Genomic DNA, 115,343 nt, shown 5'->3' with positions numbered 1-115,343 from the left:
CCGAGGTCCAGGTTGAGGTCCTCGGGCCGCAGGCCGTAGCGGTCCCGCAGCTCGGCCATCCGCTCCTCCAGGAGCATCAGGGTGAGCCCGATCCGCTCCTCCTGCTCCTCGGTCAGCTCGCCGGTGTCGAAGCGGCGGACGGCCTGCCGTTCCATCAGCTGGCGCAGCAGTTCCACCACGGTGAGCACGAGCTTCACCAGGTCGCGTTCGACGGTGTCGGGTTCCAGGTCGAGCCGGTTGCGCCGGGTCTGCGCGGTCATCGGAGCTCCTCGAAGGGCGACGGTACCTGCTCGTTCACGGAGCTGATCAGCGCGTTCAGGTCGATCCGGACGAGGTCGACGTCCGCGATGCGCAGCGTGATGTCGCCGGTGAGGACGACTCCTCCGGCCAGCAGCCGGTCCAGCAGGTCCACCAGGGCGATCTCACGGCGTTCGACGACGGTCACCGGCCCTCCCCCGCTCCCGCGCCGGCCTCGGCTCCCGCGCCCGACCCGGCTCCGGATTCCGCGCCGGACCCGGCCTCGGATTCCGAGAACGAGTAGGCCGCCCAGGGCCCGGTGAGTTCCACTCGCATTCCGGGGGCCTCGTCCTTCGTACGGTCCACGAGTTCCACGAACTCCTCGGAATGCGCGCGGGGCACCAGGTAGGCCGCGTTGAGCACGTTCTGGCCCGGTGTTCCGGAGAGCGTGGGGTTCTGCGGGCGGTGCATGCGGAACTCCTCGGCCCGCTCGGCGAGGCGCTCGTGCAGGGAGTGGGCGAACCGCTCGGCCCGCTGCCACCGCTCCTCCTGCTCGTGGCTGTGCCGGCGCCGGCTGCGCAGATAGTCCCGCCCGCTGGCGGGCTGCGCCGCGGCGGCCGGCACGGGCTCGGCGAGCTCGGGCTCCAGGTAGACCTTCACACCCCACTCCACACGGCCGTGCAGCCGGTCGAGCAGGCGCCGGAAGTCGTCCTCGCGGGCCTCGATCATGCTGCGTACGGCGCTGTCGTCGCGGAAGACGGTGGCGAGCCGCAGGGGCAGCGGGGTGGTGACCGTGGTGAGCGCGTCGACCACGCCCTGGTGGGCGCGGGCGGTCGCGGCCAGCCAGTCCAGGTCCTCCAGGTGGGCCTTCAGCGCGTCCTCGCAGAAGTCCGCCTCCGGGACCGTACTGACCACCGCGACGAGCCCGTGGTGGTGCAGCAGTGCCGGCGGGGCGCCCAGGACGCCCCTCAGCTCGGCCTGCAGGGGTGTCCCGAAGGGGCGGCAGACGGCGTACACGTACCGCAGTCGGGTCATGGTGCCTCCCTCGGGGTGCCGCCCGACTCGAGTTCCTCCAGCCGGGCGAGCCGTTCGCGCAGCTCTGCGTTCTCCCGGGCCAGCTCGTCCCGGCGGGCCCGGGAGGAGAGCGCCGGGTCGGTCTCCCACCAGTCGATGCCCATCTCCTTGGCCTTGTCGACCGAGGCCACGATGAGGCGGAGCTTGATGGTGAGCAGTTCGATGTCGAGCAGGTTGATCCTGATGTCGCCCGCGATGACGACACCCTTGTCGAGTACCCGCTCAAGGATGTCGGCGAGGTTCGCCCCCGAGCCCTGGCCATAGGGCTCGGGGAACCGCCCCCCTTCGGGGAACCGGCTCGTCATCGACGGCCCCCGCGCCTCGCGGGCTCGGGCTCCGCTTCCTCTTCTTCCTCAGGCTCTTCCTCGGCCTCGTACTCGGGCTCCTCCTCGCCCTCTTCGCCCTCCTCGGCCTCCTCAGCCTCTTCCTCGGGCTCCTCTTCGCCCTCCTCGGCCTCCTCAGCCTCTTCCTCGGGCTCCTCTTCGTCCTCGTACTCGTCCTCGTAGGCGTCTTCCCCGTCGGCCTGGCCGTCCTCCTCGGCCTCCTCGGCCTCTTCCTCGGGCTCCTCGCCTTCCTCGCCGGCCTCGGCCTCGTACGACCCCTCTTCCTCGTCGTACTCGCCCTCGTACGGCTCCTCTTCCTCTTCCCCTTCCTCCTGTCCGGTCTCCTCTTCCTCCGTGCCCTCTTCGCCCTCCGGCTGCTCCTCCTCCGACTGCTCCTCGGCGACGGCGTCCTCGTGGCTACGGACCACCTCGCCGTCGCGGATCTCGCCGCGCCAGCCGTCCTCGGCCTCTCCCTTGAGGGTGATGAACCGGGCGAAGTTCTTCAGGTCCAGCCTGGCCCGGCGGCCCTGGGAGCGCCAGATGTTGCCGGTCTTCTCGAACAGGCCGGTCGGGTAGTACTCGATGACCAGCAGTACCCGGGTGAGGTTCTCCTCCAGCCGGTGGAAGGAGACCACACCCTTGGTGGTGCCCTTGGCGCCCTCCGACGTCCACTGGATGCGGTAGTCGGGTATCTGCTCGGTCGTCTGCGCCTTCCAGCTGCGGCTGGACCAGAAGATCTTCGCCTGCCAGTCGGAGTGGGTGTCGTCGCTGCGGCTCGCGCTCTTGACGCCCTTGGCGAAGGTGGAGAAGTCCTGGAACTGGGTCCACTGGTCGTAGGCAGTGCGCAGCGGCACGCCGACGTCGACGGACTCGATGATGACGGTGGGCTTCTTGCCCGCGCCGCCCTTCTTGCCCTTGCCGCCGCCGAGGTTGCGCACGGTGTCCAGCACGTTGTCCTTGACGCGGGAGGCGCCGAGCTCCAGCGCGGAGCGCAGCGGACCCTTGCCCTCGGCGATCTTGCGACCGCCGTCGAGGGCCAGCTTGGCGAAGCCCGGGCTGTTGCCCTCGGCGATGTCGTTCAGCTTGACGGTGGTCTCACCGAGCTTGCGGCCGAGGCCGGACAGCAGCCGCTGTGCCTGTGCGGACAGGTATTCCTGGGCCTCTTCCTTGAGCCGGTCGGCGGCCTCGCTGTGGGCGAGGTCGGTCAGCGGGTTGGACTTGTCCCCACCCGTGGCCTTGCCGGCCTTGGAGGCCGCGGTTCCAAGGGTGTCGGTCATCGCTCATCGCCGCCCTTCGACTGCCGGCCGGTCGCGCCACCGGCCGGGGCGGTCTTCTTCGCGGCCGTCTTGCGGGCCGCGCTCGTCTTCTTGGCGGGAGCCTTCTTCGCCGGGGCCTTCTTGGCGGGAGCCTTCTTGGCCGCGGTCTTCTTCGCGGGAGCCTTCTTCGCCGGCTCCTCCCGCTCGCCCCGCTCCTGCTCGGGCTCCTGCTCCTCCTGCTCCTCGTCCTGGTCCTGGTCCTGGTCGTCGGCGGAGCCGGTCGGCACGTCGCCGGAGAGCTGGTCGCGTACCTGCGCGGTACGGCCGTGCAGCCGGTCGGCGAGCGTGCTCATCTGCCGCTCGACCATCGCGCCGGTGGCGGCCTTGCCGACACCCCGCAGGTCCTGGCGGAGCTGGTCCCCGATCTCCTTGAACTGGGGGTTGTTCTTCAGCTGCTGGTTCACCAGGTCGGCGACCATCCGCGGGCTGAGGTTCAGCTTCTTCCCCGCCACCAGGGAGCCGACCGCGAGGGCCATTTTGAGCTTCTTGGTACGTCCGAGCAGGTATCCGGCCCCTACGGCGAGGCCCAGTGCGGTTCGGTTCATGTCACGTCCCGTTGCCTGTGGTGTCGCCGGAGCGCATAGCGGTCTCCAGCCGGTCGAGAAGTTCGTCCTCGCGCTGGTCGAATTCCTCCGCGGTGATCTCGCCCGCCTCCAACTGCTCTTCGAGGCGGGCGAGTTCGGCCCGTACGGTGGCGGGGTCGTAGTAGATCCGCTCCGCCTCCCGGAGCACCTGCCTGATGGCCCAGGCGCTGCCGCGCACGGGCGCGAACGGCAGCATCAGCACTTCGCCGATCAGTCCCACGGTGGTCTCCTTTCCGTCCGGGCCCGCAGCTCTACTGCGCGCCGGCGTCCGCTCCGGCCGTGCTGCCGGCGGGCTGCGACGGTCCGGGCTCGACGAAGCTGTACGGCGGCAACGGCCCGTTGAGCCTGAGGTCCAGGTGAGCGTGGCTCTTGCGGATCTGCTCGACGATGGCGAGGAAGTCCTCGGCGGTGCTCCGCGGCACCAGGAACGACACGTTCAGCAGCCAGCCGGTGGACTCGGGGCCCACGCTGACGGCGGAAGCGGCCGGGGTGAGCTGTCCCTGCACCTCCTGCGCGTCCTCGGCTTCCTTGGCCTTCACGGCGGCGGCGACCATCTCGCCGAGGCGGATCTTGTCGTCGTAGCTGCCGCCGCCGGACCTGCGGTTGGCCTCGGCGAGGCCGCGGAGGTCCGCGTTCTCGGCCATCACGCGGTGCAGGACGGCCTCCTCGACGTGGGTGGCCTTGACGTTGTACTCGACCTTGCCGTCCAGCTCGCGCAGCCGCTCCTGGTAGTGCTCGGCCCGCTCGCCCAGAACCGACGTGACGGACTCGTCGTCGTCGGCGATGCTGCCGAACCGCATGGGCAGTACGCAGCCGCCCGCGCCCGCCTCGGCGAGCACGTTCTGGTGCGCGAGCAGGTCCCGGCGCTTGGGGCGCAGGTCCTCGGGCGCGTCACTGACGACGGCGGCGAGGTCACCGGCGGTGAGCACCCGGACGGCGCGCGGTGGCTCGCCCACGCCGGTCATGCCCTCGGGGAGCGCCGGGTGGGACCGGGCGGTGATCCCGTAGACGTAGGTGCTCACTCCTGCTCCTCCTTACGGCGCGCCGGGGCCTTGCGGGCGCGCGGCCGGGACTCGGTCTCCCCTTCCTGGCGCGCCTGGTTGAAGGCGTCGGATATGGTCTGCGCGGCGCCGGACAGCGCGCCCTTGGACTTGCCGCGGGCACCGGACTCGGTGACCTCGCCCACGATCTCGGGCAGGCCCGGGCTCTTGTTCGGGCCGGACTCCAGGTCCAGGCGGTTGCACGCCTCGGCGAAGCGCAGGTACGTGTCGACGCTTGCCACGACGACCCGGACGTCGATCTTCAGGATCTCGATGCCGACCAGGGAGACGCGGACGAAGGCGTCGATCACGAGACCTCGGTCCAGGACCAGCTCGAGCACGTCGTAGAGGCCGCTGCTGCCGCCTCCGCCTCCGGTCTGCTGTGCCGGAACAACAGTCATGCCGGCGATTCCTCCTCCTGCGTAGTGGGTGCACGGTTCGCGCGGACGGTGGGTGACGCGCTGTGGCTCAGCGGCCACCGCGCGCGTCGGCCCTGCCGCGTTCGTAGCGGCGGACACGCCGGTACCCGGTCAGCTGACCGTCCGGGTCCAGCTCGACCTGGTAGCTCGCCATCAGGCTCATCGTGTCCGGGACCCGGGCGAGTTCCAGGACCTCGACCTCGAGGGACCAGCCGTCGTCGGTCTCCTCGAAGGAGGACACGGACTCGGGGGCGAGTCCGGTGAGCTCGGCGAGCTGGCTGCGCGCCTGGCGCAGCACCTCCATGGGGGTCGGTCGGCGGTTCTTCGCCTCGCGGTGGGTACCGTCCTGCGTCTCGTGCGTGTTGTCGGAGTTTTCCGAGTTCTTGGACTTCTGTGAGTCCTGTGCTTTCTGTGAACTCTGTGAACTGGACGTGCTGTTTGTGTTCGACATGGCCACCTCTTCCCTGCGTGTGGCCGTTCCTCCCTTGGCCAAACCTCAGGAGCGCATGTCATCGAGACGGCGTCGGGCGGGGGCCAGGGAGCGGCCGCGGTGGGGCAGGCCGCCCCACGGGTCCGTCCGGGCCTGGTCGACGGCGTCGGCGATGCTCCACCGGCGGGCGTCCAGCGTCGGATCGTCCACCTGGTTCCAGGCTAGGGGCACGGCGACCGGGGCGCCCGGGCGGGCGCGGACGCTGTAGGGGGCGACGGCGGTCTGGGCGTAGCCGTTGCGCTGCACGTCCAGGTAGAGGCGGTCGCCGCGGTCCTGTTTGCGGGCCGCGGTGGTGAGCCGGTCGGGGTGCCGGGAGGCGGCCAGCTCGGCGACGTCGTGGGCGAACCGGCGCACCTCGTCGAAGTCCTGCCGGCCGTCCAGCGGGACGACGAGGTGCAGGCCGCGCGAGCCGGTGGTCATGGGCGCGGCGGGCAGGCCCAGCTCGTCCAGCAGCTCGCGCGTCCAGCGGGCCGCGTCGCGTACGGCGGCGAAGTCGTCGCCGGCCGGGTCGAGGTCGATGACGAGCCGGTCGGGGTGGTCGGGGCCGTGGGCCCGGTCGGTGCGGGAGAGCCAGCGGTGCAGGGTGACGCAGGCCTGGTCGGCGAGGTAGAGGAGGGTGGCGGTGTCGTCGCACACGACGTGGGTGACCGTGCCGCCCTCCTTGGCGACCTCGGCGCGGGTGATCCAGTCCGGGTAGTGCTCGGGGGTGTTCTTCTGCAGGAACCGCTGGCCGTCCAGGCCGTCCGGGCAGCGTTCCAGGGTCAGCGGGCGGCCTCGCAGGTGCGGCAGCAGGTAGGGGGCTATGGACCGGTAGTAGTCGGCGAGGTCGCCCTTGGTGTACTCCCGGACGCCCCGGCGGCCGGGGAAGAGCACCTTCCCCGGCCGCTGGATCCGCACGGTGCGGCGGCCCGCCCGTAGGGTCCGGGCGTCGCCGGACGTCATCGCACGACCGCCTCCTCGACGAGCATCCTGGCCGCCGCCGCGATGCCGGTGGCGTCGATGCCGGCCGCGTGCAGTTGTTCGTCGGGGGCGGCCGAGCCCGGCATGGTGCGGACCGCGAGCCGGACCAGGCGGGGCACCGGCCGGCCGTCGCCGAACGCCTCGGCGACGGCGTCCCCGATGCCGCCCTCGGGGTGGTGGTCCTCCACCGTGAGCAGGCAGCCGGTCTCCTCGGCGGCCCGGTGCAGGGTCTCGGCGTCGACGGGCTTGACCGAGTACAGGTCGATCACCCGTACCCGGATGCCGTCGGCGGCGAGCCGGTCGGCGGCGGCCAGCGCCTCGGGGACGGTCACCCCGGCGGCGACGATGGTCAGCCGGTCGTCGTCGCCGGAGCGCAGCGTCTTGCTGCCGCCGACGGGGAACTCCTCGTCGGGGCCGTAGATCACCGGGGTCTTGCCGCGGGAGGTGCGCAGGTAGCGGATGCCCTCCAGGCCGGCCATGGTGGCGACCAGGCGGGCGGTCTGGTTGGCGTCGCACGGGTAGAGCACGGTGGAGCCGTACACGGACCGGAACATCGCCAGGTCCTCCAGGCCCATCTGGGAGGGGCCGTCCTGCCCGATCGCGACACCGGCGTGCGAGCCGACGATGTTGAGCCCGGACCCGCTGACGGACGCCATGCGGACGAAGTCGTGGGCGCGGGTGAGGAAGGCCGCGAACGTGGAGGCGTACGGCATCCAGCCGCGGGCGGCCATGCCGACGGCGGTGGCGACGAGTTGCTGCTCGGCGATGTAGCACTCGAAGAACCGGTCGGGGTGTTCCTTGGCGAACTCCTCGGTACGGGTGGAGTCGCCGACCTCGCCGTCCAGGGCGACGACGTCGCCGCGGGCGGTGCCGAGCGCGGCGAGGGCCTTGCCGAAGGCGTCGCGGGTCGCGGCCTCGTCACCCTGGTCGTAGCGGGGCAGCCGGACGGCCTCGGTGGTGTGCGAGCGCAGCGCGGCGGCGGCCTGCGGCTCGGAGACGCGGACGTGCAGGTCGCGGGGGCCGCCGAGTTCGGCGATGGCGTCCTCGGCCTCGGGCAGCGGCTTGCCGTGCAGGCCCTCGCGGTCCTCGACGGCGGCGACGCCCCTGCCCTTCAGGGTGCGGGCGATGATCGCGGTGGGCTGCCCGGTGGTGGACAGCGCCTCCCCGTAGGCGCGGTCGATGGCGTCGACGTCGTGGCCGTCGATCTCGACGGTGTGCCAGCCGAAGGCCTGGAAGCGGCGGGCGTAGGCGTCGAGGTCGTGGCCGTGCCGGGTGGGGCCGCGCTGGCCGAGCCGGTTGACGTCGACGATGGCGATCAGGTTGTCCAGGTTCTCGTAGCCGGCGTGTTCGGCTGCCTCCCACACGGAGCCCTCGGCCAGTTCGCTGTCGCCGCACAGCACCCACACCCGGTAGCCGGTGCGGTCCAGTCGCTTTCCGGCGAGGGCGATGCCGACGCCGACGGGCAGGCCCTGGCCGAGGGAGCCGGTGGCGGTCTCCACCCACGGCAGGCGGCGGGGCGTCGGGTGGCCCTCCAGCCGGCTGCCGAGCTTGCGGAAGGTGACCAGCTCGCCGTCCTCGATCGCGCCGGCCGCCTTGTACGCGGAGTACAGCAGCGGTGAGGCGTGGCCCTTGGAGAGGACGAAGCGGTCGTTCGCGGGGTGGTCGGGGCGCTCGAAGTCGTAGCGGAGGTGGTGGGCGAGCAGGACGGCCACCAGGTCGGCGGCGGACATGGAGGACGTGGGGTGTCCGGATCCCGCGGCGGCGGACGCCCGCACGCTGTCCACGCGCAACTGCTGGCCCAGTTCGGCGAGTTCGTCGGTGTTCATGTGTCTCCTCGGTCTCCTTGCGCTGGGGAGCGCCGGGGGCGCTCAGTCGGACGGGTTCGGGCGGTCCGCGGGATCGTCCGGTCCGGCGGGTTCGGGGGCGTCGGCGCGCTTGACGGGGCCGGGAGCCGGATGGTCCGGCCCGCCCCCGGACGGCTCGCTCCCGGCCGGTTCCCTTTCGGTCTGGTGGACGGCGGGCTCGCCGCCGGGCTGGTTCTTCGCGGGCTCCCCGCCGGGCTGGTTCCTGGCGGGCTCCCCGCCGGGCTGGTCCTTGGCGGGTTCGTCGGGCCGGTTGTCCGGGTGTGTCATGGTGTCGTCTCCTGCCTGGGCGGGCGGCGGGTCCGGGCCGCCGGGTACCCGCGCGAGTTCGGGTGAGGCCGTGTCCAGCGGCACCGACCAGGCTCGTACGAGGCCCAACTGGACGCCCTGGCGCGGGAGTACGGCGTCCAGCAGCCAGTCGGCGGCGACCCGGACGCGGTTGCCGGGCAGCGCGGCCAGGTGGTATCCGCGGGTGACCGCGGCCGCCGCCGGGCCGGACAGCGGGATGCCGAACGGGTCGGCGGCGGCCCGGACACCGCCCAGGTCGACGGCGAAGCCCAGGTCCCGGTGGCGGTACGGGCGCCGGCGCCGGCCGAGGCCGAGCGAGCCGGCCACGTTCTCCCCGGCCACCCGGCCCTGCCGCCAGGCGTGTTGCGCCGTCATCGGCGTGAACTCCCCCGGACGGGTGAGGTCGGGCACGGCCGCCGCGTCCCCGCAGGCGAACACGTCGGTGCGGCCCGGCAGTTGCAGGTACGGGTCGACGATCAGCCGGCCGTGCTCCAACGGTTGCCCGGCAGCCTCCACCAGCGGATCGGGCCGTACGCCCACACACCACACCAGGGTCCGCGAGGCGACGAACTCCCCGTCGGTGAGGAGCACCCCGTCGGAGGTGGCCTCCTTCACGGAGGTGCCCATCCGCACGTCCACCCCGCGGGCCCGCAGCACCCGGTCGGCCGTACGGGAGAGCCGCTCGTCCAGCTCCGGCAGCACCCGCGGCGCCACGTCCAGCAGGATCCAGCGCGGCCGCACGCCCGCGGGCAGCGGGTTCCGGCGGGCCAGCCGGTCGGTGAGCATCTGCAACTGGGCGGCCACCTCGGTGCCGGTGTAGCCGGCGCCGACCACCACGAAGGTGCAGCGAGCGGCGCTGGTCCCGAGGTCGTCCCCGGCGGCCGCCAGTTCCACCTGCCGGGTCACGTGGTCGCGCAGGTACAGCGCCTCGGGCAGCCCGCGGAAGCCGTGCGCGTGCTCGGCGACCCCGGGGACCGGCAGCAGCTTGTTGACGCTGCCGACGGCCAGCACCAGCCGGTCGTAGCCGAGGCTGCCGGCACCGCCCTCGGGGCCGCGGTAGTGGACGGTACGGCCGTCCAGGTCGACGCCGTCCGCCTCGCCGAGCACCAGGCGCACCCCGCGCAGCGTGTCCGGCAGGGACACGGCGACCCGGCGGGCCTCCAGGACGCCGGCGGCGACCTGGGGCAGCAGCGGCAGGTACAGGAAGTGGTCGGTGGGGTTCAGCAGGGTGACGTCGGCCCGGTTCCGGGTCAGCCGGGCCAGCGTGCGGGCAGCCCGGTACCCGGCGAAACCGGCGCCGACGATCACGACGCGGGGTCGGCTCACGGTGCGCCTCCGGCGGTCTGGCTCGTCCGAGGTCTTCCGCGTAACCGGGGCAGGGGCACCCAAACTCCGCGCGGGTCACCCGTTACGCCCCCGGGAGCACCCGAACGCCGTCCCCGTGACCGCCGCCGCGGTGGCGTTTCGCCCGGTCGCGCCCGGTTACCCGGGCCGGGAACGGACCACGTCAGCTTCCGCGGAGGTTTGCCCATGCCCGAGTACGGCTATTTCCTGGCGTGCGAGGAGCACGACCCCGCTGCCCTCGTCGAACAGGCCCGGATGGCCGAACAGGCCGGCTTCCAGGCGCTGTGGATCTCCGACCACTACCATCCGTGGAACGACGCACAGGGGCAGAGCCCGTTCGTGTGGTCGGTGATCGGCGCGCTGTCGGAGGCCGTGTCGCTGCCCATCGAGACCGCGGTGACCTGCCCGACCGTGCGGATGCACCCGGCGGTCGTGGCCCAGGCCGCGGCGACCAGCGCGGTGATGACCGGGGGCAGGTTCCGGCTGGGCGTGGGCACCGGTGAGGCGCTGAACGAGCACATCCTCGGCGACCGCTGGCCTCCGACCCAGGTGCGCCTGGAGATGCTGGAAGAGGCGATCCAGGTGATGCGCCGGCTGTTCACCGGCGAGGAGGTCACCCATCACGGCACCCACTACACCGTGGAGAACGCCCGCCTCTACACGGTTCCCGACGAGCCCGTCCCGATCGACATCTCCGGTTTCGGCCCGAAGGCGACCGCGCTGGCCTCCCGGGTGGCCGACGGCTACATCACGATGATGCCGGAGGAGGAGATGGTCACGCGGTTCCGCAAGGGCGGCGGCGGGATGAAGCTGGTCAGCGGCGGCACGAAGGTCTGCTACGGCAGCGACCGCGACGCGTGCGTCCGTACGGTGCACAAGCTCTGGTACAACGAGCTGCTGCCCGGCGAGATGGGCCAGGTGCTGCCCTCGCCCCGGCACTTCGAGCAGTTGCAGGAGCTGGTCACCGAGGACATGGTGCGGGACAACACGGTGTGCGGTGACAACGTGGACGAGCACGTGTCGGCGCTGCGCGAGTTCGCCGACGCCGGGTTCGACCGGGTGTACGTGAACCAGATCGGGCCGGACCAGCGGGGCTTCTTCGACTTCTACCGGACGAAGGTGCTGCCGCAGCTCACCGGCTGAACGCGGGGAAGGGGGCGGGGCAGACGCCCCGCCCCCTTCCCCTGTCACGCCCTGCGACGGTCGGACGTGGCCGTCAGGCCCTGTGGTGCGGGCCGTCGGGGTCGATGGATGCCTCGGGAGGTGTCTGCGGCATCGGCGGGTACGGCATGCCGAGGCCGCTCGGCGGGGCGCCCGGCGCGCTGCCGCCGAGCACGCGGTGCGCGGTGTGGTGACCGTGCTCGGAGGGGCCGGAGTGGGCGGCGCCCCGCAGGACGTACGCCACCACGCCCAGCAGCGCCGCGGTGATCAGTGCCGCGGCCCAGCCGGGCAGTCCGATCGCCAGGGCCAGGCCCACGGCGAGGGCCACCGCGCCGCCCGCGTACAGGGCGGCGGCGCCCGACGCTGCGTAGAGCATGGCGGTACGGCGCCGCTTGCGCGACTGCTCGCGCAGTTCGTCGCGTACCGTCTCGCGCGCCACCTGAGCCAGTTCTTCGACGAGGTGCTTGTCCAGATGTTCCAGGTGATCGATGCGGTCCATACCCTGCGGGTACCCGCCGGATACGGCCGGTAACGCCCGGCGCCACGATCAGCTCGGCCGCGCCGCTCCCCCGCGCATCTCCGCGGTGAGGGCCCAGCGTTCGTGGTCGCGCCAGGCGCCGTCGACGTAGATCATGTCCGGGGAGAAGCCCTCCAGGCGGAAGCCGGCGCCCCGGGCCAGGGCGATGGAGGCGGCGTTGCCGGGCTGGACGTTGATCTCCAGCCGGTGCAGGCCCAGCGGCCCGAACGCGTACCCGATCACCAGCTCCATGGCCTCGCGCATCAGGCCCCGCCCGGCCGCGTGCGCGAAGACGCCGTAGCCGAGGGCACCGGACTGCAGGCCGCCCCGCACGATGTTGTTGATGTTGATGAAACCGGCGATGGCCCCGCCGTCCTTCTCGCACACCAGGAAGCCGGCCCGGTCCGGGTCCTCGATGAGCCGCCCGGCGTACTCGGCGTACGCCTCGTCGCCGGCCGGCGGGAACAGCCACGGCCGGTGCAGGTCCTTGCTCTCGCGGGCCCGCGCGGTGAACTCGGGGCCGTCGTCGAGGGTGAAGGGTCGGAGGGCGACACGGGGGCCCTCGGCGAGGTACCGGGACGGGGGGTGCGGCATGCGACCAGCCTACGGCGCCGGCCGGACGCCGGCGTCGGTGCCGGCGAGGTACCCGAACTCGGTGTGCCGGGCCAGGACATGGGGGCCGGCCACGGGGTCGGGGTCCCAGCCGCGCGGCACGTCCAGGGCCGCCTGCGGCCGGACGGGTTCCGTCACAAGGTCAGCTCCACCTTCGGCACCCGCGGTGCCGGTTCCAGTCCGAACACCTGGGCGTACAGGGACAGTTCGGCCTCCAGGGCGCGGGTCATCGTGTCGGCGCGACGGAATCCGTGGCCCTCGCCCTCGAAGGTGAGGTAGGCGTGCGGCACGCCCCGGCCGGCGATCCGGGCGAGGAAGCGTTCGCACTGGGCGGGCGGGCAGATGACGTCGTCCAGGCCCTGGAGCAGCAGGAAGGGCACGCTCAGCCGGTCGGCGTGCGCGGTCGGGGAGCGTTCGGCGTACCGGGCGGGCACCTCGGCGGGCGGGCCGATCAGCGACTCCAGATAGCGGGACTCGAAGTCGTGGGTCTCGCCGGGGCCCCAGGTGGTGAGGTCGAGGACGGGGTAGATGATGGTGCCGCAGGCGTACACGTCGGTCGTGGTCAGGGAGGCGGCGGTGGTCCAGCCGCCCGCGCTGCCGCCCCGGATGGCCAGCCGGGCGGGGTCGGCGGTGCCCTCCTCGGCGAGGGCGCGGGCGACGGCCGCGCAGTCCTCGACGTCGACCACGCCCCACTGTTCGCGCAGCCGCTCCCGGTAGGCGCGGCCGTATCCGGTGGAGCCGCCGTAGTCGACCTCGGCGACGCCGAGGCCCCGCGAGGTGAAGTAGGCGATCGCCAGGTCCAGCACGAGCGGCGCCCGGCTGGTGGGGCCGCCGTGCGCCCAGATGACGTACGGCGGGAGTTCGCCGTCGGGCGCGGTCCGTGCGGGGTGGTGCGGCGGGTAGACGTGCGCGTGCACCTCGCGGCCGTCCGGACCGGGGAAGGTGCGGATCTGCGGCTCCGGGTAGTGCGCGGGGTCGACGGGGTCCCGGTGCCGGGCGCCGATCACGCGGGCGCGGCCGGTGGCGGTGTCGAGTTCGACCACCTCGTACGCGGTACGCGGGCTCGCGGCGACGGTGACGACACGGTGGCCGTGGGTGGCGAGGGCGGGGGTGTACTCCGTCCACGGTCCGGCGGCGTCGACGAGTTCACCGGATTCGCTGTCCAGTATGCCGAGTACGGTCGACCCTCGACCGTGTACGACCGCCAGGAGACCGTCTTCCAGCGGTGCGAACCAGCGCAGCCCCAGCTGCCACAGCGGCCCGCCGAACTCCTCCTCGCGCGGGCAGAGCGGGATGCCGTCGCGGTAGAGGTTCCACCAGCCGCCACGGTCGCTGGTGTACAGAATCCTGCCGTCCGTCGACCACTCGACCTGCGCGACCGCCTCATCCGGTCCACCGGCGACTGTCCGCACGTCCGTCAGCCGGCCGTCCTCCCCCACCGCGGCCACCAGCAGTTCCGTCCCCTCCCACGGCATCCGCGGGTGGTCCCACCCCAGCCATGCGGCCCGCCGGCCGTCCGGGGAGAGCCGGGCGCCGGTGACGAACCGGTGCCGGGGTTCGGCCAGTGCCCGGACGGCCCCGCGGTCGTCGGCGGCCGAGCCGTCCAGCGGTACGGCGGCCAGGAGGCGCCGTACGTCGCCGGCACCGTCCCCGGTGAACTCCTCCAGCACGCACCACACCTCGCCGCGGGCCGGGTCCACCCGGGGTTCGGCCCAGCGCAGGCCGCCGCCCACCGGGGAGAGCGGGGTGAGCGGGACGGGTTCGCCGCCGGGCTCGTACCGGTACAGCCGCTGGTCGGCGAAGTGCACGAAGACGATCAGCGGGCGGCCGTCCCGCACGAGCCCGGTCCACGGCCGGCCACCGTACTCGATGACCCGGCTGCGGACGTTCCACGGCGCCGGCAGCACGGACTCCTCCCGGCCGTCGGTGCGCCGCCGGACCAGCGCGCGGCGGCCGCCCTCGGCCGGCCGGGGCTCGGTCCACCAGACCTCGTCGCCGACGAAGTCCACCCACTCCGGCCGTCCGTCGTGCGCGGCGGCGAGCGCCGCGTCGATGGGTGACGGCCACGATCCGTACGGCGTTGTCGGCACCGGCTCCCCCATCGTCTAGGCCGTCCGCAGGAAGCGGTCGAGGACCCGGACCCCGAAGTGCAGGGCCGCCACGGGTACCCGTTCGTCCACGCCGTGGAACAGCGCCTGGTAGTCGAGGCCGGCGGGCAGTTTCAGCGGGGCGAAGCCGTAGCCGGTGATGCCGAGCCGGGAGAACTGCTTGGCGTCGGTGCCGCCCGGCATGCAGTACGGCACCACGTGCCCGCCGGGTGCGAACTCCTCGACGGCGGCCCGCATCCGCGCGAACAGCGGGGCGTCCACCGGTGCTTCGAGGGCGACTTCACGGTGGGCGAACTCCCATCGGACGTCCGGGCCGGTCAGTTCGTCCAGGGTGGCCGTGAACTCCTCCTCGGTGCCGGGGAGGTAGCGTCCGTCGACGTAGGCGACGGCCTCGCCCGGGATGACGTTCAGTTTGTAACCGGCGTCCAGCATGGTCGGGCTGGTGCTGTTGCGGAGGGTGGCCTCGACCAGCCGGGCCGCGGGGCCGAGCTTGTCCAGCAGCCGGTCGACCTCCCTGAAGTCGGCTTCGATGCCGTAGAGGGCGGCGAGTTCGGTGAGGGCGGCCCGTACGGTCGGGGTGAGCCGGAGCGGCCACCGGTGTTCGCCGATGCGGGTGACGGCGGCGGCGAGCCGGGTCACCGCGTTCTCCTTGTTCACCCTGGAGCCGTGTCCGGCGCGGCCGCGTGCGGTGAGCTTCAGCCAGCCGGTGCCCCGCTCGCCCGCGGCGACGGGGTAGATCTCCCGGCCGGACCCGTCGTGGAAGGTGAAGGCGCCCGACTCGCCGATGGCCTCGGTGCAGCCCTCGAAGAGTTCGGGGTGCCGGTCGGCGAGGAACCCGGAGCCGTCCTCGGCGCTGGCCTCCTCGTCGGCGGTGAACGCGATGACGAGGTCGCGGCGGGGCCGGACGCCCCGCCGGGCCCAGGACCGGATCACCGCGAGGACCATCGCGTCCATGTTCTTCATGTCGACGGCGCCGCGCCCCCACACGACGCCGTCCCGGACCTCGCCGGAGAAGGGGTGGACCGTCCAGTCGGCGGCCTCGGCGGGGACGACGTCGAGGTGGCCGTGGACCAGCAGCGCGTCGGCGGACGGGTCGGTGCCCTCGATCCGGGCCACCACGTTGGTGCGGCCCGGGGTGCGCTCCAGCAGCAGGGGCTCCAGGCCGGCCCCGGCCATCCGCTCGGCCGCGTACTCGGCGGCGGGCCGCTCCCGGCAGTCGCCGCCGCCCCGGTTGGTGGTGTCGATGCGGATCAGGCCGGAGGTGAACTCGACGACCTCGTCCAGGGACAGCTCGTCGGCGTGCTGGTCAGCCATACTGCTCCTCCACGGCGGCGGAGGCGATCGTGGTGACCGCCTTGAACGTCCTGATCCCCTCGTACATCGTGGCGCTGGTGTACGCCACCTTGCGTTCCGCGATCCGTGCCACGCCGGGGACGACGGTGGCGGCCATCGCGAGGTGTTCGGCGTCGAACTCGACGGCGACCGTGAACGGACCCGCCTGAGCGGGTTCGTGACGGACCGCCAGCCGTGCCGCCTCCTTGGCCGCCGCGCGGATGTCGGCCGCGGTCCTGGCCGGGGTCCGGCACACGGCCGCGTACCGGGACACATGGTCCTTGACGGCGACCTTCGGTGCCTCGGGCGCGTAGCCGAGGGCGTCCTCACAGGCGAGGTCGTCACCGGTGACGAGGACGACGGGGACGCCGTACTCGGCGACGACGTGCGCGTTGAGCAGGCCCTCACTGGCGCGGACGTCGTTCAGCCACACGCCGGTGATCTGGTTCGCGAGGTAGGTGTGGGCGAGGACGCCCTCCATGCCGGCGCCCGCGTGGTAGCCGACGAACGCGATGCCGTCGACGTCCCCGTGCTGGACGCCCTCCACCATGGACAGCGCCTTGTGCCGGCCGGTGAGCATCTCGACCCGCTCGTCGAGCCGCTCCAGGAGCAGGTTGCGCATGGTCCAGTGGGCCTCGTTGACGAGCACCTGGTCGGCGCCGCCGTCGAAGAAGCCCTCGACGGCGGCGTTCACGTCCGAGGTGAACATCGACCGGCACCGCTCCCACTGGGGCGTCCCCGGCAGCACGTCGGCAGGCCAGGTGACGCCGGTGGCACCCTCCATGTCGGCACTGATGAGGATCTTCATGGTCGGTCACGTTACGCGCCGGGCGGCGGGCAGGCTACGACCCGCCCGCGGGAGGCGGTGCCGGGTCCCGGTCAGGCCCGGGCGAGGACGAACCAGCGGGCCGGCAGGTCGATGCGGGTGCCGTCGCTCAGGTGCTCGGTCTGCGGGACGGTCGTCTCGCCGTCGGCCAGGACCTTGAGGCCGGCCCCGGCGAGCAGACGCGGGATCTCGTCGTCGGAGGCGTCGGCGGGCTTGAGTCCGTACTGGAAGACCCGCTGGAGCTTGGGTCCCGGACCGGCCGGTTCGGACGCCGCGCGCCGCAGGACGTCCCGGGAGCCGGAGGTGAGTTCCACGACGAAGGCGCGGCCCTCGGCGCCGATGAGTTCGGCGACGGCGGCGGCGACCGCGGGCCGGGCGTGCGGTTCGCTCTGGTGGATGACGGCCCGCATGTAGACGTGGCTGTCGCCCAGGCGCTGGTGCAGGGCGCGTACGGCGTCGGTGTCGGTGAGGTCCAGTTGTTGGAACTCGACGGCTTCGCCGTCCGCGGCGCGGCGGGCGTGCTCCACGGCCGCGTGGGAGAGGTCGACGCCGACGGCGCGGGCGAACCGGGTGGCCAGGTAGCGGGTCTGGGTGCCGTTGCCGCAGCCGAGGTCCACGATCGTGCGGTCGGGGTCGGCGTGCGGCAGGAGCAGTTCGCTGTGCGGTGCGGCGCTCAGGGCGGGATCGGAGTCCCAGATGGCCTCGCCCCGGGCGTCGGAGGTGTCGCGCCAGTAACTCTCCCAGGCGTTGCGGTACTTGTCCGAGACGTTCATGCGCTCTCCCCACGGTCGGTTCCGTGATCGGGATATCGCGTCGAGCGGGTCCGGGGCAAGGGTCGGGCGGTCACCTTCACGAGATGGGGATGGTCTGTTCGAACCAGACGGTCTTGTGGTGGCCGGTGGCGCTGGCACCCCATTCCCGGGCGAGCCGGCTGACCACGCGCAGGCCGCGGCCGGACTCGTCGTGGGGTCCGGCGTTCAGCATGGCGGGCAGGGCGGGTTCGTCGTCGGTGACCTCGAACAGCAGGGCGTCGGTGCGGACCACGCGCAGTCCGACCCGGTCGGACTCGGCGTGCCGGACGGCGTTGGTGACGACCTCGCTGACCAGCAGTTCGGCGGTCTCCACGGCGTGGGGCAGGCCCCAGTCGAGGAGTTGCCGGCGCACCAGGCGGCGGGCCCGGCCCACCTCGCGCGGGTCGGTGTCGAGCTGCCACGCGGCGACGTGGTCGTCGGGGATGCCGTTGAGGCGGGCCATGAGCAGGGCGACGTCGTCCTTGCGGCCCCCGTGGGTGTTGAGGGCGCGGATGATGGTGTCGCAGGCGTCGTCCATGGAGGCGGCGGGGTGCGCGGCGGACTCGCAGAGCGCCGCGAGGCCCTCGCCGATGTCGGTGCCGCGGACCTCGACCAGGCCGTCGGTGCACAGCACCAGCCGGTCGCCGGGGTTGACCTTGACCGTGGCGGCCTCGAAGGGGACGCCGCCGACGCCCACGGGTGCGCCGGTGGGCAGGTCGAGGAGTTCGCTGCTGCCGTCCTCGGCGCGGACCAGCACGGGCGGGATGTGGCCGGCGTTGGCGAGGCTCAGTTCGCCGCGGATCGGGTCGTAGACGGCGTACAGGCAGGTGGCGAGGTAGGTGTCGCCGAGCCTGCGGGCCAGGTCGTCGAGGTTGCGCAGGAGTTGGGCGGGCGGGGTCTCCATGGTGGCCATGGTCTGTACGGCGGTGCGCAACTGGCCCATCATGGCGGCCGAGTTGAGGCCGTGGCCCATGACGTCGCCGACGACGAGCGCGGTGCGGGAGCCGGACAGTTTGATGGTGTCGAACCAGTCGCCGCCGATCCGGCCGAGCCGGGTGCCGGGCAGGTAGCGGGTGGCGATGTCGCAGCCGGCCATCCGCGGGGTGACCTGCGGCAGCATGCTGTCCTGGAGGGTGTCGGCGACGTTCTCCTGGTAGGTGTACATGCGGGCGTTGTCGAGGACGAGGCCCGCGCGGGCGGCGAGTTCGGCGCCGGTGGTGCGGTCCATGTCGTCGAACTGGGGCCGGTCGGGGCGGCGCATGAGCACCATGAAGCCGAGGACGACGTTGCGCGCCTTGAGCGGGACGATCAGCAGGGACCGGCCGGTGATCAGCGGCCGCAGGTCGCGCTTCTCGAACTCGCCCGAGATGCGTTCGGACAGTTCGTCGGTGACCCTCGGGACGAGGACCGGCTCGCCCGTCTCCATGCACTGGTAGAACGGGGTGTGTTCGGGGAAGGCGAAGGCCTCGCCGACGGGCACGGTGTCGTCCCAGCGGCCGGGTTCGTCGTTGTGCTCGACCCAGACGCGGAACATCACGGTGCTGGCGTCCGGCGGTCCGTCCGGGAAGCCCTCGCCGGCCAGCACGGCGGCCCGCAGGTGGGTGCCGGCGAAGTCGGCGAAGCGGGGTACGGCGGCGCTGGTGACCTCGCGGATCGTCTCGCCGAGGTCCAGGGAGGAGCCGATGGCGGAGCTGACCTCGTTGAGGAACTCCAGGCGCTCGCGGACGGCGGCGTACTCCAGGTCCTGTTCGGCGCCGGCCGGGACCACGGCCGGTGTCCGCTGCTGCGGTACGACGACTTCGGCGCGGGTGCGTCCGGGACGGCGGGGCACGCCCCAGTACGGGGTCACGGGCACCCGCTCGTACTGGCTGAACTCCAGGATGGGGTAGCCGAGTTCGAGGACCTGGGAGACGATGCGGGCGCTGAGTCCCGGGCCCATGTTGGGCAGGATGTCGGGCAGCCGGCGTTCGAGTTCCTCGGACGCGGGCAGCTCGGTGTGACGGGCGAAGCCGGGCGAGATGCGTTCGGCGGTCTCGTCGTCGTAGCCGCGTTCCTCGCGCAGCCGGGTGGCGTCGGCGGCGAGCACGAGCAGCCGGGCGGGATCCGGGCCGACCAGCGGGTAGGCCCACCACAGCACGTCGAGCCGCTCCTCGCCGCCGGACAGCGGATCGGGTGGGGCGACGCGGGCGCGGCCGGCGGTGGGGTACCCGTTGTGCCCGCCGAGGGAGGTCTCCAGGTCGGGTCCGGGCCCGTCGTGGAGCGGGTGGGGATCCGGTGCCGCGCTCTCCTCGGGGAGGGCGCCGGAGACCGGCAGCAGGTCCGCCGCGGGATGTCCGACGGCGTCCTCCCTGCCCACGCCGAACAGGCGCGCCGCGCCACTGCTCCAGTGGGACACTGTTCCGGAGCGGTCCACGACGACCACCGCCAGCGGAATCCGGCCCGCCGTGATGTCGCCGGCGCCGCGCCCGGGAGTCGCGTCCCGCTCGCTGCCACGGTCCATGGCCCAGGCCCTCTCTCCCCACGGCTGTCCGCAAACGATCTGTGCCGCCCGCCACTACGGTACGGGGACGGCCGGTCGCGATGTGTGCCAATCCTGGAATTGGTCTCACCGGTTCGCTCCGGCGCACCGAAAGGCGCCCCGGCTCAGTCCTCGTGGCCGAGCTGGAGATCCCGTTCGGTGCGGCCACCGCCCGCGACCTGCAGCACTGTGGCGACCGGTGGGTAACCTGCGGCGATGACGGTGTACTCGCCGGAGGAGAGGTCGACGAACCGGAACGTTCCGTCGGGTCCGGTGGTGAGGGTGTCCACGACATTGCCGGCGGCGTCGAGCAGGGTGACCCGGGCGTCCTCGACGGGGCGTCCGCCGCCGGCCCGGACGGTGCCCTTCAGTACGGCGCCGCCCGCGAGTTCGACGTCCTGCCGGGTCTCCCGGGAGGCCTGCACGGTGACCGGGAGCGCGGCGGGCCGGAAGGCGGGTGCGCTGCCGGCGAGGGTGTACTCGCCGGCGACCAGTTCGGTGATGACGTAGCCGCCCTCGCGTCCGCTGCGGGTGGTGGCGACGACCTCGCCGTGCACGTTGGTGAGGGTGACGGTGGCGTCCCGGACGGGGGTGCCGTCGGCGGTGCGGACGCTGCCGGCGAGGCGGCCGGCGCCGCCGAGGACGACGTCGAGTTCGACGGGGCGTTCGCCGACGGTGACGGAGACGGCCTGCGGCTGGTGCCCGCCGGCGGCGGCGATCAGCACGTACGCCCCGGAGCCGGGCGTGCCGAGCGCGTACCGCCCGTCCTCGCCGCTGGCGCCCCGCCCGATCTGCTGTCCGGCGACGTCGATGAGGGTGAGGGCCGCGCGGGGCACGACGGTGCCGTCGGGGTGCTGCACCGTGCCGCAGACGGGGATCCCGGCGGCGTGCGGGGACCGGGCCTGGGGGATCGGGGCGGTCATGGTCTGCGGCTCCGTTTCGGCGGTGTTGTGGGACACCAGCGGTTTCTCCTTGAGGAAGAAGGCGATGAGCAGGCCGAGGACGAGCACCGGGACGAGGTAGAGGAAGATCCGGGGCATCGCGTCGGCGTAGGCGCGGATGTAGGCGTCGCGCAGGGCCGGGGGCAGCGCGTGGACGAGCTGCGGGGTGAGGGAGTCGGCGTCGGGCAGGCCGGCGCCCGCGCGCGGGGGCAGTTCCCGGCGCAGCGCGGAGGTGAGCCGGTCGGCGAAGAGGGTGCCGAAGACGGCGGCGCCGACGCTGCCGCCGATCTGCCGGAAGTAGTTGTTGGCGCTGGTGGCGCTGCCGAGGTCGGTGGGGCGCACGGAGTTCTGGACGGCGAGGACGAGGACGGGCATGACCAGGCCGATGCCGGTGCCGAGGACGGCCATCCAGATGCTGTAGTGCAGCCGGGGTGTGTCGGTGTGCAGCCGGGACAGCAGCCACATGCCGGCGGCGGCGACCGCGCTGCCGAGCACGGGGAAGATCTTGTAGCGGCCGGTGTGGCTGATGAGCTGTCCGCCGATGATGGAGGCGCCGACGACGCCGGCCATCATGGGCAGCATCAGCAGCCCGGACTCGGTGGCGCTGGCCCCGTCGACCATCTGCAGGAAGGTCGGCAGGTAGCTGGCCGCGCCGAACAGGGCGACGCCGATCACCAGCCCGACCAGTCCGCTGACGGTGAAGACGGAGTCACGGAACAACCGCAGCGGGATGAGGGGTTCGGCGGCGCGGTGCTCGGCGGCGAGGAAGAGGACGGTGGCGGCGAGGGCGCCCGCGCCGAGGCCGAGGATCTGCCGGGAGTCCCAGGCGTACCGGGTGCCGCCCCAACTGGTGAGCAGGACCAGGCAGGTGGAGGCGGCGGCGAGCAGCAGGGTGCCGAGGACGTCGAGGCGGGCGCGCACGCGGGGCCTGGGGAGGCGGAGGACGGCGGTGACGACGGCGAGGGTGAGCAGGCCGAAGGGGACGTTGACGTAGAAGCACCAGCGCCAGGAGAGGTGGTCGGTGAAGTAGCCGCCGAGCAGGGGTCCGGCGACGGAGGCGAGGCCGAAGACGGCGCCGATCAGGCCCATGTACCGGCCGCGCTGCCGGGGCGGCACGATGTCGGCGATGATCGCCTGTACGCCGATCATGAGTCCGCCGGCGCCGATGCCCTGGACCGCGCGGAAGGCGATGAGCTGGTCCATGGTGCCGGCCCGGCCGGCGAGCGCGGAGCCGAGGACGAAGACGGCGATGGCGAACTGGAAGACGCCCTTGCGGCCGAGCAGGTCGCCGAGTTTGCCGTAGACCGGCAGGCCGACGGTGGAGGTGAGCAGGTAGGCGGTGATCGCCCAGGACATCCGGTCCAAGCCGTGCAGTTCGCCGACGATCTTCGGGAGGGCGGTGGCCACGATCATCTGGTCGAGGGCGGCGAGCAGCAGGGCCAGCATCAGCCCGGTGAAGACCAGCCGGACCCGGCGGGGGCTCGGTTCGGCGGCCTGCGTGGGCGCCCGGGCGGGGAGGCCGGGTGGCGCGGCGACCGTTTCCGTCCGCTCCAGAGTGATCCCGCCCATGTAGCGCTCCCCTCGTCACACCTGCCGCAGATTTGCCGCGCGAAGCGACAACTCCGAGCAAGTGCGACGAGTTACGGCGCCGACCCGGTCGGTATGTGTTTCCACTCGAACCGGTGACGGGGGCCAACGACCCCCGGGTGCCGGGGACTTACTTCTCGACCTCGGCGGCGAGGTTGGCCAGCAGGGCGTCGTAGATCCGGCCGAGGCCCTTGGGGGCGAAGGTCTTCTCGAAGAAGCCGCCGATGCCGCCGGCGCCCTGCCAGGTGGTGGTGACGACGACGCGGGAGCCGCCCTCGCCGGCGGGGGTGACACGCCAGGTGGTGACCATGGAGGAGTTTCGGTCCTTCTCGACCAGCTCTCCCTCGGTGGGCTCGGTGACCTCCAGCAGGCAGTCGCGCACCCGCTTGCTGGTGGCCTGGAGCTTCCAGTGGACGAGGGTGCCCTCACCGTCGCCGCCCTCGCGCACCTCGTACTCGCTGAACTGCTCGGGCAGCAGCCTGCTCCGGGTGCCGCGGTAGTCGGCGAGGGCGTCGAACACCTTCTCCGCGTCCGCCGCGACGACCCGCTCCGTAGTGGCCTCGACCTGCGCCATTGCGTTCCTCCACGACCTGGTTCCTCGGGGTTGGGGCAAGCCAACCACTCCGCCGCCCGGCCGCCCAAATCGGGGTCCGCGTTCCGGGTCCGCACGATCATGGGAACAGATGTTCTATTCTGGGGCCAGGTGCGAGCGAGGAGGCGTCCATGCGCTGGGAGAACCTCACGGACGAGGGCGAACACGGCCGGGCCGCCGACGCGGCGCTGTTCGGCGCGGACGCCGTGACGCGTACGTTCGACATGCCCGAGTTCCGCGGGATCACCTTCCACGAGGTGCGGGCCCGCTCGGTGCTCAACCGGGTGCCGGGCGCCTCGCGCATGCCGTTCGAGTGGACGGTGAACCCGTACCGGGGGTGCTCGCACGCGTGCGTCTACTGTTTCGCCAGGAAGACGCACAGCTATCTGGACCTGGACACGGGCATCGGCTTCGACACCCAGATCGTGGTCAAGGTCAACGCCCCCGAGGTGCTGCGCCGCCAGCTGGCCTCGCCGCGCTGGCAGGGCGACCACGTGGCGATGGGCACGAACGTCGACTGCTACCAGCGCGCCGAGGGCCGCTACCGGCTGATGCCGGGCATCATCTCCGCGCTCACCGACCACGCGAACCCGTTCTCGATCCTCACCAAGGGCACCCTGATCCTGCGCGACCTGGACCTGCTCGTGCGCGCGGCCGAGGTGACGGACATCGGCGTCTCGGTCTCCGTCGGCTTCCTGGACGGCGAGCTGTGGCGCACGGTGGAGCCCGGCACGCCCGCGCCCGAGCGCCGGCTGGACGTGGTGCGCACCTTCACGGAGCACGGGATCGGCTGCGGGGTGCTGATGGCGCCGGTGATCCCGTTCCTGAGCGACCACCCGGCCCAGCTGCGGGCGACGGTACGGGCTATCGCGGCGGCGGGGGCCACCTCCGTCACCCCCCTCACCCTGCATCTGCGCCCGGGCGCCCGGGAGTGGTTCATGGCCTGGCTCGGGCAGCACCACCCGCACCTGGTACGGCGGTACGAGCGGCTGTACGCGGAGGGCGCGTACGCGCCCAGGTGGTACCAGCGCCGGATCACCCGTCAGGTGCACGAGCTGGCCGAGGAGTACGGCATCGGGCCCACGCGCGCGGGCCGGGCCCGCCGGATCCGCCCGGCCGAACCGGCGCCGGGCCCGGCCGCGCCGGAACCGGTCCAGCTCAGCCTGATGTGAGCGGGTCCGGGCGTTAGGGGGCATCCCACGGCCCAATTGGGTCAACTATGGCCCCGACGCGTTCTTCAGGGGTCCGATTCCGGGACGATCCGGCGAGAACCGTGAGCCTCGCGGTTCGCCGAGACCCTCCGTCCCGTAAGGACCCGCATGAGAACACGCGCAGCCCTGCTGTGCGCGGCCGCGGCCGCCGCCGTCCTGGCGGGCTCGGTCACCGCCCCACCCGCGCAGGCCGCCCGGCCGGCCGGACCCGACCGGAAGAGCGCCGGACTCGACTGGAAGAAGTGCGGCACCAGCGACTACCCCCGGCTCCAGTGCGCCTTCGTGAAGGTGCCACTGGACTACGCGAGACCGTCGGGCCGGCAGATCACGCTCGCCCTGTCCCGCGTCCCGCACACCGCCCGGTCCTCCCAGGGCCCGCTGCTGGTCAACCCCGGCGGACCCGGCGGCAGCGGGCTGACCCTCGCGGGGTTCGTCGCCTCGGCGCTGCCGAAGAACGTCGCGGCCCGGTACGACGTCATCGGCTTCGACCCGCGCGGGGTCGGCCGGAGCCGGCCGGCCCTCGACTGCGTGCCCGGCCACTTCGCGCCGGTGCGCCCCGCCTCCGTGCCGGCCGCCCCCACGCTGGAGCGGGCCGGGCTCGACCGCGCCCGGTCCTTCGCCGCGGCCTGCGGCCGCAAGTACGCCGACGTGCTGCCGTACCTGGACACGGTCAGCGCCGCCAGGGACCTGGACGCCGTCCGCCGGGCCCTCGGCGCGCCGGCGATCAGCTACTTCGGCTACTCCTACGGCACCTATCTGGGCGCGGTCTACGCGAAGCTGTTCCCGCGGCGCGTCCACCGCCTGGTGCTGGACTCGATCGTCGACCCGACCGGCGTCTGGTACGGGGACAACCTCGCCCAGGAGTACGCCTTCGACGGCCGGCACCGCGCGCTGATGGCCTGGATCGCCCGGTACGACTCGACGTACGGGCTCGGCCGGGACCCCGCGGGGATCGAGGCCCGCTGGTACGCGATGCGGGCCGCGCTGGCGAGGAAGCCGGCCGGGGGGAAGGTCGGCGCGGCGGAGCTGGAGGACACCTTCATGGCCGGCGCCTACTACGACGGCTACTGGCCCTACCTCGCCGAGGCGTTCGCGGCCTACGTCCACCGCGGGGACGCCGGGCCGCTGGTGACGGTGTACCGGAACATCGCCGCCGTGGACGCCTCCGGCGACAACGGTTACAGCGTCTACACGGCGGTGCAGTGCCGTGACGCCCCCTGGCCGCGCGACTGGGACCGGTGGCGTGCGGACGCCTGGAAGGTGTACGCGAAGGCGCCCCTGATGGCCTGGAACAACACGTGGTACAACGCGCCCTGCGCGTTCTGGCCGACCGGCCCGCGCCGGCCGGTGGACGTCGCCAACAGCGCGCTGCCGCCGGCGCTGCTGTTCCAGGCGACCGAGGACGCGGCGACCCCGTACCCCGGCGGGGTGACGGTCCACCGGCTGCTGGCCCGCTCCAGCCTGGTGGTCGAGCAGGGCGGCGGCAACCACGGCGTCACGCTGAGCGGCAACACCTGCCTGGACGCCTACCTGGCCGCGTACCTGGGCAACGGCACGGTCCCCCGGGGCACCGGCCCGGCCGACGCGGTCTGCGCCAAGTCCCCCGACCCGAAGCCACTGAAGCCCAGGTCGGCTCCACCGGCGTCCACCGGTCCGACCCTGCACGGCCTGCTGGGCCGGCGCCACTAGGATCCCGACGGCCCGGGGCCGAGCCCGCCGCCCCGGGCAACGGCCCGGCCGGGCGGGGGCGTTGTCGGTGCCGTGGTCCACCATGGGGGTCATGAGCGAACCGACCCGCATCCCCGCGCCCGGCGCACGCGAGGGTGGCCGTATGCGTGCCCCGGTGGTCCGGGAGATGGCGCTCGGCGACTGTGAGCGGGTGTCCGAGATCCGGGTTCGCGGGTGGCAGCGTGCCTATCGGGGGCTCGTGCCGCAGGTGTATCTCGACGGGCTGAGCGTCGCCGCGGACGCCGAGCGGCGGCGGGCCGGGTTCGGGCGGCGCGCCGACGTGGTGAACCTGGTCGCCGCGCGGGACGGCGCGGTGCTCGGGTGGGCGGCGTACGGGCCGTACCGGGACGGGGAGTCGCACACCGGGGACGCCGAGCTGTACGCGATCTACGTCGACCCGGCGCACACGGGCGCGGGGATCGGTCGGGCCCTGCTGGCCGCGGCCGCCGAGCGGTGCGCGTCGTATCCGCGCATGCTGCTGTGGGTCCTCAAGGGCAACGCCCCGGCCCGGCGGTTCTACGAGCGCGCCGGGTTCCGGCCCGACGGCGTCGAGGAGCCCTTCGAGGCGGCCGGCGTGTCCGTGCCCGAGGTGCAGTACGTGCGCACGCTCGCCGGCTGACCCGGCGTCAGCTGGGCTGCTCCTGCGGGAGCCGCGCCAGCGCGTGCACCGCCGCCTCGGCGAGCGCGGGGTGCGCGAGGGCCTCGCTCAGGACGCGCCGGGCGCGGGGGTCGCCGAGGGCGCCCAGGCCCTCCACGCAGGCCAGGGCCACGCGCCGGTAGGGGTCGTGGGGGCGCAGCCGCCGCTCCAGGGTGGTGATCAGCGCGGGCACGGACTGGGGGGCGCGCAGCGCGACCAGGAGCCGCACCGGGTGCAGGGCGTAGGCGACGCGGAGTTCGTTGGTGGCGAGGGCGGCGGCGGCGCGGGCCGTGCGCGGGTCCCCGAGCCGGGCGAGGGCGTGCGCGGCGGAGGCGCAGCGCGGCGGGTCGCGGTGGTTGAGCAGCAGCACCAGGGACTCGAAGGCGCGCCGGTCGCCCGCGGTGCCGAGGCGGAACGCGGCCAGTTCGCGGGCCCACAGCGGCTGGCCGGGGGCGGTGAGCACCTCCGCGAGGGTGTCGTGGTCCCCGGTGGCCAGCAGGCTCTCGAACGCCGCCGAGCCGCCGGACTCCTGCCGTAAGCGTTCCGTGAGCGATCGCAACTCTTCGTCCACGAGGTCCAGCGTAGGCGGGGCGGGGCCGGCGAGGGAGGTACATCACAAAGTCGGTTTCCGCCCGGGGGCTGGCGCGCTCGTTACCCGCCGGTTAAGCTCATTCGAGCGAGTAACCCTCTCGCATCTCCGCTGGCGACGGTTTGGTGACGCGGCCGTCGCGAGCGCGTTCTGTCGGTTCGGTACGCCGTGTGTACCGCTGTACGACCCGGCTTCGGGACAGAGCCGGTCGGACGTTCCGCCATTCCCGGGCGTGTGCACGCCCGCGGCACCGGCGGCCCCGGGCGTGTGCGCTCGCAGCCCGGCAACACCCGCACTCCTCCTCGCACCGCGGTGCGCCCCCGGGCGCACCCGGCGCGTTCCTCGTCGTCACCCTCATTCCTGGAGTCCCGCGATGGCCACTCCCCTGTCCCCCCAGTCCGGCTCTTCCCTGTCCCCGCTCAGGACGATCGCCGTGGTCGGCCTCGGCACCATGGGCACCGGTATCACCGAGGTCCTCGCGCGGGCCGGCCGCGAGGTGATCGGCATCGACATCAGCGAGGCCCAGGCCGCGAAGGCGGTCACCGCCCTGGAGGCCGCCACCGCCCGTGCCGTGGAGCGCGGCCGGCTCACCGAGGAGGAGCGCGCCGGGACCCTGGCCCGGGTGCGCACCACCACCGACCTCGCCGCGGCGGCCGACGCCGACCTCGTCATCGAGGTGGCCCCGGAGTCGTACGAGATCAAGCAGCAGATCTTCCGCGAACTGGACGGTGTCGTCCGGCCGGAGACGATCCTGGCGACCGGCACCAACGCGCTGTCCGTGACCCGGCTGGCCGCCGGTTCGGCCCGCCCCGAGCGCGTGCTCGGCCTGCACTTCTTCAACCCCGCGCCGGCCATGCGGCTGGTCGAGGTGGTCTCCTCGGTGCTGACCGCGCCGCAGGCCGTCGCCACCGTCACCGACCTCGCGATCGAGCTGGGCAAGGAGCCGGTCGCGGTCGGCGACCGCCCCGGTTTCGTCGCCGACGGGCTGCTGTTCGGCTACCTCAACCAGGCGGCCGCGATGTACGAGGCCCGGTACGCCTCCCGTGAGGACATCGACGCGGCCATGCGGCTCGGCTGCGGCCTGCCGATGGGCCCCCTGGCCCTGCTGGACCTGATCGGCGTCGACACCGCGCGCACGGTCCTGGAGGCCATGTACGCCGAGTCCCGGGACCGGCTGCACGCGCCGGCCCCGATCCTCAAGCAGCTGAGCGAGGCGGGCCTGACCGGCCGCAAGTCCGGGCGCGGCTTCTACACGTACGAGGCACCGGGCAGCGGCACCGTGGTGCCGGACCCGCTGACCCCGGCGGCGGACGGCTCGACCGGCGCGGGCCGGGAGGTCCGCTCGGTGGGGGTCGCCGGCTCCGGCACCATGGCCTCCGGGATCGCCGAGGTGTTCGCCAAGGCGGGCTACCAGGTCGTGCTCGCCGCCCGCAGCGAGGAGAAGGCCCAGGCGGCCAGGGCCCGGATCGGCAAGTCCCTGGCGCGGTCCGTGGACAAGGGCCGGCTGACCGCCGAGGCCGCCGCCGAGGTCCTGGAGCGGATCGTCCCGGCGGGTTCCTACGAGGCCTTCGCCGAGGTGGACCTCGCCGTGGAGGCGGTCGCGGAGGACCTGGAGGTCAAGCGGCAGCTGTTCGCCACGCTGGACAAGGTGTGCAGGCCGGGCGCGGTCCTGGCCACCACCACCTCGTCGCTGCCCGTCGTCGCCTGCGCCCGCGCCACCTCGCGCCCGCAGGACGTGATCGGCATGCACTTCTTCAACCCGGCCCCGGCGATGAAGCTGGTCGAGGTGGTCCGCACGGTGCTGACCGCCGACGACGTGCACGCCACGGTGCGCGAGGTCTGCGGCCGGATCGGGAAGCACGCGGTGGACTGCGGCGACCGGGCCGGTTTCATCGTCAACGCGCTGCTGTTCCCGTACCTCAACAACGCGATCAAGATGGTGGAGGAGCACTACGCGACCCTGGACGACATCGACGCGGCGATGAAGCTCGGCGGCGGCTACCCGATGGGCCCGTTCGAGCTGCTGGACGTGGTCGGTCTGGACGTCTCGCTGGCCATCGAGAAGGTGCTGCACCGCGAGTTCCGCGACCCGGGTCTCGCCCCGGCGCCGCTGCTGGAGCACCTGGTGGCGGCCGGCTGCCTCGGCCGCAAGACCGGCCGCGGCTTCCGCGAGTATGCCCGCCGCTGACGGCGCCGGCGACCGGTTCCGGGCGGGGACGGACTGGGGCGGGCTGCTCGGCCCCGCGTTCGCCCCGCCCGTCCGGCCCGCCCCTTCCCCGCCCCCCGCGGGCGGGGAAGAGCCCGGACCTGCGCATCGAGCTGCGCGGATGCAGTACGTTCGGGTCATGTCCCAGCCCGCCAAGTCGTCCCGTACACCGGCTACGCCCGACGCGCCGGAAAGTGCCGCAGGCAGTCGCGCCGCCGCCCAGCGGCTCAAGATGCGCCGAGAACTGGCGGCGGCAGCCATGGAGCTGTTCGCGACCAAGGGGTACGAGGCCACCACCGTCGACGAGATCGCCGCCGCCGCCGGGGTCGCCCGGCGCACCTTCTTCCGCCACTTCCGCTCCAAGGAAGAGGCGATCTTCCCGGACCACGACGACACGCTGATCCGCGCGGAGGCGGTCCTCAACGCCGCGCCCGCGCACGAGCATCCGCTCGACACCGTGTGCCGCGGCATCAAGGAGGTCATGAAGATGTACGCGGCGCGGCCGGAGATCTCGGTCGCCCGTTACAAGCTCACGCGCGAGGTCCCCACCCTGCGCGAGGCCGAGATCGCCTCCGTGGCCCGCTACGAGCGTCTGTTCACCCGCTATCTGCTCGGCCACTTCGACGAGCACGCGCACGCCGACGACGCCAACGACGACCCGCTGCTGGCCGAGGTCGCCGCCTCGGCGGTGGTCACGGCGCACAACCACGTGCTGCGGCGCTGGCTGCGGGCGGGCGGCCAGGGGGACGTGGAGGCCCAGCTGGACCATGCCTTCGCGATCGTGCGCAGGACCTTCGGTACCGGCATCGGGGCCGGCCGCGAGAGCGCCCCGCGCACCCCGCCGGCCACCGCCGCCGCCCACGGGGAGGTCCTGGTGACGGTGGCCAGGACCGACGCGCCGCTGGACGAGGTGATGCGCACCATCGAGCAGGCGCTGAAAGCGCGGTCCTGACCGGGCCGGAGCGGGAGAAACGGGCTGGGGACGGCACTGGGTGCCGTCCCCAGCCCGTTTCCTTAGCCCCGACGCTGATCGATCATCGCTCATTTGTTGCGTAAAGATTTCATCTGAGAGCTATTTCTGGCACTCGGTGCCTTGCGACGTGACACGCGGTGTCATACGTTGATGGTGTCCGGGCTGTCCCGGCAGGCACACCACCTGCGCGCCCGGACGCCTGCGTCACAGGCAACCTCCCGCGCCACAAAGCGCTGCCAAGCACCACCGCGCCGAACCGACGGCACACCCCTCGAAAACCCTCAAGCGCACTCATCGCAGCACCGACGATCCCTCAGGCGCCCCTCCCTCAGGGCGCTCACCGCCGGAGGCAACACCGTGACCGTGAAGGACATCCTGGACGCGATCCAGTCGAAGGACGCCACGTCCGCCGACTTCGCCGCTCTGCCGCTGCCCGACTCGTACCGCGCGATCACCGTGCACAAGGACGAGACGGAGATGTTCGCGGGCCTGGAGACCCGCGACAAGGACCCGCGCAAGTCGATCCACCTCGACGAGGTCCCCCTGCCCGAACTCGGCCCGGGCGAGGCCCTGGTGGCCGTCATGGCCTCCTCGGTCAACTACAACTCGGTGTGGACCTCGATCTTCGAGCCGCTGTCCACGTTCGGGTTCCTGGAGCGCTACGGCCGCACCAACGAACTGGCCAAGCGGCACGACCTGCCGTACCACATCATCGGCTCCGACCTCGCGGGCGTCGTCCTGCGCACCGGGCCGGGCGTGAACGCCTGGAAGCCCGGTGACGAGGTCGTCGCGCACTGCCTGTCCGTCGAGCTGGAGTCCTCCGACGGCCACAACGACACGATGCTCGACCCCGAGCAGCGCATCTGGGGCTTCGAGACCAACTTCGGCGGCCTCGCCGAGATCGCGCTCGTCAAGTCCAACCAGCTGATGCCGAAGCCGGACCACCTCAGCTGGGAGGAGGCCGCCGCCCCGGGCCTGGTCAACTCCACCGCCTACCGCCAGCTGGTCTCCCGCAACGGCGCCGGCATGAAGCAGGGCGACAACGTGCTCATCTGGGGCGCCAGCGGCGGTCTCGGCTCCTACGCCACCCAGTTCGCGCTGGCCGGCGGTGCCAACCCGATCTGCGTCGTCTCCTCGCCGCAGAAGGCCGACATCTGCCGCTCAATGGGCGCCGAGGCGATCATCGACCGCAACGCCGAGGGCTACCGGTTCTGGAAGGACGAGCAGACCCAGGACCCCAAGGAGTGGAAGCGCTTCGGCAAGCGCATCCGCGAGCTGACCGGCGGCGAGGACATCGACATCGTCTTCGAGCACCCCGGCCGCGAGACGTTCGGCGCGAGCGTCTACGTCACCCGCAAGGGCGGCACCATCACCACCTGCGCCTCGACCTCGGGCTACATGCACGAGTACGACAACCGCTACCTGTGGATGTCGCTGAAGCGGATCATCGGCTCCCACTTCGCCAACTACCGCGAGGCCTGGGAGGCCAACCGCCTCATCGCCAAGGGCAAGATCCACCCGACCCTGTCGAAGGTCTACTCCCTGGCGGACACCGGCCAGGCCGCCTACGACGTGCACCGCAACCTGCACCAGGGCAAGGTCGGCGTGCTGTGCCTGTCGCCCGAGGAAGGCCTCGGCGTGCGCGACGAGGAGAAGCGCGCCCGGCACATCGATGCCATCAACCGCTTCCGGAACGTCTGAGGCCCGGAGAGTCATCCATGACAGAGCGTCAGAAGGACCGTCCGTGGCTCATGCGGACGTACGCCGGCCACTCCACGGCCGAGGCGTCCAACGAGTTGTACCGGCGCAATCTCGCCAAGGGCCAGACCGGCCTGTCGGTGGCGTTCGACCTGCCGACCCAGACCGGCTACGACCCCGACCACATCCTCGCGCGCGGCGAGGTCGGCCGGGTGGGCGTGCCCGTCGCGCACCTCGGTGACATGCGCCGGCTGTTCCAGGACATCCCCCTGGAGCAGATGAACACCTCGATGACGATCAACGCCACCGCCATGTGGCTGCTGGCGCTCTACCAGGTCGTCGCCGAGGAGCAGGGCGCTGACATCACCAGGCTCCAGGGCACGACCCAGAACGACATCGTCAAGGAGTACCTGTCCCGCGGGACGCACGTCTTCCCGCCGGGACCCTCGCTCCGGCTGACGACGGACATGATCGCGTACACGGTCTCCCGCATCCCGAAGTGGAACCCGATCAACATCTGCAGCTACCACCTGCAGGAGGCCGGGGCCACGCCGGTGCAGGAGATCGCGTACGCGATGTCCACCGCGATCGCCGTGCTCGACGCCGTGCGCGACTCCGGCCAGGTGCCGCAGGAGCGCATGGGTGACGTGGTCGCCCGCATCTCCTTCTTCGTGAACGCGGGCGTCCGCTTCATCGAGGAGATGTGCAAGATGCGGGCGTTCGGCCGCATCTGGGACAAGGTCACGCGCGAGCGGTACGGCATCGAGGACCCCCGGCAGCGCCGGTTCCGCTACGGCGTCCAGGTCAACTCGCTCGGCCTGACCGAGGCGCAGCCGGAGAACAACGTCCAGCGGATCGTGCTGGAGATGCTGGCCGTGACCCTCTCCAAGGACGCACGCGCGCGTGCCGTGCAGCTGCCCGCGTGGAACGAGGCCCTGGGCCTGCCCCGGCCCTGGGACCAGCAGTGGAGTCTGCGCATCCAGCAGGTGCTGGCCTACGAGAGCGACCTGCTGGAGTACGAGGACATCTTCGAGGGCTCGAAGGTGATCGAGGCGAAGGTGGACCAGCTGGTCGGGGAGGTCCTCGCGGAGATCGACCGCATCCAGGAGATGGGCGGCGCGCTGGCCGCCGTGGAGTCCGGCTACCTGAAGTCGCAGCTGGTCGCCTCGCACGCCGAGCGCCGCGCCCGGATCGAGTCCGGGCAGGAGAAGATCATCGGCGTCAACATCTTCGAGGGCACCGAGCCGAACCCGCTCACGGCCGACCTGGACACCGCGATCATGACGGTCGACCCGGAGGTGGAGGTCCGGGTCGTGGAGTCGCTGCGCAAGTGGCGGGACACCCGCTACCAGCCGCCCTTCAACCACCCGCGCCCCTGCAAGGCGCTGGAGCGGCTGAAGGAGGCCGCCGCGGGCACGGAGAACCTCATGGAGGCCACGCTGGAGTGCGCCCGCGCCGGGGTCACCACCGGCGAGTGGGCGGGCGCCCTGCGCGAGGTGTTCGGCGAGTACCGGGCGCCCACCGGCGTCTCCTCCGCGCCGGTCGCCGTCCCCGCCGAGGCCGGCTCGGCGCTGGCGGAGGTCCGCGGCAAGGTGGACGCCACCGCCCGCGACCTGGGCGTGGGCAAGCTGCGCTTCCTGGTCGGCAAGCCGGGCCTGGACGGGCACTCCAACGGCGCCGAGCAGATAGCGGTCCGCGCGCGGGACGCCGGCTTCGAGGTGGTCTACCAGGGCATCCGGCTCACCCCGGAGCAGATCGTGGACGCGGCCCTGGCCGAGGACGTGCACGCCGTCGGCCTGTCGATCCTGTCCGGCTCGCACGCCCAGCTGGTCCCGGACGTGCTCCAGCGGCTGCGTGTGGCCGGCGCCACCGACATACCGGTGATCGCTGGTGGCATCATCCCAGGCGGTGATGCCGAGCAGCTCAGGGCCGCCGGGGTGGCCGCCGTCTTCACCCCGAAGGACTTCGACATCACCGGGATCATCGGCCGCATCGTGGACGAGATCCGGAAAGCGAACAAGCTCGACCCCCTGGAGGTCCCCGCATGACCGTCAACCGTCTGCGTCCCCGCCGCTCGTGTCTCGCGGTGCCGGGAAGCAATCCCCGCTTCCTGGAGAAGGCGCAGGGCCTCCCGGCGGACCAGGTCTTCCTCGACCTGGAGGACGCGTGCGCGCCGCTCGCCAAGCCCGAGGCGCGGCACACCATCGTCAAGTTCCTCAACGAGGGCGACTGGACGGGCAAGACACGCGTCGTGCGCGTCAACGACTGGACGACCGAGTGGACGTACCGTGACGTCGTGACGGTCGTCGAGGGCGCCGGCCAGAACCTCGACTGCATCATGCTGCCGAAGGTGCAGAGCGCCGAGCAGGTCGTCGCGCTGGACCTGCTGCTGACGCAGATCGAGAAGACCATGGGCTTCGAGGTCGGCAGGATCGGCATCGAGGCGCAGATCGAGAACGCCCAGGGCCTGAACAACGTCAACGCGATCGCGCAGGCCTCGCCGCGGCTGGAGACGATCATCTTCGGCCCGGCCGACTTCATGGCCTCCATCAACATGAAGTCCCTCGTCGTGGGCGAGCAGCCGCCCGGCTACCCGGCGGACGCCTACCACTACATCCTGATGAAGATCCTGATGGCCGCCCGCGCCAACGACCTCCAGGCGATCGACGGTCCCTACCTGCAGATCCGCAACGTCGAGGGGTACCGCGAGGTCGCCCGGCGGGCCGCCGCGCTCGGCTTCGACGGCAAGTGGGTGCTGCACCCCGGCCAGGTCGAGGCGTCGAACGAGATCTTCTCGCCGTCCCAGGAGGACTACGACCACGCCGAGCTGATCCTGGACGCGTACGACTACTACACGTCCGAGGCGGGCGGCAAGAAGGGCTCCGCGATGCTCGGCGACGAGATGATCGACGAGGCCAGCCGGAAGATGGCGCTGGTCATCGCCGGCAAGGGGCGGGCGGCGGGGATGACCCGCACGTCGACGTTCGAGATCCCGGAGGCCTGAGCGCGATGCAGTTCGGACGCACCTACGAGGAGTTCGAGGTCGGGGCGACGTACAAGCACTGGCCGGGCAAGACGGTCACGGAGTACGACGACCACCTGTTCTGTCTCCTCACCATGAACCACCACCCGCTCCACATGGACGCGAACTACGCGGAGAAGACGACGGACTTCGGCAGGAACGTCGTCGTCGGGAACTACGTCTACTCCCTGCTGCTCGGCATGAGCGTGCCGGACGTCTCCGGCAAGGCGATCGCAAACCTGGAGATCGAGTCGCTCCGGCACGTGGCGCCGACCTTCCACGGCGACACGATCTACGGCGAGACGACCGTGCTCGACAAGTGGCCGTCGAAGTCGAAGAACGACCGCGGCATCGTCCACGTCGAGACCAAGGGCTACAAGCAGGACGGCACCCTGGTGTGCGTCTTCCGCCGCAAGGTGATGGTGCCCACCGAGACGTACACCAAGGAGCGCGGCGGCGAGCAGCCGGGCCGCCCGGAGCCGAAGCAGCAGGAGAAGTGACGATGGCCCGTCTCGCCCAGACCGCCGGTCTGACCGACGTCCAGCAGGAGATCCTCTCGACGGTCCGCGACTTCGTCGACAAGGAGATCATTCCCGTCGCGACGGAGCTGGAGCACCGCGACGAGTACCCGCAGCAGATCGTGGACGGGCTCAAGGAGCTGGGTCTGTTCGGTCTGATGATCCCCGAGGAGTACGGGGGCCTGGGCGAGTCTCTCCTGACCTACGCGCTGTGCGTGGAGGAGATCGCCCGTGGCTGGATGTCGGTGTCCGGCATCATCAACACCCACTTCATCGTCGCGTACATGCTCAAGCAGCACGGCACGCAGGAGCAGAAGGACCACTTCCTGCCGCGGATGGCGGCCGGCGACATCCGGGGCGCCTTCTCGATGTCGGAGCCGGGCCTGGGCTCGGACGTGTCCGCCATCACGTCGAAGGCGGTCAGGGACGGCGACGAGTACGTCCTGAACGGCCAGAAGATGTGGCTGACGAACGGCGGCACGTCCTCGCTCGTGGCCGTCCTGGTCCGCAGTGACGAAGGACACCCCGAGGGCACGGCCCCGCACAAGTCGATGACCACCTTCCTGGTGGAGAAGGAGCCGGGCTTCGGTGAGGTCCGGCCGGGCCTCACCATCCCCGGCAAGATCGACAAGATGGGCTACAAGGGTGTCGACACCACCGAGCTGATCATGGACGGCCTGCGCGTGCCCGCCGACCGGGTGCTCGGCGGGGTCACCGGCCGGGGTTTTTACCAAATGATGGACGGCGTGGAGGTCGGCCGGGTCAACGTGGCGGCGCGCGGCTGCGGTGTCGCCCAGCGGGCCTTCGAGCTGGGTGTGCGGTACGCCCAGCAGCGGCACACCTTCGGCAAGGCGATCGCCCAGCACCAGGCCATCCAGTTCAAACTGGCCGAGATGGCCACCAAGGTCGAGGCCGCGCATGCGATGATGGTCAACGCGGCCCGCAAAAAGGACTCCGGGGAGCGTAACGACCTCGAGGCCGGCATGGCGAAGTACCTGGCCTCCGAGTACTGCAAGGAGGTCGTGGAGGACGCCTTCCGGATCCACGGCGGCTACGGCTTCTCGAAGGAGTACGAGATCGAGCGCCTCTACCGCGAGGCGCCGATGCTGCTCATCGGTGAAGGTACCGCCGAGATCCAGAAAATGATCATCGGCCGCAGGCTGCTCGAGGAGTATCGATTCCAGGGTTGATTGTCCGGTTACGGGGTGTTTTCTTCGAGAAGAAGATCACACCCCGTAGACCGTCTTCGGCCGCCGACTCGGCTTCCTGGCTTGCCGAGTTGTGGCCCGCGCCCGGTACGATCCCGGGAAAGCCGCCGTCCCCCGTCCGAGCGCGGCATCATTCGCTACGAAGGTCATCCATGCCCCACAGCCAAACCTCTGCACACCGCGACAGCCTGGTAGGCGCACGCCTCGCGCGCGGAGCATCGCCGTGGCTTCTCCCGACCGTCGCCACCGCAGCCCTCAGCCTGGTCCGCGCCCGCCGCTCGGGCGCCGCCAAGGCCGTGGCCGTGCCCGCCACCGCGCTCGCGGCGGGCATGCTGTGGTTCTTCCGCGACCCCGAGCGCGAGATCGCCACGGGCCGGGTCATCTCGCCCGCCGACGGTGTGGTGCAGAGCATCATGCCGTGGAAGGACGGGCGCACCCGCGTCGCGATCTTCATGAGCCCGCTCAACGTCCACGTCAACCGCGCGCCCCTCGCGGGCACCGTGACGTCGGTCGAGCACATCCCCGGCGGCTTTGTTCCGGCCTTCAACAAGGAGAGCGAGAACAACGAGCGCGTAGTCTGGCATTTCGACACCGAACTCGGCGACATCGAGATGATCCAGATCGCCGGCGCGGTGGCCCGCCGCATCGTGCCCTACCTCCCGGAGGGCACGAAGGTCGAGCAGGGCGACCGAATCGGTCTGATCCGCTTCGGCTCGCGTGTCGACCTCTACCTGCCCGAGGGCGTGGAGGTCGCGGTCGAGGTCGGACAGAAGACCGTGGCTGGGGTGACTCGCATTGACCGTGATTGATCCGGAGACCCAGGCGGGCTGGGTGCCCGAGGCCGACGAGACGGACGACGAGGAGGAGATGCCCCTCTCGCTGCGCCTGTCGATAGCGGACACCCTCACCCTGGGCAACGCGACGTGCGGCTTCATGGCGGTGTACTTCACCACCACCGGCATCCTGATCCCGCACCTGACCGGCAGCCAGGAGTCCGGCATGGCCCGCCACAGCGCGGCCACGGCGGTCATCCTGATGCTCTGCGCGGCGGTCTTCGACCTGTTCGACGGCCTGGTGGCGCGCAAGCTGCGCTCGTCGCCGATGGGCGCGGAGCTGGACAACCTGTCGGACCTGATCAGCTTCGGCCTCGCGCCCGCGTACTTCGTGCTCGTCTACGGCATGGTCGCCGACGACGCGCACCAGCGGGTGGCGGCGGTCGGGGCGATCGTGGTGCTGCTGGCCGTGGTCCTCAGACTGGCCCGGTTCAGCTGCGTGACGCTGAAGGACGGCATGTTCCAGGGCATGCCCTCGCCGTTCGGCGCGCTGACCGTCGTCTCGATCGTGCTGCTGGAGCTGCCGTTCGTGGCGACGCTGCTGGCGATCCTGGGCACGGCGTGGCTGATGGTGAGCCGGGTGGAGTACCCGAAGCCGCGGGGGCGGCTGGCCGGCGCGGTGCTCGGCTGGATCGTGCTGTCCATGGGGCTGCTGGCGGCCTGGGCCTTCGACGCGCCCAGCGGTCAGCTGCTGCTCCAGACGGGGTGCGCGCTGCAGCTCGTCATGGGCGCGGTGATCCCGCTGTTCGCGACGGCCCGCCGGGTGAACAACTTCCGCGGCAACCGTCGTGAGGCCCGGGCGGCGCAGCTGCCGTAGCGGTGCTTGTCCGAGGGGCCCCGGATCCGGTGTCGGATCCGGGGCCCCTCGGCATGTCCGGCCCTGGGACTCAGCTCGGTGGGACTCAGCTCAGTGGGACTCAGCTCAGGTGGTCCTCGGCGATGCGGGCGGCGAGGCGTTCGAGGATCGGGCCCGCGTCCGCGATGCAGCGGGCGACGTCCGGCTCGACCGAGGTCAGGGGGTAGGCCTCGGAGATGCCGGCCCGCCGCAGCGCCTCCGCCGGCAGGGTGAGCCGGCCGCAGACGGCCACGACCTCCTTGCCCGCGGCCCGCGCCGCCGCGGCCACCCCCGCCGGCGCCTTGCCGTGCAGTGTCTGCTCGTCCAGCGAGCCCTCCCCGGTGATGACCAGGGACGCCCGCTCCAGGGCGGGGGCGAAGCCCAGCACGTCGAGCATGACCTCGATACCGGGCCGGAACCGCGCGCCGAGGAGCAGCGCGCCGTAGCCGATGCCACCCGCGGCGCCCGCCCCCGGCGACGCCGCGTACCCGGCGGCCCGCGGGCCCGCCTCGGCCTCCAGCACCTTCGCGAAGTGGGCCAGCGCCGCGTCCAGGGCCGCCACGTCGTCCGGGGAGGCACCCTTCTGCGGGCCGTACACCGCGGGCGCGCCCTTCGGCCCGGTCAGCGGATTGTCGACATCGCTGGCCAGTACCAGGTCCACCGAGGACAGCCGGGGGTCGAGATCGGAGAGGTCGGCGCGGGCGAGGCCGGCGAGTCCGCCGCCGCCCGGGGGCACCGGCTCCCCCGCCTCGGTCAGGAACCGCGCGCCCAGCGCGGACAGCATGCCCGCGCCGCCGTCCGTGGTGGCGCTGCCGCCGACGCCGAACACGATGGTCCGCGCGCCCGCGTCCAGCGCGGCGCGCAGCAGCTCCCCGGAGCCGTACGTGGAGGCGGTCAGCGGCGCGAAGACGCCGGCCGGGAGCCGCTGCAGCCCGCTCGCCTCGGCCATCTCCACCACCGCGGTGCCCTCGCGCAGCGCGAACGCGGCGGTGACCTCCTGGCCGAGCGGGCCGGCGACCCGTACCTCCCGGCGTTCGAACCCGGCCGCGACCGCCGCGTCCACCGTCCCGTCACCGCCGTCGGCCACGGGCAGTGCCTCGACGTCGAGATCCGGCACGACCCCGCGCAGCCCGGCCGTCACCCGCTCGGCGACCTGTACGGCCGTCAGCGAGCCCTTGAACTTGTCCGCGGCGATGAGCACCCGACGGGTCCCGTTCACTGCAGCGTCCGCCACCTTGTCTTCCCCTTGCTCTCCGGGCCCCGCGCACGGCGGGGCCAGTCGCGCCGGTGTGACCATAACCGCAGGACACCCCTGGCGTCATGCCCCGCCCGAACCCTGGGAAGCCGCTGGGAGCCGCCTGGCAGAACGGGTACACCCCTGTCATGAGCACCGAGCGCCCCGGAGGGGACCTCGCCGACCGTGTGCACGGCGGCTGGCTCGGCCGGATCGCGGGCAACATGCTCGGCAAGCCGGTGGAGCAGGGCGAGGTGTGGACCTGCGACCGTATCGACCGCTATCTGCGCCGGGCCGCGGCCCTGCCGCTGACCGACTACCTGCCCGAGCCCGCCGACCCCGCCGAGGCCGCCGTGATGCGCCCGGAGTGGCGCAGCTGCGTGCGCGGCCGGATCCACGGCAGCTGCCGGGACGACGACGTCGACTACGCGATCCTCGGCCTGCACCTGCTGGAGACCCACGGCTTCGGCTTCAGCACCGAGCAGGTCGGCGACCTGTGGCTGCTCAGACTGCCGTACCTGCAGACGTTCACGGCGGAGCGGGCCGCGTACCGCAACCTCGCGAACGGGCTGAAGCCACCGCTGACGGCGACGTACGACAACCCGTACCAGGAGTGGATCGGGGCGCTGATCCGCGCCGACGTCTACGGCTGGACCTGCCCCGGCGATCCCGTCCGGGCGGCCGGCCTGGCCCGCCGGGACGCGGTGCTCTCGCACACCGGCAACGGCGTCTACGGCGCCATGTGGGCCGCCGCGCTGATCTCGGCGGCCTTCACCGCCCCCACGGTGCGGGACGCGCTGGACACCGCGCTGATGGTGGTCCCGGCGGGCAGCCGGCTGGCCCGGACGGTACGGCGGGTCGCCTCGCTGCACGAGACACGGCTGCCCTGGGAGGTGACGCTGGCCACGGTCGCCGAGGAGACCGCCGGACTCGGCTGGATCCACACGGTGCCGAACGCCGGTGTGCTCACCGCCGGACTGCTCTACGGCGACGGCGACTTCACCCGGACCATCGCGCTGACCGTGCGCGGCGGCCTGGACACCGACTCCAACGGGGCGACGGCCGGTTCGGTGGCCGGCGTCCTGACCGGGGCGGACGCGATCCCGGCGCGCTGGCGGGACCCGCTGGAGGACACGGTACGCAGCGCGGTGTTCGGCTTCGACGGCGTACGGATCAGCGCGCTGGCCGAACGCACCCTGCGCCTGGCGACGAGCGGGGCATAGCGGCCGGGTGGCTGGTTACCCTTCCCCCCATGACGACCACGCCTGACTTCGCCGCGTACATCGCGAGCCTGCCCCGTGTCCTCGCGGGTGCCGCCGCGCTCTTCCGGGACGCCGAGGGGCGGGTACTGCTCGTCGAGCCGAACTACCGGGAGGGGTGGGCGCTTCCGGGCGGGACCGTCGAGTCCGACACCGGGGAGACCCCGCGCCAGGGCGCCCGCCGGGAGACGCTGGAGGAGATCGGCCTCGACCGTGCTCTGGGCCGGCTGCTGGCGGTGGACTGGGTGCACGGCGCGGACCGGCCGCCGCTGGTGGCGTACCTGTACGACGGCGGTGTCCTCACCGAGACCGACCTGAAGGCGATCCGCCTGCAGGAGGAGGAGCTGCTGTCCTGGCGCCTGGTCGCGCGCGAGGAGCTGACCGCCCACCTGCCCGGCGCGCTGGGCCTGCGGGTACTGGCAGCGCTGGACGTCCTCGCGGCCGGTTCGGGCACGGCGGAGCTGGAGAACGGCCACCGGGTGGCGTGATCTTGGCCGTACGGGGACGCGAGCACCTACCCTCGAAGGCATGGCCAAGCCTCTTGTCGCCCTGCTGAGCGGGGCCGGTATCTCGACCGACTCCGGGATCGCGGACTACCGCGGGCCGAACGGGCTGTGGCGGCGGGATCCGGAGGCCGAGAAGCTCGTGACGTACGCGTACTACATGGCGGACCCGGACATCCGGCGCCGGTCCTGGCAGATGCGGCGCCGCAACCGCACCCTCGCGGCCGAGCCGAACGCGGCGCACCGGGCCGTCGCCGAACTGGAGCGCTCGGGCGTCCCGGTCCGGGTCATCACCCAGAACGTGGACGGGCTGCACCAGCTCGCCGGGATGCCCGCGCGCAAGGTGCTCGAACTCCACGGCAGCGCCCGCAGTGTGGTCTGCACGCGGTGCCACGCCCGCGGCCCGATGGCGGACGCCCTGGCCCGGGTGGAGGCCGGCGAGGAGGACCCGCCGTGCCTGGAGTGCGGCGGCATCCTGAAGTCGGCGACGGTGATGTTCGGCGAGCGGCTGGATCCGGTGGTCCTCGGCGAGGCCCTGGCCATCACCAAGGCCTGCCAGGTGTTCGTCGCCGTGGGCAGCAGTCTCCAGGTGCAGCCCGCCGCCGGCCTCGTCGGTGTCGCCGCCGACCACGGTGCCCGGGTGGTCATCGTCAACGCCGAGCCGACGCCGTACGACGAGATCGCCGACGAGGTCGTGCGCGAGCCCATCGGCACCGCGTTGCCTCTGCTTCTGGGCCGGCTGGGCGCGGAGGCCGCCGGGTAGCGGGCCGGGGACCGGTCAGAACAGGCCCGCGCCGCGTTCGAAGTCCAGCAGGCGGCGCTTGCGCTCCAGGCCGCCGCCGTAGCCGGTGAGGCCACCGCTCGCGCCGACGACGCGGTGGCAGGGCACGATGATGCCGATCGGGTTCTTGCCGTTGGCGAGGCCGACCGCGCGGGACGCCTGCGGATTGCCGAGGGCGTCGGCGAGTTGGCCGTAGGAGCGGGTCTCGCCGTACGGGATACGGGTCAGCTGGTCCCAGACGCGGCGCTGGAACGGGGTCCCGTTCAGGCGCAGTTCGACGGTGAACTGCTTCAACTCGCCCGCGAAGTAGGCCGCGAGCTGCTCCGTGGCCTCGGCGAACGGGGAGTCGTCGGGCGTGCCGAAGGTCTCCTCCGGCGGACGGTGGCGCTGTTCGGTCATGTAGAGACCGCACAGGACGCCGTCGTCGGCGACGAGGGTGAGGGGGCCGTAGGGGCTGTCGATGACGGTGTGCTGCTTCATGGTGGAGATCCTTACCAAAACCGTTACGCGGGGAGGAAGTTGATCGGGTGGTCGCCGGTCGCCCACAGGTACTGCACCGCGTACGCCCGCCAGGGCCGCCAGCCGGCCGCTCGGGCGGTCAGCGCGGCCGGGGAGGACGGCAGGCCCAGTTCCTGCGCGGCGCGCCGGATGCCGAGGTCGGTGGGGAGGAAGGCGTCGGGGTCGCCCAGGGCGCGCATGGCGATGACGTCCGCCGTCCACGGCCCGAAGCCGGGCAGGGCGAGCAGCCGGGCCCGCGCCTCGGCCCAGTCGGCGCCCACTCCCAAATGCAGCTCTCCGTCCGCGAGTTGGCGGACGAGGGTGGTGAGGGTGGTGCGCCGGGTGCGGGGCATCGCCAGGGTCTCGGGGTCGACGGAGGCCAGCGCCTGGGGGTCGGGGAAGAGGTGGGTGAGGCCGCCTTCGGGGTCGTCCAGGGGTTTGCCGTGCGCGGTGACCAGGCGGGCCGCGTGGGTGCGGGCGGCGGCCGTGGACACCTGCTGCCCGAGCACGGCCCGCACCGCGAACTCGGCCTCGTCCACCGTGCGCGGCACCCGGCGTCCGGGGGCCCGGTCGACCAGCGGGGCGAGCAGTGGATCGGCGCGCAGCCGCTCGTCGACGGCGACCGGGTCGGCGTCCAGGTCGAGCAGGCGGCGGCAGCGGCTGATGGCCACGGTCAGGTCGCGCAGGTCGCTCACGGTGAGGCGGCAGGCGATGTGGTCGGGGCGGGGGGCGAGGGCGGCGATCCCGTGGCCGTACGGCAGGCGGAGCGTGCGGCGGTAGGCGCCGTCGCGCCACTCCTCGACCCCGGGTACGGCGGTGGCGGCGAGGTGGCCGAAGAGGTTGGACGGGTGCAGCGGGGCGCGGAACGGCAGCCGCAGGGTGAGCACGCCGGGGGTGCCCGGGCCGCTCCTCGGGGCGCGGGCGCGCAGCTCGCTCGGGGAGAGGGCGTAGACCTCGCGGACGGTGTCGTTGAAGGCGCGGATCGAGGAGAAGCCGGCCGCGAACGCGATCTCCGCCATGGGCAGCGAGCTGGTCTCGACCAGCAGCCGCGCGGTCTGGGCGCGCTGGGCCCGGGCGAGCGCGAGCGGGCCGGCGCCCAGCTCGGCGAGCAGCTGGCGCTCCACCTGCCGGGTGCTGTAGCCGAGGCGGGCGGCGAGGCCGGGTACGCCCTCGCGGTCCACGACCCCGTCGGCGATCAGCCGCATGGCCCGGGCCACCAGGTCGGCGCGCCGGTTCCACTCCGGGGAGCCGGGGCTGGTGTCGGGGCGGCAGCGCTTGCAGGCCCGGAACCCGGCCTGCTGGCAGGCGGCGGCGCTCGGGTGGAACGTCATGTTCTCCGGCTTGGGCGGCACGGCCGGGCAGCTCGGCCGGCAGTAGATCCCGGTGGTCAGGACGGCCGTGTAGAACCATCCGTCGAACCGCGCGTCCTTGGAGCGCACGGCGCGCACGCAGTGCTCCCGGTCGAGGTGCATTCCTGTCCGCATGCCTCCAGCATCGGCGATCGCGCGGCCCGAGGCTGGCGGAAATCCGACACGTACCTGGGCCTGGCCTGGGGTCAGGCGAGGTGCGGTTGCCGGAACCGGGTAATCCACTCGGCGGTGGCCCGCAGTCCGCCGAAGGTGTAGAAGTGCACCTTCACCACGCCGTGCCGGCCGGGGTCGTGGCGCTCGGCCAGCGTGTGCAGGAACCGGTCCGGGCCGGCCGTGCCCACCAGGTTGGTCAGCGACAGGCCGTACTTGCGGGCGACGGAGGCGCTGGTGGCGACGCCGAACCGGGTGGCGTAGCCGAGCAGCCGGCGCACTCCGGCCGGGCCGGGGACGCCGATGCGGACGGGCAGGTGCACGCCCCGCGCGCGCAGGGCTTCCAGCCAGCCGAGGACCGGGTCGACGTCGAAGCCGAACTGGGTGATGACGTCCCCGGTGAACCGGTCGGCGCCGATGGCCGCCGCCTTCTCGGTGAGCGCCGACCACAGGGTCCGGTCGGCTATGCCGGGGTGGCCCTCGGGGTAGCCGGTGATGCCGACGTGCCGGACGCCGTGGCCGCGGAGCAGTCCGGTGCGCAGGACGGCGAGGGCGTCCGGGTAGGGGCCCTCGGGGCGGCCGGGGTCGCCGCCGACGACGAACACGTTCCCGGCGGTGCCGTCGGCCGCGAGCCCGGCGAGGAACTCCTCCAGGGCGCCCCGGGAGGGCAGGCGGCGCGCGGAGATGTGCGGTACGGGGACGAAACCGAGCCGTTTGACCGCGCGGGCGGCCGCCAGCCGGGTCGCGGTGTCCTCGCCGGCCAGGAACGTGATGTTGATCCGGGTGCCCGGCGGGATGCTCTCCCGCGCCTCCTCCAGACCGGGCACGTCCTTGCCGGTCATCTCCAGGGAGAAGTCGTCCAGCAGGGCAGGGTTCATGGGTGCGTCTCGTGCTTCTCGGCTCTTGGTACGCCTCACCGTGCGTACGACTGCGGTCCCGGACCCGCCGATGATGCCACGCGGTCCCGTGGGGGCGGCGGGCAGGGGCGCGGCCCCGGGGACCGGACCCCGGTGCCGGGCCGGGACCGGCCGGCGACCCGGGGCCGGCCGCGCCGAGGAGCGTGCGGTGCCGGTGACGCGGGCCACCCCGCCGGGTTGTTCCCGACGGGGTGGCACGTGCTCGGCAGGACGCTGCGGGAGCCGGGCGGAGGGCGCCGTACGCCTCAGTCCACCGCTTCCCGGCGGGTCGCCAGGGCCCAGAGCAGGAAGACGTCGATCGCCATGATGACGAACGACCAGATGGGCTGGTACGGCAGGAAGAGGAACTGCGCGATCAGGCTGAGCGCGACGATGAGGAGACCGGCGAGGCGGGCCCAGGCCATGTCCAGGAGCAGGCCGATGCCGGTCAGCAGGACGAGGGCGCCGAGGACGATGTGGATCACGCCCCAGCCGGTGAGACTCATCTTGTAGACGTAGGCGCCGAGGCGGAAGTAGACGTCGTCGTGGGCGACCGCGGCGATGCCCTGGAGGACGGCGAGGACGCCGTTGCACAGCATTAGGACGCCGGCGAACGTGACACCACCGGTCGCCCAGCCACCGCCCCGCGCCCCCGGCTGCCGCGAGCCACCCCGGAAGGCCGGTCCGCTGGGCTGCGCTGCCTGGCTCATGAGCATGTCCTTTCTGCCGCCCCGTTTCATCCACCGCCCCGGCGCTCACAGGAAGCACGGGAGCACTCCGAGCGTGGTCGACACAGCGGCCGGACGCACCGGGTACTACGCCGTTCGGGTGATTCGGGGCGGGGCGCGCGGGTGGGGCGCGCGGCGGACGGTTTGACGGCCGGGGCACGCGTGGCGGGTCTGGCGGGGGCGCGGGGCACGCGTCAGCCGGCCTGGCGGGGACGCAGGGCACGCATGAGCCGGCCTGGCGGGGACGCAGGGCACGCATGAGCCGGCCTGGCGGGGACGCAGGGCATGCATGAGCCGGTCTGGCGGGGGCGTAGGGCACGCATGAGACGGTCTGGCGGGGGCGCAGGGCACGCGTCAGCCGGTCCACCGGACGAACGGGGGTGCGCCAGTCGGCTCGGCGGGGGTGAGGTCAGGTGACCTGGTGGGCGAATGCCTCGTACGCCGGGTCGTCGAAGAGGACGAAGCGGATCTCCTCGACGGCCGTCGGAGTGGCGCGGGCTGTCTCGATCGCGATGCGGGCCGCGTCCTGGAGCGGCCAGCGGTAGGCACCGGTGGAGATGGCCGGGAAGGCGATCGTGCGGGCGCCGAGTTCGTCGGCGACGCGGAGGGACTCGCGGTAGCAGGAGGCGAGGAGGGGCGAGCGGTCCTCGTCCGGGCTGTGGACCGGGCCTACCGTGTGGATCACCCAGCGGGCGTCCAGTTCGCCCGCCGTGGTGGCGACCGCCTGGCCGGTGGGGAGGCCCTTGGCGTAGCGGGAGGCGCGTAGGGCGCGGCACTCCGCGAGGATGGCGGGGCCGCCGCGCCGGTGGATCGCGCCGTCCACGCCTCCCCCGCCGAGCAGGGAGGAGTTGGCCGCGTTGACGAGGGCGTCGACGTGCTGCCGGGTGATGTCGCCCCGGACGAGCGTGAGGGTGGTCATGTCGTCTGCCTCAGTCTCCGCCAGACGGCCTTGGCCGCGTTGTGGCCGGACATGCCGTGCACGCCGGGCCCGGGCGGGGTGGCCGAGGAGCAGATGAAGACGGCCGGGTGGGGCGTGTGGTACGGGAAGAGGGACAGCCGGGGGCGCAGCAGCAGCTGCAGTCCGGAGGCCGCGCCGCAGGCGATGTCACCGCCGACGTAGTTGGCGTTGCGGGCGACCACCTCGGCGGGCCCGGCGGTGGCGCGGGCGAGCACGCGGTCGCGGAAGCCGGGGGCGAAGCGCTCCAGCTGGCGTTCTATGGCGTCGGTGAGGTCCCCTGACCAGCCGTTGGGCACATGGCCGTACGTCCAGAAGACCTGCTTGCCCTCGGGGGCGCGGGTGGGGTCGACCACGCTGGGCTGCACGGTGATCATGAACGGTCTGTCGGGGGCGCGGCCCTCCCGGGACGCGTCGCGCAGGGCGGTGCCGATCTCGGCCCGGCTCGCGCCGATCTGCACGGTGCCGGCGCTGCGGGCCTCGGGCGCGGTCCACGGCACGGGTCCGTCCAGCGCGTAGTCGATCTTGAAGACGCCGGGGCCGTAGCGGTAGTGCGCGTACGTGTCGCCGAAGCCGGCGATGCGGGCGAGCGCGGTGGGCGAGGTGTCGAAGACGTACGCGCGCGCGGGCGGCAGGTCGTCCAGCCGCTTGACCTCGTAGTCGGTGTGCACCGCGCCGCCGAGGTCGGTCAGATAGGCGGCGAGGGCGTCGGAGATGGCCTGGGAGCCGCCGCGGGGCACCGGCCAGCCGCGGGCGTGCGCGGACAGGGCGAAGACCAGCCCGACGGCGCTGGTGGCCAGGCCGCCCAGCGGTGCCATCACATGGGCGACCAGGCCGGCGAACAGGGTCTTGAACCGCTCGTCCCTGAAGCGGCGCATCAGCCAGGTCGACGGCGGCAGGCCGACCAGGCCGAAACGGGCCAGGGTGACGGGGTCGCGCGGCAGCGCGGTGAGCGGCAGGGACATGAAGTCGCGGACGAGGGTGTCCCAGTTGGCGAGGAGCGGCTCGACCAGCCTGCGGTACGGCCCCGCGTCGCGTGGTCCGAAGGAGGCGGCGGTCTCGGCCACCGAGCGGGACAGCACGGCCGCGCTGCCGTCCGGGAACGGGTGGGCCATGGGCAGCGGGGCGTGCAGCCACTCCAGGCCGTACCGGTCGAGGGGCATGGCGCGGAACGCCGGGGAGTTGACGCCGAGGGGGTGGGCGGCCGAGCACGGGTCGTGCCGGAAGCCGGGGAGGGTCAGTTCCTCGGTGCGGGCACCGCCGCCCACCGTGGACTTCGCCTCGAACAGGGCCACGGAGAAGCCGCGGCGCGCCAGCTCCACGGCAGCGGTCAGTCCGTTCGGTCCCGCACCCACCACGACCGCATCGAGCATCGACGGCACCTTCGGACCCCTTCGTCAGCCGATGGCCATTCTGGATCAGGATATGCCGGGGGACCGACACTCCCCCGGCCCGGGTGGCCCCGGAGGGTCAGCGCGCGCCGCGCAGCAGGCCGGCCACCCGGCGGGCGGTCGCGGCGTCCCGGGCGGCGGTGAACGGCAGCGCGTTGCCGCCGGTGACGCGGAACGGTTCGCCGCTCAGGGTGAGGTGCGCGCCGCCCGCCTCCTCGACCAGGAGCAGACCGGCCGCGTGGTCCCAGGCGGCCTCCCAGGAGAACGCCACGGCGTCCAGCTCGCCCCGGGCGACGGCGAGGTACTCCAGGCCGGCGGAGCCGCACGCGCGGGGGGCGAGGCCGTCGGTCCACAGCACGCGCAGCGCGCGCTTCTGCTCGTCGGTGGTGTAGTCCGGGTGGGAGGTGGCGACGACGAGGTCCCGGCCGGGCTCGGGCGCCCCCGCGGACAGCCGCTGCCCGTCCAGGAAGGCGCCGTGGCCGCGGACGGCGGTGGCGAACTGGTCGCGCGCCGCCGCGTAGGTCCACGACGCCCGTACGACGCCGCGCTGGACGAGCGCCACCAGGGTGCAGAAGCCGTCGTCGCCGTGTACGAACTGGCGGGTGCCGTCGACCGGGTCCACGATCCAGACCGGGGCGTCGCCCTGGAGCGCCTCGTACACCCCCGGGTCGGCGTGGACCGCTTCCTCGCCGACCACGGCGGAGCCGGGCAGCAGGGCGCCGAGGTCCTCGGTGAGCCGCAGCTCGGCGAGGCGGTCGGCGTCGGTCACCAGGTCGTGCGGGCCGTTCTTCTGGTCCACCTCGTGCGCGGCGAGGCGGCGGAAGCGGGGCAGGATCTCGGCCGCGGCGGCCTTGCGGACCGCCTGCTCCACGTCGGCCGAGCAGCGGGCGAGAAACTCCTCGATGGTTTCCGTCTCTTCGATCATGTCCCCCATCAGAACACGGCCCACTGACAGTCCCCGCCGCCGGCCGGTGCACACGGGGTGGATCCGGGATGAAGAGCCGGGGCCGCCGCGGGCCCCCGCGCCGGGCTCACTGGACGGGCAGGCAGGCCTCGTCCGAGCAGGTGAGCTCGTCCTCGGACGGCTCGTCGAGCAGCACCGTCGTGGCGGAGCGCCGGTCCGAGGACCAGTCGGCGTGCCGCAGGAGTTCCGGGTCGGCGCCCGCGACGACGGTGAGCGGGATGCTGCCGGGGAGCCGGGCGATGAGGCCGACGAGCTCCCTGGTCGCCGTGTCCCCGAGGTGCAGGTCGTGGACGATCAGGACGATCGGGCCGTCGTGGGCGACGGCCTCCAGGAAGTACCGCCAGACCTCCTGCCACTCGTCGGCGCCGAGCCGCTCGGGCGAGCGGTTAGACGTCTCCAGGACCGAGGTGCAGCGGGCGACGAGCCAGTTGATGCAGCTCTTGCCCGCGTCCAGGCGCTGGACGGTCGCGCTGACCTTGCGGCGGACCGCCCACGGGGGATCGGACTTCGACAGCCCCGAGAACCTGGAAATGATCTTGCGGTGCAGACCGAAGGGGCCGGCGTCGACGGCGTCCTGCCGCTGCCAGGTCAGCACCTGCGCCCTGTCCAGTTCCCCGCCGGCGAACTCCTCCAGCTTGCCGAGCATCCGGCGGCGGGGGGCTTCCTCGGTGCTCAGCACGGTGATCAGGTGTGGCTGCGACCACCGGCTGCTGTGGGCCATCACTCCCTCCAGCAGGTCGAGTTCGCGGTGGTGGGCGTCGTCGTCCGCGTCGGGATCGGGTTCCACGGCGCCGAGCAGCCTCCAGCGGACGGGCGTGCCGGGGATCTCCTCGTACGCGAAGTGCTCCCTCGTCTCCTCGCGCGTGCGGTCGCAGACCAGGGTCCCGTCCGAGGCCGACAGGGCCAGCAGCGCCTCGCACTCCTTCACCGTGGCGCCGTAGACCCTGGGCGGCCGGCTGCCGCCGAGGGACTGGCTGACCAGCACGGCGCCCGTGGCGACGGCCGTGCGCAGCTCCGTGCGGGCGGTCGCGGGGGCGCCCGCCGCCGACGCGGAGGCGGTCAGCGCGGTGCGCAGGGCGGTGGCGGCGCGGGCCGCGCGCAGCGGGTACTCGGTGTCGTCGGCGTCCTCCGCCGGGAACAGGGCGAGAGTGAGCGTGTGCAGCGAGAACACGACCGTGCCGCCGCAGAGTTCGATCTCCTGGTGGATCAGGGTGCCCACCCCGTCCATCAGGGCGTCGAGTTCGCCGGCGTCGGCCGCGGCGGGGTCGGGTTCGGCCCGCACCAGCAGGAGGCTGGCCTCGCGGCGGACCGCGGAGGCGGCGGCGGGCGTACCGGTGCCCGTCGGCGGCAGGTCCCGTACGGGGGCGTGCGCCGCGGTGCCGTTCCTCGGCGCCGCGCCGACGGCCGACAGTGCCTTGGGGGCCGGCGCGGGGGCGGGGAGGACGGCCCGCAGCGCCGGGCGGCGGGGGCTCGGCCCGGAGCCCTGGACGGGCACCCGGGAGGAGGCCGGGGGCCTGCCGTCGGCCGCGGCGCCGGCGCCCGGGGAGCCGGGCGGCGCCTGAGCGAGGGCCAGGGTCGGGACCGGGGCGGACAGGACACCCGCCGGGTCCGGCTCGTGCGGACGGGGGGCCGGGTTCCGGCGGTTGGGCCGGGTCGGGGCGGGGTCCGGGCTGTCGGGGACGGGGCGCGGGCCGAAGGTCTTCGGCGCCGTCTGCGCCGGGCCGTGCGACAGGGCCGCCGTGCCCTGCACGGAGTAGGGCGCGGCGGGGGCCGGCGCGAGCTGGAGGACGGGGTCGTGGGTGAGGATCGCCTGCTGGAGCTGCTGGAGTTCACGGCTGGGTTCGAGACCGAGCTCCTCGACGAGCTGGGCGCGCAGCCGGCTGAACACGCCCAGCGCGTCCGACTGGCGTCCGCAGCGGTACAGGGCGCGCATGAGCTGGCCGCAGGCGCGTTCGCGCAGCGGCTCGTCCTCCACGAGCGACTCCAGTTCGCCGAGTACGGCGTAGTGGCGTCCGCAGGCGAGCTGGGCCTCGAAGAGGTCCTCCAGGACGTCCAGCCGCATGTTCTGGAGCGTGGTCAGCTCGGGCCACAGGACGCCCACTTCGGTCAGGTCCGCGAGGGCCGGGCCGCGCCACAGCTGGAGGGCGTCGCTCAACAGCGTGGCGGCGTCGTCGGGTTGCCCCGCCTCCAGCCGGGCGCGGCCCTCGCGCACCCACCGGTGGAAGAGGTGCAGATCCACGCGGTCGAGGGCGACGTCCAGCGAGTAGCCCGGGGGCTGGGTGCGCAGTGCCACGGGCACCTCCGCCGAGCCGTCCCCGAGTTTGCGGCGCAGGCTCCAGACGGAGTTCTGCAGGATCTTACGGGCGGTCATCGGAGCTTCTTCGACGCTCCACAGGGCCTTCAGCAACTTGCTGATCGGGACCGTCTGATTGGGGTGGAGGAGGAGGTATCCGAGCGTCGCCCGCTGTTTGCTGCCCCCCAGCGAGATGGGTTGTCCCCCGGATATGACTTCTAACGGACCCAACATCCTGAACCACATAGTTCCTCAGCATGGTCGATGGCCGGCGCAGGGCTCACCCCCCCATACGCCGGGAACACAACCAATGCTACTAAAAAATTGAGCCAATACCACAACGATCTGTGATCGTCGGCACGTCGAACTCGTGGTGAAGTGCAGCCGGTTGCCGCTCCCCGTCCCCCGGGGAGCGGGCGGTCCGGTCCGTGCGGGATCAGCTCCTCGCGGCGGCGGTGGTCAGGCCGGCCGCGAGGCCACCGGCGCGGATGCCGGTCTCGATGGCGCCGTCGACATAGCCGCCCCAGCCGGTCGCGATGTCACTGCCCGCGAAGACCAGCCGGCCGTACGGCTGCCGGACGGTGCGCAGCGAGCCGAGCAGCTGTCCGGGGCGCTTGAAGGTCCAACCGCCCTTGGAGTACGCGTCCTTGCCCCAGTCCTGGCCCTTGACGGACAGCACCTTGGTGCCCGGGAGCACCTCGCTGACGGCGCTCTGCACCTGCGACACGCTGGTGACGTCCAGGTTGGGGCTGACGCTGAAGCCGATGAGCACCGTGCCCTGGGACGACTTGTCGGCGTGCGCGAGGACCAGGTCGAGCAGCGCGCCGCTCTTGCCGTTGACGAGCGGGCGGCCGATGTCGCCCTGGACCTGGATGAAGACCTTCTTGGCGGTCGGCACGCCGACGGTCTGGGTGCTCAGCCGGGAGAACTCGGCCGGCAGACCGGAGCTGAAGGTGATGGAGTTCCAGGTGTTCACCGGTACGGCCACCACCACGGCCGCGGCGTCGTACACCGTTCCGCCCGCCGTGACCTGGACCCGCGAACCGTTGTCGTTGACCTTGGTGACGGGGGCGTTGTAGACGACGGTGGCGCCGCTCTCGGCCAGCATCCGGGTGATGACGGCCTTCATCCCGCCCACCGGGCGGGTGACGTTGATGCCGTGGAACGTCTCGGTGTTGTAGCCGCACAGCGCCCACCAGTGGGCGAGCTGCGTGAGCGAGCCCCGCTCGAAGCCGCCGCCGTACGCGCCGGTGGTGGCGCTCACCCAGTTCATCTCCAGCGTCGACAACCGCAGCTGGCGCGCCCGGTCGCCGAGGGTCAGCTTGTCGAGGTCGACCAGCAGGTCCTCGCGGTAGAAGGGGTCGTAGGCGCGCGGCAGGTAGGTCTCGGCGCCCTCGACGAACTTGCGCAGCAGGGCGTCCTGTTGGTCGAGGAAGGTCAGGTCCTGCTTGGCGTAGCCGCCGGACTCCGTGGCGAACACCGCGAAGTCGGGGTTCGGGTCGTCCACGGTGGCGATGCCCAGGCGCTGGACCTCGCCCCAGATCAGGGTCTGGCTGGGGTGGATCCAGGTCGCGCCGAACTCGATCGGCAGTCCCGAGAACGTGCTCGACCAGGCCCGGCCGCCGACGCGGTCGCGGGCTTCGAGGATCAGCGTGCGCTTGCCCTTGGCCTTGAGTTCCCGGGCCGCCGAGACCCCGGCGAAACCGCCGCCGATGACGATGGCGTCATAGCTGCGGCCGGCCTCGGTCACCGTCTCGGCGGCGGAGGCGGTGGGGGCCGTCGCGACACCGACGGCGCCCAGCGCCCCTGCGGCGGCGCCGGCCTTGAGTATCGAGCGCCGCGTGGTGCGCGCGTCCCCGAAGAACGACTCTTTCCTGTGCTTCATTCCAGTCCCCTTGTACACAACGTAGCTCCGTTGTCCAGGAATCAAGCGCTGCTGTGGTCACCTGAACGAACAATCACCCTAGTTGCAGTTGACCGAAATCCATCCACCGTTTCCCATTGACTGATAATCGTCCGTCTCCGCGGGTTTAAAGAGGCCCGCAGATCGGCGGATTACCGTCCGGTGGACGACCGGTGCCGGCACCTGACCGGATGTCTGGTTAGCTTGGCCGGGACGGGACGGTTACTCGTCGGTGGCCGGGGGATGGTCCGGTCTCACTTAGTTTGTTCGGGCCCCGAAACGGAAAACGGCGTCGGCAGATCCGCGCCATTCCTTTCACCCCCGCCGAACCCACCAAGGAGCCGGGATGGCCGTCAGGTCGACTGAAGCGGAAAACATTCTCAAGGCGGTCCGGGAAATCGTCCCGACGCTGCGGGCCAACGGCCTGGCGTCCGAGGACCAGCGCTGGATAGTCCAGGAGAACATCGACCTCCTGGAGAAGGCCGGCGTCTTCCGCATCGCCGTGCCGAAGCGCTTCGGCGGCCTGGACCTCTCGCTGAAGGAACAGGTCGAGATCATCACCGAGATCTCCCGCGGCTGCGGCTCGACCGGCTGGGTGGCCGTCGCGTGGATCTCCAGCGCCTGGATGGCGACGCTGTACCCGCTGCAGGCCCAGGAGGAGATCTTCAAGGACGGCTCGGTGCGCATCTCCGGCGGCTTCACGCCGACCGCGAAGATGGTCCCGGCCGAGGGCGGTTACGTCCTCAACGGTGCCTGGCGCTTCAACTCCGGAGTGCGCGGCGCCCACTGGGACCTGCTCGCGGCCGAGCTGGAGCACCCCGACGGCACCGTCGAGGAGGTGTACGCCATGGTCCCGGTGGAGCAGCTGACGATCGCCGACGACTGGCACGTCTCGGCCGCCGTCGCCACCGGCAGCTCGACGTCGAGCGCGACGGACCTCTTCGTCCCCGCCCACCGGGTCGTCACGCTGGAGGACGCCGTGATGGGCACCAGCGGCGGCAGCGCCGTCACCGGCTCCCAGGGGCGCGACTACAGCCTGATCAGCTTCGTCGTCGCCGAGTCCGTCGCCGTCTACATCGGCATGGCCCGCGCCGCGTACGAGGAACTCGTCGCCACGGTCAAGGGCAAGCCGCTCGCGTACAGCAACGTCACCGACCAGGCGCAGCACCCGGTGACCCAGATCCAGGTCGCGCTGGCGCACAGCAAGATCGAGGCCGCCGAGGCGCTCGCCGAGACCTACCTCGGCTTCCTCCAGGAGCGCGCCGACGCCGGCGAGCAGCCGAGCTGGGAGGAGAAGGCACAGGTGCGCGGCAAGGCCGGTGCCGCGATCCTGCTCACCCAGGAGGCCCTGGAGGCACTCCACTCCGTCAGCGGTGCCGGCTCGCTCTCCCGGAAGGCGCCGTTCCAGCGCTTCTACCGGGACCTTCAGGGCCTGTCCCGGCACGGTCTGATGGCCCCCAACATGGGGCTCGAGGTGTATGGCCGCACGCTGCTCGGCCTCGACCCCGACAGCCTCTTCCTGTAGTACGCCGCCTTTCGGTGGCGTCTTGATATCGAGTAGAACTGAGGAGCAAGTACATGTCGAACACGAACCAGGGCCCGGTGACCGTCCTCGGACTGGGAATGATGGGTGCGGCCCTGGCCACCGCCTTCGTGAAGAACGGCAACGCCACCACCGTGTGGAACCGTTCGGCCGACAAGGCGGACGCGCTCGTCGAGCAGGGCGCGGTCTTCGCCGCCGACATCCGGAAGGCGATCGAGGCCAGCCCGGTCGTCGTGGCGTGCGTCTCCACGTACGAGGTGCTGAACGACCTGCTCACCGGTGCCGCCGACGAGCTCAAGGGCAAGGTGGTCATCAACCTCACCTCGGGTACGCCCGAGGACGCCCGCGCCCTCGCCGTCTGGGCCGAGCAGAACGGGGTGCGCTACCTGGACGGGGCCATCATGGCCGTCCCGCAGATGATCGGCCTGCCCCAGGCCCTGATCTTCTACGCGGGCGCCCAGGAGGTGTTCGCCGAGCACGAGGAGCTGCTGAAGCCGCTCGCCGGCAACAACGTGTACCTGGGCGCGGACACGGGCGTGGCGATGATCTACGACCTCGGTCTGCTGTCGCTGCTGTGGTCGAGCCTCGCGGGTTACTTCCACGCCGTGTCCCTCGTCAACTCGGCCGGCGTCTCGGCGGAGGCGTTCACGCCGTTCGCCCTGACCTGGATCGAGCACGTCATCACCCCGTCGATCCCGCAGAGCGCCCAGGAGATCGACTCGGCGAGCTTCGAGACCGAGGTCTCCAGCCTCGGTGTCAACAAGGCCGCGATCGAGCACCTGGTCGCCACGAGCAAGCAGCTGGGCATCAACAGCGACTTCTCGGCGTCCATCCAGGCGCTGATCGAGCGCCGCGTCGCGCAGGGCCACGCCGACCACAGCCTGGCGAGCCTGGTCGAGGCCTTCAAGCAGGGCTGACCCGGCGCCCCGGCCGGGATGCCGGGTGCACGCTGAGTGAGGAGGAAACCCGCTGGGCGGGACGCGGCCGGCCGCCGGGTCCCGCCCGGCGGCGTACCGGGCGGGCTCTCCTGCCGGGCCGCGCCAGGGCCCGCACCGGGCTCCGTACGACGGCGTACCGGACGAAGGCCGTGACAGTCCCGTGCGACGGCGTACCGGACGAAGCCCGTGCCGGGTGCCGTACGACGGCGTACCGGACGAAGCCCGTGCCGGGTGCCGTACGACGGCGTACCGGACGAGGGCGCGGGTCCGGGATGCTGCGAAGGCGTACCGGACCGAGCTCGTGCCGGCCGTACGAAGGTGCGCCGGGCGAGGCTCGTGCCGGGCTCCCTGCCAAGACCTGCCGGACGAGGCTCGGTGCCGGGCTCCCGCCCGGCCGGGGCGCGCAGGCGCAGGGTGGACGAAGGCCGGTGCCCGGGGCGGTGGTTCCGTCCCGGGCACCGGCCTTCGGCGGTCTGCGTGCGTCAGCCGGCGGGCAGCGCCAGGGGGCGCTGATAGCCGCCCCGGATGATGTCGCAGGTGTCGCGCAGGGCCGTCTCCAGCCAGGTGATGTCGGTGTCCGACAGCAGGATGGACGGCTCGAAGCGCAGGGTGCCGGGGGCGCTCGCGGTGGGGAACGTACGGACCCGGTGGCCGCGCAGCAGGTGTCCCGCGACGAGGTAGCCGAACAGGCCGGCCCGGGCCGCCTCGGCGATCGCGGGGACCGGTGCGTCCGACTGGTCGTGGAACTCCAGGCCGAGGATCAGGCCACGGCCGCGGACGTCCTTGACGACGTCGGGGAAGTCCGCGCGTACGGAGCCCAGCATGGCCAGCAGCCGCTCCCCCAGGCCCGCGGCCGTGCGGTACGCGGCGCCGTCGTCGGCCTCCAGCAGCTCCAGGACCTTCAGGGCGATGCGGTTGGAGAAGCCGTCCTTGGCGAACGTCGAGCTGTGGACCAGTTCGAACTCGCCGTGGTAGCGCGAGGCGCGCACCAGCAGCACCGAGATCTTGGCGAGGCCGCCGCCGAGGCTCTTGGCGAGGGTGTAGTAGTCGCCGCGCAGCCCCAGGCGTGTACTGGCCAGGAAGTCGCCCGTGCGGCCCATGCCGCTCTGGATCTCGTCCACGACGACCGGTGCGCCGATCTCCGCGCAGACCTCCTGGATCTCCCGGGCGAACTCCGGCGACAGCTCGCGGATGCCGCCCTCGCCCTGGATCGGTTCCAGGACGAACGCGCAGACGACGGGCGTCTCGTGCTCCGTCAGCCGGATCCGGCCGTCCTCCAGGGCCAGCCCGAACAGGGTGCCGCGTTCCTCGTCGACGATCTTGCGCAGGGCGCCCGGCTGGTCGAGCGGGACGAACCGGGCCTGCGCGGCGAGCGCCCGGAACGGGGCCCGGTAGCCCTCGTTGTGGGTGAGCTGGACGGTGCCGACCAGCTTCCCGTGGAAGGAGCCCTCCGGGGTGAGGAAGACCGGGGGGCGCCCGGCCTGGGCCTCGTTGTGGGCGCCGAGGCGGTCGGTCAGTTCGGCCAGCGCGGCGGGGCCCGGGAGGTCCGCGTCCACGCCGAAGCGGGCGAGGATCCCGGGGGGCACGGTCGCCGAGCCGTCCCGTACCGCTTCGCGTACCGCGTCGAGGCCGCTGCCCACGGCTTCCAGGAGCGCGCCGAGCCGGACGCCCCGGTCCAGCTCGGCGTGTTTGAGCGCGGCCTCGTTGGCCTCGGCGCCGGTGTTGGCGAAGACGGCGAAGAACGGCTCGTCGTCGCCGGTCTCGCGGCGGATGATCCGGTTCAGGGCGAGGGCCAGTTCGGCGGCCTCCGGGTGCAGGGAGAACTGCGAGTGCACCGGAACGCCGCTGTCCAGCAGCTCCTTCGCGTACGCGGTGATGGCGGGGTGGTTGTGGCCCAGCAGGAGGGAGCCGTATCCGCCCGCGTAGTCCACGACGGCGACCTCGCGGCCGTCCTCGCCCCGCTGGTAGAGGAGATTGCCCTCCGCCCTGACGTATTCGGCGTCCAGGCCTGCGGAGGCCAGCACGGTCCCCAGATGGGGTTCTGCCAACTGCGGTGGTCCGGCGGGGGCATGCGCAACATCGGTCATGTGGCCAACATGACCGAATGCGCGGCAGTGTGCGGTAACGGCGCGGTCATCGGGCATTGCGGGCGGGGCCGTAGACCGTCGATTACCTGGCGATTGAGCGCGGGAAAGTGCCGAGCGGATACGTTTTCCACCCACCCCTTTGTTGCGTAGGGGACCCTCAACCCGAATCCGAAGAGGGGAAATGACTCCTGCATCCGCAGAACTCGAACCCGCGGCCTCGCGGACGGGGCTGCGCACGTCTGTCGGAGCCGCTTCGCTGCGGGATGTGATGTCCCAGTTCGCCACAGGCGTCACCGTGCTCACGGTGGGCGGCGACCACATCCACGCCATGACGGCCAACGCCTTCAGCTCGGTGTCGCTGACTCCGCCGACCGTGCTGGTCTCCATCGATCACAGCGCCGTCATGTTCGACGAGCTGACCGGGGCCGGTCACTTCGGCGTGAACATCCTGTCGGCCGAACAGCAGCCGCTGGCCCGGCACTTCGCCGACAAGAAGCGCACCCTCGGGCTCGCGCAGTTCGACGGCGTCGAATGGGCGCCGGGCGAGCACACGGGCGCCCCTCTCCTGGCCGGCGCGCTGGCCTGGCTGGAGTGCGACGTGACGGACGCGCACGTCTCGGGCGACCACACGATCTTCGTCGGCAGGGTGCTGGACTGCCGACGGGGCTGCGACGACGCCGCGCTGACGTTCTTCGACGGGAAGTTCGGGCACGCCCCGCGGGCCGCCTGACGACTCCGGGCGCCGGCACGGCGCGCGGTCGCGCACACCACAGCCGGACACGGCTGATCCGCCCATCACATGAATCACACCAATCACACGAAGAAGGAGTCGCACATGACCGCCTCGACCCCCGACGTCGACCTGTACAGCCTGGAACTCACCGATGACCCGGAGGTCCAGAACGACGTCTTCCTGAAGATCTTCAACTCCGGTGACGGCGCCGCCTTCGACAACCTCTACCGCGACGACGCCATCTCCAACCTGACGGGCGCCCCGCTGACCGGTGAGGCGCGCACGAAGGGCATCATCGACCTGCTCGCCAAGGGCCCGACGCTGAAGTCCGTCGTCAAGCACTCCTACACCGCCGACGACGTCACGCTCATCGTGGTCGACTTCGAGCTGGGGCTGCCCGGCGAGGACGGCGAGCCGGTCCAGATCAAGGGCACCTGCACCGACGTCATCCGCCGCGTGGAGGGCGGCAAGTGGCTGATGGCGGTGGACCGTCCGGTCGCCGCCATCACCGTCTGACCCGTACCGCGGTCCGGTACGACGGAGGAGGCCGGGCTCCCCTGGGGGAGCCCGGCCTCTTCGCGTGTGCCCGCTCGCGTGACCCGTGCCGTCAGTCGCGCGGCTCCTCGCCGAACGGGTCGTCGACGGCGTACAGCCAGGAGCCGTCCGCCTGCTTGCGCAGGACGTCCAGGCCGACGCCGCGCAGGTTCTCGCGGCCCGTGCCGCTCGCGGTGTTGATCTCCATGGTCCAGTCCACGACCAGCAGGGCCGTGTCGCCGGTGACGTACGCCTCCCGCACGTCGGTCTCGATGTGCGGCTGCATGGTGGCGAGGAATTCCGTGATGGCGGCCCGGCGGTCCGCGCCGCTCACCGGATTTCCCTTCTCCCAGACGATGATGCCGGCCTCGGTGTAATGGGCGTTGACGCTCTCCGCGTCGCCCGAGTTGAAAGCGGCGACATAGCTTTCGAGATGCGCCTCGAGCTCCTTGGGGAGTTCGACGGCGGTGGCGGTGTTCGACATTCTTTTCCTCCGGTTGGTGAGGAGTGAAAGAGCGATGAGGGTGACAACTACGCCGAAAAGCTATCCGCAGGCCGGAAACCCGGGGCTCACCGAGGAGTAACGCGACGCACCGCGACGCGGTGCCCGGGCGCCGATTACCGGACCGTGATCACTCGTTGGATCTTCGGACGACCCGGCTGCATAACGTCGTTGGCAGGCCGCGCGCCGAGCCGTCCGGGCTCCGCATGCGCAGGCGGACGTCTTGGACCGTTGCGACACGCAGTACGGAGAGGGCACCCGACAGTGACGACCAGCGAGCACGACACCCACGCAGCACCCACCCGGGAGGGCGGCGCGTCCGGGGACCGGGCGGAGCCGATTGCTGTCATCGGCATGTCCTGCCGGCTTCCGGGAGCCGGCTCCCCCGCCGCGTTCTGGGACCTGCTCACGCGCGGCGCCGACGCCATCACCCCCGTGCCGGAGGGGCGTTGGGGCCCGGACGGGCGGTCCCTGGGCGCCGGGCGCGGTGGCTTCCTCGACGCGGTGGACGCGTTCGACGCGCCGTTCTTCGGCATCTCCCCGCGTGAGGCGGCGGCGATGGACCCGCAGCAGCGGCTGGTGCTGGAGCTGGCCTGGGAAGCGCTGGAGGACGCCGGGGTCGTCCCCGCCGCCCTGCGCGGGAGCCGGACGGCCGTGTTCGTCGGCACCCTGCGCGACGACTACACCAGCCTGCTGTACCTGCACGGCGCCGAGGCCGTCACCCAGCACACGATGACCGGCGTCAACCGCGGTGTCATCGCCAACCGCGTCTCGTACCACCTGGGTCTGCACGGTCCGAGCATGACCGTGGACTCCGCCCAGTCGTCGTCGCTGGTGGCCGTCCACCTGGCCTGCGAGAGCCTGCGCGCCGGCGAGGCCGACAGCGCGCTCGTGGCGGGTGTGAACCTCAACCTGCTCGCCGAGAACGTCGTCACCGAGTCCCGTTTCGGTGCGCTGTCGCCCGACGGGACCACCTACACCTTCGACGCCCGCGCCAACGGCTTCGTGCCCGGCGAGGGCGGCGGTGTGCTCCTGCTGAAGCCGCTGAGCCGGGCCCGGGCCGACCAGGACCGGATCTACGGCGTCATCCGCTCCAGCGCCGTCAACAACGACGGCGCCACCGACGGGCTCACGGTGCCGAGCCCGGCCGCCCAGGAGGCGGTGCTGCGCGAGGCGTACGAGCGTGCCGGGATCGCTCCCGAGGAGGTGCAGTACGTCGAACTGCACGGCACCGGCACCCCGGTCGGCGACCCGCTGGAGGCGGCGGCGCTCGGTGCCGCGCTCGGCCGGGGCCGCACGGCGGGCACCGCGCTGCGCGTGGGCTCCGTGAAGACCAACATCGGCCATCTGGAAGGCGCGGCGGGCATCGCCGGCCTGATCAAGACGCTGCTCAGCCTGCACCACCGGCGGCTCCCGGCCAGCCTGAACTTCGAGGCACCCCACCCGCGGATCGCCCTGGACGAGCTGGGCATCGCCGTACAGCGGGAGCTGACGGCCTGGCCGGACGAGGACCGGGCGCTGGTCGCGGGCGTCAGCTCCTTCGGCATGGGCGGCACCAACGCCCACGTCGTCGTCGGCGAGGCCCCCGCCAGGACCGCCGCCGCCTCCGGCCCCGCCGCCCCGGCGGCCGTCGCCCCGCTGCCCTGGATCGTCACCGGGCACGACGAGGAGGCGCTGCGCGCCCAGGCCGCGAAGCTGCGTGCCTTCGCCGCCGAGCACCCCGGGCAGCCGGCCGAGGACGTCGGCCGGGCGCTGGCCACCACCCGTACCTTCCTGGGCCACCGCGCCGTCGTCGTCGCCGACGGCCGCGACGCGCTGCTCGCCGGCCTGGACGCGCTCGCCGCCGGTACCCCCGCCGTCTCCGTCGTCACCGGGGCCGTACGGCCCGGCGGGCTGGCGTTCCTCTTCACCGGTCAGGGCGCCCAGCGCACCGGCATGGGCCGGGAGCTGTACGCGGCGTTCCCGGCGTACGCCACCGCCTTCGACGAGGTCGCCGCCCACCTGGACCCGCTGCTGCCGCGCCCGCTCGCCGAACTCATCGCCGACGGGGCGGCACTGCACGAGACCGGTGTCACCCAGCCCGCGCTGTTCGCCGTCGAGGTCGCCCTGTTCCGCCTGGTCGAGAGCTGGGGGCTGCGGCCCGACCGGCTCGCCGGCCACTCCGTCGGCGAGCTGGCCGCCGCCCATGTCGCGGGCGTGTTCTCGCTCGCCGACGCCGCGCGGCTGGTCGCCGCCCGGGCCCGGCTGATGCAGGCGCTGCCCGCGGGCGGCGCGATGATCGCGGTGGAGGCCACCGAGGCCGAGGTGCTGCCGCTCCTCGCGGGCCGCGAGGGCGCGCTCGCCGTCGCCGCCGTCAACGGCCCCCGCTCCCTCGTCCTGTCCGGTGACGCCGACGCGGCCGAGGAGGTCGCGGCCGTGCTGCGCGACCGAGGTCACCGCACGAAGCGTCTGACCGTCTCGCACGCCTTCCACTCGCCGCACATGGACCCGATGCTCGCGGAGTTCCGCGCGGTGGCGGCCTCGCTCGACTACTCGGAGCCGGTCATTCCGGTCGTCTCCACGGTCACCGGGGAGCCGGTGGCCGCCGGGGAGTTCAACTCGCCCGACTACTGGGTCGAGCAGGTCCGCCGCCCGGTGCGCTTCCTCGACGCCTTCCGCACCCTGGAGAGCGCCGGCGTGCGCACCTTCCTGGAGCTGGGGCCGGAGGGTGTGCTGTCCTCCCTCGCCGAGGAGTGCGCCGAGGACGCCACCGCCGTGGCCGCCGTCCCGCTGCTGCGGGCCGGCCGCTCCGAGCCGCTGACCGCGCAGGCCGCGCTGGCCACCGCGTTCACCCGGGGTGCCGAGCCCGACTGGACCGCCCTGTACGGCGGCCGTCCCGCGCGTCATGTCGAGCTGCCGACGTACGCCTTCCAGCGCCGCCCCTACTGGCTGGGCGGTGCCCGTGGGGCCGTCGCCCCGCTGCCGGCCGCCCTCCCCGAGGCCGCGTCCGGTGCCCCCGCCGCCCTCGCCCCGCGCGGCGAACTGGGCCGCCGCCTGGCCCCGTTGGGCGCGGCGGAGCGCAGGCGCGCCGTCGAGGACCTGTTGCAGACCCACATCGCCGCGGTCCTGGAGTACGAGCCCGGCCAGCGGGTGCCCGGCCACACGCCCTTCCGGGACCTCGGTTTCAGCTCCCTGATGGCCACCGAACTGCGCGCCACGCTCGCCCGGGCCACCGGCCTGAAGCTGCCCGGCGGCCTGCTCTTCGACCACCCGACCCCGCAGGACCTGGCCGGGTTCCTGGAGGCCGAACTGCTCGGCGAGGCCGCCGCCCAGGAGGAGGCGGCGGCGGTGGGCGCCGACGGCGAGGCCGTCGCCGTCGTCGCCATGGCCTGCCGCTACCCCGGCGGCGTGGCCTCGCCGGAGGACCTGTGGCGGCTCGTCGCCGAGGGCGGCGACGCCATCACCGCGTTCCCGGCCGACCGCGGCTGGCCCGAGGACCTGTACGACCCCGACCCGGACCGGCCCGGCCACAGCTCCGTGCGGCACGGCGGGTTCCTGCACGACGCGGGGGACTTCGACGCCGCGTTCTTCGGGATCTCCCCGCGCGAGGCCCTGGCCATGGACCCGCAGCAGCGCCTCCTGCTGGAGACCGCGTGGGAGAGCGTCGAGCGCGCCGGGATCGACCCCGCGCGGCTGCGCGGCACCCGCACCGGGGTGTTCGTCGGCGCCACCGCCCTGGAGTACGGGCCGCGGATGGACGACGCCCCCGAGTCCGTCCAGGGCGGCGTGCTGACCGGCACCACCCCCAGTGTCCTGTCCGGCCGTATCGCCTACCAGCTGGGCCTGGTCGGCCCGGCGATCACGGTGGACACGGCCTGCTCCTCCTCCCTGGTCGCCCTGCACCTGGCGATCCGCTCGCTGCGCTCCGGCGAGACCAACCTCGCCCTCGCGGGCGGCGCCACCGTCATGTCCTCGCCGGGCATGTTCGTGGAGTTCTCCCGCCAGCGCGGGCTGGCCGCCGACGGCCGCTGCAAGTCCTTCTCCGACGACGCCGACGGCACCGGCTGGTCCGAGGGCGTCGGCCTGCTCCTGCTGGAACGGCTGTCCGACGCGGTGCGGAACGGCCACCCCGTCCTGGCCGTGCTCCGGGGCTCCGCCGTCAACCAGGACGGGGCCAGCAACGGGCTCACGGCCCCCAACGGCCCGTCCCAGCAGCGTGTCATCCAGCAGGCCTTGGCCGACTCCGGCCTGACCGCGGCGGACGTGGACGCCGTCGAGGCCCACGGGACCGGGACCCGCCTCGGCGACCCCATCGAGGCGGAGGCCCTCAAAGCCGTCTACGGCCCCGGACACGACGGCGACCGCCCCCTGCACCTCGGCTCGCTGAAGTCCAACATCGGCCACGCGCAGGCCGCCGCCGGCGTCGGCGGGGTCATCAAGATGGTCCAGGCGATGCGGCACGGCGTGCTGCCCCGGACGCTCCACGTGGACCGGCCGAGCAGCCGGGTCGACTGGTCCGACGGCACCGTCGCCCTGCTCACCGAGGAACGCCCGTGGCCCGGGGCCGGCCGTCCCCGGCGTGCCGCGGTCTCCTCCTTCGGCATCAGCGGCACCAACGCCCACCTCATCGTCGAGGAGGCGCCCCCGGTCACCGCCCCGGTCACCGCCGACGCCCAGGCCGGCACCGCCGCCCCCGCCGCCGTACCCGCGCCGTACGTCGTCACCGCCCGCGACCCCGAAGCGCTGCGCGAGCGGGCCGCCCGGCTGGCCGCGCACCTCACCGGCTCCGACGCCGGCCTCGCCGACGTCGGCTTCTCCCTCGCCACCACCCGCACCGCCTTCGAGCACCGCGCCGTCGTCCTCGCCGCCGGCGCCGACGACCTGCTCGCCGGACTGACCGGGCTCGCCGCGGGCGGCGGCGCCCCGAACACCGTCACCGGCACCGCGGACGCGCCGGCCCGCACCGCGTTCCTGTTCACCGGCCAGGGCGCGCAGCGCGCCGGGGCGAGCCGCGAACTGTACGCCGCCCACCCGGTGTTCGCCGCCGCCCTGGACGAGGTGTGCGCGGCCTTCGACGGTCTGCTGGAGGTGCCGCTGCGCGACGTGCTGTTCGGCGAGGGCGCGGGCGCGGGGCTGATCGGCCTCACCGCCTACACCCAGCCGTCGCTGTTCGCCGTCGAGGTGGCCCTCTTCCGGCTGCTGGCCCACCACGGGCTGACCCCCGACCTGCTCGCCGGGCACTCGATCGGTGAACTCGCCGCCGCTCACGTCGCCGGGGTGCTGTCCCTGGAGGACGCCGCGGTCCTGGTCGCCGCCCGCGGCCGGCTCATGCAGTCCGCACCGGCGGGCGGCGCGATGGTCGCCGTCGAGGGCACCGAGGAGGAGATCGCCGCCTCGCTCGCCGGGCGGGAGTCCGCCGTGTCCGTCGCCGCCGTCAACTCTCCGTCGTCCGTCGTGATCTCCGGGGACGCCGAAGCCGTGGCGGAGGCCGCCCGCAGCTGGCAGGAGGCCGGCCGCCGCACCCACCGGCTGGCGGTCTCGCACGCCTTCCACTCCCCGCACATGGACGGCATCCTGGAGGAGTTCCGGGCCGTGGCCGCCGGGCTCACCTTCCACCGCCCGCGCATCCCCATCGTCTCGACGGTGACCGGCGAGACCGCCACCGCCGAGCAGCTCGCCTCGCCCGACTACTGGGCGCGGCAGATCCGCGAGACCGTCCGGTTCGCCGCGGCCACCGAACGCCTCGCGGCCGACGGGGCCGGCGTCCTCGTCGAGGTCGGCCCGGACGCCGTGCTGACGGCACTGGCCCGGCGCACGCTGGAGGGCACCCCGGCCGCCGCGGTCACCGCCGTGCCGGTGCTGCGTTCCGGCCGGCCCGAGGCGGAGACCTTCGCGACCGCGGTGGCCACGGCGTACGCGCAGGGCGCCCCGCTCGACGTGGCCTCCTTCTTCCCCGGCGCGGTGCGCACCGAGCTGCCCGTCTACCCCTTCCAGCGCACCCGTTACTGGCTGAACGCGGCGCCGCGCGGTGACGCCCGCAGCCTCGGCCTGGATCCGGCCGGGCACCCGCTGCTGACCACCGCCGTGGAGTTCGCCGAGCGGGAGGACGCGCTGTTCACCAGCGTCCTGTCGCGCGCCGCCCAGCCCTGGCTGGCCGACCACGCGATCGTCGGTACGGTCATCGCACCGGGCACCGCCTTCCTCGAACTCGCCGTCGCCGCGGGCGGCCACCTCGGTGTCCCGCACGTGGCGGAGATGACACTGGAGGCGCCGCTGCCGCTGCCGGAGCGCGGAGCCGTCCGCGTCCAGGTGGCGGTCGGCGCGCCCGACCGGGACGGACGGCGCCCGTTCACCGTCCACGCGCGCCCCGACACCGCCGACGGCGCCCCGACCTGGACCCGGCACGCCACCGGCCTGCTCGCCGGGGCCGCCGCGGCGCCCGCCGCCGACGCCGACCTCGTCACCTGGCCGCCGGCCGGCGCCACCGCCGAGAGCCTCGACGACGTCTACGACCGGCTGGCCGCCCTCGGCTACGCCTACGGTCCCGCCTTCCAGGCGCTGCGCGCCGTCTGGCGGCGCGGCACCGACGTCTTCGCCGAGGTGCGCCTGCCCGACGCGCAGGCCGAGGGCGCGGCCGCGTACGGCCTGCATCCCGCGCTGCTCGACGCCGTACTGCACCCGCTGGTGCTCGACGCGGGCGCCGACACGGACCCGGCGCTGATCCGGCTGCCGTTCGCCTGGAACGACGTCGCCCTGCACGCGGCGGGCGCCTCCCGGCTGCGCGCCCGGATCTCGCCCGCCGGCCCCGACCACGCCTCCCTCACCGTCGCCGACGGCACCGGCGCCCCCGTCGCCGACCTGGAGCTGGCCCTGCGTGCCGTCCCCCGGGACCGTCTCGCGGCGGCGGCGGAGACCGGCTCCGGCGCCCTGTTCACCGTGGAGTGGCAGGAGCTGCCGTCGCCCGCCCCGGACACCGCCCTGACCTGGGCCGAGGCCGGTGACACGCTCGACCTCGCGGAGCCGGCCGACGTCGTCGTCCTCCGGGTGCCCACCGCCCCGGACGACGCGGGCGATCCGCGGCCCGCCACCCGTCGGGTGCTGCGCCTCGTCCAGCGGTGGCTGGCCGACGAGCGGTTCACGGGCTCCCGGCTCGCGCTGGTGACCCGGCACGCGGTCGCCGCACGCCCCACCGACGACGTGGACCTCGCGGGCGCGTCCGTCTGGGGCCTGATCCGCTCCGCGCAGTCGGAGCACCCCGACCGACTGGTCCTGATCGACCTCGACGACGACCCGGCGGCGGACTCCCTGTTGCCCGCCGCGGTCGCCGCCGAGGAGCCGCAGCTGGCCGTGCGCGCCGGCCGGCTGCACGCGCCCCGGCTCGCCCGCACCCTCCGGGCGGCCGGGGCGCCCACCCCCCGCTTCGACCCCGACGGCACCGTCCTCGTCACCGGCGGCACCGGCGGCCTCGGCGCGCTGTTCGCCCGGCACCTGGTGACCGGGCACGGTGTACGGCACCTGCTGCTGAGCAGCCGCCGGGGCCCCGCCGCGCCGGGCGCCGCCGAGCTGGCCGAGGAACTGACCGCGCTCGGCGCCGAGGTGACGGTCACCGCGGCCGACGCCGCCGATCGGGACGCCGTCGCGGACCTGATCGCCTCGGTCCCGGCCGAGCACCCGCTGACCGCCGTCGTGCACACGGCCGGCGTCCTGGACGACGCGACCCTGGAGTCGCTGACCGAGGCACAGCTGGACGCCGTACTGCGGCCCAAGGCGGACGCGGCCCGGCACCTGCACGAACTGACCCGCGAGCTGGACCTGACGGCCTTCGTGCTGTTCTCGTCCGTGTCCGGTCTCACCGGCACCGCGGGCCAGGCCAACTACGCGGCGGCCAACACCTATCTGGACGCGCTCGCCCAGCATCGCGCCGCGCGGGGTCTTCCCGCGACCTCGCTGGCGTGGGGCCTGTGGGACGCCACGCACGGCATGGGAGCGTCCCTCACCGACGCCGACCTCGCCCGCTGGGCACGCGCCGGCATGACCCCGCTCACCCCGGACCAGGGTCGCGCGCTGTTCGACCTGGCACTGGCCGGCGACGAGCCGCTGCTGGCCCCCCTGGTCCTGGACCCGGCCAGGCTCGCCGCGGACGGGGCGGCGCCGGTTCCGGCGCTGTACCGGGGCCTGGTGCGCCCGCGTCCGCGGCGGGCCGCGCAGGCCGGTCCGGCCGGCGGCGCCGGCTCCGACTGGGCACGGGAGATCGCCGGCCTGCCGGAGGCCAAGCGGGGCGACGCCGTACTGGCCGTGGTGCGGGCCACCGTGGCGTCGGTGCTCGGCCACCCGGGCGCCGCGGCCGTGGACCCGGCCCGTTCCTTCAACGACCTCGGTTTCGACTCGATGGCCGGTGTCGACCTGCGCAACCGGCTCACCGCCGCCACCGGTCTGCGGCTGCCCACCACGGCGGTCTTCGACCATCCGACACCGCACGCGCTCGCCGCGTACCTGCTGACCGAGGCGGTGTCCACCCAGGCCACCCAGGCCACCCAGGCGTCCCAGGCCCCCGGGAGCCGGGACGGGCGCGGGCGCGCCGGGGCGCGCGCCGACGAGCCGATCGCGATCGTGGGCATGGCGTGCCGGTACCCGGGTGGTGTGTCGTCCCCCGAGGACCTGTGGGAGCTGGTCGCGGGCGGGGTGGACGCCATCAGCGAGTTCCCGTCCAACCGGGGCTGGGACATCGAGAAGCTGTACGACCCGGACCCGGACCGGGTGGGCACGTCGTACGTCCGCCAGGGCGGCTTCCTGCACGACGCCGACCTGTTCGACCGGGAGTTCTTCGGCATGTCGCCGCGCGAGGCGACGGCCACCGACCCCCAGCAGCGCCTGCTGCTGGAGACCGCCTGGGAGACCTTCGAGAGCGCGGGCATCGACCCGGCCTTGCTGCGCGGCAGCGAGACCGGTGTGTTCACCGGCGCCATGTACGACGACTACGCCTCGCGCCTGGAGGCCACCCCGGAGGAGTTCGAGGGCTTCCTGCTCGCGGGCAACCTCTCCAGTGTCCTGTCCGGCCGCCTGTCGTACACGTACGGTCTGGAGGGCCCGGCCGTCACGGTCGACACGGCCTGCTCCTCGTCGCTGGTCGCCATGCACATGGCCGTCAACGCGCTGCGCAACGGCGAGTGCGACCTCGCACTGGCGGGCGGTGTCACGGTGATGAACAGCCCGAACACCTTCGTGGAGTTCTCGCGTCAGCGCGGTCTGTCCGCCGACGGGCGCTGCAAGTCCTTCTCCGACGACGCCGACGGCACCGGCTGGTCCGAGGGCGTCGGCCTGCTCCTGGTCGAACGCCTCTCCGACGCCCGCAGGAACGGCCACCAGGTCCTGGCCGTCATCCGGGGCACGGCCGTGAACCAGGACGGCGCCAGCAACGGCCTGACCGCACCCAACGGCCCCTCCCAGGAACGCGTCATCCGGCAGGCCCTCGCCAACGCCGGCCTGAACACCGACGACATCGACGCCGTCGAGGCACACGGCACCGGCACCCGCCTCGGCGACCCCATCGAAGCCCAGGCACTGCTCGCCACCTACGGACGGGACCGCTCCACCGAGCGTCCCCTCTACCTCGGCTCCCTCAAGTCGAACATCGGCCACTCCCAGGCGGCCGCCGGTGTCGGCGGCGTCATCAAGATGATCGAGGCCATGCGCCACGGGACGCTCCCGCGGACGCTGCACGCCGACAACCCGTCCAGCCATGTGGACTGGGACGCGGGCGCGGTGGAACTGCTCACCGAGGCGCGGGAGTGGCCCGCGGTCGAGGGCCGGCCCCGCCGCGCGGGCATCTCCTCCTTCGGTATCAGCGGCACCAACGCCCACGTCCTCATCGAGGAACCCCCGGCCGAGCGCCGCCCGGCGGGGACGTCCGGTGCGCCCGTCCGTGTCCTGCCGTGGATCCTCACCGGCAAGACCGAGAAGGCGCTGCGCGACCAGGCCGAGCGCCTGCGCCGGTTCGTGGAGGCGCGGCCCGGGCTGGAGGCGGCCGACGTCGCCTACACGCTGGCCACCGGGCGCGCCCTGCTCGACCGGGGCGTGGCCGTCCTGGGCGACAGCCGCGAAACGCTCCTCGAAGGGCTGGCCGCGCTCGCCGGTTCCGCCGACGGCCGGCAGGTCCCCGGGGTGGTCGGCGCCCGTACCGGCCGCCCCGGCAGGACCGCCTTCCTGTTCACCGGGCAGGGTGCCCAACGGCTCGGCATGGGCCGGGAGTTGTACGAGACGAACCCGGTGTTCGCCGAGGCGCTGGACGAGGTGTGCGCCCGCCTCGACCTGGAGCTGGTCCGTCCCGTGAAGGGGGTGCTGTTCGCGCCGGAGACGTCGGCCGACGCCGCGCTGATCGACCAGACGGCCTTCACCCAGGCCGCGCTCTTCGCGGTCGAAGTCGCCCTGTACCGCCTCTTCGAGCACTACGGTGTGCGGCCGGACTACCTGCTCGGGCACTCCCTCGGTGAGGTCACCGCGGCCCATCTGGCCGGCGTGCTCGACCTCGACGACGCCTGTGTCCTGGTCGCCGAGCGCGGCCGCCTGATGCAGGCCGCCCGCGAGGGCGGTGCGATGGCCTCGATCCAGGCCGGGGAGGACGAGGTCCGTGCCTCCCTCCTCCCGTACGGCGAGAAGCGTCTCTCCGTCGCCGCCGTCAACGGCCCGCGCGCCACGGTGATCTCCGGTGACGAGGACGCCGTCACCGAGGTCATGGAGCACTGGCGGGCCAAGGGCGCCAGGGTCAGGCTGCTGGCCGTCTCGCACGCCTTCCACTCCGCGCACATGGAGGAGGTCCTCGAGGAGTTCCGCGACAGCATCGCGGACCTGACCTTCAGGGCGCCCGCGATCCCCGTCGTCTCCAACGTGACGGGCGTCCTCGCCACCGACGAGGAGCTGACGTCACCCGACTACTGGGTCCGCCACATCCGCGGCACCGTCCGGTTCCACGACGGCGTGCGGTTCCTGGAGTCCGAGGGCGTCACCGAGTACCTGGAGCTGGGCCCGGACGGTGTCCTGACCGCGCTCGCCGAGACCTGCCTGACCGAGGAGGCCGGGATGCTCGCCCCGGCGTTGCGGCGCGGCCGGCCCGAGGCGGAGTCCGTGGCGACGGCACTGGCCCTGCTGCGGCTGCGCGGTGCCGGACCCGACTGGACCAGGGTCCTGCCCGGCGCGCGCCGAGTCGGCCTTCCCACGTACGCCTTCCAGCGCGAGCGGTACTGGCTGGACGGCCCGGGCGCCCCGCTGGACGCCGCCGGCCTGGGCCTGACGCCCGCCCTGCACCCTCTGCTCGGCGCGGCCGTGAACCTGGCCGACCGGGACACCCACGTCTTCACGGGACGGCTGTCGCCGCACACCCACGGCTGGCTGGCCGAACACGCCGTCGACGGGAACGTCGTTCTGCCGGGCACCGCTCTGGTGGAGCTGGCGACGCGCGCCGGCGAACAGACCGGTACCGGGACGCTGGACGAACTGCTGCTGTCGGTGCCCTTGGTGCTGCCGGCGCGCGGCGGTGTGCAGGTCCAGGTCGTCGTCGGCGAGGCCGATGACGCCGGGCGCCGGGCGGTGGAGGTGTACGGGCGGCCCGAACCGGAGGACGTGGGCGCCGGGTCCGGTGACGCCGGCGAGGCCGCGTGGACGCTGCACGCCCGGGGACGGCTGGTTCCGGCGGACGTGTCCGGTGGCGAGCCGCTGACGGTGTGGCCTCCGGCGGGCGCCCGCGAGGTGTCTCTGGAGGGCGCCTACGAACGGTTGGCGGAGCTGGGTTACGCCTATGGTCCGGCGTTCCGTGGGCTGCGGCGGGCCTGGCGGGGTGAGGGTGAGGTGTTCGCCGAGGTGGCCCTCCCGGAGGCGTTGCGTGCGGAGGCGGGGCGTTACCTGCTGCACCCGGCACTGCTGGACGCCGCCCTCCACACCCTGCTGCCCGGCGTGGTGGACGAGGCGGGCCGAGCGCGGTTGCCGTTCGCGTGGTCGGGGGTCACCCTCCACGCGGTGGGCGCCACCTCGCTGCGCGTCCGCCTGACAGTGTCCGACCAGGATTCCGAGACGTTGGAGGCGTCGCTGACGGTGGCCGACGGCACGGGTGCCCCGGTGGCGACCGTGGACGGGCTGACGTTGCGTCCCTTGTCACGGGAGGCACTGCGGGAAGCGGCGGCCCCCGGCGGCCGGGACGGCTTGTTCGGCGTGCGGTGGAAGCCCCTGGCCGACACCCGCACTGTTCCGGTCCCGGCACCCGAAAACGTCGAGGTGCTGGAGGCCGTATCCGCCGGACGGACCACACCCGAGGTCCTGCGCGACACCCTGCACCAGGTCCAGCGGTTCCTCGCCGACGACAACAACCTCGACCGCACCCTGCTCGTCGTCACCCGCGGAGCCCTCGCGGTCGCCGGCGAGGACATCACAGACCTCGCCGCCGCCGGCGTCACCGGACTCATCCGCGTCGCACAGACCGAACACCCCGGCCGGATCGTCCTGGCAGACCTCGAACCCGAAACCCACCTCGACACCCACAAGATCCTCGCCACCGGCGAACCCCAACTCGCCCTCCGCGCCGGCACCCTCCATATCCCCCGCCTCACCCGCACCACCCACCAACCCGACTCCGGACACCGCATCCACTGGGACCAGGGCACCGTCCTGATCACCGGCGCCACCGGAACACTGGGCACGGTACTGGCCCGCCACCTGGTCACCACCCACGGCGCACGCCACCTCCTCCTCGTCTCCCGACGCGGCCCCGACGCACCCGGCGCCACCGAACTCCGAAACGAACTCCACGCGCTGGGAGCCGAAGTCACCCTCGCCGCCTGCGACGTCTCCGACACCGACGCCGTCACCGCGCTCCTGGCCACCATCCCCGCCGACCGGCCCCTCAAAGCCGTCATCCACACCGCCGGCGTCCTGGACGACACCGTCCTGACCGCCCTGACCCCCGAAAGCCTGGACACCGTCCTCAAACCCAAGACCGACGCCGCCTGGAACCTCCACCAGGCCACCCTCCACGCAGAACTGGACGCGTTCATCGTCTACTCCTCCATCGCCGGCCTGATCGGCAACGCCGGGCAGGCCAACTACGCGGCCGCCAACACCTACCTCGACGCCCTCGCCCAACACCGCACCGCACAAGGCCTGCCCGGCACCTCCCTCGCCTGGGGCCTGTGGAACCAGACCAGCACGATCAGCGGCGAACTCAACGACACCGACCTGCGCCGCCTGGCCCGTATCGGCCTCCAGCCGCTGGCCACGGACGAGGCGATGGAACTGTTCGACGCCGCCGTGGCGGGCACGGAACCGGTCCTCGCCGTCAGCGGACTCGACCCGGCCGCGCTGCGCAAGGCGGGTGAAGCCCTGCCGCCGCTGCTGCGTGATCTGGCCCCGGTCGGTCGCCGCCGCACCGCCGCCCCGGCCGTTCGGTCCGGCGGCCAGGAGGCGGGCCCCTCGCTGGCCGAGCGCCTGGGCAACCTGTCCGAGGAGGAGCGTGCACAGGTTCTGACCGACCTCGTCCGCACCCAGGTGGCCGCGGTCCTCGGACACGCCGACGCCGCAGCCGTCGAAGCCGAACGGGCCTTCCAGGACCTGGGCTTCGACTCGCTGACCGCCGTCGAACTGCGCAACCAGCTCAACAACGCCACCGGACTGCGACTGCCCAGCACCCTCGTCTTCGACCACCCCAACCCCGCCGCCCTCGCCGCACATCTGCACGGGCAGCTCAAGGTGGAGCCGGCGTCGCCCGCCGACTCGGTGGTCGAGGAGCTGGGCCGGCTCCGGGCCGCCATCCAGTCGGCGGCCGCCGATCCCGCTGCCTACGAGAGCGTCGCCGGGCAGTTGCGCGAACTGCTGGGCGTCGCCGAGCGGGCGAGCGGCCGCGCACCCGCCGACGAGACGGCCGACGACCTGGTCGACGCGAGCGACGAGGAGCTGTTCGCACTCCTCGACGACCTGAACTGAACGGGCGACCGCTCCGGGAGCCGACGAGGGGGTCGGCTCCCGGGTGGTTGCGCACGCCCGGCGTGCCGGCGCCGCGGCACACCACCGCACGACCCACGAGACCACGTACGAGCCACATGACGACGGGGAGCTGAGATCAGTGGCGAACGAGCAGGAACTCCGCGAATACCTCAAGAAGGCCATCGCCGACGCGCGTGACGCGCGCAGGCAGCTGCGCGAGGCCGAGGACAGGGCACAGGAGCCGATCGCGATCGTCGGCATGGCGTGCCGGTACCCGGGCGGTGTGTCCTCTCCCGAGGACCTGTGGGAGCTGGTCGCGGGCGGGGTGGACGCCATCAGCGAGTTCCCGTCCAACCGGGGCTGGGACATCGAGAAGCTCTACGACCCCGACCCCGAGCGGCCGGGAACGTCGTACGTCCGCGAAGGCGGCTTCCTGCACGACGCGGACCTGTTCGACCCGGAGTTCTTCGGCATGTCGCCGCGCGAGGCGACCGCCATCGACCCCCAGCAGCGCCTGCTGCTGGAGACCGCCTGGGAGACCTTCGAGAGCGCGGGGATCCTGCCGGCCGGGCTGCGCGGCAGCCGCACCGGTGTCTTCACCGGTGCGATGTACAACGACTACGGCTCCCGCCCCCACCTGCCCGCCGAGGGCAACGAGGGCTACCTCTTCAGCGGCAGCGCCGGTTCCATCGCGTCGGGCCGGATGGCGTACACCTTCGGTCTGGAGGGCCCGGCCGTCACGGTCGACACGGCCTGCTCCTCCTCGCTGGTCGCCATGCACATGGCCGTCAACGCGCTGCGCAACGGCGAGTGCGACCTCGCGCTCGCGGGCGGTGTGGCCGTGATGTCGACACCGACGGCGTTCGTGGAGTTCTCCCGGCTGCGTGGTCTGTCGACCGACGGTCGCTGCCGGTCCTTCTCCGACGACGCCGACGGCACGGGCTGGTCCGAGGGCGTCGGCCTGCTCCTCGTCGAACGACTCTCCGACGCGCGGAAGAACGGCCACCGGGTCCTTGCCGTCATCCGGGGTACGGCGGTCAACCAGGACGGCGCCAGCAACGGCCTGACCGCACCCAACGGCCCCTCCCAGGAGCGGGTCATCCTCGCCGCGCTGGCCAACGCGGGCCTGGGCACGAGCGACGTGGACGCCGTGGAGGCGCACGGTACGGGCACCCGTCTGGGCGACCCGATCGAGGCGCAGGCGCTGCTCGCCACGTACGGCCGGGGACGTCCGGACGGGCAGCCGCTGTACCTGGGCTCGCTCAAGTCGAACATCGGTCACGCGCAGGCGGCGGCCGGTGTCGGCGGTGTGATCAAGATGATCGAGGCCATGCGCCACGGGGTGCTCCCGCGGACGCTGCACGTGGGGAAGCCGTCCAGCCATGTGGACTGGGACGCGGGGGCGGTGGAGCTGCTGACCGAGGCGCGGGAGTGGCCCGCGGTCGAGGGCCGGCCCCGCCGTGCGGGCGTCTCCTCCTTCGGTTTCGGCGGGACGAACGCCCACGTGATCATCGAGGAGCCCCCGGCCACCGCCGAGGAGCAGGACGCCCCCGAGCAGGCCGCGCTGCCGGTGATCCCCTGGGTGCTGTCGGGCAAGAGCGTGCAGGCGCTGCGCGATCAGGCGGCGCGGCTGGTGACACACCTGGAGGCCCAGCTGGGGCTGTCGGCGCAGGACGTCGCCAGGTCGTTGGCGACGGAGCGGGTGGCGTTCGAGCACCGTGCGGTGGTGACCGGCGCCGACCGTGAGGAACTGCTGGAAGGCGTGCGTAAGTTGGCGCACGGCGACGCTGTCCGCCCGGTGCAGGCACACCGCTCCGGTAAAACGGCGTTCCTGTTCACCGGTCAGGGCGCGCAACGACTCGGCATGGGCCGACAGCTCTACACCGCCTTCCCCGCCTTCGCCACAGCCTTCGACGAGGTCGCCACCGCCCTCGACGCCCACCTGCCCCGCCCCCTGAACGACATCCTCACCGACGCCGAGACCCTGCACCGCACCGAATACACCCAGCCCGCCCTGTTCGCCATCGAAGTCGCCCTCTTCCGACTCCTGCAGTCCTGGGGCATCACCCCCGACCACGTCGCCGGCCACTCCATCGGCGAACTCGCCGCCGCCCACGCAGCCGGCGTCTTCTCACTCACCGACGCCGCTCGACTGGTCACCGCACGAGGACGACTCATGCAAGCCGCCCGCGAGGGCGGTGCGATGGCCGCCGTCCAGGCCACCGAAGAAGAGGTCACCGCGGCGCTCGCCGAGGAATCGGGCGTCATCGCGGTGGCCGCGGTCAACTCACCGCTGTCCACGGTCGTCTCCGGTGACACCGAGGCGGTGGAACGGCAGGTGGCCCGGTGGCGGGAGCAGGGCCGCAAGGCCGTGCGCCTGACCGTCTCCCACGCCTTCCACTCCCCCCACATGGACGACATCCTCGACGAGTTCCGCCAGGTCGCCGCCACCCTCACCTACCACCCACCCCGCATCCCCCTCGTCTCCACCCTCACCGGACGCCCCACCACCACCGACGAACTACGCACCCCCGACTACTGGACCGACCAGATCCGCGGCACCGTACGCTTCACCGACGCCCTCACCTCCCTCCACGAAGCCGGAACCACCGTCTTCCTGGAGATCGGCCCCGACGCCGTCCTCACCGCCCTCACACAGGACACACTCCACGACACCACCACCATCCCCCTCCTACGCCGCGACCACGACGAAACCCGCAGCCTCCTCTCCGCCATGGCCCAGGCGTTCACCGCGGGCCTGCCGGTCGACTGGCACGCCTACCTCCGTCCCGCAGCCGCAGCCCCGGCACCCCTGCCCACCTACGCCTTCCAACGCGAGCGCTACTGGCTCGACCCCGTCGACGCCTCTGCCGACGCCGAGGGGCTGGGTCTGAGGGCCGTCGGGCACCCCATCCTGGGTGCCTCGCTGGGTCTGGCCTCACGGGACGAGTACGTGCTGACCAGCCGCATCTCGCTGCGCACCCATCCCTGGCTGGCCGACCACACGGTCCTCGGCACCACGATGCTGCCCGGCACCGCGTTCGTCGAGCTCTGCGCGCGTGCGGGCGAGCAGACCGGCGCCTCCCGTGTGGAGGACCTGACCCTGTCGGTGCCGTTGGTGCTGCCGAAGCGGGGTGGTGTGCAGGTCCAGGTCGTCGTCGGTGAGGCCGATGACGCCGGGCGCCGCGGGGTGGAGGTGTACGGGCGGCCCGAGCCGGAGGACTCGGACGGCGGTGCCGGGGACGGCGGCGAGGGCGCGTGGACGCTGCACGCCCGCGGGCGGCTGGCCCCTGCGGAGGTGTCCGGCGGCGAGTCGCTGACGGTGTGGCCGCCGGCGGGTGCGCGCGAGGTGCCGCTGGACGGTGTCCACGAGCGTCTGGAGGAGCTGGGTTACGCCTATGGTCCGGCGTTCCGCGGGCTGCGGCGGGCCTGGCTGGGCGAGGGCGAGGTGTTCGCCGAGGTCGCCCTCCCGGAGGCGCTGCGCGCCGAGGCGGGGCGTTACCTCCTGCACCCGGCACTGCTGGACGCCGCCCTGCACACCCTGCTGCCCGGCGTGGTGGACCCCGACCGGGAGGCCCTCGTGCCCTTCGGCTGGGAGGGTGTCACGCTCCATGCGGTGGGCTCCGGAACGCTCCGGGTCCGCTTCTCCCTGGACTCCTCCGACACCGTCGGTCTGACGGTGGCCGACGGTTCCGGTGCGCCGGTGGCGACCGTCGCTTCGCTGGTGCTGCGTCCGTTGTCGCGGGAGGCGCTGCGGGGCGCTGCGGCCGCGGGCGGCCGGGACGGATTGTTCGGAGTGCGGTGGAAAGCCCTGCCGGACGCCGGCACCACCCCGGCCACGACACCGGCCCCCGACCAGACCGAGGTCCTGGAAGTCGTCTCCGCAGGACGCTCCACACCCCAGGTCCTGCACGAAACCCTCCACCGCATACAGCAGTTCCTGACCGACGAGGCCAACGCCGACCGCACCCTGCTCGTCGTCACCCGCGGCACCCTGGCCGTCACCGGAGAAGACGTCACCGACCTCACCGCCTCCGGCGTGACCGGACTGGTCCGCGTCGCACAGACCGAACACCCCGGCCGCATCGTCCTGGCCGACCTCGAGCCCGGAGCCGACCTCGACACCCCGCGGATCCTCGGCACCGGCGAACCCCAACTGGCCATACGCGCCGGAATCACCCACGTTCCCCGCCTGACCCGCACGACCGCCGGCACCGGCACCGGCACCGGCACCGGACGCACCGTCAACTGGGACCAGGGCACCATCCTGATCACCGGCGCCACCGGAACACTGGGCACGGTACTGGCCCGCCACCTGGTCACCACCCACGGCGCACGCCACCTCCTCCTCGTCAGCCGACGCGGCCCCCACGCACCGGGAGCCACCGAACTCAAGGACGAACTCCACGCCCTGGGAGCCCAGGTCACCCTCGCCGCCTGCGACGTCTCCGACCAGGAAGCAGTCACCGCACTGCTCGCCACCATCCCCGCCGACCACCCTCTGAAGGCAGTGATCCACACCGCGGGAGTACTGGACGACACCGTCCTCACCGCCCTGACCCCCGAACGCCTGGACACCGTCCTCAAACCCAAGACCGACGCCGCGTGGAACCTCCACCAGGCCACCCTTGACCGGCACCTCGACGCCTTCGTCCTCTACTCCTCCATCGCCGGCCTGATCGGCAACGCCGGGCAGGCCAACTACGCCGCCGCCAACACCTACCTCGACGCCCTCGCGCAACACCGCACAGCCCACGGGCTGCCCGCCACCTCCCTCGCCTGGGGCCTGTGGAACCAGACCAGCACCCTCAGCGGCGAACTGAACGAAACAGACCTTCAGCGCATCAAGCGCCTGGGGCTCCTGCCGCTGCACGCGGAGGAGGCGATGGAGCTGTTCGACGCCGCCCTCGCGGGCAGCGAACCGGTCCTCGCCGTCAGCCGCATCGACACCGCGGCCCTGCGCGCACGGCACGAACCGCCGAGCCCGCTCCTGCGCGCCCTGGTCCCCGCCGGACCGCGACGCGCGAGCGACGCGCGGGGCGCGGCCGCCTCTTCGCCGGCCGAGCGCCTGGGCAGCCTGTCCCCGGAGGAACGGGAGCAGGCCCTGACCGACCTGGTACGAGCCCAGGTCGCCGCGGTCCTCGGACACGCCGACGCCACAGCCGTCGACGTCCGACGTGCCTTCCAGGACCTGGGCTTCGACTCCCTGACCGCCGTCGAACTGCGCAACCAGCTCAACAACGCCACCGGACTGCGCCTGCCGAGCACCCTCGTCTTCGACCACCCCAACCCCGCCGCCCTCGCCGCACACCTGGCGTCCGAACTGTCCGGCGGCGAGGAGGTCTCCGGGGCGGTCGCCGTCACCGCGGACTCCGCCTCCACCGAGCCGATCGCGATCGTCGGCATGGCGTGCCGGTACCCGGGTGGTGTGTCCTCTCCCGAGGACCTGTGGGAGCTGGTCGCGGGCGGGGTGGACGCCATCAGCGAGTTCCCGTCCAACCGGGGCTGGGACATCGAGAAGCTGTACGACCCGGACCCGGACCGGGTGGGCACGTCGTACGTCCGCCAGGGCGGCTTCCTGCACGACGCCGACCTGTTCGACCGGGAGTTCTTCGGCATGTCGCCGCGCGAGGCGACCGCCACCGACCCCCAGCAGCGCCTGCTGCTGGAGACCGCCTGGGAGACCCTGGAGAACGCGGGCATCGTCCCGGCCGGGCTGCGCGGCAGCCGCACCGGTGTCTTCACCGGTGTGATGTACCACGACTACGCCACCGCCACCGGGTCCGTCCCGGAGGAGCTGGAGGGCTATCTCGCCGCGGGCAGCGCGGGCAGCGTCGCCTCCGGCCGGCTGTCGTACACCCTCGGTCTGGAAGGCCCGGCGATCACGGTCGACACGGCCTGCTCCTCCTCGCTGGTGGCCCTGCACATGGCCGCGGCCGCGCTGCGCAACGGCGAGTGCGACCTGGCGCTCGCCGGCGGTGCCACAGTCATGGCCACGCCCACCACGTTCGTGGAGTTCTCGCGTCAGCGTGGTCTGTCCGCCGACGGCCGCTGCAAGTCCTTCTCCGACGACGCCGACGGCACCGGCTGGTCCGAGGGCGTCGGCCTGCTCCTCGTCGAACGCCTCTCCGACGCCCGCAGGAACGGCCACCAGGTCCTGGCCGTCATCCGGGGCACGGCCGTGAACCAGGACGGCGCCAGCAACGGCCTGACCGCACCCAACGGCCCCTCCCAGGAACGCGTCATCCGGCAGGCCCTCGCCAACGCCGGCCTGAACACCACCGACATCGACGCCGTCGAGGCACACGGCACCGGCACCCGCCTCGGCGACCCCATCGAAGCCCAGGCACTGCTGGCCACCTACGGACGAGGACGACCAGACGGCCAGCCGCTGTACCTCGGCTCCCTCAAATCCAACATCGGCCACTCACAAGCAGCAGCCGGCGTCGGCGGCGTCATCAAAATGATCGAAGCCATGCGCCACGGCACACTCCCCCGGACCCTGCACGCCGACAACCCCTCCAGCCACGTGGACTGGGACGCCGGTGCCGTCGAACTGCTCACCGAAGCACGGGAATGGCCCACGACCGACGGCCGGCCCCGCCGCGCGGGCATCTCCTCCTTCGGCATCAGCGGCACCAACGCCCACGTGATCATCGAGGAGCCCCCGGCGGTCACGGTGGGGCAGGGATCCGTCGAACGCACCGAACTCCCCATCATCCCGTGGGTGTTGTCGGGGAAGAGCGTGCAGGCGGTCCGTGACCAGGCGGCGCGTCTGGTGACACACCTGGAGGCCCACCCCGGCCTGCCGGCACACGACGTCGCCCTCTCCCTGGCCACCGAACGCACCGCGTTCGACCACCGCGCCGTCGTGACCGGCACCGACCACCAAGAACTCCTGCACGCCACCAGGCAGTTGGCCGAGGGTGGCGGTGCCCAGCCGTCCCAGATCCGCCGCTCGGGCGGAACGGCGTTCCTGTTCACCGGTCAGGGCGCCCAACGACTCGGCATGGGCCGACAGCTCTACACCGCCTTCCCCGCCTTCGCCACCGCCTTCGACGAGGTCGCCACCGCCCTCGACGCCCACCTGCCCCGCCCCCTGAACGACATCCTCACCGACGCCGAGACCCTGCACCGCACCGAATACACCCAGCCCGCCCTGTTCGCCATCGAAGTCGCCCTCTTCCGACTCCTGCAGTCCTGGGGCATCACCCCCGACCACGTCGCCGGCCACTCCATCGGCGAACTCGCCGCCGCCCACGCAGCCGGCATCCTCTCCCTCCCCGACGCCGCACAACTCGTCGCCGCACGAGGACGACTCATGCAAGCCGCCCGCGAGGGCGGTGCGATGGCCGCCGTCCAGGCCACCGAAGAGGAGGTCCGTGCCTCCCTCCTCCCCCACGGCGGACAACGCGTGGCCATCGCCGCCGTCAACGGCCCACGCGCCACCGTCATCTCCGGCGACGAAGACGTCGTCACCGAAGTCATGGAGACCTGGCGCGCCAAGGGCACCCGAGTCAGCCGCCTGACCGTCTCGCACGCCTTCCACTCCCCCCACATGGACGACATCCTCGACGAGTTCCGCCAGGTCGCCGCCACCCTCACCTACCACCCACCCCGCATCCCCCTCGTCTCCACCCTCACCGGACGCCCCACCACCACCGACGAACTACGCACCCCCGACTACTGGACCGACCAGATCCGCGGCACCGTACGCTTCACCGACGCCCTCACCTCCCTCCACGAAGCCGGAACCACCGTCTTCGTAGAGATCGGCCCCGACGCCGTCCTCACCGCCCTCACACAGGACACACTCCACGACACCACCACCATCCCCCTCCTACGCCGCGACCACGACGAAACCCGCAGCCTCCTCTCCGCCATGGCCCAGGCGTTCACCGCGGGCCTGCCGGTCGACTGGCACGCCTACCTCCGTCCCGCAGCCGCGACCCCGGCACCCCTGCCCACCTACGCCTTCCAACGCGAGCGCTACTGGATGGAGCGCAAGGCGGGCACGCCGGGCGAGGAGGGGCGCGGATGGGGTTCGCTCGGTCATCCCCTGCTCGCCGCGAAGGTCGAAGCGGCGGGCGGCGACCAGGTGTTGTTCAGCGGCCGGATCTCCGTCGGGACGCATCCGTGGCTGGAGGAGCACGCCGTCCTGGACGCCCCCGTGCTGCCCGCCGCCGCGCTCGTGGACCTCGTCGTACGCGCCGGTGACGAGCTGGGCCTCGGCACGCTCGACTCCCTCACCGCGCACACCCCGCTCGTGCTCGCGCCGACGGCCGAGACGGAAATCCAGCTCGCCGTGACCGGTACCGGCGAACCGGGCCCGCGTCCCTTCACCCTGTACGCCCGGCCGGCCGAGGAGGGCGCCCGCTGGACCGCGTACGCGGACGGCACCCTGTCCGCCGCCGCCGAGCCGGTGGGCCCCGTCGGTGACGACAGCGGTACGAAGGTGACGCTCGCCGACGAACTGCTGCCGGACGCCGTCCGCTACGGACTGCACCCGGAGCTGCTGGAGGCGGCCCTCCGCGCGGTGGAGCAGGCCGGCGCGGTCTCCCCGGCCCGGCCGGGCACCGCTCTCGTCCCCGCCGAGTGGCACGGCGTGCGGCTGCACGCGAGCGGCGCCACGGTCGTCCGTGCCGGATGGCAGGCCGTGGACGAGCGCACCGTGGCCGTCCGGCTCACCGACGCCGCCGGCGAACCGGTCCTCACCGTCGGCCGGCTGGTCTTCCGGGACGTGCCGTACGACCGGTTCGCCGCCGCCGGCCGGGCGGCCCTGCCGCTGTACCGCACGGAGTGGGGCACCGCCGAGCCGCCGGCCGCCGGGACGTCCCTGCGCTGGGCCGTGGTGGGCTCCGGCGACGGCGGGAGCACCGGCCCCGTCTACCCGACCCTCGCCGAAGCGGCGGAGGCCGTCGCGGCGGGCGCCCCCGTCGACGGCCTGCTCGTGTGGGCCGACGGCGCGTCGGGCACCGAAGTGGTCGGCGGCCTGCATCAGCGCACCCGTGACGCCCTCGTCCTGGTCCAGGCGTACCTGGCCGACGAGCGGCTCGTGAACGTCCCGCTGGCCGTGGTCACCCGCGGTGCCGTCACCGTCGGCGCCGAGGAGGTCACCGACCTGGCCGGTGCCGGAGTGCGGGGTCTGCTGCGCTCCGCCCAGGCCGAGGCACCGGGCCGGATCTTCCTCCTCGACCAGGAACGGCGGCCGGACGGCGGGGGCGAGCCGCACGAGCTCGACGCGCTGCTGTCGGCGGTCGTCGCCGCCGGCGAGCCCGAGGCCGCCGTACGCGACGGCGAGCTCCGCGTGCCACGCCTGCGCCGCCACGGCGCCACGGCCGCCCCCGCGCAGTCCGCTTCCGGCCCGTCCGTCCCCGGCTTCACCAAGTCCCCGGAAGGGACCGTCCTCATCACCGGCGGCACCGGTGCGCTGGGCGCTCTGGTCGCCCGCCGCCTGGTGGCCGAGCACGGCGTACGGCACCTGCTGCTGCTCGGCCGGGAGGGCGCGGCCGCAGCCGGCGCCGAGGCGTTGGCCGCGGAGTTGGCCGGGGCGGGTGCCACGGTCACCGTCGCCGACTGCGACGCGGGCGACCGTGCCGCGCTCGCGGCCGTCGTGGACGGCATCCCCGCCGAGCACCCCCTCACCGCGGTCGTCCACACCGCGGGCGTCCTCGACAACGGGCTGATCGCCGATCTGACCGCACCGAACCTGACCGGGGTCCTCGCGGCCAAGGCCGATGCCGCCTGGCACCTGCACGAGCTGACGCGGGACCGGGACCTGTCCGCCTTCGTCCTGTTCTCGTCGAGCGTGGGCGTCCTCGGCGGACCGGGGCAGGCCAACTACGCCGCCGCCAGCGCGTTCCTCGACGCGCTCGCCGGGCTGCGGGCCGCGCAGGGCCTGCCGGCCACGGCGATCGGCTGGGGCCTGTGGGACCCCGCCGAGATCGGCGGCGGCATCAACGCCGGTCTCGGCGAAGCGGGCCTCAAGCGCTACACCAGGGAAGGCTTCCGGCTCATCTCCGCCCAGGAGGGCCTCGGTCTGCTCGACGCGGCGGTCGCGGACGGCGCGGCCCAGCTGGCGGCCCTGCCATTGGACCTCGCGGCCCTGCGGGCACACGGGCGGGTACCGGCGGCGCTGCGCGACCTGGTCCGCGTGCCGGGCCGCCGGGGCGCCGCGCACGGCGCGGACGTCACGGGCGCCGCCGCCGGCCGGGTCCCGCTGCGGGAGCGGCTGGCCGCCCTGCCCGCCGAGGAGCGCGAGCCCATGGTGCTCGACTTGGTGCGCGGCGAGGTCGCGGCGGCGCTCGGGCACGCCGGAGCCCACGAGGTCGCCGCCGAACGGGCCTTCCAGGACCTCGGCTTCGACTCGCTGACCGCCGTCGACCTGCGCAACCGGCTGACGGCCGCCACCGGGCTGCGGCTGCCCTCCACGCTGGTCTTCGACCACCCGAACCCCGAGGCGCTCACCACGCACCTGCTGGGCCGGCTGGACCTGGGCGACGCACCGGGCGGGCCCTCCGCCCTGGCCGAGCTCGACCGCCTGGAGGCGGCCCTGCTCGGCGCGGACGCGCCCGGCGACGAGCGGACCCGCTCCGCGGTCGCCGCCCGGCTCAAGGAGTTGCTGGGGCGGATCACGCCGGCGGACACGCCCGAAGACGGCCCGTCGGATGCCGCCGAGTCCATCGAGACTGCGACGGCGGACGACCTCTTCGCCTTCATCGACAACCAGCTCGGCCGCTCCGCCGGCTGAACCTCGGCGGGAGCGCCCCCGCGGCGCTCCCGCCCGGACCGAGGAGAAACGAACCAGCATGGCTACCGAGTCCAACGACCGGGCCCAGCACACTCCCGCCGCCAAGGGACCGAACGACCAGCAGACCAACGAGGAGAAGCTGGTCGACTACCTCAAGTGGGTCACCGCCGACCTGCACAAGGCCAAGCAGCGGATCACCGAGCTGGAAGACGGTCGTAGCGAGCCCGTCGCCGTCATCGGCATGGCCTGCCGTTACCCGGGCGGTGTGACCTCGCCCGCCGAACTGTGGCGGCTCGTCGCCGACGGGGTGGACGGCATCACGCCCTGGCCCACCGACCGCGGCTGGGACATCGAGGGCCTGTACGACCCGGAGCCCGGCAAGGCGGGCAAGTCCTACACCCGTGAGGGCGGGTTCCTGGACGGGGCGGCTGAGTTCGACGCGGCCTTCTTCGGCATCTCGCCGCGCGAGGCCCTGGGCATGGACCCGCAGCAGCGGGTCCTGCTGGAGACCGCGTGGGAGGCGCTGGAGAGCGCCGGCCTCGACCCGGCCGCCCTCAGGGGCAGCCGCACCGGGGTGTTCGCCGGCCTCGTGGAACAGAGCTACCTCGACCGCGAGGGCCCCGAGGAACTCGAGGGCTACCTCATGACGAGCAAGCTCTCCAGCGTGGCCTCCGGCCGGATCGCCTACACCTTCGGCCTGGAGGGCCCGGCCGTCTCCGTGGACACGGCGTGCTCCTCCTCCCTCGTGGCGCTGCACATGGCCGTGCAGTCGTTGCGCTCGGGCGAGTCCACGCTCGCCCTCGCGGGCGGCGTCACCGTCTCCGGTTCCCCGAGCGGCTTCGTGGACTTCTCCCGGCAGCGCGGCCTGGCCGCCGACGGCCGCTGCAAGTCCTTCTCCGACGACGCCGACGGCACCGGCTGGTCCGAGGGCGTCGGCCTGCTCGTGGTCGAGAAGCTGTCCGACGCGCGGAAGAACGGCCACCGGGTCCTGGCGGTCATCCGGGGTACGGCGGTGAACCAGGACGGCGCCAGCAACGGTCTGACCGCGCCGAACGGCCCCTCCCAGGAGCGCGTCATCCGGGAGGCCCTGGCCAGTGCCGGGCTGAGCCCCCTGGACGTGGACGCCGTCGAAGCGCACGGCACGGGCACCCGCCTCGGCGACCCCATCGAGGCCCACGCGCTGCTGGCCACCTACGGTCAGGGGCGCCCCGCCGGCCGTCCTCTCTACCTCGGCTCGCTCAAGTCGAACATCGGCCACTCGGTCGCCGCCGCCGGTGTGGGCGGTGTGATCAAGATGATCGAGGCCATGCGCCACGGGGTGCTCCCGCGGACCCTGCACGTGGGGAAGCCGTCCAGCCATGTGGACTGGGACGCGGGGGCGGTGGAGCTGCTGACCGAGGCGCGGGAGTGGCCCGCGGTCGAGGGCCGGCCCCGCCGCGCGGGCGTCTCCGCCTTCGGCGTGAGCGGCACCAACGCCCACGTCATCGTCGAACAGGCCCCCGCCGAGGACACCCCCGACACCGACTCCGCCCGCCCCGGTCTTCCCGTCGTCCCCTGGGTCTTGTCGGCCAAGAGCGCGCAGGCGGTCCGTGACCAGGCGGCACGGCTGGTGGCCCACCTGGAGGCCCACCCCGAACTGCCGACGCAGGACGTCGCCCTCTCCCTGGCCACGGAAAGGGCCGCGTTCGACCACCGTGCCGTGGTGACCGGCGCCGATCGCGAGGAACTCCTCGAAGCAGTAAGGAAACTGGCACAGGGCGTCGGCGTCCAGCCGTCCCAGATCCGCCGCTCCGGTAAAACGGCGTTCCTGTTCACCGGCCAGGGCGCCCAACGACTCGGCATGGGCCGACAGCTCTACACGGCCTTCCCCGCCTTCGCCACCGCCTTCGACGAGATCGCCACCGCCTTCGACCCGCACCTTCCCCGCCCGTTGAGAGACATCCTCACCGACGGCGACGACCTGCACCGCACCGCATACACCCAACCCGCCCTCTTCGCCATCGAAGTCGCCCTCCTCCGACTCCTGGAGTCCTGGGGCATCACCCCCGACTACCTCACCGGCCACTCCATCGGCGAACTCGCCGCCGCCCACGCCGCAGGCATCCTCTCCCTCCCCGACGCCGCACGACTCGTCGCCGCCCGAGGTCGCCTGATGCAAGCCGCCCCCCACGGCGGCGCCATGGCCGCCATCCAAGCCACCGAAGACGAAGTCCGCACCGCACTCACCCACGAAACAGGCACCATCGCGATCGCCGCCGTCAACGGCCCGCACTCCACCGTGATCTCCGGCGACACCGACACAGTCGAACGGCAGATCACCCGATGGAAGGAACAGGGACGCAAGGCCGCACGCCTGACCGTCTCCCACGCCTTCCACTCCCCCCACATGGACGCCATCCTCGACCGGTTCCACGACATCGCCGCCACCCTCACCTACCACCCACCCCGCATCCCCCTCGTCTCCACCCTCACCGGACGCATCACCACCCCCGACGAACTACGCACCCCCCGCTACTGGACCGACCAGATCCGCGGCACCGTCCGCTTCACCGACGCACTCCACACTCTGCACGACGCCGGAACCACACTCTTCCTGGAGATCGGCCCCGACGCCGTCCTCACCGCCCTCACCCACGACACCATCGACAACACCACCGCCATCCCCCTCCTGCGCCGCGACCACGATGAAACCCGCACCCTCGTCCAAGCCCTCGGCGCCCTGCACACCCACGGCATACCGGTGGACTGGACGGCCTTCTTCGCCGGTACCGGCGCCCGTCACACCGCATCACCCCTGCCCACCTACGCCTTCCAGCACGAGCGGTACTGGATCAGGCCCGTCGCCGGTGCCGTGGACGCCGCCGGTCTCGGTGTCCGGTCGGGCGGGCACCCGCTGTTCGGCGCCCAGGTGGAACACGCGGACGGTCGGGGCGCGTTGTTCACCGGCCGTGTCTCGGTGCGCAGCCATCCGTGGCTGCTCGGCCACGCCCTCCTCGGAGTGGTCGCGCTGCCGCCGGAGGCCCTGGTGGACGCCCTCATGCGCGCCGGTGACGAACTCGGCACGGGTGCGGTGGAGTCACTGGTCCTGGACGTGCCGCCGACGCTGCCGGAGGACGGCCGGCTCCAGCTCCAGCTGTCCGTCGAGGAGCCGGACGGGAACCTGGCGCGGGCCTTCACCCTGCACGCCCGCCCCGACGGTGGCGACCTGCCGTGGAGGGTGTACGCGCGGGGGCGGCTGGGCCCCGGCACGGCAAGGGCGCCGTTCGGCCCGGTCGCGTGGCCGCCGCCCGAGGCGGCCGCGCTCGGCCTCGCGGACCCGGACACGGCCCGGGGTGTCACCGCCGCCTGGCGGCTCGGCGACGAGGTCTTCGCCGAGGTCGTCCTCGACGAGGCGCTGCACGGCGAGGCCGCCGACTTCGGCCTGCACCCGGCGTTGCTGCGTTCGGCCCTGTACGCCGGGGGGCTCACCGGCCCGCACCCGGAAGGGGGCGAGGAGACGCTCGCCGTCGAGTGGAGCGGTTTCCAGCTGTACGCCACAGGGGCCACCGCGCTGCGCGCGCATCTGGTCCGGACGGGCGTGGACACGGTCGCCGTGCGTCTCGCCGACCGCTCCGGCCAGCCCGTGGCGTTCGCCCGTGCCGTCACCCGCCGCACGGTGGACGCCGGCCGGGTGCGCGACGCCGTGGCCCGGGACGCCGACGCGTTGTTCCGCGTGCAGTGGCGGGCCACGCCGTTGCCCGAGCCGCTCACCGCACCGGCCCTCGCCGTCGTCGGCGAGGACCTCGACCGCCGCACCGCCGCCTCCGCCGCCTTTGCCGGCGCGGGAACCGGCGGCCTCGGCCTGGCCGAGGCGATCACGCGGGCCGAACGCGGCCAGGCCGACGCGGTCGTGGTGTTCAGGCCGCCCGTCGACCCGCGGGGCGCGGACACCGTCGCCGCCGTGCGCGCGCACCGGCACGCCACCCTCGGCCTCGTCCAGCGCTGGCTGGCCGACGAGCGGCCCGGCGCCGTACCGCTGGTCGTGGTGACCCGGGGCGGTGTGGCCACCGGGGGCGAGACGTTCCTCGACCCGGCCGGCTCGGCCGACTGGGGTCTGCTGCGCTCGGCGCAGTCGGAGGCCCCGAACCGGATCGTCCTCGTGGACGCCGACACGGACGACCCGGATGCCCTCGCGGGCCCCCTGTCCGCGGTGGTCGCCTCCGGAGCCGCCCAGGCCGCCGTCCGCGACGGCCGCGTCCTGCTGCCGAGCGTGTCGCGCGCCCCCCACCCAGGACACGCCCCCCGCCCCGCGAACGGCACCCCCCGCCCAGGGACAGACGCCCGCCCCTGGGACCCCGAGGGCACGGTCCTCGTCACCGGCGGCACCGGCAGCCTCGGTGCCCTGTTCGCCCGCCACCTGGCGCGCGAGCACGGGGTGCGGCAGCTGCTGCTGGTCAGCCGCCGGGGCCCCGCCGCGCCGGGCGCCGAGGAGCTGCGGGCGGAACTGGCCGCGCTGGGTGCCACGGCGACCGTGGTCGCCGCCGACATCACCGACCGGTCCGCGCTGGCCGCCGTCCTCGACGCCGTACCCGCCGAGCACCCGCTGAGCGGGGTCCTGCACCTGGCCGGTGTCATCGACGACGGGCTGGTCACCGACCTCACCCCGGAGCGCCTCGACGCCGTGTTCGCGCCGAAGGCCGACGCGGCCTGGCACCTGCACGAACTGACCGAGAACCTGGACCTGTCCGCCTTCGTGCTGTTCTCCTCCCTCGCGGGGGTCATCGGCGGTGCCGGCCAGGCCAACTACGCGGCGGCCAACGCCTTCCTGGACGGGCTCGCCGCCCTGCGCGCCGCCCGGGGCCTGCCCGGCACCTCGGTGGCGTGGGGGCTGTGGGCCCAGGACTCCGGCATCACCGGTGACCTGGACGATGCCGACATCGCCCGCATCACCCGTGCCGGGTTCGGCATCATCTCCGCGGAGCAGGGCCCCCGGCTGCTGGACGCCGCCCTCGCCCTGCCGTTTCCCGCGCCCGTCGTCACCCCGCTGGACCTCGCCGCGATGCGGGAGCGCCCCGCGCAGGTGCCGCCGCTGCTCGCCGGCCTCGTGCGCAGGCCGGTGCGGCGCGCCGCCAACAACTCCGAGCGCACGGCGGGCGATCTGGCACGGCGCCTGAGCACGGCCGGCGAACGCGAACGGCTCGGGCTCGTCCAGGACGTGGTGCTCGCCGCCACCGCGGCGGTCCTCGGCCACGGCGACCCGTCGTCCCTCGACGCCGAACGGGCCTTCACCGGGCTCGGGTTCGACTCGCTCACCGCGGTGGAGCTGCGCAACCAGCTGGGCTCGGAGCTGGACCTGCGGCTGCCCGGCACCCTGGTCTTCGACCACCCCACGCCCCGCGCGCTGGCGGAGTTCCTGCTGACCACCCTGGTCGATGGTGCGGGCGGCCGGCAGGGCGAGGACTACGCGGCGGAGATCCGCCTGGACGAGGCGATCCGGCCCGCCGCCGAGGTCGTACGCCGGGTGGACGACCCGGCACACGTGTTCCTGACCGGCGCCACCGGCTTCCTCGGCGCGTTCCTGCTGCGCGACCTGTCGCGCTCCACCCGGGGCACCCTGCACTGCCTCGTCCGCGCGCGGGACGCGGCGGACGGTCTGCGGCGGCTGCGGGAGAACCTGCGGTACTACCGCGTGTGGGACGAGGTGGACCCCGCCCGGATCGAGGTGGTCGTCGGTGACCTCGCCGAGCCCCGGTTCGGCCTGAGCGAGGAGGAGTTCGACGACCTGGCCCGCACGGTCGACGTCGTCTACCACGGCGGCGCCCAGGTGCACTGGCTGCACCCGTTCGGCACGCTGAAGGCGGCCAACGTGGGCGGCACGCAGGAGGTGCTGCGGCTCGCGGCACGCCACCGCACCGTACCGGTGCACCACGTGTCCACCATCGGGGTGTTCGCGGGCGAGGGTGCGGGCGGGCGGCCGCTGGGCGTGGACGACCCCACCGGGCCCGCCGAGGCGCTGCCCAGCGGTTACCTGCGCAGCAAGTGGGTCGCCGAGCAGGTCATCGGCATCGCCCGCGACCGGGGTCTGCCCGTGTCCGTGTACCGCGTGGACGTCGTCTCGGGCGACGCGGTCAACGGCGCCTGCCAGACCCGTGACTTCGTGTGGCTGAGCCTGCGCGGGCTGATCCAGGCCGGAGCCGTCCCGGCCGGCCTGGACACCGCGGTCCCGCTCACGCCCGTGGACTACGTCAGCTCCGCGGTGGTCGCCCTGTCCCTGTCGGACCGGACCGGCCCGGGCACCTTCCACCTCTACAACCAGAGCCACATGACCTTCGCCGAGTTCGTCACCGAGCTGCGGGCCCGGGGTCATGTGCTGGAGGAGCTGGACTGGGACTCCTGGAGCGCCCTGGTGCGGTCGGACTCCGACAACGTGATGCTTCCGCTGCTGGAGGCGTTCGAGATGCTGGTGAAGGGCGACGGGACCTTCTACCCGCCGGTCGACACGAGCCTGTCCGAAGAGGCGCTGGAGGGCACCGGGATCGAGTGCCCGGAGATGACGGTCGACCTGTTCCGGCGGTACGTGGCCTTCTTCACGGAGGCCGGCTTCCTCCCGCCCGCCGAGGCGGACGCCCGTCTGTCCGTCTGACCCCGGCCCCTTCCTCCCAGCCGTTCGCTACGACAAGCGGCTGCCGCGCCCCGGCCCGACCGGCCGGGGCGCGGCGGCCGCTGGATTGGAACCGACATGTCCGCAGTGGAGAGCCGCTCGTTGCGGCGGTTCGCGAGCTCCGAGGGCGGCGGGCTCCAGCTCGTCTGCTTCCCGCACGCGGGCGGCGCCGCCAGCGCCTACCTCGGCCTGACCCGGGCCCTGGCGCCCGACATCGACGTGGTGGCCGTCCAGTACCCGGGGCGCCAGGACCGCCGGCGGGAGCCCGCGCTGACCTCCCTCACCCATCTGGCGCGGACCGTCGCCGAGGAGCTGGCCCGGGGCCCGCAGCGCCCGTACGCGTTCTTCGGCCACAGTATGGGCGCGGTCGTCGCCTACGAAACGGCCCGTGTGCTCACCGAGTTCGGCCTGGCCACACCGCTGCGTCTGATCCTGTCCGGGCGGGGCGCCCCGGGCCCGGAGCCCCGGCCTAGCGACCTCCTGGAGGGCGACGCGGCCCTGATCGCCGAGATCCGCCGCCTGGGCGGTACGGGCAGCCGGGTCCTGGACGACCCGGAACTGCTGGAGATGGTGCTGCCCACGCTCCGCGCCGACTACGGGGCCCTCGGGCGCTACCGCTGGCTGCCGGGGCCGCCCCTGGACATCCCGCTCACCGTCATGGTCGGGACCGCCGACCCGGTCGTCACGGTCGAGGACGCCCGCGGCTGGCTCGCCCACTCCACGCGCCCGGGTGACCTCCTCGCCTTCGACGGCGGCCACTTCTACCTCGACACCGAGCTGCCCTCGGTGGCGCGGGCGCTGCGTACGCTCCTCACGCTCACCCCCTCGGCTCCGGCCGGTCCGGGTCCGGACCGGTCACCACGGTGAGCAGGTCGTCCCGGTCGGCGAGGGCGTCCAGGGAGAGCGTGCGGTAGCCGACCTCGTCGAAGAGGACGGTGATGCGGTCGCCGTCCTCGCTCAGCACGGTGCCGCGGCCCCACTCGCCGTGCCGTACCGCGGCCCCGGTCGGATAGGCACCGGCGTCCGGGTGCCGTTCGCCCGCCGCGCCGCCGTCGCCGTCCTCCCGCTCGTCGCACACGTCGCAGTTGCCGCAGGGTGCCTCGTACTCCTCGCCGAAGTAGCCCAGGAGGAAGCGCCGTCGGCAGCCGGTCGTCTCGGCGTACGCCCGGGCCATGTCGACGCGCGAGCGGTCCATGCGCTTGTGGGCCTCGGCGGTCTCCAGGGCTCGCCGTACCGCGTGCGCCGGCGCGATGTCCGCGGCCGGACGGACGGCGCCCGAGGCGTCCGTGGCCACGGCGCCGGACTCCTCCAGCAGGTTCACGGCCGCGGTGACCCGGGCCCGCGACATGCCGGTGTCCCGGCGCAGCCCGCCGAGGTCCGCCGGGGCGTCCCGGTGGGCGTGGACCGCCCGTACGACCGCGTCCACGGCCTCGGGGCGGGGCGTACGGCTTCTGAAGTACGCCTGCATGCCCGTGTCCTCGGTGCGGTAGTGCAGTACCGCGAGGGCGGGCCGTCCGTCGCGGCCGCAGCGCCCGATCTCCTGGTAGTAGGCGTCCAGGGAGCCGGGCAGCGACGCGTGCAGCACGAACCGTACGTCCTCCTTGTCGATGCCCATCCCGAAGGCCGAGGTCGCCACGACGACGTCCAGGTCACCGGCGAGGAACGCCTCGTGGACCCGGTGGCGTTCGGCGGCCCGCAGTCCCGCGTGGAAGGCGCTGGCGGCGAGCCCGAGGGAGGCCAGCTCGGCGGCGTAGGACTCGCTGTCCTTGCGGGTCGCGGTGTAGACGATGCCGGGCTTGGGCAGGGCGGCGGCGTCCTCCAGGACCCGGGCCCGCCGTTCGCCGTCCTCCAGGTGGCGGCGCACCTGGAGCCTGATGCCGGGGCGGTCGAATCCGGTGACGAGCTGCCGCGGCCGGTCCATGCCGAGCCGTTCGACGATGTCCTGCCGTACCGGGGGCGCGGCGGTCGCGGTGAGCGCGAGCACGGGCGGCCGGCCCAGCCGCCGTACCGCCTGGGCCAGGCGCAGGTAGTCGGGCCGGAAGTCGTGGCCCCACGAGGACACGCACTGGGCCTCGTCCACCACGACGAGGGCGGGGTCCGCCTCGGTCAGCCGCTGCACGACCTCGTCCTTGGCCAGTTGCTCCGGGGACAGGTAGACGTAGCGGACCGCGCCCTCGCGTACCGCCGCCCAGGCCTCCTCGGTCTCGGCCGCGCCCAGGTCGGAGTTGACGGCGACGGCACCGGGGCCGCGGTCGCCGCCGGGCAGCCCCGCGATCTGGTCGCGTTGCAGGGCGAGCAGCGGTGACACGACGACGACCGGCCCGGACAGCAGCAGGCCGGGGACCTGGTACACGGCGGACTTGCCCGATCCGGTCGGCATGACGACCAGGCAGTCCCGTCCCTGAAGCACCCACTCCATGGCGGTGAGCTGTTCGGGACGCAGTTCCGCCCAGCCGAACACCTCGGCGGCCGTCTCGCGCAACCGCGGCCGCCCGGCCCCCCGGCCGCGCGCCGGTGGCCCTTTCGCGGTCATTTCACCCTCCTCGCACGGTGACAGGGCTGTCCTGGTACCCCGGGCCGGTCCGGCCACGCGGACCTCCGGGGCAGGTCGTCGGACGGTCAGGTGGTCAGGTAATCGGGCGGTCAGGTGGTCAGGTGGCGTTCCAGCCAGTCGGCTGCGGCGCGGCGGAAGAGCCGGCGGTTGTCGGCGCGCAGGAATTCGTGCCCCTCGTCCAGCAGGGTGAGCAGTTCGGCGGGCACACCGCGGTCGCGGGCCGCCCGGACGAACCGCTCGGACTCCCCCGGCGGCACGTTGGTGTCGTGCTCCCCGTGCACGGCGAGCACCGGTGCCCGCAGCGCGTCGATCCGGCTCATCGGTGACAGGGACCGCAGGAGTTCGCGGTCGCGTTCGGGGTGGCCGTACTTGTGGGCCGCCGACTGGGCGATCCAGGGTTCGGTGCCCGCGAAGAACGTCGTGAGGTCCGACATGCCGCACACCGCGACGCCGGTGCGGAACAGGTCGGGGTGCCACACCAGGGAGGCGAACGTGAGGTAGCCGCCGTACGAGCGGCCCATCACGGCCAGCCGGGCGGGATCGGCCGGGCTGGCCAGCACCACGTGGGCGGCGCAGTCCGCCACGTCGTCGATCGCCGCGAACCGTCCCCTGCCCAGGTCCGCGTCGACGAACGACCGGCCGTATCCGGAGGACCCGCGGACGTCGGGCGCGAAGATGTCCAGGCCCCGCCCCAGGATCTCGTGGTACAGCGGGTCGAGGACGGGGCGTTCCTGGTCCTCGGGTCCGCCGTGCAGGTGGATGACGCAGGGCGCCGGTTCGCCGGGGCCGCGGCCCGGCGCGCGGTAGTACCAGCCGTTCAGCTCCAGCCCGTCCCGTGCGGTGGGCCGCAGCGGCACCGGTCGTACGGGCGGGCGGCCCGGCGGGACGGCGTCCTCGTCCCGTGACGACCACGGGGTGCGTACCGGGGTCGCGCCGTCGGGCAGCCACCAGATGCCGGGGCGGCGGCGGGACCCGGAGAGGGCCAGCAGCAGCCGGGGGCCGGCGTCCGCGACGCGCGTGACGACCTCGTGCGGCAGGGACACGGGGCGGGCGGTGCCCGGGTCCGCGCCGGGCGGGCCTGACGCGTCCGTGTCCAGCACCTCCACCTCGCTCATGCCCCGGACGTTCCAGGCGAGGACGGCGCGGCCGCCGTCGCGGGAGCACCGCAGCAGCTCCAGGTCGCTGTCCTCGCGCGCGGCGCCGACCGACCAGCCGCACGGCCGCCCCTGCGGGTCGAGTGCGGCGGCGAGCAGGACCGCGAACTCCCGGTGGGCGTTGCTGCGCAGCCACAGGGTGTCGGCGCGGGGGGAGAAGCCGCCGATCCACGGGTCCCCGTCGGCCACCGGCACGACACAGGTCGTCTCGTGGTCGGCGGTGCGCAGCACGACCGCCTCCCGCCGGCCGCGGGGCCCCCGGCGCAGCAGCACGAGCGCGCCGTCCCGGCTGAGGTCGCACACGCGGAGCGTCGCCGCGTCCCGCTCGACGGCGAGCAGGACGGGGGCGGCGACACCGTCGGGGTCGACGAGGTACGCCGACAGTCCGTCGCCGAACCCGGCCGCCGCCGCGGTGCCGCCGCGCGGTGCGCCGGTCACCGTCGTCCCCACGGTCAGGACGGGGGACGGCAGTGCGGGGCCGGGGTCGGTGTGGGGTGCCGGGCCGAGGAGTCCGGTGTCGCCCGTGCGGCCCTGCCAGGGGGCCGGCAGGCCGTCGGCCGGGACGGGCCCGGACGCGCCGGTCCCGGTCGCGGTGTCCGGGCCGGGTAGGACGGTGGATCTCGCGGTGGGGATCGCGACGGTGACCGCGACCGCCGACCCGTCGTGCGCCCAGCAGCCCAGGTGGGCCGAGCTGCCCGGCTCGGCCCCGGCGAGGACGTGCCGGTCGCTGCCGTCGGGGCGGACGCACAGCACCCGGGTGTGCTCGCCGCCGCCGGGGGCCGTCGTGTAGGCGATCCAGCGGCCGTCGGGCGACCAGGACACCTCCGTCACGGGGTCCGGCCCGTCGTCCAGCAGGTGGACGGCCTCCCCGTCGGCGGGGCCCGTCCACAGCTGCGGCACACCGCCCCGGTCGCAGATGAAGGCGACCGTGGTGCCGGCGGGGTCGGCCGAGGGGTACCAGCAGCCGTGCGCGATGAGCCGGGTCGTCGCCTCGCGCGGCCCGGAGGCGTTCGGCAGCGGGACACGGGCGGGCGCGGCGAAGGCGGGGGCCCGGCCGTCCGCGGCCGGCCGCGGCGGGTGGACGGTGGACGGCCGCCCGGCACCGGCGGGGCCGGCGTCGGGCGGCGGGACCGCGGGGGGTTCCCCGGTCAGATTCCGTTCGTCTGCAGCCATATCTCCAGCAAAGCCACTTGCCACAGCGCGTTCGCTCCGCGCTTGGTGCGGTGTCGGTCGGGGGCCGCCAGGAGTTCGGCGACGTAGGAGTCCTTGAAGAGTCCGCGCCGCTTCGCCTCGGGGGCGTCCAGCGCGGCACGCACCCGGTCCAGGACGGGTCCGGCCATGTGGGTGATCGCCGGGACCGGGAAGTAGCCCTTGGGGCGGTCGACCACCTCGCGGGGCAGCAGCTTGCGGCCGGCCTCCTTCAGGACGCCCTTGCCGCCGTCGGCCAGCTTCAGCTCGGGTGGGCACGCGGCGGCCAACTCGACCAGTTCGTGGTCGAGGAACGGCACGCGGGCCTCCAGGCCCCAGTCCATCGTCATGTTGTCGACCCGCTTGACCGGGTCGTCCACCAGCATGACATGGGTGTCGAGGCGCAGGGCGGCGTCGAGCGCCGTCTCGGCTCCCGGCGCCGCCATGTGCTCCCGGACGAACCGGCCGGAGACGTCGTCCGGCGGCAGCATGTCCGGGTGCAGCATCGCGGCGAGGTCGGCGTGCGGCCGGTCGAAGTACGTCTCGGCGTACCGCTGGGGCTCGTCCTCGCGGGCAGCGGCGGCCAGTTCGGGGTACCAGTGGTAGCCGGCGAAGACCTCGTCGGCGCCCTGCCCGCTCTGGACGACCTTGACGTTCTTGGACACCTGCTCGGACAGCAGGTGGAAGGCGACCACGTCGTGGCTCACCATGGGTTCGCTCATCGCCGCGACCGCCCCGTCCAGGGCCGTCGACACCCGCTGCGAGGGCACCACCAGCTGGTGGTGGTCGGTGGCGAACTCCCTGGCGACCAGGTCGGAGTAGCGGAACTCGTCCCCCTCGTCACCGGCCTCCGCCTCGAAGCCGACGCTGAACGTCGCCAGGTCGCGCTGCCCCTCGTCGGCCAGCAGGGCCACGATCAGGCTGGAGTCCAGACCTCCGGACAGCAGGACGCCGACCGGCACGTCGGCGACCATCCGCCGCCGTACGGCGGTGCGCAGGGCCTCCAGTACCGCGTCCCGCCACTCGGAGGCGCCCATGCCGGAGTGCTCGGGGCGGCGCGTGTACGACGGCTGCCAGTACCGGTGGTCCCGGTGGGTGCCGTCCGGCTCCACGACCCGCACGGTGGCCGGGGGCAGCTTGCGCACCCCGGCCAGTACGGTCCGGGGCGCGGCCACGGTCGCGTGCCAGCTGAGGTACTGGTGGACGGCGGCCGGGTCGAGCGAGGTGTCCACACCGCCGGCCGCGAGCAGGGCGGGCAGCGAGGAGGCGAACCGCAGCCGCCCCGGGGTCTCGGCCAGGTACAGGGGCTTGATGCCGAGCCGGTCGCGGCCCAGGACCAGACGGCCGGTGCGGTGCTCGACGAGGGCGAAGGCGAACATGCCGTGGAAGTGGTCGACACAGGCGGTGCCCCACTGCCGGTACGCCGTGAGGACGACCTCGGTGTCGGAGGTGGACCGGAACCGGTGCCCGAGGGCCGACAGTTCCCTGCGCAGCTCCTGGTAGTTGTAGATGCAGCCGTTGAAGACGCCGGTGATCTGCTGCTCGGCGTCGGTCAGCGGCTGGGCCCCGCGCTCGGTGAGATCGATGATCTTCAGCCGGCGGTGTCCCAGCGCGACGGCGTCCCGTGACCAGATCCCCTCGCCGTCGGGTCCGCGGGGGGCGAGCCGGTCGTTCATGCGCTCGACGGCCGCCAGGTCGGGCCGGGTGCCGTCGAAGCGGATCTCTCCGCTCAGGCCGCACATCCGCGCTCACCTCCTCGCTGCGCGTACGGGGGGCGCGGGGTGCGCGACGGGCCCCCCACCGGTATGTGGCCGGAGCTGCTGGACACGGTGGTGCTTCTCCTTCGGGACGGGGGTGTGGACGGGACGGTCGTCTGGACGGGACGGAAGTCGGTACGGCGTGTCGAGGGCGTGGCGTGTCGAGGGGCCGGGGGCCCGGTACGGCTCAGCGGCCTCCGGTCCCGGCCCCGCCCGCCCCGGAGGGGGAGGCGACGGGCAGCCCCGCGGAGGCGACGCGCCGGGCGGGGGCGGCGGGCCGACGGCGCGGGTGCTCGTCGCCCCGGGTCTCCGCGATCGCGAGGTCGGTGCAGGCGAGCAGATCGTCGGCCTCGGCGGTGCGGCGCATCCGGTGGGCGGCGCTGCCGGCCGCGAGGGCCCGCTCCGCGAGGTCCCGGACCACCTGCCAGTCCCCGACGGCTTCGAGCGCCGGGCGCACCCGGGACAGCAGGCGCCGGACCACCTGGGCGGCGGGTGCCTCGTGCCGGGTGACGGGATCGACCAAGGTCCCTTCGAGGCCCGAACGCGCGGCCCGCCAGGCGGCGGCGCGCAGCCACTCGTGCCGGCCCGGGCAGCCGGGCGCGTCCGTCGTCTCCAGCCGCTCGCGGGCCTCGGTCACCAGGGCGCGGAAGAGCCCGGCGATCAGCACGACCGTCTCCGCGCGGGGGCAGGCGTCGCAGATGCGCAGTTCGAGGGTCTGCTGGTGGGCGGACGGCCGGATGTCGTAGTAGATCATTCCCGCGTCGCTGATGACCCCGGAGTCGATCAGGCCCTGCACGGCGGCGTCGTAGTCGGCGGCGCCGGTGAAGCATGCCGGCGGGCCGGCGGTGGGCCAGCGCTGCCACACCATGGTCCGCCAGCTGGCGTAGCCGGTGTCGGTGCCCAGCCAGAACGGCGAACTGGCGGACAGGGCCAGCAGGACGTGCAGCCACGGGGCCACCTCGCACATGAGGCGTACGGCCAGGTCGCGGTCGGGCACGTCGACGTGGACGTGGGTGCCGCAGATCAGCTGTTCCTCGGCGATCATGCGGTACTCGTCGACCATGTGGCGGTAGCGGCTCCCGGCGGTCGGGCGGGTGTCCTGGGGCCGGGCCAGCGGCACGGTACCGGCGGCCACCACGGCCAGCCCGTGGGCGCTCGCCGCGGCGTCGAGCCGGCGTCTCGCGCGGACCACGTCGTCGTGCAGGCCGGTGAGGCTGTCGTGCACACCGCTGTTCCACTCGACGGTCGCCTGTTGCAGTTCGGTCGTGAAGGTGCCGTCGGGCAGCTTTTCCAGCATGGTGTCGGCTCGCGGGGCGAGCAGGCCCGTCTCCACCTCGACGATGTGGAACTCTTCTTCCACTCCGATGCGAACGGTCACGGCACTCCTAAGGTGACGGGCGAACGCTGACGTGCCTCACCCGGGACTCGACCCGCTCCGGGGTCACCGCGGGCGGGCTGTGCACCTCCGACTTCCCACCAGACCCAGGACCAATCAGGGGCGCTCTTCGGAGAGTGCGAAGTCACAGATGAGCGACGAGTGTGCCCGCGTGGAGTCTCCGGATTTTCGACACCAGGACGTTTGTCCGCGCCCAGACGGTACAGACGGGGAGCTAACACAGGCTTTATACGACGAGACGGAGACGCACATGGGCATCATCGCGTGGATCATCATCGGCCTGCTCGCCGGCGCCATCGCCAAGGCCATCATGCCGGGCAAGGACCCGGGCGGCATCATCATCACCATGCTCATCGGTGTGGCCGGCGGTCTGCTGGGCGGCTGGCTCGGCAAGGTGATCTTCGGTGTCGACTCCATCGACGGGTTCTTCGATCTCTCCACCTGGATCGCCGCGATCGTCGGCTCCCTGATCCTCCTCGCCCTCTACCGCGTCATCACGGGCAACCGGCACTCGCACCGCCACGCATGACCCACTGACACCCCGTTCATCGCCGGGCTCCTCCCCGGCCGCCCCCGCCGGGGAGCGGCCGGGGAGTTCCGCGTTCGGCTCGGTCCGCGCCGCGGGCGCCCGGGAACACCCCGCCCGCGGCCGGTGTTGGGGTCGTGCGGTGGGAACGGAGGTCCTGCGGTGCACGGTGAGTACAAGGTGCCCGGCGGCAAGCTCGTCGTCGTGGACGTGGAGGTCGAGGACGGCGTGCTGCGGCACGTGCGCGTGGCGGGCGACTTCTTCCTGGAGCCGGACGAGGCGCTGGACGCGGTGAACGGCGCCCTCGAGGGCGCCCCCGCCGACACCGGCGCGGCGGGGCTGGCCGCGCGGATCGAGGCGGCGCTGCCCGCGGGGACGGTGATGTACGGGCTGACCGCGGACGGCGTCGGCATCGCGGTGCGGCGGGCGCTCGCCCGGGCCACGGACTGGACGGACTACGACTGGCGGCTGATCCACGAGGCCGCGCAGCCGCCCGCCCTGCACATGGCGCTGGACGAGGTGCTGACCGCCGAGGTCGCCGCGGGCCGGCGGCCGCCGACCCTGCGGGTGTGGGAGTGGGGCGCCCCCGCGGTGATCATCGGCAGCTTCCAGTCGCTGCGCAACGAGGTGGACCCCGAGGGCGCGGCGCGGCACGGCATCGAGGTGGTGCGCCGGATCTCGGGCGGCGGCGCGATGTTCGTGGAGCCGGGCAACACCATCACCTACTCGCTGTCGGTGCCCGAGTCGCTCGTCCAGGGCCTGTCCTTCCAGGACAGCTACGCCTATCTGGACGACTGGGTGCTGGGCGCCCTCGGTGACATGGGCATCCGGGCCTGGTACCAGCCGCTGAACGACATCGCCACCGAGCAGGGCAAGATCGCGGGCGCGGCGCAGAAGCGGATCGTCGGGCCGGACGGCGGCCCGGGTGCCGTCCTGCACCACGTGACCATGTCGTACGACATCGACGCGGACAAGATGGTCGAGGTGCTGCGGATCGGGCGGGAGAAGCTGTCCGACAAGGGCACCGGGAGCGCGAAGAAGCGGGTCGATCCGCTGCGCCGGCAGACCGGGTTGCCGCGCGAGGCCGTCATCGACCGGATGATCGAGTCGTTCCGGGCGCGCTACGGCCTGACGCGGGGCGAGGTGACCGACGCGGAACTGGCCCGGGCCGAGGAGCTGGCACGCACCAAGTTCGCCTCCGAGGAGTGGACCGCGAGGGTGCCGTAGACCCGAACGGCGGCCGCGGGCACGGCGGATACCGGGCAAAGCACCACACCCTGCCCGGGCTGCCGTGACGGGCCGGGTACGCAGTGCGTTGGCACTTCCGCCCCACAGGCAGTCGTGTGACACTGTCGTCCCCGTCCACCCTGCGGACCCCTCCGCACCCCCTCCCCCACGAGAAGTGCGCCGTGCGTTCCCTTCCTCTGCCGATCGCTCTCACCGCGCGTCTGTCGCCGGTCGCCGTCCTCGCCTGCGCCGGCTGGGCGCTGACGTCCGGGCCGGCCACGCCGCCGGACGCCGCGGGGCCCCCGGCGGCCCACCAGACGCCCGCCGGGTCCGCCGCCACCGCCGCCCCCTCCGCGGAGGGGGCGGCGCGCACGTACAGCACCGCGCCCGCCCCCTGCGCCGCCGTGCCCGCGTCCATCGTCACCTCCCTGGTGCCGGGCGCGAAGCCGGCCGGCAAGGAGATCCCGTCGACGGACACCGACCTGCGCCGCACCTGCTCCTGGAACGCCCTGAAGGGCTACGACTACCGCTGGCTCGACGTGTCGTTCGAGCTCGGCGCGTCCGAGCAGGAGGCGAGGAAGGACTACGAGCAGCGGGTCGCCGAGAAGAGCGGCGGCGGGGCCGTGCCGGGGCTCGGGGACAGCGCCTACTCCGTCGTGAACCTCACCACGGAGGACAAGCAGCAGACCCGCGAGGGCGTCGTGCTGGTCCGCGTCGCCAACGCCCTCGTCGTCGTCACCTACAACGGCAGTGACTTCGAGACCAGGAAGGCCCCCGGCACGGAGGAGATCAACAAGGGCGCCATCAAGGCCGCGAGGTCCGCGGTGGCCGCGCTCGGCGGCGGCCGGGGCTGAACCCGGTCCGCCGGTGTATCCCGCCGCGCGTGCCCGCCCGTGCCGCCCTCACCCCGAAACCGTTCTCGGCGGGGCGACCAGGGTGAGGCCCAGGTACAGCACCAGGGAGGTGGCGAGGCCCACCGCCCAGCCGTAGTCGGCGAGGGAGGCCAGGGCGGGGATCGGCCGGCCGTCGAGCAGGGGTTTGAAGCTCGCCCCGCCGACCGCGAGGACCCCGCCGGCCAGGAAGGCGACGACCGCCCGCCAGTTCCAGCCGCCCCGGTACCAGTAGCGGCCGCCCGCCCGGTACAGGTCGGCGAGGTCCAGCCGGGTGCGGCGCAGCAGCCAGTAGTCGGCGACGAGGATGCCCGCGACCGTGCCGAGCAGCCCGCCGACGAGGCCGAGCCAGGTGAAGATGTAGCCCTGCGGGTCGGAGTACAGCTTCCACGGGAAGATCAGCACGGCGAGGACCGCGGTGATCAGCGCGCCGGTGCGGAAACTCACCCTGCGAGGGGCCACGTTGGAGAAGTCGAAGGCCGGGGAGACCAGGTTCGCCGCGATGTTCACGGACAGGGTGGCCACCAGCACGGTGACCAGGGCGTAGAGCAGCCCGACCGGGTTGTCCGTCTTCGCCGCCAACTGCACCGGATCCCAGACGGGTTGTCCGTAGACGGCCTGTGAGCCGGAGGTCACCAGCACGGACAGGAACGCGAAGAGGGTCATCGTGGTGGGCAGGCCGAGCGCCTGGCCCCAGGTCTGCGCCCGCTGGCTCTTCCCGTAGCGGGTGAAGTCGGGGATGTTCAGCGACAGCGTGGACCAGAAGCCGATCATGCCCATGAGGGAGGGCCAGAACAGCTTCCAGAAGTCGCCGCCCCAGCCGAGCCTGGACGGTTGGTCGAAGAGCGGGCCGACGCCGCCGGCCTTGCTGCTCATCCACCACAGCATCACGATCGCGCCGACCAGGACGAAGGGCGCGGCCCAGTTCTCGAAGCGGCGGATGGTCTCCATACCGCGGTGGATGATGGCGACCTGAACGGCCCAGAAGATCGCGAAGGACAGCCACATGGTCCAGGCGTACCCGCCGACGTGCGAGGCGTTCCGCCAGCCGTCGCCGATCAGTTTCCCGGCGAGGAAGTAGATCGCCTCGCCGCCGATCCAGGTCTGGATGCCGAACCAGCCGCACGCCACCAACGCCCGCACGACCGCGGGCAGGTTGGCGCCGCGCACCCCGAAGGAGGCGCGGGCGAACACCGGGAACGGGATGCCGTACTTGGGGCCGGCGTGCCCGGTCAGCAGCATCGGCACCAGTACGACCAGGTTGGCCAGGGCGATGGTGAACACCGCCTGTCTCCAGTCCATGCCCACCGCGATCAACCCGGACGCCAGGGTCCAGGACGCGGTGTTGTGGGCCATGCCGACCCACAGGGCGGAGAAGTTGTAGGTGGTCCAGGTGCGGCCCGCCGCGGGGACCGGCAGCAGGTCCTCGTTGGCGTAGCGGCCGCTGGGCGGCGGTGTGCCGGGGGCGAGTTCCACGCGCCCGTCGGGGTGGGTGACCTGGCCGGATATGGGTACGGCCGGGGGAGCGGTGTCGGTCATGGGCTGGCCAATCGGGGAGGGGTGGATCGGGAGAGGCCGTGCGGGCACCAGCCCCCTCCCCGGGGACGGCGGGGAGGGGAGACCAAGGGGGGCGTGGGGGGAGCGTGGGGGGACTCGGTGGACGGGGGTCGGGGTCAGGCGTTGACGGCGGGGATCACGCGCGTGCCGTAGGCGTCGATGGTGGCTTCCCGGGCGTCGTGCATGTCGTACACCGCGAACTGGTCGACGCCCAGGGCGCGCAGCGCGGTCAGTTTCTCGATGTGCTTCTCCACGGGCCCGATCAGGCAGAACCGGTCCACGATCTCGTCCGGCACGAACGCGGTGTCCGGGTTGCCGCTGCGCCCGTGGTGGGCGTAGTCGTAGCCCTGCCGGGCCTTGATGTAGTCGGTGAGTTCCGCCGGGACCTGCGCGGAGTGCTCGCCGTACCGGGTGACCAGGTCGGCGACGTGGTTGCCGACCATGCCGCCGAACCAGCGGCACTGGTCGCGGGCGTGGGCGAGGGCCTCGGGCGAGTCGTCCTCGGTGACGTACGCGGGGGCGGCGACGCAGACCGTCACCTCGGCCGGGTCCCGGCCGGCGGCGGTCGCCGCGTCCTTGACGGCCTTCACCATGTACTCGGTCAGGTACAGGTCGGCGAGCTGGAGGATGAACCCGTCGGCCTCCTCGCCGGCCATCTTCAGTGCCTTCGGGCCGTACGCGGCCATCCAGACGGGGAGTTCGGCGCCCTCCCTGATCCACGGGAAGCGGATCTTCGTGCCGCCGAGGTCGGCCTCCTCGCCGCGGCCGAGGGCCCGGATGACCTTCATGGCCTCGCTGATCCGGGCGAGGGTGTTGGGGGTGCGGCCCGCGACGCGCATCGCGGAGTCGCCGCGGCCGATACCGCAGACGGTGCGGTTGCCGAACATGTCGTTCAGGGTGGCGAAGGTGGAGGCGGTCACCTCCCAGGTGCGGGTGCCCGGGTTGGTGACCATCGGGCCGACCTTCAGTCTCTCCGTGTTCGCCAGGATCTGGCTGTAGATCACGAACGGTTCCTGCCAGAGCACGGCGGAGTCGAAGGTCCAGCCGTAGCGGAAGCCGTTGCGTTCGGCCCGCTTCATCAGGCTGACGACGCGGGAGGCCGGCGGGTCGGTCTGCAGGACGAGTCCGAAGTCCATGGACGACTCTCCTAGTTCAGGTACTGGCAGGTGGAGCGCGGAGTGAAGACGCCGTGCCCGGCACGGCCGGTGTACTCGCGCCGGTCGATGACGAGTTCGCCGCGCGAGAGGACCGTCTCGACGCGGCCGGTGACGCGCCTGCCCTCGTACGCCGAGTAGTCGACGTTCATGTGGTGGGTCTCGGCGGACATCACCTGCTCGGCGTGCGGGTCGTAGACGACGACGTCCGCGTCGGCGCCCGGGGTGATGGTGCCCTTCTTCGGGTACAGGCCGAACATCCGGGCGGGGGTGGCGCAGGCGATCTCGATCCAGCGGCGGCGCGAGATGTGCCCGTCGACGACGGCCTGGTGCAGCAGGTCCATACGGTTCTCGACGCCGGGCAGGCCGTTGGGGATCTTCGAGAAGTCGCCCCGGCCGAGTTCCTTCTGGCCCGTGAAGCAGAAGGGGCAGTGGTCGGTGGAGACGACCTGGAGGTCGTTGGTCCGCAGGCCCTGCCACAGCCTGGCCTGGTGCTCCCTGGGGCGCAGCGGTGTGCTGCACACGTACTTGGCGCCCTCGAAGCCGGGTTCGGCGAGGTTGTCCGTCGACAGGAACAGGTACTGCGGGCAGGTCTCGCCGAACACGTTGAGCCCGTCGCCGCGGGCCCGGGCCAGCTCGGCGACCGCCTCCGCCGCCGACACGTGCACGACGTACAGGGGCGCGCCGGCGACCTGGGCGAGCCGGATGGCGCGGTGGGTGGCCTCGGCCTCCAGGAGGGCCTTGCGGACCTCGCCGTGGTAGCGCGGGTCGGTCTCGCCGCGGGCCAGGGCCTGTTCCACCAGCACGTCGATGGCGATGCCGTTCTCGGCGTGCATCATGATCAGGCCGCCGTTCTCGGCGGAGCGCTGCATGGCGCGCAGGATCTGCCCGTCGTCGGAGTAGAAGACGCCCGGGTAGGCCATGAACTGCTTGAAGCTGGTCACGCCCTCCTCGACGAGCAGGTCCATCTCCTTGAGCGTCTCCTGGTTCACATCGGAGACGATCATGTGGAAGGCGTAGTCGATCGCGCAGTTGCCCTCGGCCTTGGCGTGCCAGGTGTCCAGGCCCTCGCGCAGGGTGTGGCCGACGCTCTGTACCGCGAAGTCCACGATGGTCGTCGTACCGCCCCAGGCGGCGGCCCGGGTGCCGGTCTCGAAGGTGTCGGAGGCGAAGGTGCCGCCGAACGGCAGTTCCATGTGGGTGTGGGCGTCGACGCCGCCCGGGATGACGTACTTCCCGGTGGCGTCGATCGTGCGGTCCGCGCTCCAGTCCTGTGACTCGGGTGCGGCGAGGGCGACGATGCGGGAGTCCTCGATGAGGACGTCGGCGTGGATCTCGTCGGACGCGGTGATGACCAGGCCACCGCGGATGACTGTTCGGCGGGTCATGGGCCTCCTCCTTCGTGGTCGGGTGCGGGGAGCGTGGCGGCCGGTCGCGCCCACGCGGCGGAGCCCCCCGTCGGGTACGGCCCCGCGCCGGTCCGGGGCGGTGCTACGGCGCCGTCAGCGGGCCGTAGGCGGCGGGGTTGCGGTCGCGGTAGAACTGCCAGCGGTCGCGGACCTCGCGGAGCTTGGCCAGGTCCAGGTCGCGGACGACGAGTTCGGTCTCCTTGTCGCTCGCCACCTCGCCGACGAACCGGGCCTCCGGGTCCACGAAGTACGTGGTGCCGTAGAAGTCGTTGTCGCCCAGGTCCTCCACGCCCACCCGGTTGATCGCGCCGACGAAGTACTCGTTGGCCGCGGCCGCGGCCGGCTGCTCCAGCTGCCAGAGGTAGCGGGACAGGCCGCGCGAGGTGGCCGAGGGGTTGAAGACGATCTCGGCGCCGGCGAGGCCCAGCGCCCGCCAGCCCTCCGGGAAGTGCCGGTCGTAGCAGATGTACACGCCGATCCTCCCCGCGGCCGTGTCGAAGACGGGCCAGCCGCCGTTGCCGGGGCGGAAGTAGAACTTCTCCCAGAATCCCTGCACTTGGGGGATGTGCGTCTTGCGGTACTTGCCGAGGTAGGAGCCGTCCGCGTCGATCACGGCGGCGGTGTTGTACAGGACGCCCGGCTGCTCCTCCTCGTACATGGGCAGCACCAGGACGATGCCCAGTTCGCGGGCGAGGGCCTGGAAGCGGCGCACGGTCGGGCCCTCGGGGATCCGCTCGGCGTACTCGTAGAACGCCTTGTCCTGGACCTGGCAGAAGTAGGGGCCGTAGAACAGCTCCTGGAAGCAGAGGACTTGGGCGCCCTGGGCGGCGGCGTCGCGGGCCGCCTGCTCGTGCACCCGGATCATGGACTCCTTGTCGCCGGTCCAGGCGGTCTGGAAGAGGGCGGCACGGATCACTCGGCTCATCGGGACCTCCGGTAGCTCGGTGTCCGGTGAGCCTAGAAAGCCCCGGGGGCCGGGTGGACTGGCAGCGTGTCACGTCCGCGGGCGGTCGGCGTGCCACCGTGTCACGCGTGCCCGGTCCCATGTTTCACCGCCGTTTTCGCAGGTCGTCGCATGTTTCACCCCTGTTGCGCGTCGTGCGCGAGGAGCGCGATGTGCACGGAGGCCGCCTGTTCGAAGTCGTCCAGGTCGACGCCCAGGCGGGTCTGTATGGCCTCCAGGCGGCGGTAGAGGGCCGGCCGGGAGACATGGTGGAGCTGGGCGGTGCGGGACTTGTTTCGGCCCGTCGCCAGATAGGTCCGCAGGACGTTCAGCAGCTCCGGTTCGGCCCCGCACAGCAGCCCGTCCAGCTCGCGTTCGGCGAAGGACTGCACCTGCGGGTCGTCGCGCAGCAGCCGGATCAGCCCGCGCAGATGGACGTCCTTGAGGCGGACGACGGCCGGCAGGTCCAGGGCGGCCGAGGACCCGGCGACGGCGTCGGCGACGTGCCGGGCCTCGCGCAGCCCGGCGGGCACCTCCTCCCAGCCGGTACGGGAGGAGGCGGCGGCCACCACGGCCGGCGCCTGGGCCCGCAGCCGGGTCGCGAAGTGCGCGGTGAGCGCGTCGGCGTCCTGGTCGCGGGCGAGGCTGAGCAGCACGGCGGCCGTCCCGTCGGCGAGTTCGGCGACGATGCCGGGCAGCCCCAGCAGCCGCAGCACCCGGTCGAGCTGGTCCGTACCGCGGCCCTGGACGACGAGCGGGACGAACGTGCGCCGGTTCACCGGCAGCCCGGCGGCCCGGGCCCGAGGCAGCAGCTGCCGGGCCGGTAGGACCCCGGAGACGAGGTCGGTCAGCAGGCTCTGCGCGGACTGCTCCTCCCAGCTGTGCGCACAGGCGTCGAGCATCCGGTGCAGCACCAGCGCCTCGGCGGCCCGGTCGGCGAGCAGCCGCCCGGTGGCCGCGTCGCCCCGGTAGCCGCACAGCAGCAGCCGGCCCCAGCGCTCCCCGCGGCCGCCCAGTTCGGCGTGGATCCAGCCCTCGCCGTCGCCGCCCGCCTGCCGGGCGATCCGCTCCCAGTCGCGCAGCACGTCGTCCACCGCCGGCCGCTCCCCCGCCGTGCCGAGGACGCGGTGGGCGAGGTTGGTGACGACGACCGGGCAGCCGCTGTGCCGGGCGACCTCGTCGAGCAGCCGTTGCAGCGGGGCCCCGGCCGTGATCAGCCCGGTGAGCGCGGTGCGTACCGTCTCCGACAGGCTGATCGCGGCGTACTTGCGCCGCACCAGCCGGGACTGCACCTCCTCGGTCAGCTCGGCGAACGGGAACGGCCGGTGCAGGACGACCATGGGCAGCCCGCACCGCTCGGCGGCCCGGCGCATCACCTCGGGCGGCGTGGGGAAGGCCCGCCCGAGGCCGAGGACGAGGGCCGCCGCCTCCGCCCGGTGCAGGGACCGGACGTACTCGGCCTGCCGGGCCTCGTCCCCGGCGAGCAGCACCCCGGTGGTCAGGACCATCTCGCCGCCGCTCAGCATCACGCCGACGTCGGCGGCCTCGGCGACGTGCACCCAGCGCACCGGCCGGTCCAGCTGGGCGGCGCCGGCCACCACCTCGGGCTCCCCGGCGAGCACCCGTTCCAGGGTGAGCACCTGGCGGACGGAGAGCGCCGGTTCCGGCAGGAGGGGGTGGCGGGACTCCGGGATGGTGGTCATGGCCGTACGCCCGTTCTCTAGTACGTGCTCCTCAGCGCGTCTTCCAGGATCGCCGCGCCCTCCTCGGCCTCGGCGACGGTCAGCGACAGCGGAGGGGTGATCCGCAGGGCGGTGGTGTCGTGGCCGCCGCCCTTGCCGAGGAGCAGCCCGCCCTCGCGTGCCGCCTCCAGGACTGCGGCGAGGGCCCGCGGGTCGGCCTCGTCCGTGCCCGGCCGGACCAGTTCAACGCCGATCATCAGTCCGCGGCCGCGTACCTCGCGTACCCCGGGCAGCTGGGCGGCGACCGCCCGAAGCCGCTCGATGAGCAGCCCGCCGACGCGCCGGGCGTTGCCCTGGAGGTCGTGTTCGAGCAGGTAGGCGAGGTTGGCGAGGCCGGCGGCCATGGTGACCTGGGTGCCGCCGAAGGTGGAGATGCTGTTGGCCTCCAGGCAGTTCATGATCTCGGCGCGGGCGACGACCCCGCCGACGGACATGCCGTTGCCGATGCCCTTGGCGAAGGTGACGATGTCCGGCGGGCCGCTGCGGGCGTGCGCCTGCCAGCCCCAGAAGTGGTCGCCGGTGCGCCCCCAGCCGGTCTGCACCTCGTCGGCGATCCACAGGATGCCGTGTTCGGTCAGCAGTTCCCGGAAGGCCGCGTACAGTCCGTCGGGTGGCGAGGTGAAGCCGCCGACGCCCTGGACGGGTTCGGCGATCAGCGCGGCCGGCGGCCGGGTGTGGCCGAGGATGTCCTTCAGGTCGGCGACACAGGCGTCGATGAACGCGCGGTCGTCCAGGCCGGCGAACGGCCCCCGGGTGCGGACCGCGCCGTGGACGTACAGGGTCTGCAGCGGGGACAGGGAGGTCGGGGACCAGCCGCGGTTGCCAGTGATGCCGACCGTGCTGAAGGACCGGCCGTGGTAGCTGTTGCGCATGGCGAGGACGGTGTTGCTGCGCCGGTAGGTGGTGGCGAGCAGCAGGGCGGTGTCGTTGGCTTCGGTGCCGGAGGTCGTGAAGAACACCCGGGCGTCCGGGATGCCGCTCAGCTGGGCGATCCGCTCGGCGAGTTCGACCATCGGCCGGTTGAGGTAGAGGGTCGAGGAGTGGATGATCCGGCCGGCCTGCTCGCTGACCGCCTTGGTGACCTCGGGCAGCGCGTGCGCGGTGAGCGTGGTGAGGATGCCGCCGAAGAAGTCCAGGTAGCGGCGGCCGGCCGAGTCCCAGACGTGGCGTCCCTCGCCGTGGGTGATCTCGATCGGGTCGTCGTAGTACAGGGCGAGCCAGTCCGGCAGGACCCGGCGGTGGCGGGAGTACAGGTCGTTCACGGCTGCACCAGCCCTTCGTAGGCGTCCGGGCGGCGGTCGCGGTAGAACGCCCACTGCTGCCGCACGTCCTCGATGAGGTCGAAGTCCAGGTCGCGGACCAGGAGTTCCTCGTCCTTGTCGCCGGCGACGTCGCCGACGAAGCGTCCGCGCGGGTCGACGAAGTACGACGTCCCGTAGAAGTCGTTGTCGCCGTACTCCTCCTGGCCGACCCGGTTGATGGCGGCGACGAAGTACTCGTTGGCGACGGCCGCCGCCGGCTGCTCCAGCTGCCACAGGTGGGCGGACAGGCCCCGGTGGGTCGCGGACGGGTTGTAGACCAACTGTGCTCCGTTCAGGCCGAGTTGCCGCCAGCCTTCCGGGAAGTGCCGGTCGTAGCAGATGTAGACGCCGACCTTGCCGACGGCGGTGTCGAAGACGGGCCAGCCCAGGTTGCCCGGTTTGAAGTAGTACTTCTCCCAGAAGCCCTTGACCTGCGGGATGTGGTGCTTGCGGTACTTGCCGAGGTAGCTGCCGTCGGCGTCGATCACGGCGGCGGTGTTGTAGTAGAAACCGGACTGTTCGACCTCGAAGACCGGTACGACGATCACCATTCCGGTCTCGCGCGCCAGGTCCCGCATCCGGCGCACGGTCGGCCCGTCGGGCACCGGCTCGGCCCAGCGGTAGTGCTCCGGCTCCTGGACCTGGCAGAAGTAGGGGGAGTTGAAGACTTCCTGGAACCCGATGATCCGCGCGCCCCTGCGGGCCGCCTCGCGGGCGTGCTCCTCGTGCTTCGCCACCATGGACTCGGTGTCGCCGGTCCAGGTGGCCTGGACCAGAGCGGCGCGGACGACGTTGGCCATGAGCTGCTCCTTCGACGCGACGTCAGAGCCTCTACGCCCGTAGAATAGGCCGTAGAGGGACGAAAGTAAGCCTCCGGGCGCCCCTTGCCAAGACCATCGCCGTCAACGGGCCGAGTCGATCACGTTTCACACTCCGGTGGGCCAGCGGTTGTGAGGCGGGGTGAGCCCGGACGGGGCGCCGGGCCGGGTTCCGTCACGTCGCGTGGCCCGCGACGCGCAGCGCGTGTACGAGGTCCCAGTGGCGCTCCTCGGAGACGCCGCGTGCGGCCCGGAGCAGCAGCGGGACCAGGCGGCGGGGGTGGGCGGCGACGCACCGGGCGGCCTCCTCGGGCGTCCGGACCCGCACGTAGGCGTCCAGCAGGGCCCGCACCTCACGCTCCCGCTCCTCCGCGTCCAGCCGGAGCACCGCCGCCCCGATCTGCTCCGCCGGCCGCGCGACGCCCTGCCGGAGCACCTGCCGTCCGTCACCGTCCCGCCCGGCCGCGGTGAGCGCGTCGGCGGCGGCGACCAGGTGCTCCGCGGGCAGCGCGGCGGCCTCCCACAGCAGCGTCGCCCAGTCGGCGCCGAGCCCCGCGCGGTGCAGGGCGTCCGCGAGCAGCGGCAGCCGGCCCACGGGCCACCCCGCGGCCTCGGCCAGCAGCGCGTGCGCCTCCCCGCTGCGGCCCTCGGTACGCAGCCGCGCCAGTCGCGCCACGACCGCGGCGACGGCCGCCACGGCCCCCTCGTCCATGGCGGCTACGGCCACCCGCACCGGCTCGGCCACCTCCTCCACCCCGGCGAACCGCGCCCCTCGCGGGGTACGCCGCCCGGCGGGAGCCCCCGGCACCCCGGCCGCGGGTGTCTGCGGTACGACGACCGGGGCGACCTGTTCGCCCTCCGCGAGCCCTGCGAACCGGGCGCTGCCGCGCCGTCGCTTGCGCGGTGCGGCGGGGGCGGCGGCGATCGCCGAGTCGGGCTCCGCAGGCGGTGGCTGAGGGGCGGCCCCGGAGGGGGGTACGGCCTCGGGTGCGGGGGTGGGGGCGGGCGGGGCGAGGCGGTCGGCGGCCCGTTCCAGCCGGGAGCGGAGCTCGACGCAGCGGGCGGTGGCGCGTTCGTGGTCGTCGCGGGCCCAGGCGAGGTCGAGGCGGAGTGACGCGGCCTCCTGTGCGGACAGCGGCGCGGACAGCCGGCAGGTCAGTTCGGCCTGGCGTTCCGCGGCGTACCGCTGCTCGCGGAGCATGACGTCGAGCCGGTCGGCCAGTGCGTCCCGGGCGCCGGGCCGGGCGTCGTACGCGGTGAGCGCGGCGGCGTGCAGGGCGCGGGCCCGTTCCCGCTCGGCCGCCGCGGCGGCGGGGCCGTACGCCCCGCCGAGGTCCTCCAGCAGCGCCTCCACCACGTCCCAGGGCGGCACCTCGCGCCCGTCCAGGCAGGCCCGCATGCCCTCGGGGTCGCGCTGCCAGAACACCCCGCACCAGCCGCCTCGCGGATCGAGGCGCGCCAGCAGGGCGTCCAGGTAGCTCGCGAACTCCCGTTGCCCGTCCGGACGTTGCTGCCCAGTCATCGCCCAGCTCCCACCCGACCGCCAGCACTGACGCCCGGTAGGCAACACCAGTCGTGTTACGGGCTTGCTACGCGGAGTTTTCGGGCAGCGCGCGGTGAACTCCTTGCGGGTTCTTGGCAGTTGCGCGGGCGCACCTTGCGGCGCGCGCTCAGACGGGCACGAGGGCGCACCGGGCGATCAGGTCGTCCATCGACAGGCCGAGGACACCGGCCAGCGCGGCCACGGTGAAGAACGCCGGCGTCGGCGCCCGCCCCGTCTCGATCTTGCGGAGCGTCTCGGCCGAGACGCCCGCCTGCGCGGCGACATCGGCCATGCTGCGGCCGCCGCGCGCCTCGCGCAGCAGCAGGCCGAGCCGCTCGCCGCGTTCGCGCTCTTCGGGGGTGAGGGGGGTGCGCACCATGCGGCCCATTCTAATACCGCCCCGGCCGACGCACCCCATTCAAATACCGGTATAGTAATTGGCATGGTGGAACTGAAGACGGACACATCGATCGACGCGATGCACGCGACGGGCCGGATCGTCGGCCGGGCCCTGACGGCCGTACGGGAGGCCGCCCGCGTCGGCGTCTCCCTGCTGGAGCTGGACGAGGTCGCCCGGGAGGTGCTGCGGGAGGCGGGCGCGTCGTCGCCGTTCCTGGGCTACCGCCCCTCCTTCGCGCCCACCCCCTTTCCGGCGGTGATCTGCGCCTCGGTGAACGACGCGATCGTGCACGGCATCCCCACGGGCTACCGGCTCCGCGACGGCGACCTGCTCTCCGTCGACTGCGGCGCGGTGCTGGACGGCTGGGCCGGCGACTCGGCGATCAGCTTCGTGGTGGGCCGCGGACGCGCGGACGACCTGCGGCTGATCGAGACCGCCGAGCGGGCGCTGGTGGCGGGCATCGAGGCGGCCGTGGTCGGCAACCGCATCGGCGACATCGCGCACGCCGTCGGCCGGGTCTGCCGTACGGCCGGCTACGGCATCCCGCAGGGCTTCGGCGGCCATGGCGTGGGCCGTCGCATGCACGAGGACCCCGAGGTCCCCAACGAGGGCCGCCCCCGCCGGGGCCTGCCCCTGCGCCCCGGCATGGTCCTCGCCATCGAGCCCATGCTGATCGCGAGCGGCAAGGACGGCTACCACGAGGCACCCGACGGCTGGACCCTGTGCACGAACGACGGCTCCCGCGCCGCACACGTCGAACACACGGTCGCGATCACGGAGTCGGGCCCCAGGATCCTGACGACCCGCGAGGCCCTCTGAGGGGTGGGGCGGGGGTGCCTCCGCCAGGCGGGCGCCGGATGCCCACGACGCGACGCACCCCGGCCCCGCGCCCGGCCACCGGCCACCGGCCACCGGCCACTTTGCACGCCGTCACGGATCCGGACCTCGGCCCCGTGACGGCAAGCGTGCCGACCTCCCGGGCGCGACACCGGACACGCGGCTCCGCCACGGGCGCGACACCGGACACGCGGCTCCGCCCCGGGCACGGACGACGAGGACACCCTTGTAGCCGCCGGAGCGCACCGGCCCCGGCCCCGGCCACCGCACACGCCCGTCACGAAGTCGGGCCTCGGCACCTGATCGCACGCGTGCCGACCTGAGGAGTGCGGTACCGGCCCGGTGGCCCCGCCCCGCGGACGCGGACGCCCCCACCGCGCCCCCGGCCACCGAAGCCGGCCGACCCCGGCCCGGGTCAGAGGCCGCCCCGCACGCCGTCACGAAGGCCCGCCCCCGGACCCCGGCCGCACGCTGCCCCACCCGGCGAGCGCGGGACCGTACGGACATCCGGCTCCGCAACGCGTACGCGGGCGACTCGTCCGCACCCCGCACCGAACACCCCGCCCGGCGTGCCGGGGCCGCCGACCCACACGACCGCAGCCGCCACACGTCCCGGTCACCTGCCACCCGGCATGCCGTCCCGAAGGCCCGCCCCCGGACCCCGGCCGCACGCCGACCAGCCCGACCAGCCCGACCAGCCCGACCAGCCCGACCAGCCCGACCAGCCCGACCAGCGCGGGACCGTACCGGACGTACGGCGGCCCGGCCACGCGGACGCGGACGCCCCCCACTCCCCCGAACCCCGCACCCCGCACGCCGCCGGAGGCACACGCGGCCGTCGAAGCCCGCGCAGCGCACCGTCCCCGCGCATCCGGGCGGACATGCCCGGCCCCACGGATCGTGTCATCGTGGGCATGAGTGCCCCGCCCCCGGGTTACCCGGCCGCTCCGCATGTCGTCTGCGAAGGAACCCACGCGATGACCAACGGCTACCCTCCTGACCCCTTCGGCGAATTCCTGGCCCGCTTCTTCGGCGGAACCGGTGGTGCCGGCGGAGCCCCCGGGCCCCGCCACATCGACATCGGCCGCCTGCTCAGCCAGCCGGCCCGGGAGCTGGTCAGAGGGGCCGCCCAGTACGCCGCCGAGCACGGCAGCCGGGACCTGGACACCCAGCACCTGCTGCGCGCGGCCGTGGCCGCCGAACCCACCCGGAGCCTGCTCAGCCGGGCGGGAGCGGATCCGGACTCGCTCGCGCACGAGATCGACGACCGGGCCGGCCCGGTGCAGCACCCGCCCGGCGAGGCACCGCCGCCCACCTCGCTCTCGCTGACCCCGGCGGTCAAGCGGGCCCTGCTGGACGCGCACGACATGGCGCGGGCCAGCGGCGCCGGGTACATCGGGCCGGAGCACGTGCTGAGCGCGCTGGCCGCGAACCCGGACTCGGCGGCCGGGCACATCCTGCACGCGGCCCGGTTCGCGGGCGGCTCCGTGCCCCCTGACACCCCGGAGAGCACCCAGCCGCGTCCGGAACGGCAGCGGCAGCGGCCCACCGGCACGCCGACTTTGGACAAGTACGGCCGTGATCTGACCGACCTGGCCCGGCAGGGCGGGGTCGACCCGGTGATCGGCCGGGACACCGAGATCGAGCAGACCATCGAGGTGCTCTCCCGGCGCGGCAAGAACAACCCGGTGCTGATCGGCGACGCGGGCGTCGGCAAGACGGCCGTCGTGGAGGGCCTGGCCCAGCGGATCGCGGACGGGGACGTCCCCGACGGCCTGGTGGGACGCCGGGTCGTGGCCCTGGACCTCACCGGGGTCGTGGCCGGCACCCGCTACCGGGGCGACTTCGAGGAGCGGCTGAACACCATCGTGGAGGAGATCCGCGCCCACTCCGACCGGCTGGTCGTCTTCATCGACGAGCTGCACACCGTCGTCGGCGCGGGCTCGGGCGGCGAGGGCGGCACGATGGACG

Annotated in this window: 77 protein-coding genes and 1 pseudogene (2 of these 78 cut by a window edge); 29 read left to right on the top strand and 49 right to left on the bottom strand. The window is 73.2% G+C overall.

Features of this window, described 5'->3' with window-relative positions:
• The 13 genes from ACZ3ZD_RS10935 to ACZ3ZD_RS10875 all read right to left on the bottom strand — a co-directional run.
• Positions 1 to 260, bottom strand: partial view of a gas vesicle protein K gene (locus ACZ3ZD_RS10935; protein WP_467395456.1) — the 5' portion only. The gene continues 31 nt to the left of window position 1, outside the view; only the first 260 of its 291 coding nucleotides appear in the window; its start codon is at positions 258 to 260; its stop codon lies beyond the left edge, outside the window.
• Entirely contained in the window at positions 257 to 445 is a 189-nt protein-coding gene (locus ACZ3ZD_RS10930; RefSeq protein ID WP_467395455.1) for a gas vesicle protein, read from the bottom strand. The genes ACZ3ZD_RS10935 and ACZ3ZD_RS10930 overlap by 4 nt, the downstream gene beginning before the upstream one ends.
• A complete protein-coding gene (locus ACZ3ZD_RS10925; protein ID WP_467395454.1) occupies positions 442 to 1,272 on the bottom strand; it encodes a GvpL/GvpF family gas vesicle protein in 831 nt (276 codons plus the stop codon). Before ACZ3ZD_RS10925 ends, ACZ3ZD_RS10930 begins: the two co-directional genes overlap by 4 nt.
• Complete coding sequence (locus ACZ3ZD_RS10920; protein WP_467395453.1) at positions 1,269 to 1,616, bottom strand: gas vesicle protein; 348 nt, start codon at positions 1,614 to 1,616, stop codon at positions 1,269 to 1,271. Before ACZ3ZD_RS10920 ends, ACZ3ZD_RS10925 begins: the two co-directional genes overlap by 4 nt.
• Positions 1,613 to 2,911, bottom strand: a complete 1,299-nt coding sequence (locus tag ACZ3ZD_RS10915; protein WP_467395452.1) for an SRPBCC family protein — start codon at positions 2,909 to 2,911, stop codon at positions 1,613 to 1,615. Before ACZ3ZD_RS10915 ends, ACZ3ZD_RS10920 begins: the two co-directional genes overlap by 4 nt.
• Positions 2,908 to 3,495, bottom strand: a complete 588-nt coding sequence (locus ACZ3ZD_RS10910; RefSeq protein WP_467395451.1) for a DNA primase — start codon at positions 3,493 to 3,495, stop codon at positions 2,908 to 2,910. Before ACZ3ZD_RS10910 ends, ACZ3ZD_RS10915 begins: the two co-directional genes overlap by 4 nt.
• A 1-nt stretch (position 3,496) precedes the next feature.
• A complete protein-coding gene (locus ACZ3ZD_RS10905; RefSeq protein ID WP_356157739.1) occupies positions 3,497 to 3,754 on the bottom strand; it encodes a gas vesicle protein GvpG in 258 nt (85 codons plus the stop codon).
• A gap of 31 nt (positions 3,755 to 3,785) precedes the next feature.
• Positions 3,786 to 4,556 carry a GvpL/GvpF family gas vesicle protein gene (locus ACZ3ZD_RS10900; protein ID WP_467395450.1) on the bottom strand — a complete coding sequence of 257 codons (771 nt, stop codon included), beginning with the start codon at positions 4,554 to 4,556 and terminating at the stop codon, positions 3,786 to 3,788.
• Positions 4,553 to 4,975, bottom strand: a complete 423-nt coding sequence (locus ACZ3ZD_RS10895; RefSeq protein ID WP_353756728.1) for a gas vesicle structural protein GvpA — start codon at positions 4,973 to 4,975, stop codon at positions 4,553 to 4,555. The genes ACZ3ZD_RS10900 and ACZ3ZD_RS10895 overlap by 4 nt, the downstream gene beginning before the upstream one ends.
• A gap of 67 nt (positions 4,976 to 5,042) precedes the next feature.
• The gene (locus tag ACZ3ZD_RS10890; protein ID WP_467395449.1) at positions 5,043 to 5,444 is read right to left on the bottom strand and encodes a gas vesicle protein GvpO; all 402 of its coding nucleotides are present in this window, start codon (positions 5,442 to 5,444) and stop codon (positions 5,043 to 5,045) included.
• A 45-nt stretch (positions 5,445 to 5,489) separates the two neighbouring features.
• Positions 5,490 to 6,425, bottom strand: coding sequence for a non-homologous end-joining DNA ligase (gene ligD, locus ACZ3ZD_RS10885; protein ID WP_467395448.1), 936 nt, complete (start codon positions 6,423 to 6,425; stop codon positions 5,490 to 5,492).
• On the bottom strand, positions 6,422 to 8,269 hold the full coding sequence (locus ACZ3ZD_RS10880; protein WP_467395447.1) for a transketolase: 1,848 nt from the start codon (positions 8,267 to 8,269) through the stop codon (positions 6,422 to 6,424). Before ACZ3ZD_RS10880 ends, ligD begins: the two co-directional genes overlap by 4 nt.
• Before the next feature lie 42 nt (positions 8,270 to 8,311).
• Positions 8,312 to 9,919, bottom strand: a complete 1,608-nt coding sequence (locus ACZ3ZD_RS10875) for an NAD(P)/FAD-dependent oxidoreductase (RefSeq protein ID WP_467395446.1) — start codon at positions 9,917 to 9,919, stop codon at positions 8,312 to 8,314.
• A 204-nt stretch (positions 9,920 to 10,123) separates the two neighbouring features.
• Between ACZ3ZD_RS10875 and ACZ3ZD_RS10870 the strand changes: the two genes are divergently transcribed.
• Positions 10,124 to 11,080 carry an LLM class F420-dependent oxidoreductase gene (locus tag ACZ3ZD_RS10870; protein ID WP_467395445.1) on the top strand — a complete coding sequence of 319 codons (957 nt, stop codon included), beginning with the start codon at positions 10,124 to 10,126 and terminating at the stop codon, positions 11,078 to 11,080.
• A gap of 73 nt (positions 11,081 to 11,153) precedes the next feature.
• Here the strand turns inward: ACZ3ZD_RS10870 and ACZ3ZD_RS10865 are convergent, their stop codons facing one another.
• From ACZ3ZD_RS10865 to ACZ3ZD_RS10820, 10 genes are all read right to left on the bottom strand, one after another.
• A complete protein-coding gene (locus tag ACZ3ZD_RS10865; protein ID WP_467395444.1) occupies positions 11,154 to 11,597 on the bottom strand; it encodes a phage holin family protein in 444 nt (147 codons plus the stop codon).
• A gap of 48 nt (positions 11,598 to 11,645) precedes the next feature.
• Positions 11,646 to 12,209, bottom strand: a complete 564-nt coding sequence (locus tag ACZ3ZD_RS10860) for a GNAT family N-acetyltransferase (protein ID WP_467395443.1) — start codon at positions 12,207 to 12,209, stop codon at positions 11,646 to 11,648.
• A 9-nt stretch (positions 12,210 to 12,218) separates the two neighbouring features.
• A complete protein-coding gene (locus ACZ3ZD_RS10855; protein ID WP_467395442.1) occupies positions 12,219 to 12,365 on the bottom strand; it encodes a hypothetical protein in 147 nt (48 codons plus the stop codon).
• Positions 12,362 to 14,329, bottom strand: coding sequence for a S9 family peptidase (locus ACZ3ZD_RS10850; protein ID WP_467395441.1), 1,968 nt, complete (start codon positions 14,327 to 14,329; stop codon positions 12,362 to 12,364). Before ACZ3ZD_RS10850 ends, ACZ3ZD_RS10855 begins: the two co-directional genes overlap by 4 nt.
• A 3-nt stretch (positions 14,330 to 14,332) precedes the next feature.
• Positions 14,333 to 15,649: a M20/M25/M40 family metallo-hydrolase gene (locus ACZ3ZD_RS10845; RefSeq protein WP_467395440.1), complete on the bottom strand. Its 1,317-nt coding sequence runs from the start codon at positions 15,647 to 15,649 to the stop codon at positions 14,333 to 14,335.
• A complete protein-coding gene (locus ACZ3ZD_RS10840; protein ID WP_467395439.1) occupies positions 15,642 to 16,475 on the bottom strand; it encodes a M55 family metallopeptidase in 834 nt (277 codons plus the stop codon). The genes ACZ3ZD_RS10845 and ACZ3ZD_RS10840 overlap by 8 nt, the downstream gene beginning before the upstream one ends.
• A gap of 71 nt (positions 16,476 to 16,546) precedes the next feature.
• A complete protein-coding gene (locus tag ACZ3ZD_RS10835) occupies positions 16,547 to 17,266 on the bottom strand; it encodes a class I SAM-dependent methyltransferase (protein ID WP_467395438.1) in 720 nt (239 codons plus the stop codon).
• Positions 17,267 to 17,342: 76 nt separating this feature from the next.
• Positions 17,343 to 19,784, bottom strand: a complete 2,442-nt coding sequence (locus ACZ3ZD_RS10830) for an ATP-binding SpoIIE family protein phosphatase (protein ID WP_467395437.1) — start codon at positions 19,782 to 19,784, stop codon at positions 17,343 to 17,345.
• Between the two features lie 143 nt (positions 19,785 to 19,927).
• Positions 19,928 to 22,312, bottom strand: a complete 2,385-nt coding sequence (locus tag ACZ3ZD_RS10825; protein WP_467395436.1) for an MFS transporter — start codon at positions 22,310 to 22,312, stop codon at positions 19,928 to 19,930.
• Between the two features lie 148 nt (positions 22,313 to 22,460).
• Entirely contained in the window at positions 22,461 to 22,904 is a 444-nt protein-coding gene (locus tag ACZ3ZD_RS10820; RefSeq protein ID WP_467395435.1) for an SRPBCC family protein, read from the bottom strand.
• A 149-nt stretch (positions 22,905 to 23,053) separates the two neighbouring features.
• On the opposite strand from ACZ3ZD_RS10820, the gene ACZ3ZD_RS10815 reads away from it, so the two are divergent.
• The 3 genes from ACZ3ZD_RS10815 to ACZ3ZD_RS10805 all read left to right on the top strand — a co-directional run bounded on the left by ACZ3ZD_RS10815 (position 23,054) and on the right by ACZ3ZD_RS10805 (position 26,480).
• The gene (locus ACZ3ZD_RS10815; RefSeq protein WP_467395434.1) at positions 23,054 to 24,094 is read left to right on the top strand and encodes an Rv2578c family radical SAM protein; all 1,041 of its coding nucleotides are present in this window, start codon (positions 23,054 to 23,056) and stop codon (positions 24,092 to 24,094) included.
• A gap of 147 nt (positions 24,095 to 24,241) precedes the next feature.
• Positions 24,242 to 25,822 carry an alpha/beta hydrolase gene (locus ACZ3ZD_RS10810; protein WP_467395433.1) on the top strand — a complete coding sequence of 527 codons (1,581 nt, stop codon included), beginning with the start codon at positions 24,242 to 24,244 and terminating at the stop codon, positions 25,820 to 25,822.
• A gap of 142 nt (positions 25,823 to 25,964) precedes the next feature.
• The gene (locus ACZ3ZD_RS10805) at positions 25,965 to 26,480 is read left to right on the top strand and encodes a GNAT family N-acetyltransferase (RefSeq protein ID WP_467395801.1); all 516 of its coding nucleotides are present in this window, start codon (positions 25,965 to 25,967) and stop codon (positions 26,478 to 26,480) included.
• A gap of 7 nt (positions 26,481 to 26,487) precedes the next feature.
• Here ACZ3ZD_RS10805 and ACZ3ZD_RS10800 read toward each other — a convergent pair whose 3' ends face one another.
• Positions 26,488 to 27,069: an adenylosuccinate lyase gene (locus ACZ3ZD_RS10800; RefSeq protein WP_467395432.1), complete on the bottom strand. Its 582-nt coding sequence runs from the start codon at positions 27,067 to 27,069 to the stop codon at positions 26,488 to 26,490.
• 391 nt (positions 27,070 to 27,460) lie between these two features.
• On the opposite strand from ACZ3ZD_RS10800, the gene ACZ3ZD_RS10795 reads away from it, so the two are divergent.
• The 9 genes from ACZ3ZD_RS10795 (at position 27,461) to pssA (ending at position 38,362) form a co-directional block, all read left to right on the top strand.
• Positions 27,461 to 29,275, top strand: a complete 1,815-nt coding sequence (locus ACZ3ZD_RS10795) for a 3-hydroxyacyl-CoA dehydrogenase family protein (RefSeq protein WP_467395431.1) — start codon at positions 27,461 to 27,463, stop codon at positions 29,273 to 29,275.
• Positions 29,276 to 29,432: 157 nt separating this feature from the next.
• The gene (locus ACZ3ZD_RS10790; RefSeq protein WP_467395430.1) at positions 29,433 to 30,245 is read left to right on the top strand and encodes a TetR family transcriptional regulator; all 813 of its coding nucleotides are present in this window, start codon (positions 29,433 to 29,435) and stop codon (positions 30,243 to 30,245) included.
• A 378-nt stretch (positions 30,246 to 30,623) separates the two neighbouring features.
• Positions 30,624 to 31,967 (top strand): crotonyl-CoA carboxylase/reductase, encoded by a 1,344-nt coding sequence (ccrA, locus tag ACZ3ZD_RS10785; RefSeq protein WP_467395429.1) that lies wholly within the window; start codon positions 30,624 to 30,626, stop codon positions 31,965 to 31,967.
• 17 nt (positions 31,968 to 31,984) lie between these two features.
• Positions 31,985 to 34,012 carry a protein meaA gene (locus tag ACZ3ZD_RS10780; RefSeq protein WP_467395428.1) on the top strand — a complete coding sequence of 676 codons (2,028 nt, stop codon included), beginning with the start codon at positions 31,985 to 31,987 and terminating at the stop codon, positions 34,010 to 34,012.
• Positions 34,009 to 34,968, top strand: a complete 960-nt coding sequence (locus ACZ3ZD_RS10775) for an HpcH/HpaI aldolase/citrate lyase family protein (RefSeq protein ID WP_467395427.1) — start codon at positions 34,009 to 34,011, stop codon at positions 34,966 to 34,968. Before ACZ3ZD_RS10780 ends, ACZ3ZD_RS10775 begins: the two co-directional genes overlap by 4 nt.
• A 5-nt stretch (positions 34,969 to 34,973) precedes the next feature.
• Positions 34,974 to 35,486 (top strand): MaoC family dehydratase, encoded by a 513-nt coding sequence (locus ACZ3ZD_RS10770; protein ID WP_467395426.1) that lies wholly within the window; start codon positions 34,974 to 34,976, stop codon positions 35,484 to 35,486.
• Between the two features lie 2 nt (positions 35,487 to 35,488).
• On the top strand, positions 35,489 to 36,694 hold the full coding sequence (locus ACZ3ZD_RS10765; protein WP_467395425.1) for an acyl-CoA dehydrogenase family protein: 1,206 nt from the start codon (positions 35,489 to 35,491) through the stop codon (positions 36,692 to 36,694).
• Positions 36,695 to 36,864: 170 nt separating this feature from the next.
• Positions 36,865 to 37,521, top strand: coding sequence for a phosphatidylserine decarboxylase (locus tag ACZ3ZD_RS10760; RefSeq protein ID WP_467395424.1), 657 nt, complete (start codon positions 36,865 to 36,867; stop codon positions 37,519 to 37,521).
• 22 nt (positions 37,522 to 37,543) lie between these two features.
• Positions 37,544 to 38,362: a CDP-diacylglycerol--serine O-phosphatidyltransferase gene (gene pssA, locus ACZ3ZD_RS10755; RefSeq protein ID WP_467395799.1), complete on the top strand. Its 819-nt coding sequence runs from the start codon at positions 37,544 to 37,546 to the stop codon at positions 38,360 to 38,362.
• 100 nt (positions 38,363 to 38,462) lie between these two features.
• On the opposite strand, the gene ACZ3ZD_RS10750 is transcribed toward pssA, so the two are convergent.
• Complete coding sequence (locus ACZ3ZD_RS10750) at positions 38,463 to 39,599, bottom strand: glycerate kinase (protein WP_467395423.1); 1,137 nt, start codon at positions 39,597 to 39,599, stop codon at positions 38,463 to 38,465.
• 164 nt (positions 39,600 to 39,763) lie between these two features.
• Between ACZ3ZD_RS10750 and ACZ3ZD_RS10745 the strand changes: the two genes are divergently transcribed.
• The 3 genes from ACZ3ZD_RS10745 to ACZ3ZD_RS10735 are packed head-to-tail and all read left to right on the top strand — an operon-like array spanning position 39,764 to position 42,139.
• Positions 39,764 to 40,837 carry an ADP-ribosylglycohydrolase family protein gene (locus ACZ3ZD_RS10745; RefSeq protein WP_467395422.1) on the top strand — a complete coding sequence of 358 codons (1,074 nt, stop codon included), beginning with the start codon at positions 39,764 to 39,766 and terminating at the stop codon, positions 40,835 to 40,837.
• Between the two features lie 29 nt (positions 40,838 to 40,866).
• Positions 40,867 to 41,361, top strand: a complete 495-nt coding sequence (locus ACZ3ZD_RS10740) for an NUDIX domain-containing protein (protein WP_467395421.1) — start codon at positions 40,867 to 40,869, stop codon at positions 41,359 to 41,361.
• A gap of 40 nt (positions 41,362 to 41,401) precedes the next feature.
• Positions 41,402 to 42,139: an SIR2 family NAD-dependent protein deacylase gene (locus ACZ3ZD_RS10735; protein ID WP_467395420.1), complete on the top strand. Its 738-nt coding sequence runs from the start codon at positions 41,402 to 41,404 to the stop codon at positions 42,137 to 42,139.
• Positions 42,140 to 42,154: 15 nt separating this feature from the next.
• Here the strand turns inward: ACZ3ZD_RS10735 and ACZ3ZD_RS10730 are convergent, their stop codons facing one another.
• The 9 genes from ACZ3ZD_RS10730 to ACZ3ZD_RS10690 form a co-directional block, all read right to left on the bottom strand.
• Positions 42,155 to 42,637, bottom strand: coding sequence for a methylated-DNA--[protein]-cysteine S-methyltransferase (locus ACZ3ZD_RS10730; RefSeq protein WP_467395419.1), 483 nt, complete (start codon positions 42,635 to 42,637; stop codon positions 42,155 to 42,157).
• 23 nt (positions 42,638 to 42,660) lie between these two features.
• A complete protein-coding gene (locus tag ACZ3ZD_RS10725; RefSeq protein ID WP_467395797.1) occupies positions 42,661 to 44,127 on the bottom strand; it encodes a DNA-3-methyladenine glycosylase 2 family protein in 1,467 nt (488 codons plus the stop codon).
• 83 nt (positions 44,128 to 44,210) lie between these two features.
• Complete coding sequence (locus tag ACZ3ZD_RS10720; protein ID WP_467395418.1) at positions 44,211 to 45,053, bottom strand: methylenetetrahydrofolate reductase; 843 nt, start codon at positions 45,051 to 45,053, stop codon at positions 44,211 to 44,213.
• A 284-nt stretch (positions 45,054 to 45,337) separates the two neighbouring features.
• On the bottom strand, positions 45,338 to 45,781 hold the full coding sequence (locus ACZ3ZD_RS10715) for a DUF7144 family membrane protein (protein ID WP_467395417.1): 444 nt from the start codon (positions 45,779 to 45,781) through the stop codon (positions 45,338 to 45,340).
• 427 nt (positions 45,782 to 46,208) lie between these two features.
• Positions 46,209 to 46,718: an O-acetyl-ADP-ribose deacetylase gene (locus ACZ3ZD_RS10710; RefSeq protein ID WP_467395416.1), complete on the bottom strand. Its 510-nt coding sequence runs from the start codon at positions 46,716 to 46,718 to the stop codon at positions 46,209 to 46,211.
• Positions 46,715 to 48,136, bottom strand: coding sequence for a phytoene desaturase family protein (locus ACZ3ZD_RS10705; protein WP_467395415.1), 1,422 nt, complete (start codon positions 48,134 to 48,136; stop codon positions 46,715 to 46,717). Before ACZ3ZD_RS10705 ends, ACZ3ZD_RS10710 begins: the two co-directional genes overlap by 4 nt.
• An 88-nt stretch (positions 48,137 to 48,224) precedes the next feature.
• A complete protein-coding gene (locus tag ACZ3ZD_RS10700) occupies positions 48,225 to 49,070 on the bottom strand; it encodes an inositol monophosphatase family protein (protein WP_467395414.1) in 846 nt (281 codons plus the stop codon).
• 106 nt (positions 49,071 to 49,176) lie between these two features.
• Positions 49,177 to 51,480, bottom strand: a complete 2,304-nt coding sequence (locus ACZ3ZD_RS10695) for an AfsR/SARP family transcriptional regulator (protein WP_467395413.1) — start codon at positions 51,478 to 51,480, stop codon at positions 49,177 to 49,179.
• A 358-nt stretch (positions 51,481 to 51,838) separates the two neighbouring features.
• Positions 51,839 to 53,287, bottom strand: coding sequence for a flavin monoamine oxidase family protein (locus ACZ3ZD_RS10690; RefSeq protein WP_467395412.1), 1,449 nt, complete (start codon positions 53,285 to 53,287; stop codon positions 51,839 to 51,841).
• Between the two features lie 364 nt (positions 53,288 to 53,651).
• Between ACZ3ZD_RS10690 and ACZ3ZD_RS10685 the strand changes: the two genes are divergently transcribed.
• A complete protein-coding gene (locus ACZ3ZD_RS10685) occupies positions 53,652 to 54,830 on the top strand; it encodes an acyl-CoA dehydrogenase family protein (RefSeq protein ID WP_467395411.1) in 1,179 nt (392 codons plus the stop codon).
• 53 nt (positions 54,831 to 54,883) lie between these two features.
• A complete protein-coding gene (locus tag ACZ3ZD_RS10680; protein ID WP_467395410.1) occupies positions 54,884 to 55,765 on the top strand; it encodes an NAD(P)-dependent oxidoreductase in 882 nt (293 codons plus the stop codon).
• Between the two features lie 503 nt (positions 55,766 to 56,268).
• Here ACZ3ZD_RS10680 and ACZ3ZD_RS10675 read toward each other — a convergent pair.
• On the bottom strand, positions 56,269 to 57,873 hold the full coding sequence (locus tag ACZ3ZD_RS10675; protein WP_467395409.1) for an aspartate aminotransferase family protein: 1,605 nt from the start codon (positions 57,871 to 57,873) through the stop codon (positions 56,269 to 56,271).
• A gap of 268 nt (positions 57,874 to 58,141) precedes the next feature.
• Here ACZ3ZD_RS10675 and ACZ3ZD_RS10670 point away from each other — a divergent pair, with 268 nt between their 5' ends.
• The gene (locus tag ACZ3ZD_RS10670) at positions 58,142 to 58,603 is read left to right on the top strand and encodes a flavin reductase family protein (RefSeq protein WP_467395408.1); all 462 of its coding nucleotides are present in this window, start codon (positions 58,142 to 58,144) and stop codon (positions 58,601 to 58,603) included.
• A gap of 105 nt (positions 58,604 to 58,708) precedes the next feature.
• The gene (locus ACZ3ZD_RS10665) at positions 58,709 to 59,122 is read left to right on the top strand and encodes a YybH family protein (protein WP_467395407.1); all 414 of its coding nucleotides are present in this window, start codon (positions 58,709 to 58,711) and stop codon (positions 59,120 to 59,122) included.
• A gap of 91 nt (positions 59,123 to 59,213) precedes the next feature.
• Here the strand turns inward: ACZ3ZD_RS10665 and ACZ3ZD_RS10660 are convergent, their stop codons facing one another.
• A complete protein-coding gene (locus tag ACZ3ZD_RS10660; RefSeq protein ID WP_467395406.1) occupies positions 59,214 to 59,624 on the bottom strand; it encodes a YybH family protein in 411 nt (136 codons plus the stop codon).
• 282 nt (positions 59,625 to 59,906) lie between these two features.
• On the opposite strand from ACZ3ZD_RS10660, the gene ACZ3ZD_RS10655 reads away from it, so the two are divergent.
• The 4 genes and pseudogenes from ACZ3ZD_RS10655 (at position 59,907) to ACZ3ZD_RS10640 (ending at position 91,843) form a co-directional block, all read left to right on the top strand.
• Positions 59,907 to 73,586: an SDR family NAD(P)-dependent oxidoreductase gene (locus tag ACZ3ZD_RS10655; RefSeq protein WP_467395405.1), complete on the top strand. Its 13,680-nt coding sequence runs from the start codon at positions 59,907 to 59,909 to the stop codon at positions 73,584 to 73,586.
• A gap of 178 nt (positions 73,587 to 73,764) precedes the next feature.
• Positions 73,765 to 84,336: pseudogene (locus tag ACZ3ZD_RS10650) on the top strand (SDR family NAD(P)-dependent oxidoreductase); the annotation flags it as partial.
• Between the two features lie 58 nt (positions 84,337 to 84,394).
• Complete coding sequence (locus tag ACZ3ZD_RS10645; RefSeq protein ID WP_467395404.1) at positions 84,395 to 90,958, top strand: thioester reductase domain-containing protein; 6,564 nt, start codon at positions 84,395 to 84,397, stop codon at positions 90,956 to 90,958.
• A gap of 96 nt (positions 90,959 to 91,054) precedes the next feature.
• Positions 91,055 to 91,843 (top strand): thioesterase II family protein, encoded by a 789-nt coding sequence (locus tag ACZ3ZD_RS10640; protein WP_467395403.1) that lies wholly within the window; start codon positions 91,055 to 91,057, stop codon positions 91,841 to 91,843.
• Here the strand turns inward: ACZ3ZD_RS10640 and ACZ3ZD_RS10635 are convergent.
• The 4 genes from ACZ3ZD_RS10635 to ACZ3ZD_RS10620 all read right to left on the bottom strand — a co-directional run bounded on the left by ACZ3ZD_RS10635 (position 91,794) and on the right by ACZ3ZD_RS10620 (position 99,007).
• Complete coding sequence (locus ACZ3ZD_RS10635; RefSeq protein WP_467395402.1) at positions 91,794 to 93,509, bottom strand: RecQ family ATP-dependent DNA helicase; 1,716 nt, start codon at positions 93,507 to 93,509, stop codon at positions 91,794 to 91,796. The genes ACZ3ZD_RS10640 and ACZ3ZD_RS10635 overlap by 50 nt on opposite strands.
• 110 nt (positions 93,510 to 93,619) lie before the next feature.
• The gene (locus ACZ3ZD_RS10630; RefSeq protein ID WP_467395401.1) at positions 93,620 to 95,857 is read right to left on the bottom strand and encodes a S9 family peptidase; all 2,238 of its coding nucleotides are present in this window, start codon (positions 95,855 to 95,857) and stop codon (positions 93,620 to 93,622) included.
• On the bottom strand, positions 95,833 to 97,614 hold the full coding sequence (locus ACZ3ZD_RS10625; protein ID WP_467395400.1) for an N-acetylglutaminylglutamine amidotransferase: 1,782 nt from the start codon (positions 97,612 to 97,614) through the stop codon (positions 95,833 to 95,835). The genes ACZ3ZD_RS10630 and ACZ3ZD_RS10625 overlap by 25 nt, the downstream gene beginning before the upstream one ends.
• Positions 97,615 to 97,816: 202 nt before the next feature.
• A complete protein-coding gene (locus tag ACZ3ZD_RS10620; RefSeq protein WP_467395399.1) occupies positions 97,817 to 99,007 on the bottom strand; it encodes a carboxylate-amine ligase in 1,191 nt (396 codons plus the stop codon).
• 268 nt (positions 99,008 to 99,275) lie between these two features.
• Here ACZ3ZD_RS10620 and ACZ3ZD_RS10615 point away from each other — a divergent pair, with 268 nt between their 5' ends.
• The 3 genes from ACZ3ZD_RS10615 to ACZ3ZD_RS10605 all read left to right on the top strand — a co-directional run bounded on the left by ACZ3ZD_RS10615 (position 99,276) and on the right by ACZ3ZD_RS10605 (position 101,632).
• Complete coding sequence (locus ACZ3ZD_RS10615; protein WP_467395398.1) at positions 99,276 to 99,554, top strand: GlsB/YeaQ/YmgE family stress response membrane protein; 279 nt, start codon at positions 99,276 to 99,278, stop codon at positions 99,552 to 99,554.
• A gap of 159 nt (positions 99,555 to 99,713) precedes the next feature.
• Positions 99,714 to 100,778, top strand: coding sequence for a lipoate--protein ligase family protein (locus ACZ3ZD_RS10610; protein WP_467395397.1), 1,065 nt, complete (start codon positions 99,714 to 99,716; stop codon positions 100,776 to 100,778).
• Between the two features lie 182 nt (positions 100,779 to 100,960).
• Positions 100,961 to 101,632, top strand: coding sequence for a hypothetical protein (locus ACZ3ZD_RS10605; RefSeq protein ID WP_467395396.1), 672 nt, complete (start codon positions 100,961 to 100,963; stop codon positions 101,630 to 101,632).
• Positions 101,633 to 101,680: 48 nt separating this feature from the next.
• Here ACZ3ZD_RS10605 and ACZ3ZD_RS10600 read toward each other — a convergent pair whose 3' ends face one another.
• The 9 genes from ACZ3ZD_RS10600 to ACZ3ZD_RS10560 form a co-directional block, all read right to left on the bottom strand.
• Positions 101,681 to 103,207: an NCS1 family nucleobase:cation symporter-1 gene (locus ACZ3ZD_RS10600; protein WP_467395395.1), complete on the bottom strand. Its 1,527-nt coding sequence runs from the start codon at positions 103,205 to 103,207 to the stop codon at positions 101,681 to 101,683.
• 134 nt (positions 103,208 to 103,341) lie between these two features.
• Positions 103,342 to 104,361, bottom strand: coding sequence for a TIGR03842 family LLM class F420-dependent oxidoreductase (locus tag ACZ3ZD_RS10595; protein ID WP_467395394.1), 1,020 nt, complete (start codon positions 104,359 to 104,361; stop codon positions 103,342 to 103,344).
• 11 nt (positions 104,362 to 104,372) lie between these two features.
• The gene (hydA, locus tag ACZ3ZD_RS10590; RefSeq protein ID WP_467395393.1) at positions 104,373 to 105,767 is read right to left on the bottom strand and encodes a dihydropyrimidinase; all 1,395 of its coding nucleotides are present in this window, start codon (positions 105,765 to 105,767) and stop codon (positions 104,373 to 104,375) included.
• Positions 105,768 to 105,870: 103 nt separating this feature from the next.
• Positions 105,871 to 106,713, bottom strand: coding sequence for a nitrilase-related carbon-nitrogen hydrolase (locus ACZ3ZD_RS10585; RefSeq protein WP_467395392.1), 843 nt, complete (start codon positions 106,711 to 106,713; stop codon positions 105,871 to 105,873).
• A 155-nt stretch (positions 106,714 to 106,868) separates the two neighbouring features.
• On the bottom strand, positions 106,869 to 108,434 hold the full coding sequence (locus ACZ3ZD_RS10580) for a PucR family transcriptional regulator (RefSeq protein WP_467395391.1): 1,566 nt from the start codon (positions 108,432 to 108,434) through the stop codon (positions 106,869 to 106,871).
• 17 nt (positions 108,435 to 108,451) lie between these two features.
• Entirely contained in the window at positions 108,452 to 109,735 is a 1,284-nt protein-coding gene (locus ACZ3ZD_RS10575; protein WP_467395390.1) for an aspartate aminotransferase family protein, read from the bottom strand.
• Positions 109,732 to 110,574: a nitrilase-related carbon-nitrogen hydrolase gene (locus ACZ3ZD_RS10570; protein ID WP_467395389.1), complete on the bottom strand. Its 843-nt coding sequence runs from the start codon at positions 110,572 to 110,574 to the stop codon at positions 109,732 to 109,734. Before ACZ3ZD_RS10570 ends, ACZ3ZD_RS10575 begins: the two co-directional genes overlap by 4 nt.
• A 193-nt stretch (positions 110,575 to 110,767) precedes the next feature.
• The gene (locus ACZ3ZD_RS10565; RefSeq protein WP_467395388.1) at positions 110,768 to 112,114 is read right to left on the bottom strand and encodes a hypothetical protein; all 1,347 of its coding nucleotides are present in this window, start codon (positions 112,112 to 112,114) and stop codon (positions 110,768 to 110,770) included.
• A 148-nt stretch (positions 112,115 to 112,262) separates the two neighbouring features.
• Entirely contained in the window at positions 112,263 to 112,514 is a 252-nt protein-coding gene (locus ACZ3ZD_RS10560; RefSeq protein WP_467395387.1) for a helix-turn-helix domain-containing protein, read from the bottom strand.
• A 63-nt stretch (positions 112,515 to 112,577) separates the two neighbouring features.
• On the opposite strand from ACZ3ZD_RS10560, the gene map reads away from it, so the two are divergent.
• On the top strand, positions 112,578 to 113,354 hold the full coding sequence (gene map, locus ACZ3ZD_RS10555; RefSeq protein WP_467395386.1) for a type I methionyl aminopeptidase: 777 nt from the start codon (positions 112,578 to 112,580) through the stop codon (positions 113,352 to 113,354).
• Between the two features lie 995 nt (positions 113,355 to 114,349).
• Positions 114,350 to 115,343, top strand: partial view of an ATP-dependent Clp protease ATP-binding subunit gene (locus ACZ3ZD_RS10550; protein ID WP_467395795.1) — the 5' end (the start) only. Its footprint extends 1,559 nt past the window's final position; the window shows 994 of its 2,553 coding nt (coding positions 1–994); the start codon lies at positions 114,350 to 114,352; its stop codon lies beyond the right edge, outside the window.

The organism is Streptomyces sp. NPDC023481 (assembly GCF_055560195.1).
This window is presented reverse-complemented; position numbering and strand designations above follow the sequence as displayed.

Bases quoted from the DNA above. Each gene is read 5' to 3' on its own strand.
- ACZ3ZD_RS10925 (WP_467395454.1), bottom strand. From the start codon at position 1,272: ATGACCCGACTGCGGTACGTGTACGCCGTCTGCCGCCCCTTCGGGACA.
- ACZ3ZD_RS10920 (WP_467395453.1), bottom strand. From the start codon at position 1,616: ATGACGAGCCGGTTCCCCGAAGGGGGGCGGTTCCCCGAGCCCTATGGC.
- ACZ3ZD_RS10915 (WP_467395452.1), bottom strand. From the start codon at position 2,911: ATGACCGACACCCTTGGAACCGCGGCCTCCAAGGCCGGCAAGGCCACG.
- ACZ3ZD_RS10910 (WP_467395451.1), bottom strand. From the start codon at position 3,495: ATGAACCGAACCGCACTGGGCCTCGCCGTAGGGGCCGGATACCTGCTC.
- ACZ3ZD_RS10895 (WP_353756728.1), bottom strand. From the start codon at position 4,975: ATGACTGTTGTTCCGGCACAGCAGACCGGAGGCGGAGGCGGCAGCAGC.
- ACZ3ZD_RS10890 (WP_467395449.1), bottom strand. From the start codon at position 5,444: ATGTCGAACACAAACAGCACGTCCAGTTCACAGAGTTCACAGAAAGCA.
- ligD (WP_467395448.1), bottom strand. From the start codon at position 6,425: ATGACGTCCGGCGACGCCCGGACCCTACGGGCGGGCCGCCGCACCGTG.
- ACZ3ZD_RS10880 (WP_467395447.1), bottom strand. From the start codon at position 8,269: ATGAACACCGACGAACTCGCCGAACTGGGCCAGCAGTTGCGCGTGGAC.
- ACZ3ZD_RS10870 (WP_467395445.1), top strand. From the start codon at position 10,124: ATGCCCGAGTACGGCTATTTCCTGGCGTGCGAGGAGCACGACCCCGCT.
- ACZ3ZD_RS10865 (WP_467395444.1), bottom strand. From the start codon at position 11,597: ATGGACCGCATCGATCACCTGGAACATCTGGACAAGCACCTCGTCGAA.
- ACZ3ZD_RS10860 (WP_467395443.1), bottom strand. From the start codon at position 12,209: ATGCCGCACCCCCCGTCCCGGTACCTCGCCGAGGGCCCCCGTGTCGCC.
- ACZ3ZD_RS10850 (WP_467395441.1), bottom strand. From the start codon at position 14,329: ATGGGGGAGCCGGTGCCGACAACGCCGTACGGATCGTGGCCGTCACCC.
- ACZ3ZD_RS10845 (WP_467395440.1), bottom strand. From the start codon at position 15,649: ATGGCTGACCAGCACGCCGACGAGCTGTCCCTGGACGAGGTCGTCGAG.
- ACZ3ZD_RS10840 (WP_467395439.1), bottom strand. From the start codon at position 16,475: ATGAAGATCCTCATCAGTGCCGACATGGAGGGTGCCACCGGCGTCACC.
- ACZ3ZD_RS10835 (WP_467395438.1), bottom strand. From the start codon at position 17,266: ATGAACGTCTCGGACAAGTACCGCAACGCCTGGGAGAGTTACTGGCGC.
- ACZ3ZD_RS10830 (WP_467395437.1), bottom strand. From the start codon at position 19,784: ATGGACCGTGGCAGCGAGCGGGACGCGACTCCCGGGCGCGGCGCCGGC.
- ACZ3ZD_RS10825 (WP_467395436.1), bottom strand. From the start codon at position 22,312: ATGGGCGGGATCACTCTGGAGCGGACGGAAACGGTCGCCGCGCCACCC.
- ACZ3ZD_RS10820 (WP_467395435.1), bottom strand. From the start codon at position 22,904: ATGGCGCAGGTCGAGGCCACTACGGAGCGGGTCGTCGCGGCGGACGCG.
- ACZ3ZD_RS10815 (WP_467395434.1), top strand. From the start codon at position 23,054: ATGCGCTGGGAGAACCTCACGGACGAGGGCGAACACGGCCGGGCCGCC.
- ACZ3ZD_RS10810 (WP_467395433.1), top strand. From the start codon at position 24,242: ATGAGAACACGCGCAGCCCTGCTGTGCGCGGCCGCGGCCGCCGCCGTC.
- ACZ3ZD_RS10805 (WP_467395801.1), top strand. From the start codon at position 25,965: ATGCGTGCCCCGGTGGTCCGGGAGATGGCGCTCGGCGACTGTGAGCGG.
- ACZ3ZD_RS10795 (WP_467395431.1), top strand. From the start codon at position 27,461: ATGGCCACTCCCCTGTCCCCCCAGTCCGGCTCTTCCCTGTCCCCGCTC.
- ACZ3ZD_RS10790 (WP_467395430.1), top strand. From the start codon at position 29,433: ATGTCCCAGCCCGCCAAGTCGTCCCGTACACCGGCTACGCCCGACGCG.
- ACZ3ZD_RS10780 (WP_467395428.1), top strand. From the start codon at position 31,985: ATGACAGAGCGTCAGAAGGACCGTCCGTGGCTCATGCGGACGTACGCC.
- ACZ3ZD_RS10775 (WP_467395427.1), top strand. From the start codon at position 34,009: ATGACCGTCAACCGTCTGCGTCCCCGCCGCTCGTGTCTCGCGGTGCCG.
- ACZ3ZD_RS10770 (WP_467395426.1), top strand. From the start codon at position 34,974: ATGCAGTTCGGACGCACCTACGAGGAGTTCGAGGTCGGGGCGACGTAC.
- ACZ3ZD_RS10765 (WP_467395425.1), top strand. From the start codon at position 35,489: ATGGCCCGTCTCGCCCAGACCGCCGGTCTGACCGACGTCCAGCAGGAG.
- ACZ3ZD_RS10760 (WP_467395424.1), top strand. From the start codon at position 36,865: ATGCCCCACAGCCAAACCTCTGCACACCGCGACAGCCTGGTAGGCGCA.
- ACZ3ZD_RS10745 (WP_467395422.1), top strand. From the start codon at position 39,764: ATGAGCACCGAGCGCCCCGGAGGGGACCTCGCCGACCGTGTGCACGGC.
- ACZ3ZD_RS10740 (WP_467395421.1), top strand. From the start codon at position 40,867: ATGACGACCACGCCTGACTTCGCCGCGTACATCGCGAGCCTGCCCCGT.
- ACZ3ZD_RS10735 (WP_467395420.1), top strand. From the start codon at position 41,402: ATGGCCAAGCCTCTTGTCGCCCTGCTGAGCGGGGCCGGTATCTCGACC.
- ACZ3ZD_RS10730 (WP_467395419.1), bottom strand. From the start codon at position 42,637: ATGAAGCAGCACACCGTCATCGACAGCCCCTACGGCCCCCTCACCCTC.
- ACZ3ZD_RS10725 (WP_467395797.1), bottom strand. From the start codon at position 44,127: ATGCACCTCGACCGGGAGCACTGCGTGCGCGCCGTGCGCTCCAAGGAC.
- ACZ3ZD_RS10720 (WP_467395418.1), bottom strand. From the start codon at position 45,053: ATGAACCCTGCCCTGCTGGACGACTTCTCCCTGGAGATGACCGGCAAG.
- ACZ3ZD_RS10715 (WP_467395417.1), bottom strand. From the start codon at position 45,781: ATGAGCCAGGCAGCGCAGCCCAGCGGACCGGCCTTCCGGGGTGGCTCG.
- ACZ3ZD_RS10710 (WP_467395416.1), bottom strand. From the start codon at position 46,718: ATGACCACCCTCACGCTCGTCCGGGGCGACATCACCCGGCAGCACGTC.
- ACZ3ZD_RS10700 (WP_467395414.1), bottom strand. From the start codon at position 49,070: ATGATCGAAGAGACGGAAACCATCGAGGAGTTTCTCGCCCGCTGCTCG.
- ACZ3ZD_RS10695 (WP_467395413.1), bottom strand. From the start codon at position 51,480: ATGACCGCCCGTAAGATCCTGCAGAACTCCGTCTGGAGCCTGCGCCGC.
- ACZ3ZD_RS10690 (WP_467395412.1), bottom strand. From the start codon at position 53,287: ATGAAGCACAGGAAAGAGTCGTTCTTCGGGGACGCGCGCACCACGCGG.
- ACZ3ZD_RS10685 (WP_467395411.1), top strand. From the start codon at position 53,652: ATGGCCGTCAGGTCGACTGAAGCGGAAAACATTCTCAAGGCGGTCCGG.
- ACZ3ZD_RS10680 (WP_467395410.1), top strand. From the start codon at position 54,884: ATGTCGAACACGAACCAGGGCCCGGTGACCGTCCTCGGACTGGGAATG.
- ACZ3ZD_RS10675 (WP_467395409.1), bottom strand. From the start codon at position 57,873: ATGACCGATGTTGCGCATGCCCCCGCCGGACCACCGCAGTTGGCAGAA.
- ACZ3ZD_RS10670 (WP_467395408.1), top strand. From the start codon at position 58,142: ATGTCCCAGTTCGCCACAGGCGTCACCGTGCTCACGGTGGGCGGCGAC.
- ACZ3ZD_RS10665 (WP_467395407.1), top strand. From the start codon at position 58,709: ATGACCGCCTCGACCCCCGACGTCGACCTGTACAGCCTGGAACTCACC.
- ACZ3ZD_RS10660 (WP_467395406.1), bottom strand. From the start codon at position 59,624: ATGTCGAACACCGCCACCGCCGTCGAACTCCCCAAGGAGCTCGAGGCG.
- ACZ3ZD_RS10645 (WP_467395404.1), top strand. From the start codon at position 84,395: ATGGCTACCGAGTCCAACGACCGGGCCCAGCACACTCCCGCCGCCAAG.
- ACZ3ZD_RS10640 (WP_467395403.1), top strand. From the start codon at position 91,055: ATGTCCGCAGTGGAGAGCCGCTCGTTGCGGCGGTTCGCGAGCTCCGAG.
- ACZ3ZD_RS10635 (WP_467395402.1), bottom strand. From the start codon at position 93,509: ATGACCGCGAAAGGGCCACCGGCGCGCGGCCGGGGGGCCGGGCGGCCG.
- ACZ3ZD_RS10630 (WP_467395401.1), bottom strand. From the start codon at position 95,857: ATGGCTGCAGACGAACGGAATCTGACCGGGGAACCCCCCGCGGTCCCG.
- ACZ3ZD_RS10625 (WP_467395400.1), bottom strand. From the start codon at position 97,614: ATGTGCGGCCTGAGCGGAGAGATCCGCTTCGACGGCACCCGGCCCGAC.
- ACZ3ZD_RS10615 (WP_467395398.1), top strand. From the start codon at position 99,276: ATGGGCATCATCGCGTGGATCATCATCGGCCTGCTCGCCGGCGCCATC.
- ACZ3ZD_RS10600 (WP_467395395.1), bottom strand. From the start codon at position 103,207: ATGACCGACACCGCTCCCCCGGCCGTACCCATATCCGGCCAGGTCACC.
- ACZ3ZD_RS10595 (WP_467395394.1), bottom strand. From the start codon at position 104,361: ATGGACTTCGGACTCGTCCTGCAGACCGACCCGCCGGCCTCCCGCGTC.
- hydA (WP_467395393.1), bottom strand. From the start codon at position 105,767: ATGACCCGCCGAACAGTCATCCGCGGTGGCCTGGTCATCACCGCGTCC.
- ACZ3ZD_RS10585 (WP_467395392.1), bottom strand. From the start codon at position 106,713: ATGAGCCGAGTGATCCGTGCCGCCCTCTTCCAGACCGCCTGGACCGGC.
- ACZ3ZD_RS10580 (WP_467395391.1), bottom strand. From the start codon at position 108,434: ATGACCACCATCCCGGAGTCCCGCCACCCCCTCCTGCCGGAACCGGCG.
- ACZ3ZD_RS10570 (WP_467395389.1), bottom strand. From the start codon at position 110,574: ATGGCCAACGTCGTCCGCGCCGCTCTGGTCCAGGCCACCTGGACCGGC.
- ACZ3ZD_RS10565 (WP_467395388.1), bottom strand. From the start codon at position 112,114: ATGACTGGGCAGCAACGTCCGGACGGGCAACGGGAGTTCGCGAGCTAC.
- ACZ3ZD_RS10560 (WP_467395387.1), bottom strand. From the start codon at position 112,514: ATGGTGCGCACCCCCCTCACCCCCGAAGAGCGCGAACGCGGCGAGCGG.
- map (WP_467395386.1), top strand. From the start codon at position 112,578: ATGGTGGAACTGAAGACGGACACATCGATCGACGCGATGCACGCGACG.